The 115,343-nt window shown below is 47.6% G+C and carries 92 protein-coding genes and 6 tRNA genes; 35 read left to right on the top strand and 63 right to left on the bottom strand.

The genetic code is table 11. The annotated features are described in order from the left end of the window. Positions 1-6: 6 nt before the first annotated feature. From CIK94_RS03275 to CIK94_RS03240, 8 genes are all read right to left on the bottom strand, one after another. Positions 7-924: an NAD(P)-dependent oxidoreductase gene (locus tag CIK94_RS03275; protein ID WP_094385415.1), complete on the bottom strand. Its 918-nt coding sequence runs from the start codon at positions 922-924 to the stop codon at positions 7-9. Between the two features lie 10 nt (positions 925-934). After that, positions 935-2,002 (bottom strand): 3-phosphoserine/phosphohydroxythreonine transaminase, encoded by a 1,068-nt coding sequence (serC, locus tag CIK94_RS03270; RefSeq protein ID WP_022309597.1) that lies wholly within the window; start codon positions 2,000-2,002, stop codon positions 935-937. 120 nt (positions 2,003-2,122) lie between these two features. Beyond that, positions 2,123-3,448 (bottom strand): DEAD/DEAH box helicase, encoded by a 1,326-nt coding sequence (locus CIK94_RS03265; protein ID WP_022309596.1) that lies wholly within the window; start codon positions 3,446-3,448, stop codon positions 2,123-2,125. Further along, positions 3,445-4,638: a lipopolysaccharide assembly protein LapB gene (locus CIK94_RS03260; protein WP_094421283.1), complete on the bottom strand. Its 1,194-nt coding sequence runs from the start codon at positions 4,636-4,638 to the stop codon at positions 3,445-3,447. Before CIK94_RS03260 ends, CIK94_RS03265 begins: the two co-directional genes overlap by 4 nt. Before the next feature lie 11 nt (positions 4,639-4,649). Next, positions 4,650-5,714: a lipopolysaccharide assembly protein LapB gene (locus CIK94_RS03255; RefSeq protein WP_144008284.1), complete on the bottom strand. Its 1,065-nt coding sequence runs from the start codon at positions 5,712-5,714 to the stop codon at positions 4,650-4,652. A 113-nt stretch (positions 5,715-5,827) separates the two neighbouring features. Continuing rightward, positions 5,828-7,063 (bottom strand): hypothetical protein, encoded by a 1,236-nt coding sequence (locus CIK94_RS03250; protein WP_022309593.1) that lies wholly within the window; start codon positions 7,061-7,063, stop codon positions 5,828-5,830. A gap of 28 nt (positions 7,064-7,091) precedes the next feature. After that, a complete protein-coding gene (gene gyrA, locus CIK94_RS03245; protein WP_094385424.1) occupies positions 7,092-9,680 on the bottom strand; it encodes a DNA gyrase subunit A in 2,589 nt (862 codons plus the stop codon). Positions 9,681-10,232: 552 nt separating this feature from the next. Beyond that, on the bottom strand, positions 10,233-11,294 hold the full coding sequence (locus CIK94_RS03240) for a hypothetical protein (protein ID WP_094421278.1): 1,062 nt from the start codon (positions 11,292-11,294) through the stop codon (positions 10,233-10,235). A gap of 154 nt (positions 11,295-11,448) precedes the next feature. Between CIK94_RS03240 and CIK94_RS03235 the strand changes: the two genes are divergently transcribed. Both CIK94_RS03235 and nifJ read left to right on the top strand, forming a co-directional pair. Beyond that, on the top strand, positions 11,449-12,639 hold the full coding sequence (locus tag CIK94_RS03235; protein ID WP_022309590.1) for an ATP-binding protein: 1,191 nt from the start codon (positions 11,449-11,451) through the stop codon (positions 12,637-12,639). Positions 12,640-12,696: 57 nt separating this feature from the next. Beyond that, complete coding sequence (gene nifJ / locus CIK94_RS03230) at positions 12,697-16,293, top strand: pyruvate:ferredoxin (flavodoxin) oxidoreductase (protein WP_094421276.1); 3,597 nt, start codon at positions 12,697-12,699, stop codon at positions 16,291-16,293. Positions 16,294-16,369: 76 nt separating this feature from the next. Here nifJ and CIK94_RS14535 read toward each other — a convergent pair whose 3' ends face one another. After that, the gene (locus CIK94_RS14535; protein ID WP_173845665.1) at positions 16,370-16,585 is read right to left on the bottom strand and encodes a hypothetical protein; all 216 of its coding nucleotides are present in this window, start codon (positions 16,583-16,585) and stop codon (positions 16,370-16,372) included. Between the two features lie 439 nt (positions 16,586-17,024). Here CIK94_RS14535 and CIK94_RS14710 point away from each other — a divergent pair, with 439 nt between their 5' ends. The 3 genes from CIK94_RS14710 to CIK94_RS03215 all read left to right on the top strand — a co-directional run bounded on the left by CIK94_RS14710 (position 17,025) and on the right by CIK94_RS03215 (position 21,372). Next, positions 17,025-17,954, top strand: coding sequence for a chitobiase/beta-hexosaminidase C-terminal domain-containing protein (locus CIK94_RS14710; RefSeq protein ID WP_254046127.1), 930 nt, complete (start codon positions 17,025-17,027; stop codon positions 17,952-17,954). Between the two features lie 243 nt (positions 17,955-18,197). Further along, positions 18,198-19,886 (top strand): putative transporter, encoded by a 1,689-nt coding sequence (locus CIK94_RS03220; RefSeq protein ID WP_094421272.1) that lies wholly within the window; start codon positions 18,198-18,200, stop codon positions 19,884-19,886. A 97-nt stretch (positions 19,887-19,983) separates the two neighbouring features. Further along, complete coding sequence (locus tag CIK94_RS03215) at positions 19,984-21,372, top strand: threonine/serine exporter ThrE family protein (protein ID WP_094421270.1); 1,389 nt, start codon at positions 19,984-19,986, stop codon at positions 21,370-21,372. Positions 21,373-21,481: 109 nt separating this feature from the next. Here the strand turns inward: CIK94_RS03215 and yfcE are convergent, their stop codons facing one another. Beyond that, the gene (yfcE, locus tag CIK94_RS03210) at positions 21,482-22,021 is read right to left on the bottom strand and encodes a phosphodiesterase (protein WP_094421268.1); all 540 of its coding nucleotides are present in this window, start codon (positions 22,019-22,021) and stop codon (positions 21,482-21,484) included. 25 nt (positions 22,022-22,046) lie between these two features. Further along, a tRNA-Tyr gene (locus CIK94_RS03205) sits at positions 22,047-22,129 on the bottom strand. Between the two features lie 181 nt (positions 22,130-22,310). On the opposite strand from CIK94_RS03205, the gene CIK94_RS03200 reads away from it, so the two are divergent. The 4 genes from CIK94_RS03200 to CIK94_RS03185 all read left to right on the top strand — a co-directional run bounded on the left by CIK94_RS03200 (position 22,311) and on the right by CIK94_RS03185 (position 24,375). After that, positions 22,311-22,386 (top strand) — tRNA-Thr (locus CIK94_RS03200). Positions 22,387-22,404: 18 nt separating this feature from the next. Next, positions 22,405-22,475: transfer RNA gene (locus CIK94_RS03195), tRNA-Gly, on the top strand. Positions 22,476-22,564: 89 nt separating this feature from the next. After that, the gene (locus tag CIK94_RS03190; protein WP_094388350.1) at positions 22,565-23,128 is read left to right on the top strand and encodes a sugar O-acetyltransferase; all 564 of its coding nucleotides are present in this window, start codon (positions 22,565-22,567) and stop codon (positions 23,126-23,128) included. Between the two features lie 2 nt (positions 23,129-23,130). Beyond that, the gene (locus CIK94_RS03185; RefSeq protein ID WP_094421266.1) at positions 23,131-24,375 is read left to right on the top strand and encodes an NAD(P)/FAD-dependent oxidoreductase; all 1,245 of its coding nucleotides are present in this window, start codon (positions 23,131-23,133) and stop codon (positions 24,373-24,375) included. Between the two features lie 56 nt (positions 24,376-24,431). On the opposite strand, the gene CIK94_RS03180 is transcribed toward CIK94_RS03185, so the two are convergent. Further along, positions 24,432-24,854 carry an Hsp20/alpha crystallin family protein gene (locus tag CIK94_RS03180; protein WP_094387448.1) on the bottom strand — a complete coding sequence of 141 codons (423 nt, stop codon included), beginning with the start codon at positions 24,852-24,854 and terminating at the stop codon, positions 24,432-24,434. A 245-nt stretch (positions 24,855-25,099) separates the two neighbouring features. Here CIK94_RS03180 and CIK94_RS03175 point away from each other — a divergent pair. Beyond that, positions 25,100-25,173, top strand: a tRNA-Pro gene (locus CIK94_RS03175). A gap of 26 nt (positions 25,174-25,199) precedes the next feature. Then, positions 25,200-25,276, top strand: a tRNA-Pro gene (locus tag CIK94_RS03170). Positions 25,277-25,305: 29 nt separating this feature from the next. Here the strand turns inward: CIK94_RS03170 and CIK94_RS03165 are convergent. From CIK94_RS03165 to CIK94_RS03140, 6 genes are all read right to left on the bottom strand, one after another. Continuing rightward, a complete protein-coding gene (locus CIK94_RS03165; RefSeq protein WP_094421264.1) occupies positions 25,306-25,539 on the bottom strand; it encodes a hypothetical protein in 234 nt (77 codons plus the stop codon). 201 nt (positions 25,540-25,740) lie between these two features. Continuing rightward, positions 25,741-25,829: transfer RNA gene (locus CIK94_RS03160), tRNA-Ser, on the bottom strand. A 60-nt stretch (positions 25,830-25,889) separates the two neighbouring features. After that, on the bottom strand, positions 25,890-28,751 hold the full coding sequence (locus CIK94_RS03155; protein WP_094421262.1) for a PD-(D/E)XK nuclease family protein: 2,862 nt from the start codon (positions 28,749-28,751) through the stop codon (positions 25,890-25,892). Next, the gene (locus CIK94_RS03150; protein WP_094421260.1) at positions 28,748-31,915 is read right to left on the bottom strand and encodes an exodeoxyribonuclease V subunit beta; all 3,168 of its coding nucleotides are present in this window, start codon (positions 31,913-31,915) and stop codon (positions 28,748-28,750) included. Before CIK94_RS03150 ends, CIK94_RS03155 begins: the two co-directional genes overlap by 4 nt. Next, on the bottom strand, positions 31,909-33,897 hold the full coding sequence (locus tag CIK94_RS03145) for a DUF5686 family protein (protein WP_144008283.1): 1,989 nt from the start codon (positions 33,895-33,897) through the stop codon (positions 31,909-31,911). The genes CIK94_RS03150 and CIK94_RS03145 overlap by 7 nt, the downstream gene beginning before the upstream one ends. Positions 33,898-34,101: 204 nt before the next feature. After that, complete coding sequence (locus CIK94_RS03140; protein ID WP_022310969.1) at positions 34,102-34,974, bottom strand: RNA polymerase sigma factor RpoD/SigA; 873 nt, start codon at positions 34,972-34,974, stop codon at positions 34,102-34,104. 369 nt (positions 34,975-35,343) lie between these two features. On the opposite strand from CIK94_RS03140, the gene CIK94_RS03135 reads away from it, so the two are divergent. Genes CIK94_RS03135 through CIK94_RS03125 form a run of 3 tightly spaced genes read left to right on the top strand, consistent with a single transcriptional unit; the run spans position 35,344 to position 37,883 of the window. Continuing rightward, on the top strand, positions 35,344-35,823 hold the full coding sequence (locus CIK94_RS03135) for an NfeD family protein (protein ID WP_022310970.1): 480 nt from the start codon (positions 35,344-35,346) through the stop codon (positions 35,821-35,823). Between the two features lie 4 nt (positions 35,824-35,827). Next, a complete protein-coding gene (locus tag CIK94_RS03130) occupies positions 35,828-36,784 on the top strand; it encodes an SPFH domain-containing protein (RefSeq protein WP_022310971.1) in 957 nt (318 codons plus the stop codon). Between the two features lie 7 nt (positions 36,785-36,791). Then, positions 36,792-37,883: a UDP-N-acetyl glucosamine 2-epimerase gene (locus CIK94_RS03125; RefSeq protein ID WP_094386368.1), complete on the top strand. Its 1,092-nt coding sequence runs from the start codon at positions 36,792-36,794 to the stop codon at positions 37,881-37,883. 78 nt (positions 37,884-37,961) lie between these two features. On the opposite strand, the gene carB is transcribed toward CIK94_RS03125, so the two are convergent. The 4 genes from carB to CIK94_RS03105 form a co-directional block, all read right to left on the bottom strand. Continuing rightward, positions 37,962-41,186: a carbamoyl-phosphate synthase (glutamine-hydrolyzing) large subunit gene (gene carB / locus CIK94_RS03120; protein WP_094421256.1), complete on the bottom strand. Its 3,225-nt coding sequence runs from the start codon at positions 41,184-41,186 to the stop codon at positions 37,962-37,964. 10 nt (positions 41,187-41,196) lie between these two features. Beyond that, positions 41,197-42,276: a glutamine-hydrolyzing carbamoyl-phosphate synthase small subunit gene (gene carA, locus CIK94_RS03115; RefSeq protein WP_094386372.1), complete on the bottom strand. Its 1,080-nt coding sequence runs from the start codon at positions 42,274-42,276 to the stop codon at positions 41,197-41,199. A gap of 14 nt (positions 42,277-42,290) precedes the next feature. Continuing rightward, positions 42,291-44,177, bottom strand: coding sequence for an amidophosphoribosyltransferase (locus CIK94_RS03110; RefSeq protein ID WP_094421254.1), 1,887 nt, complete (start codon positions 44,175-44,177; stop codon positions 42,291-42,293). A 73-nt stretch (positions 44,178-44,250) separates the two neighbouring features. Beyond that, entirely contained in the window at positions 44,251-45,051 is an 801-nt protein-coding gene (locus CIK94_RS03105) for a polysaccharide biosynthesis/export family protein (RefSeq protein ID WP_094388361.1), read from the bottom strand. A 247-nt stretch (positions 45,052-45,298) separates the two neighbouring features. Here CIK94_RS03105 and CIK94_RS03100 point away from each other — a divergent pair, with 247 nt between their 5' ends. Next, positions 45,299-46,384 carry a TerC/Alx family metal homeostasis membrane protein gene (locus tag CIK94_RS03100; RefSeq protein WP_094421253.1) on the top strand — a complete coding sequence of 362 codons (1,086 nt, stop codon included), beginning with the start codon at positions 45,299-45,301 and terminating at the stop codon, positions 46,382-46,384. A 115-nt stretch (positions 46,385-46,499) separates the two neighbouring features. Here CIK94_RS03100 and hisC read toward each other — a convergent pair whose 3' ends face one another. The 3 genes from hisC to hisG are packed head-to-tail and all read right to left on the bottom strand — an operon-like array spanning position 46,500 to position 49,723. After that, on the bottom strand, positions 46,500-47,543 hold the full coding sequence (gene hisC, locus CIK94_RS03095) for a histidinol-phosphate transaminase (RefSeq protein ID WP_094421251.1): 1,044 nt from the start codon (positions 47,541-47,543) through the stop codon (positions 46,500-46,502). Positions 47,544-47,545: 2 nt separating this feature from the next. Next, the gene (gene hisD / locus CIK94_RS03090; protein ID WP_094421249.1) at positions 47,546-48,850 is read right to left on the bottom strand and encodes a histidinol dehydrogenase; all 1,305 of its coding nucleotides are present in this window, start codon (positions 48,848-48,850) and stop codon (positions 47,546-47,548) included. Positions 48,851-48,871: 21 nt separating this feature from the next. Further along, positions 48,872-49,723, bottom strand: a complete 852-nt coding sequence (gene hisG / locus CIK94_RS03085) for an ATP phosphoribosyltransferase (protein ID WP_094421247.1) — start codon at positions 49,721-49,723, stop codon at positions 48,872-48,874. 146 nt (positions 49,724-49,869) lie between these two features. On the opposite strand from hisG, the gene CIK94_RS03080 reads away from it, so the two are divergent. From CIK94_RS03080 to CIK94_RS03065, 4 genes are all read left to right on the top strand, one after another. Further along, the gene (locus CIK94_RS03080; RefSeq protein ID WP_173845667.1) at positions 49,870-51,003 is read left to right on the top strand and encodes a transglycosylase SLT domain-containing protein; all 1,134 of its coding nucleotides are present in this window, start codon (positions 49,870-49,872) and stop codon (positions 51,001-51,003) included. An 83-nt stretch (positions 51,004-51,086) separates the two neighbouring features. Then, on the top strand, positions 51,087-51,680 hold the full coding sequence (locus CIK94_RS03075; protein ID WP_144007788.1) for a hypothetical protein: 594 nt from the start codon (positions 51,087-51,089) through the stop codon (positions 51,678-51,680). Between the two features lie 233 nt (positions 51,681-51,913). After that, a complete protein-coding gene (locus CIK94_RS03070; RefSeq protein WP_158216214.1) occupies positions 51,914-52,336 on the top strand; it encodes an META domain-containing protein in 423 nt (140 codons plus the stop codon). A 6-nt stretch (positions 52,337-52,342) separates the two neighbouring features. Next, the gene (locus tag CIK94_RS03065; protein ID WP_094421241.1) at positions 52,343-52,633 is read left to right on the top strand and encodes an HU family DNA-binding protein; all 291 of its coding nucleotides are present in this window, start codon (positions 52,343-52,345) and stop codon (positions 52,631-52,633) included. A gap of 120 nt (positions 52,634-52,753) precedes the next feature. Here CIK94_RS03065 and CIK94_RS03060 read toward each other — a convergent pair whose 3' ends face one another. The 4 genes from CIK94_RS03060 to lon are packed head-to-tail and all read right to left on the bottom strand — an operon-like array spanning position 52,754 to position 59,304. Next, the gene (locus CIK94_RS03060) at positions 52,754-54,388 is read right to left on the bottom strand and encodes a DEAD/DEAH box helicase (RefSeq protein ID WP_022310986.1); all 1,635 of its coding nucleotides are present in this window, start codon (positions 54,386-54,388) and stop codon (positions 52,754-52,756) included. 36 nt (positions 54,389-54,424) lie between these two features. Beyond that, the gene (locus CIK94_RS03055) at positions 54,425-55,699 is read right to left on the bottom strand and encodes an LptF/LptG family permease (protein WP_022310987.1); all 1,275 of its coding nucleotides are present in this window, start codon (positions 55,697-55,699) and stop codon (positions 54,425-54,427) included. A 1-nt stretch (position 55,700) separates the two neighbouring features. After that, positions 55,701-56,828, bottom strand: coding sequence for a tRNA guanosine(34) transglycosylase Tgt (tgt, locus tag CIK94_RS03050; protein ID WP_094421239.1), 1,128 nt, complete (start codon positions 56,826-56,828; stop codon positions 55,701-55,703). A 16-nt stretch (positions 56,829-56,844) separates the two neighbouring features. Continuing rightward, complete coding sequence (gene lon / locus CIK94_RS03045; RefSeq protein ID WP_094421237.1) at positions 56,845-59,304, bottom strand: endopeptidase La; 2,460 nt, start codon at positions 59,302-59,304, stop codon at positions 56,845-56,847. Positions 59,305-59,712: 408 nt separating this feature from the next. Here lon and CIK94_RS03040 point away from each other — a divergent pair, with 408 nt between their 5' ends. After that, positions 59,713-60,615 (top strand): YitT family protein, encoded by a 903-nt coding sequence (locus tag CIK94_RS03040; protein ID WP_022310990.1) that lies wholly within the window; start codon positions 59,713-59,715, stop codon positions 60,613-60,615. A gap of 436 nt (positions 60,616-61,051) precedes the next feature. On the opposite strand, the gene CIK94_RS03035 is transcribed toward CIK94_RS03040, so the two are convergent. Further along, positions 61,052-61,726 carry a DnaJ domain-containing protein gene (locus tag CIK94_RS03035; RefSeq protein ID WP_094388371.1) on the bottom strand — a complete coding sequence of 225 codons (675 nt, stop codon included), beginning with the start codon at positions 61,724-61,726 and terminating at the stop codon, positions 61,052-61,054. Positions 61,727-61,824: 98 nt separating this feature from the next. Here CIK94_RS03035 and CIK94_RS03030 point away from each other — a divergent pair, with 98 nt between their 5' ends. The 3 genes from CIK94_RS03030 to xpt are packed head-to-tail and all read left to right on the top strand — an operon-like array spanning position 61,825 to position 64,973. Beyond that, on the top strand, positions 61,825-63,561 hold the full coding sequence (locus CIK94_RS03030; protein ID WP_094421235.1) for a bifunctional UDP-sugar hydrolase/5'-nucleotidase: 1,737 nt from the start codon (positions 61,825-61,827) through the stop codon (positions 63,559-63,561). A gap of 4 nt (positions 63,562-63,565) precedes the next feature. Then, on the top strand, positions 63,566-64,357 hold the full coding sequence (gene nudC / locus CIK94_RS03025) for an NAD(+) diphosphatase (protein ID WP_094386404.1): 792 nt from the start codon (positions 63,566-63,568) through the stop codon (positions 64,355-64,357). 46 nt (positions 64,358-64,403) lie between these two features. Continuing rightward, complete coding sequence (gene xpt / locus CIK94_RS03020; protein ID WP_094386407.1) at positions 64,404-64,973, top strand: xanthine phosphoribosyltransferase; 570 nt, start codon at positions 64,404-64,406, stop codon at positions 64,971-64,973. 79 nt (positions 64,974-65,052) lie between these two features. Here the strand turns inward: xpt and CIK94_RS03015 are convergent, their stop codons facing one another. The 14 genes from CIK94_RS03015 to CIK94_RS02950 form a co-directional block, all read right to left on the bottom strand. Then, positions 65,053-66,981 carry an NAD(+) synthase gene (locus CIK94_RS03015; protein WP_094421233.1) on the bottom strand — a complete coding sequence of 643 codons (1,929 nt, stop codon included), beginning with the start codon at positions 66,979-66,981 and terminating at the stop codon, positions 65,053-65,055. A 25-nt stretch (positions 66,982-67,006) separates the two neighbouring features. After that, on the bottom strand, positions 67,007-68,143 hold the full coding sequence (locus CIK94_RS03010) for a DUF2027 domain-containing protein (protein ID WP_094421231.1): 1,137 nt from the start codon (positions 68,141-68,143) through the stop codon (positions 67,007-67,009). Between the two features lie 19 nt (positions 68,144-68,162). After that, a complete protein-coding gene (locus CIK94_RS03005; RefSeq protein ID WP_094421229.1) occupies positions 68,163-69,413 on the bottom strand; it encodes an S-adenosylmethionine:tRNA ribosyltransferase-isomerase in 1,251 nt (416 codons plus the stop codon). Beyond that, a complete protein-coding gene (locus tag CIK94_RS03000; protein ID WP_094421227.1) occupies positions 69,413-70,099 on the bottom strand; it encodes a phosphatase PAP2 family protein in 687 nt (228 codons plus the stop codon). Before CIK94_RS03000 ends, CIK94_RS03005 begins: the two co-directional genes overlap by 1 nt. Positions 70,100-70,115: 16 nt before the next feature. After that, positions 70,116-72,698: a BatD family protein gene (locus CIK94_RS02995; RefSeq protein WP_094421225.1), complete on the bottom strand. Its 2,583-nt coding sequence runs from the start codon at positions 72,696-72,698 to the stop codon at positions 70,116-70,118. Between the two features lie 40 nt (positions 72,699-72,738). Then, positions 72,739-73,401 (bottom strand): tetratricopeptide repeat protein, encoded by a 663-nt coding sequence (locus CIK94_RS02990; RefSeq protein ID WP_094421222.1) that lies wholly within the window; start codon positions 73,399-73,401, stop codon positions 72,739-72,741. Next, positions 73,398-74,420: a VWA domain-containing protein gene (locus CIK94_RS02985; protein ID WP_094386416.1), complete on the bottom strand. Its 1,023-nt coding sequence runs from the start codon at positions 74,418-74,420 to the stop codon at positions 73,398-73,400. The genes CIK94_RS02990 and CIK94_RS02985 overlap by 4 nt, the downstream gene beginning before the upstream one ends. Beyond that, positions 74,421-75,419 (bottom strand): VWA domain-containing protein, encoded by a 999-nt coding sequence (locus CIK94_RS02980; protein WP_022311002.1) that lies wholly within the window; start codon positions 75,417-75,419, stop codon positions 74,421-74,423. A 2-nt stretch (positions 75,420-75,421) separates the two neighbouring features. Further along, the gene (locus tag CIK94_RS02975; protein ID WP_094421220.1) at positions 75,422-76,495 is read right to left on the bottom strand and encodes a hypothetical protein; all 1,074 of its coding nucleotides are present in this window, start codon (positions 76,493-76,495) and stop codon (positions 75,422-75,424) included. A 24-nt stretch (positions 76,496-76,519) separates the two neighbouring features. Next, positions 76,520-77,395: a DUF58 domain-containing protein gene (locus tag CIK94_RS02970; protein ID WP_094421218.1), complete on the bottom strand. Its 876-nt coding sequence runs from the start codon at positions 77,393-77,395 to the stop codon at positions 76,520-76,522. Next, positions 77,395-78,390 (bottom strand): MoxR family ATPase, encoded by a 996-nt coding sequence (locus tag CIK94_RS02965; RefSeq protein WP_022311005.1) that lies wholly within the window; start codon positions 78,388-78,390, stop codon positions 77,395-77,397. Before CIK94_RS02965 ends, CIK94_RS02970 begins: the two co-directional genes overlap by 1 nt. A 229-nt stretch (positions 78,391-78,619) precedes the next feature. Next, positions 78,620-79,189, bottom strand: coding sequence for a Maf-like protein (locus CIK94_RS02960; protein ID WP_094421215.1), 570 nt, complete (start codon positions 79,187-79,189; stop codon positions 78,620-78,622). A gap of 19 nt (positions 79,190-79,208) precedes the next feature. After that, positions 79,209-79,727, bottom strand: coding sequence for an HAD family hydrolase (locus CIK94_RS02955; RefSeq protein WP_094386424.1), 519 nt, complete (start codon positions 79,725-79,727; stop codon positions 79,209-79,211). Further along, positions 79,720-80,250 (bottom strand): nitroreductase family protein, encoded by a 531-nt coding sequence (locus tag CIK94_RS02950; RefSeq protein ID WP_094421213.1) that lies wholly within the window; start codon positions 80,248-80,250, stop codon positions 79,720-79,722. Before CIK94_RS02950 ends, CIK94_RS02955 begins: the two co-directional genes overlap by 8 nt. Before the next feature lie 366 nt (positions 80,251-80,616). Here CIK94_RS02950 and CIK94_RS02945 point away from each other — a divergent pair, with 366 nt between their 5' ends. The 6 genes from CIK94_RS02945 (at position 80,617) to CIK94_RS02920 (ending at position 86,224) form a co-directional block, all read left to right on the top strand. After that, a complete protein-coding gene (locus CIK94_RS02945; RefSeq protein WP_022311009.1) occupies positions 80,617-81,255 on the top strand; it encodes a DNA-binding protein in 639 nt (212 codons plus the stop codon). Positions 81,256-81,414: 159 nt separating this feature from the next. Continuing rightward, a complete protein-coding gene (locus CIK94_RS02940) occupies positions 81,415-82,350 on the top strand; it encodes a hypothetical protein (protein WP_144008282.1) in 936 nt (311 codons plus the stop codon). Between the two features lie 34 nt (positions 82,351-82,384). Next, the gene (locus tag CIK94_RS02935; RefSeq protein ID WP_094421209.1) at positions 82,385-84,763 is read left to right on the top strand and encodes a carboxypeptidase-like regulatory domain-containing protein; all 2,379 of its coding nucleotides are present in this window, start codon (positions 82,385-82,387) and stop codon (positions 84,761-84,763) included. Between the two features lie 164 nt (positions 84,764-84,927). Continuing rightward, positions 84,928-85,245 carry a 50S ribosomal protein L21 gene (rplU, locus tag CIK94_RS02930; RefSeq protein WP_022311012.1) on the top strand — a complete coding sequence of 106 codons (318 nt, stop codon included), beginning with the start codon at positions 84,928-84,930 and terminating at the stop codon, positions 85,243-85,245. Positions 85,246-85,260: 15 nt separating this feature from the next. Next, on the top strand, positions 85,261-85,551 hold the full coding sequence (gene rpmA / locus CIK94_RS02925) for a 50S ribosomal protein L27 (RefSeq protein ID WP_022311013.1): 291 nt from the start codon (positions 85,261-85,263) through the stop codon (positions 85,549-85,551). 211 nt (positions 85,552-85,762) lie between these two features. Then, positions 85,763-86,224, top strand: a complete 462-nt coding sequence (locus CIK94_RS02920; protein ID WP_094421207.1) for a hypothetical protein — start codon at positions 85,763-85,765, stop codon at positions 86,222-86,224. Here CIK94_RS02920 and CIK94_RS02915 read toward each other — a convergent pair. Further along, on the bottom strand, positions 86,178-88,379 hold the full coding sequence (locus tag CIK94_RS02915; RefSeq protein ID WP_094421205.1) for a BamA/TamA family outer membrane protein: 2,202 nt from the start codon (positions 88,377-88,379) through the stop codon (positions 86,178-86,180). The two genes, CIK94_RS02920 and CIK94_RS02915, sit on opposite strands and share 47 nt — an antisense overlap. A 77-nt stretch (positions 88,380-88,456) precedes the next feature. Here CIK94_RS02915 and CIK94_RS02910 point away from each other — a divergent pair, with 77 nt between their 5' ends. The 4 genes from CIK94_RS02910 to CIK94_RS02895 are packed head-to-tail and all read left to right on the top strand — an operon-like array spanning position 88,457 to position 92,384. Then, entirely contained in the window at positions 88,457-89,224 is a 768-nt protein-coding gene (locus CIK94_RS02910; protein ID WP_094421203.1) for an RNA methyltransferase, read from the top strand. Beyond that, entirely contained in the window at positions 89,214-90,137 is a 924-nt protein-coding gene (locus CIK94_RS02905) for a hypothetical protein (RefSeq protein WP_094421201.1), read from the top strand. The genes CIK94_RS02910 and CIK94_RS02905 overlap by 11 nt, the downstream gene beginning before the upstream one ends. Further along, entirely contained in the window at positions 90,109-91,185 is a 1,077-nt protein-coding gene (gene hisB, locus CIK94_RS02900; protein ID WP_094421199.1) for a bifunctional histidinol-phosphatase/imidazoleglycerol-phosphate dehydratase HisB, read from the top strand. The genes CIK94_RS02905 and hisB overlap by 29 nt, the downstream gene beginning before the upstream one ends. A gap of 11 nt (positions 91,186-91,196) precedes the next feature. After that, positions 91,197-92,384 (top strand): MFS transporter, encoded by a 1,188-nt coding sequence (locus CIK94_RS02895; protein WP_094421196.1) that lies wholly within the window; start codon positions 91,197-91,199, stop codon positions 92,382-92,384. Positions 92,385-92,391: 7 nt separating this feature from the next. Here the strand turns inward: CIK94_RS02895 and cdd are convergent, their stop codons facing one another. The 8 genes from cdd to CIK94_RS02855 form a co-directional block, all read right to left on the bottom strand. Further along, on the bottom strand, positions 92,392-92,874 hold the full coding sequence (cdd, locus tag CIK94_RS02890) for a cytidine deaminase (RefSeq protein ID WP_094421194.1): 483 nt from the start codon (positions 92,872-92,874) through the stop codon (positions 92,392-92,394). A 2-nt stretch (positions 92,875-92,876) separates the two neighbouring features. Beyond that, the gene (locus CIK94_RS02885; RefSeq protein ID WP_254046126.1) at positions 92,877-94,214 is read right to left on the bottom strand and encodes a right-handed parallel beta-helix repeat-containing protein; all 1,338 of its coding nucleotides are present in this window, start codon (positions 94,212-94,214) and stop codon (positions 92,877-92,879) included. A gap of 192 nt (positions 94,215-94,406) precedes the next feature. Continuing rightward, the gene (nqrF, locus tag CIK94_RS02880) at positions 94,407-95,675 is read right to left on the bottom strand and encodes an NADH:ubiquinone reductase (Na(+)-transporting) subunit F (RefSeq protein ID WP_022311022.1); all 1,269 of its coding nucleotides are present in this window, start codon (positions 95,673-95,675) and stop codon (positions 94,407-94,409) included. An 18-nt stretch (positions 95,676-95,693) separates the two neighbouring features. Next, complete coding sequence (gene nqrE / locus CIK94_RS02875) at positions 95,694-96,320, bottom strand: NADH:ubiquinone reductase (Na(+)-transporting) subunit E (protein WP_022311023.1); 627 nt, start codon at positions 96,318-96,320, stop codon at positions 95,694-95,696. Positions 96,321-96,326: 6 nt separating this feature from the next. Beyond that, positions 96,327-96,950: an NADH:ubiquinone reductase (Na(+)-transporting) subunit D gene (locus tag CIK94_RS02870; protein WP_022311024.1), complete on the bottom strand. Its 624-nt coding sequence runs from the start codon at positions 96,948-96,950 to the stop codon at positions 96,327-96,329. 24 nt (positions 96,951-96,974) lie between these two features. Beyond that, positions 96,975-97,682, bottom strand: a complete 708-nt coding sequence (gene nqrC / locus CIK94_RS02865; RefSeq protein ID WP_022311025.1) for an NADH:ubiquinone reductase (Na(+)-transporting) subunit C — start codon at positions 97,680-97,682, stop codon at positions 96,975-96,977. 11 nt (positions 97,683-97,693) lie between these two features. Beyond that, a complete protein-coding gene (locus tag CIK94_RS02860; protein WP_094421190.1) occupies positions 97,694-98,848 on the bottom strand; it encodes an NADH:ubiquinone reductase (Na(+)-transporting) subunit B in 1,155 nt (384 codons plus the stop codon). Positions 98,849-98,851: 3 nt separating this feature from the next. Then, complete coding sequence (locus CIK94_RS02855) at positions 98,852-100,201, bottom strand: Na(+)-translocating NADH-quinone reductase subunit A (RefSeq protein WP_094388390.1); 1,350 nt, start codon at positions 100,199-100,201, stop codon at positions 98,852-98,854. 167 nt (positions 100,202-100,368) lie between these two features. Here CIK94_RS02855 and CIK94_RS02850 point away from each other — a divergent pair, with 167 nt between their 5' ends. Both CIK94_RS02850 and CIK94_RS02845 read left to right on the top strand, forming a co-directional pair. Continuing rightward, positions 100,369-104,817: a translocation/assembly module TamB domain-containing protein gene (locus CIK94_RS02850; protein WP_144008136.1), complete on the top strand. Its 4,449-nt coding sequence runs from the start codon at positions 100,369-100,371 to the stop codon at positions 104,815-104,817. A 27-nt stretch (positions 104,818-104,844) separates the two neighbouring features. After that, positions 104,845-106,902, top strand: coding sequence for a family 20 glycosylhydrolase (locus CIK94_RS02845; protein WP_094421188.1), 2,058 nt, complete (start codon positions 104,845-104,847; stop codon positions 106,900-106,902). Between the two features lie 334 nt (positions 106,903-107,236). Here the strand turns inward: CIK94_RS02845 and tsaA are convergent, their stop codons facing one another. The 10 genes from tsaA to ffh form a co-directional block, all read right to left on the bottom strand. After that, positions 107,237-107,911 carry a tRNA (N6-threonylcarbamoyladenosine(37)-N6)-methyltransferase TrmO gene (gene tsaA, locus CIK94_RS02840; protein WP_022311030.1) on the bottom strand — a complete coding sequence of 225 codons (675 nt, stop codon included), beginning with the start codon at positions 107,909-107,911 and terminating at the stop codon, positions 107,237-107,239. Between the two features lie 70 nt (positions 107,912-107,981). After that, positions 107,982-108,794, bottom strand: a complete 813-nt coding sequence (locus CIK94_RS02835; protein ID WP_094386460.1) for an SDR family oxidoreductase — start codon at positions 108,792-108,794, stop codon at positions 107,982-107,984. A gap of 1 nt (position 108,795) precedes the next feature. Further along, on the bottom strand, positions 108,796-109,995 hold the full coding sequence (gene uxuA / locus CIK94_RS02830) for a mannonate dehydratase (RefSeq protein ID WP_022311032.1): 1,200 nt from the start codon (positions 109,993-109,995) through the stop codon (positions 108,796-108,798). A 155-nt stretch (positions 109,996-110,150) separates the two neighbouring features. Then, positions 110,151-110,693 (bottom strand): 2-oxoacid:acceptor oxidoreductase family protein, encoded by a 543-nt coding sequence (locus CIK94_RS02825; protein WP_022311033.1) that lies wholly within the window; start codon positions 110,691-110,693, stop codon positions 110,151-110,153. A 25-nt stretch (positions 110,694-110,718) separates the two neighbouring features. Continuing rightward, positions 110,719-111,486, bottom strand: coding sequence for a thiamine pyrophosphate-dependent enzyme (locus CIK94_RS02820; protein WP_094386462.1), 768 nt, complete (start codon positions 111,484-111,486; stop codon positions 110,719-110,721). Beyond that, complete coding sequence (locus CIK94_RS02815; RefSeq protein ID WP_094421411.1) at positions 111,483-112,565, bottom strand: 3-methyl-2-oxobutanoate dehydrogenase subunit VorB; 1,083 nt, start codon at positions 112,563-112,565, stop codon at positions 111,483-111,485. The genes CIK94_RS02820 and CIK94_RS02815 overlap by 4 nt, the downstream gene beginning before the upstream one ends. Positions 112,566-112,567: 2 nt before the next feature. Then, positions 112,568-112,801: a 4Fe-4S binding protein gene (locus CIK94_RS02810; protein ID WP_094421186.1), complete on the bottom strand. Its 234-nt coding sequence runs from the start codon at positions 112,799-112,801 to the stop codon at positions 112,568-112,570. Between the two features lie 13 nt (positions 112,802-112,814). After that, on the bottom strand, positions 112,815-112,994 hold the full coding sequence (locus tag CIK94_RS02805) for a tetratricopeptide repeat protein (RefSeq protein WP_022311037.1): 180 nt from the start codon (positions 112,992-112,994) through the stop codon (positions 112,815-112,817). Beyond that, positions 112,991-113,878 carry a bifunctional methylenetetrahydrofolate dehydrogenase/methenyltetrahydrofolate cyclohydrolase FolD gene (gene folD, locus CIK94_RS02800; RefSeq protein WP_022311038.1) on the bottom strand — a complete coding sequence of 296 codons (888 nt, stop codon included), beginning with the start codon at positions 113,876-113,878 and terminating at the stop codon, positions 112,991-112,993. The genes CIK94_RS02805 and folD overlap by 4 nt, the downstream gene beginning before the upstream one ends. Positions 113,879-113,884: 6 nt before the next feature. Further along, positions 113,885-115,228 carry a signal recognition particle protein gene (ffh, locus tag CIK94_RS02795; RefSeq protein WP_094386464.1) on the bottom strand — a complete coding sequence of 448 codons (1,344 nt, stop codon included), beginning with the start codon at positions 115,226-115,228 and terminating at the stop codon, positions 113,885-113,887. Positions 115,229-115,343 lie beyond the last annotated feature (115 nt).

Below are 115,343 nucleotides of genomic sequence, written 5' to 3'. Positions count from 1 at the left end.
TATAGATTATTTGTTCACTTGATACTTGGTGTCACCCTTTTCAAAGAAAGAGTTAATCTGACTCGCTGCGGCGATACCTGCATTGATATTTGCCTCAGCAGTTTGAGCGCCCATCTTCTTGGGAGTGGCATAATAGCGTCCTTCGAACTTTGCGAAATCCTCGTCGGCATCGGGCTTGATGTCTGATATGTATTTCATGTCAGTACGCTCTGCCATGAGCTTCAGCAGTTCGGCCTCATTGATAACCTCCTTACGGGCAGTATTGATGAGGATTCCTCCCTTAGGCATCTGGTTGACCGTGCGATAGTCGATGCTATTGATTGTCTCAGGGGTAGCAGGAATATGCAATGAAACCACATCATTGTTCTGGAACAACTCATCCACGCTGCTACATGCATGCACGCCTGCTGCTTCTATTGCTTCTGCAGGACAATATGCATCATATGCAGATACTGTCATACCAAATCCCTTTGCAATGCGGGCAACATTACGGCCGACATTACCAAAAGCCAAGATACCTAATCGCTTGTCTTTAAGTTCTGAACCGCTTTTACCGTTATAAAAATTACGTACAGCGTATACCAACAGACCAAAAACGAGTTCTGCTACTGCGTTGGAGTTCTGGCCTGGAGTGTTTTCTACAACTACGCCTTTCTCCTTGGCATAGGCGCAATCAACATTATCATATCCTGCACCAGCACGAACTACAATCTTGAGGTTCTTGGCTGCATCGAGAATTTCGGAAGTAACCTTGTCTGAACGGACAATCATTGCATCTATGTCAGCAACGGCCTCTAACAGCTGGCTCTTTTCTGTATATTTCTCAAGAAAAACAACCTCGTTTCCAGCGGCTTCCAACTCATTCTTGATACCTACAACCGCAGGTGCTGCAAATGGTTTTTCTGTTGCAACTAATACTTTCATATCCAATATATTAATGTTGATTCTCAAAATCCTGCATGGCCTTAATCATGGCCTTAACACCTTCGATGGTCTGTGCGTTATAGCATGACGCTCTGAAACCTCCAACAGAACGGTGGCCCTTAATGCCCACCATGCCGCGCTCAGTAGCGAAATCAAAGAAGTCCTTCTCCAACTCTTTGTATTCTTCGTTCATGACGAAGCAAATGTTCATCAATGAGCGGTCTTCCTCCTTAACTGTGCCATGGAACAGCTTGTTGCGATCGATTTCTGAGTACAGCATATCAGCACGCTCTTTTGCACGGCGATCCATTTCTGCGACACCACCCTGGGCTTTCACCCAACGCATAGTTTCCATCAATGAATAAATGGGGACAACTGGAGGAGTGTTGAACATAGAGCCCTTGTCTACATGTGTACGATAATCTATCATTGTGGGCAATTCGCGGGGAGCTTTACCAAGCATATCGTCTTTAACAATAACCACGGTAACGCCGGCCATGGCCATATTCTTCTGGGCGCCAGCATAAATAGCCGTATATTTAGACACGTCTATCGGGCGGCTCATAATATCTGAACTCATATCCGCGATAAGTGGAACGTCTACATCGAAGTCCTTGCGGTATTCCGTTCCATAAATCGTATTGTTGGTGGTAACGTGCAGATAATCAACGTCAGCAGGAACCTCAAAATCCTTAGGATAGTAGGTGTAACCTGCATCTGCAGACGAGGCGACTTCTACAACTTCACCAAAAAGTTTTGCTTCTTTCTCTGCCTTCTTTGCCCATGTTCCAGTGTTCACATAAGCTGCTTTCTTGAGCAAGAAGTTGGCTGGAATCTGCATGAACTGCAGAGAAGCGCCGCCTCCAAGGAAAATAACCGAATATCCGCTTGGTATATCAAGTAATTCCTTGATAAGAGCAACACTCTCATCTACTACAGGCTGGAAGTACTTAGCGCGGTGGCTAATCTCCATCAAAGACAAACCACAACCATTGAAATCCAACATTTGCTTGGCTGTGTTCTCAATCACCTCTCGTGGCAACATAGAGGGACCTGCATTAAAGTTGTATTTTTCCATACGAATCAATATTGATTAAATAGTTAAGTTGATTTATATTGCGAAAATACGAGATTTATTCGGCATGAACAAATAAATACCTAACAATTTTTGATAAACCTTTAATTTTTGTTCATTTTCTCATTTTAGGGGCTCAAAACGCGTCTTGACGCCTTTGATTTTCTCTCCAGCCAAGCGTTGTAGAACTCTCGATAATTTCTGCGAAGGAACGGCAACGTAGGAATAATAATCCTTGACATCAATACGACCTATCTCATTGTTTTCAAGCTCTGCCTTTTTGCACAACAGACCGACAATATCACCTTTGGATATCTTGTCTTTTTTACCCTTGCCGATATAAATCGTGGCCATTGTCGGCAGAGGTATGGTGGTGATGTCGTCTTGCAGGGTAAATTCCTTTATCTCAGCTTCCACATATTCCGGGATGCTTTCTTCTGGTCCCAGAACGAAGTAACTGTCACCCATAGCATTCCAGCGAGCCGTGCGCCCTACCCTATGCACAAAGGCATCTTCAGTATCGGGAAGATGATAATGAATTATATTCTTGATATTGGGAATATCCAGACCGCGAGATGCCAGGTCAGTACTTACTAGTATATTGGAAGAACCGTTAGAGAAACGGTAGATTGCTGCTTCGCGCTCTTTCTGCTCCAAGCCACCATGATAATAACTGACAACAAAGCCGCAATCCTTCAAGTAGTTAGCAGTACGCTCCACGCCATCCCTGTAGTTGAGGAAGACGATAGTACTGTCTGAGCCTAATTGACAAAGAAGTTTCCCCAAGACTTCCAATTTGTCCTTTTGAGGACTACGCACTTGGTATATACTTACTCTGTCGGAAATCTGTTCGTCTTTGGGAATGAAGTCCATCACCTTGAAATTGCTTTTCAAGATGGTCTGGTGGCGCATTTCTTCAGCTGGGGTTGCTGATAGAAGTATCTGCCGTGCTTTGAAGGGCAGACGATTGATAAGATAAGACATTTCCTCATGGAAGCCCATTTCGAGGCATTTGTCAAACTCATCTATTATTATCCACTTGACGCTGTCGACGTCCACATTGTCTTTGTCGATGTGGTCGTTCATTCTTCCTGGAGTAGCAAATATGATATGGGGCTTGAGCTGACGGAGCTGACGGTGTTCATCCATCGTAGGTCTACCACCATAGCATGCATAGCCGCGAACATCGTTGCCGAGACTGCGCAACACATTCAAAGACTGCAGAGCCAATTCGCGTCCAGGGACAATGACTATCGCTTGCAAGTCATCCGAAGCCGTGTCTACCATGCATACCAATGGCAAAATATAGGCCAATGTCTTGCCTGAGCCAGTTGGTGACAAAACCATAATGTTGTCAGTTGTATGCTGAATAGCCTTGACTACAGTACCCTGCATCTCATTGAGATGATTTATACCGATTTTTTCGGTAAGTTCATTGATTGTTTTCATTTTAAGAGTTTGTCTATTTCATCAAATTCTTTGCCCATATTCAAGTTCAAGTAAATGGTATATAGAGGAAGCCCCCATAGACCCTTCTCGTCAGGAACCATCTTCCTGTATTTTTCCAGGTATGGCAACGCCTTTTTATATAACTGTATGATTTCTTTCTTTTGTTTGTCAGTTTGTTTCAGAGCTTTGTCTGCTTCTACTGCTTGGTTGAAGTAGGACAAACCTGCATTGAGATATGCACCAAGGATAGTGCTGTCTTTTGCAATGACGCTATCGCAGAGGTCGATGCACTCTTTATAGCGTTTCAAGCTAAGCAACACCGAACTTTTGGTGAACTTGAATAGATTGCTGCTATCATTTACTTGCAAGGCCTTATCACAAAGAGAAAGCGCAGCGTCATATTGTTCATTTTTGGTATAATATTCAATCAGACGTGGGAAAAAGAACGGGAAGCGGGGATACTTTTTGAAGCCTTCTTCCAAGACACTTACATATCTCATCGTGTCTTTCTCCATTTTATAAGTCTCGGCAAGATACTGTAGCATATATTGATAATGTACCGTATCCTTTAATGCCCAATATGCATAATGAAACGTAGCTTTCGGGTCTTGGAGTTTGTAACCGCAATAGACTGCCCAATAAGCAGCCGAAGGCATATTTTTGTCGGTTTCACCGTATTTGTAACCGGTGAACAGCGGCTGGATACTACAGTTGAGGTACATATCAAAGAAATTGTATGCCTCCTTGAAATTCTGCTTGTTTACAAAGTAGGCGCCACCATTGTAGAGATTTCTGCGATGTACGTCGAGCATAGCGGCATGCTTTTTGCGATAGACGAGTTTCACTCTACCCTTCTTGTCGGTCTGGGCGTCCACAGAGTCGAGCCCTTCAAGAGTCTGGAACATCTTTTTGACCGACAAGAATAACTTGGCTGTATCGTAATCTTGCTTCAGATACAACTTCTCATTGCCTTGTTCATATTGTTTCTTCTGGGCCTCATAGAGTGTGAGCCATATCTTCTCATTGTTTCTATTGGCCGAATCTTTCAGGAGATTAGCCATGCTACTCTCGGCCTGCTCCAGGTTGGTTCCTTTCTTGATATTGTCTTTGGCCAAAGATATTTCTTTCTTCTGCGCATTGATTTGCAGACAGATACATATTATGCATAATAGTAATGTTATCCTTTTCATCGTGCTTATGTTTAGTATTTAATCAATTTCTTTATATTTTCGGCGCGTTTATCGTTGAGCGCATAATAAATCTGATACAAAGGCGGAGCCCAGTCCACCGTATGCCTTGCCGGGTCCAATTCTTTGGCGCGCTCGAGATATACCTTGCCCTCTTCAAGCAGGGAGTTTATTGAGTCTATCTGCACTTTGTCTTTATCCTCTTTGTGCTTGTCGCTCAACTGAATGGCTTTGGATGTATAGCAGATACCTACATTATAAATAGCAGGGAGAAACAGCGAATCTTGGGCAATTGCGCATTTGAACGCATCTATTGCAGTATCCCACTGATGGAGTTGCATGTGTCTTTCGCCTTTCAGAGCCCAAAGCATCTTGTTGCGCGGAGAGTTTTCCAGTTCGTGGTCAACAAAATGAGCCAATTCATCGGCAAGACCCTTGTCGGAATAATACTGTATAATCAATTCCACATAGTTTTGATTAGATCTGTCTTTCTCGTGAAGCGCCAAGAGAGAATTGATGTAGATTACCGCATCCTTTTCCGTCTTCATCAGCATCTTCATGCAGTATATTTTCAGTTGGGCAGCGTCCTTGGCGGTCTCTATATGCTGTAGAGCCAAATCTGCCATACGTTCCGCTTTGCTGTAATCCTTTATACCATAAGCCATCTTGCCGGCACACAATGCCGCCAGACCAATCTCTTGCTTTGACTTATCGAATAAGGGATGATGCTGTGTATCAATGTACAACTGCAGCAAAGCCAGACCTCTGACCGGGTCCTTCCCCTGATAATATATACCACCATCAACCAATTTGCGTCTGAGTTTACCCACAACGGATGAATTTGTGTGACGATAACGCGGCTTCACCTTTCCCTTGGCATTGGGTTGACAGTCCAGACTGTCGCACTCTATACTTTTTTCTACTATCTTCTCGATAAGACTATAATAATAGGTACTGTCGCGGCATACGGGCAACTTGGCTACAAGCAACTGCAACTCTCTGTTTGCCTTGTCTGCCTGTGCTGCATGATTTACGTTATCTCCCCAGATGCTGCCGACGCAGCAAGAAAGGAACATCATAATCATTATATACGCATTTGTCCTATTATCTCTAATCATATCTTCAAACAATAAAAGGGTTGGCAACCTATTGATTAGGCGACCAACCCCGGTATTTATCAGTGATTAAACCTTTACTTAGTCAGTGCCTCAATTTCCTTTGTACGAGCGTCATCGGCTCCATAGAGCGTATAATAACACTGGTAGAGAGGATAGGTCCAGTTGGCGCGCTCACGGTTGGGGTCCAACTCACGAGCCTTCTCCAGGTAAGTTACACTCTCCTGGCAAAGAACCTTCTGCTCATTGGCGTTCTGGCATGCAGCGGCCTTGGCATTGATGCTGAATGCAAGATAGGTATAAATCAGCGCGTCGTCATTGGGCTTGATAGCGATGGCCTTCTTGAAGTTCTCAATGGCTACATCATACAATGCAGGATCCTGTGTGGCAGCATTCATGGCGTTCTGAGCCTTGAGAGCCAAAGCTGAATAGTCATTGGGGTTCAGAGCAAGGCGAGACTCGATGAGCTTGCTTGCACCGTCCTTGTCGCCCAAAGCCTGCAGTACAGCAGCGAGCTGGCTGAATACCATATCATTCTTGGGATCCTTCTCGTTGAGAGTCTTCAGAGTGTTGGCAAACTTGACAGAGTCCTCCTTGGTCTTCAGGTCCTGCGATGAGAGATAAATCTTGAGATTGAGGGCTTCCTTATAAGAAGCGGTGTCGTTGAGAGCGATGTCAACATATTTGTTGGCATTGTCCATATCCTTGTTCTGGAATGCAAAGACGGCAGCAACACGTGCAACCTCACCGAGATACTTATCGGGGTTGGCAGTGCGGTCAACCTCCTTGAAGAGAGGATGAGAGTAGCTGTCTACATAGAGAGAGAAGAAGTCAAAAGCAGCCTTCTTGTTGTCTGCGGGCTGCAGCTGGCCGGCGTTGATCAGCTCAGTACGCATGTTGACCAGCTTGTTCTGGTTGGCCTGATGGAACTTGGGCTTGATTTTACCCTTCTCGTTAGGCATATTGTCCCACTTGTCACACTCCATGGCGTTGGTAAAAGCCTGCTCAAGAGCTTTGTAGTAACCCAGTGTGTCATAAGCCTCATACTTGCCTGTATTCAACTGCTGCTGCAACTGATTGGCTGCGATGATTTCCTGCTCGTGATTCACCTTCTTCATGGCGAGGTCTACCAGGTAATTGTAAGCCTTGGCCTTCTCTGCTGCGTTGGCGAGAGAGTTCACGCTTGACTTTACCAGGCTTTGTGCCTCGTCGTAGGTCTTGGCCTTCAAGATAGCCTTCAAAGCCTCACTGTCGCCTGCAAATACTGTGGATGTGCCCAGCATCATCAACACAGCGATCAATAGTTTCTTCATAAAATTTAATTTTTAGTTTGTATTTGTTTTATTCTTCTGTAGGTTCACCATTTTCGATTTCATCGACCGGCATAGAGGTGTTGTCGCTCATGATTTCATCGTTCTTCTGCGACCAGGCAGCGCGGCTTTCTTCCTCGACAGTTGCCTCAAGTTCAGAACTCATTACCTTGCAAACGCTTGCAATGATGTCGTTCTTCTTGGCCAGGTTGATAAGTCTCACGCCCTGTGTGGCACGGCCCATTATGCGTACATCAGCCACAGCCAGACGTATGGTAATGCCGCTCTTGTTGATAATCATCAGGTCGTTTTCATCGGTTACATTCTTGATGGCAACCAGACGGCCGGTCTTCTCAGTGATGGCGAGGGTCTTGACTCCCTTACCACCGCGGTTGGTGATGCGATAGTCGGCCACCTGCGAACGCTTGCCGTAACCATTCTCGCTTACTACCATTACAGACTCCTTGTCGGCATCGTTGACCACAATCATTCCGATTACTGCATCGTCATCACCGTCGAGACGCATGCCGCGTACGCCGGTCGATACACGACCCATAGTGCGGATTGCATTCTCGTTGAATCTTACGGCTCTACCATTGCGATTGGCCAGAATGAGCTCGTTATGGCCATTGGTCAGGCGAACATCAACCACCTCGTCGCCCTCAGTGATGTGGATGGCGTTTACACCATTTGCACGAGGACGGCTGTAGGCTTCCAGACAAGTTTTCTTGACTGTACCGTTTGCGGTGGCAAAGACAACGTAATGGCTGTTCACAAACTCGGCATCCTCCAGACCACGACCGCGCAGACGCAGGAAGGCGTTCACAGCGTCATCGGGCTCAATGTTGAGCAGGTTCTGGATGGCACGACCCTTGGAGCTCTTGTCATACTCGGGTATCTCATAACACTTCAGCCAGTAGCAACGGCCCTTCTTGGTGAAGAAGAGCATGGTCTGGTGCATAGTGGCAGGATAGATATATTCGATGAAGTCCTTGTCGCGTGTCTGTGCGCCCTTGGCTCCTACTCCACCACGAGCCTGCTCGCGGAAGTCACTGAGCGGAGTACGCTTGATGTAGCCCAGGTGGCTCACGGTGATAACCACGGGGTCATTGGGGTAGAAATCCTCGGCATTGAATTCGTGCTCGGCAGGAATAATCTCGGTACGGCGATTGTCGCCATACTTCTCCTTGACCTCCTGCAGCTCGTCCTTCATCACCTGTCTGCACAGCGAGTCGTCGGTGAGAATGCGGTTGAGGTAGTCTATCTGCTTCATCAGCTCGTTGTATTCATCGTGCAGCTGGTCGACGCGGAGGCCGGTCAACTGTGACAAGCGCATGTCTACGATGGCCTGAGACTGCAGCTCATCAATCTCAAAGCGCTTCTCCAGGTTGACTCTGGCTTCGCTGGGAGTCTTGCTGGCACGGATGATGTGTACGACTTCGTCAATGTTGTCGCACGCGATGATAAGTCCTTTTAATATATGTGCACGGTCCTGGGCTTTCTTCAGCTCAAACTTGGTACGGCGGATGGTAACATCGTGGCGGTGTTCAACAAAGTAATGTACGCACTCGCGCAGCGTAAGCAGGCGTGGACGTCCGTTGACCAAGGCGATGCAGTTGACTGAGAATGAACTCTGCAGGGCTGTCATCTTAAAGAGTTTGTTCAAGATGACTTTGGCATTGGCGTCGCGCTTTACATCGACAACGATACGCATACCCTGACGACCGGTTTCGTCGTTCACATTAGAGATGCCATCTATCTTGCCCTCCTTTACGAGGTCAGCGATATACTCTATCAGCTGCTGCTTGTTGACACCGTAAGGAATTTCGGTTACTACAATCTTGTCATGACTGTCATCGGTCTCTATTTCAGCTTTGGCGCGCATCACGATGCGGCCACGGCCGGTCTCATAAGCCTGCTTGACGCCCTCCAAACCATATATATAGGCACCTGTGGGGAAATCGGGAGCAGGGATATACTTCATCAGACCCTCGGTGTCTATATCTGGATTGTCGATGTATGCACAGCAGCCGTCGATGACTTCGCCCAGATTATGTGTGGGGATATTGGTTGCCATACCTACGGCAATACCGTTACCGCCATTGACGAGCAGATTGGGTATCTTGGTGGGCATAACCGAAGGTTCGACGAGGGTGTCGTCAAAGTTGTTGGTCATGTCTACCGTGTCCTTGTTCAGGTCATCCATCACGTGCTCACCCATTTTGGCAAGGCGGCACTCGGTATAACGCATAGCTGCAGGAGAGTCGCCGTCTACGCTACCAAAGTTACCCTGACCATCAATGAGCTTATAGCGCATATTCCATTCCTGGCCCATTCTGACGAGGGCGCCATAGACCGAGCTGTCTCCATGAGGGTGGTACTTACCCAACACCTCACCAACAACACGCGCACACTTCTTGTAGGGCTTGTCGCTGGTATTGCCGATGCCAAGCATACCATAGAGAATACGGCGATGTACGGGTTTGAAACCATCGCGCACATCTGGAAGGGCACGAGCTACGATTACCGACATTGAATAGTCAATGTAGGATGACTTCATCTCTTCCTCAATGTTGATCTTGATTATTCTATCATGATCGATTGTCTGATTTTCGTCCATTTACTTACTTATATTTATTCTAATTGTTTTGCTGACTTAAAATGGTCGAAATCGCATTTAAGGGCATTTATTTGCGTTCTAAGCGATTTTCCTATATTTTATCAGAGTTCAAAAGTACAAAAAAATATCTTTCCGTGAAAACAAATTATGCAAAAAATAGCGCATCGTTGATGAATTATAACATTATTAGCATCAACAAATGTGTTTTTTCGTATTATTTAATGGATAATCGAGTGTGCTGAGCCACGAACACAGTGCGATGATGAGATAATTGAACGTGGATAAAGAGTTCGTGTCATTGTGCCGACGAGTACCACAAGTCATTTGATAATTGATGGACGTCTGCGCATAATGTGAGTCCCCAGAACTTAGAGCCTACAGATGGTCTATGGAATGAAATTAAGGTAGGAAACTGTTATTTCAGACTTCGCATTAATCTTTTCAGAATTCCAATTTGCCATTTCGTGGTTTGAACACAAGTTTAAGACAACCTACGAGCGGATGTCTTACAATCGTGTGCAATTGTAGGTGACTGAAGGCGTCCTGTGTTCATTACCACACTGACGGATAGCAGTTTTCGGCAGTTGCGAGCACTCTGAAATGATACCCTCTGCTATATGAAATCTGCATAAGTTTGCGCGGGGCGGTCTGGGTTTGGTTAAATGACAAAGCCACATGGCCCATGGTGCGCCTGAGGTTGAGCTCCACGCACGGGTGCAGCTTTATGCCGTTTTCATCGACTATCATCATGTCTACGCCAAGCGGTCCGGTGTATTTTCCGACCATTTCATCGGTCAGGATGGCACATAGTTCATCTATGGCCGACTGCACCCGATGAAACGGGATATATTTGGAGATAATTTCCACCTTCTCCTCTTCGCTCGCAAGGATGTTCCCTACATACGAACCATTGGAAGACTGGAACACAGACAATCCCAAATACTCGATTCTATCGGGATAGGCGTACAGCTCTACTGCAAAATCTTTTATCTTGCGATAGTAGGGTTCGAGGGTCAATGCTCCCTGGCGCGCAATCACATTCTTGGCCCAACCGCGTTGGTGGGAAGTGAGTTGGTCGACATATCTGAGTCCACGCCCGCTACTGCTCCACGGCGCTTTCATTACATAAGTATAGCCGATGTTCTCAAGTTGGCTTATATTGTCAATCAGTCGAGAACTGCCAACTCGCTCGTCATTTGCTTCAGTGAGCTTTTTCAGCAGATTCTGGCCAGCCCACCAGCGGTGGCTCATCGCGCGGATGCTGTCAAGATATGCGTCGGTTGGCAACAGTTCCTTAGCGATTCCATTGCGCTCCAACTGAAAGCGCAAAGACCTATCCCATCCCCACGGACATATCTCTTCAAGTGGCGGAAGGTGCTTCAGGTCCTGGTAAGTCACAAAAGCCACATCATGGGCATAGCGACCCAGGTGTCTGACCCTGCTCAGTGCCGATGCGATATCATCGACAAGGACCATATCGCCATCCTCGGCCCACAGCGCAGGCAGAAAACCCAGGTCGGAGCGCATCTCGCGACCTGCATGCGGGGCCACGAAATTGAACATGTCAGATGCAAGTGCTATATCGTGCTCGGGGTTAAATATATGTAGCTTCATAACTGTTTTGTAAATTGTCCACAAAATTACAAAGTTTATTCTTTAGCAACGCAAAGAAGTGACAAAAAATACGAAATTGGAAATATTTTGTAAAGTTGAGTTTGCAATTTTGAAAATTAGTATTACCTTTGCATCTATATAAGTAAATCGATTTATGGAAGAGGCCTTTTTCCGCACCCATGCCAATTTGGTAGACAACACAAATGCTGCAGTTCGTCGTAATCTTATGGATGAGATTGACTGGAGCGACCGCTTGATAGGTATCAAGGGTACAAGGGGCGTCGGCAAGACCACCTTTCTCCTGCAATACGCTAAAGAGAAGTTTGGAGCAGCCGACCGCAGTTGTCTGTATGTCAATATGAACAACTTCTACTTCCAGGGCTTGGGTATTGCTGAATTTGCCGAAGACTTCGTTAAAAACGGTGGTCGTGTACTGTTGATTGACCAGGTTTTCAAGCAGCCCAATTGGAGCAGCGAGCTCAGAAAATGTCATGACCTTTTCCCCAATCTCAAGATAGTCTTCACCGGCTCGAGCGTGATGCGCTTGAAAGAGGAGAACCCTGAACTCAACGGCATCGTAAAGAGCTACAATCTGAGAGGCTTTTCATTCAGAGAGTTTCTCAACCTGCAGACGGGCAACGACTTTCGTCCCTATTCGTTGGGCGAGATTCTGAACAACCATGAGCATATCATCAAGACCATTCTGCCCAAGGTAAGTCCTCTCAAGTACTTTCACGACTATATCCATCATGGTTTTTACCCATTCTTCTTGGAACATCGCAATTTCTCCGAGAATCTCCTGAAGACCATGAACATGATGACCGAGGTCGACATCCTCCTTATCAAGCAGATAGAGCTGAAGTATCTTCACAAAATCAAGAAGCTGTTTTATCTCTTGGCTGTCGAAGGTCCCAAGGCACCCAATATCAGCAATCTGGCTGATGAAATACAGACCAGCCGTGCCACGGTGATGAACTATATCAAGTATCTGGCCGATGCGCGTCTTATCAATATCATCTATCCCGTAGGAGAGGAATTCCCCAAGAAGCCTACCAAGGTGATGATGCACAATAGCAATCTCATGTATGCCATCTACCCCATCACCATCGATGACCAGGAACTGATGGAGACATTCTTCGTGAACTCGTTGTGGAAGGACCATATCGTAAATCAGGCCAACAAAGACCACTTCTACATCGTAGACGGCGAAAAGCACTTCAGAATTTGCGATGCCCATGGTGAGCAGAAAATCAGATTCTCTCCCGACACCATCTATGCGCGTTATAATACTGAGGTGGGTAAGGAAAACCAGATACCACTATGGCTATTCGGCTTCCTATATTAATATAATAAGGTGTAAATATAAAAACGAACATACAAACTTTCATTAAAATTTAGAAAAATGGCTAAAGAAAAAAAGTTTATCACATGTGATGGTAACACCGCAGCGGCTCATGTAAGCTACATGTTTACCGAGGTGGCAGCCATCTACCCCATTACCCCATCTTCTCCTATGGCAGAACATGTGGACGAATGGGCTGCTAAAGGCCGTAAGAACCTCTTCGGTCAAAGAGTTTCTATTCAGGAAATGGAATCTGAAGGCGGAGCCGCTGGAGCTGTCCATGGTTCTCTTCAGGCTGGTGCATTAACTTCTACCTATACAGCTTCGCAGGGTCTGTTGTTGATGATACCTAATATGTATAAGATTGCCGGTGAGCTGTTGCCTTGCGTATTCAACGTATCTGCACGTACTCTGGCATCTCACTCACTCTGTATCTTCGGCGACCACCAGGATGTTATGGCCTGCCGTCAGACTGGCTTTGCCATGTTCTGCTCAGGTTCTGTACAGGAGGTTATGGATCTTTCTGCAGTTCCTCACCTTGCCACACTTGAGACATCTGTTCCTTTCATCAACTTCTTTGATGGTTTCCGTACTTCTCATGAGTACCACAAAGTTGAAGAAATTGATATGGAAGATATCCGTCCTCTGGTTAACCCTGAGTATATCAAAAAATTCCGCGACCGCGCATTGTCTCCAGAGCGTCCCGTAACTCGTGGTACCGCTGAAAACCCCGAGACATTCTTCACCCATCGTGAGGCTTGCAATGAGTATTATGACAGAATTCCTGAAGTAGTTGAGAAGTACTGCGGCGAAATCTCTAAGATTACTGGCCGTGAGTATCACCTCTTCAACTATTATGGTGCAGAGGATGCCGAGAATGTTATCATCCTGATGGGTTCTGCTACAGAGCCTGCCCGTGAAGCCATCGACTACCTGAACAAGCAGGGCAAGAAGGTGGGTATGGTTGCAGTTCACCTCTATCGTCCTTTCTCTGTAGACTTCTTGAAGAAGGCTCTTCCCGCTACTGTTAAGCGCATTGCCGTGCTCGACCGTACTAAGGAACCCGGTGCAGAGGGCGAACCACTGTATCTTGACGTTAAGTCTGCTCTCTATGACGACGAGCGCAAGCCTCTCATCGTTGGCGGCCGCTATGGTCTTGGTTCATCCGATACTACACCTGCTAAGATTGTAGCAGTATTCAAGAACCTGGAATTGCCACAGCCCAAGAATCACTTCACCGTAGGTATCGTTGATGACGTTACATTTACATCTCTTCCCGAAGAGGAGGAAATCCCAATGGGTGGTGACGACCTGTTTGAGGCTAAGTTCTATGGTCTCGGTGCCGATGGTACTGTAGGTGCCAACAAGAACTCTGTACAGATTATTGGTAACAATACCAACAAGTATTGTCAGGCTTATTTCTCTTATGACTCTAAGAAGTCTGGTGGTTTTACCTGCTCTCACCTGCGTTTCGGCGACAGCCCAATCCACAGCGCTTATCAGGTAAATACTCCTAACTTTGTAGCTTGTCACGTTCAGGCTTACCTCCACATGTATGACGTTACCCGCGGTCTGCGCAAGAATGGCACATTCCTGCTCAACACTATCTTCGACGGCGAGGAGTTGGTTAACTTCATTCCTAACAAGGTTAAGCGTTGCTTTGCCAAGAACAATATCAAGGTTTACTATATCAATGCCACTAAGATAGCTCAGGAAATTGGTCTTGGAAACCGTACCAACACCATTCTCCAGTCTGCTTTCTTCCGTATCACTGAGGTTATTCCTTTGGACCTGGCTGTAGAGCAGATGAAGGCGTTCATCGTGAAGTCATACTCTAAAAAGGGTCAGGATGTTGTTGACCTCAACTTCGCTGCAGTTGAGCGCGGAGGCGAGTATAAGGAACTGACAGTAGACCCAGCATGGGCTTCTCTTGCTGACGAAGAAGGCAAGGAAGACAATGTACCTGCATTCGTTAAGGAGCTGGTTCGCCCTATCAATGGTCAGGCTGGTGACCTGCTCAAGGTTTCTGACTTCGTTAAGCATAACACTGTTGACGGAACATGGGCCAATGGTACCGCTGCATTTGAGAAGCGTGGCGTAGAGGCTTTCGTTCCCGTATGGAATGTAGAGAATTGTATCCAGTGTAACAAGTGTTCATTCGTTTGTCCTCACGCTGCTATCCGTCCATTCGTTCTTACCGACGAAGAGCTGGCAGGTGTTCCTGGCCTGGCTACTCAGGAGATTAAGGCTCCCGCTGCACTCAAGGGAATGCACTTCCGTATCGAGACTTCTGTTCTCGACTGTCTCGGTTGCGGTAACTGTGCCGATGTGTGTCCTGGCAAGAAAAACAAGGAAACCGGAGAACTCGAGAAGGCTCTCAAGATGGTTCCATTCAATGTTGACGCTCCCGCTATGGTTGAGGAAGCTAAGACATGGGATTACCTCGTACACAATGTTGCCTCTAAGCAGGATTTGGTAGATATCAAGCAGAGCCCCAAGAACTCTCAGTTCGCTCAGCCTCTGTTTGAGTTCTCAGGCGCTTGCTCCGGATGTGGTGAGACACCTTATGTAAAGCTCATTTCTCAGCTCTTTGGTGACCGCCAGATGATTGCTAACGCTACTGGTTGTTCTTCTATTTACTCTGCTTCTATTCCTTCTACTCCTTACACTACCAATGCTAAGGGCCAGGGTCCTGCATTCGACAACTCTCTGTTCGAGGACTTCTGCGAATTCGGTCTGGGTATGGCTTTGGGTAACAAGAAGATGAAGGAGCGCATCTGCCACCTTCTCGAGGAGGCAAAGGCTGATGAGCATGTACCTGCCCAGTTTGTTGCTGCAGCTGACAAGTGGATTGCTGCTAAGGACGATGCTGACGGCTCTAAGGAAGCAGCTGCAGAGCTGAAGCCTCTGATTGCCGCTGGTGCTGAGCAGGGTTGCCCTGTATGTCAGGAGTTGAAGACTCTCGACCACTATCTTGTAAAGCGCAGCCAGTGGATTATCGGTGGCGACGGTGCTTCTTACGATATTGGCTACGGAGGTCTTGACCACGTACTCGCATCTGGTGAGGATATCAATATCTTGGTTCTCGATACTGAGGTTTATTCAAACACTGGTGGCCAGAGCTCTAAGTCTACTCCACTCGGTGCTATTGCTCAGTTCGCAGCTCAGGGTAAGCGCATCCGCAAGAAGGATCTCGGTCTTATGCAGACCACCTATGGCTATATCTATGTTGCCCAGGTTGCTATGGGTGCCGACAATGCTCAGACATTGAAGGCTATCCGCGAGGCAGAGGCTTATCCAGGTCCATCACTCGTTATCGCATACGCTCCTTGTATCAACCACGGTCTGAAGCGTAAGGGCGGTATGGGTAGAAGCCAGAATGAGGAGAAACTCGCCGTTGATTGTGGTTACTGGCACCTGTGGCGCTACAACCCACTGTTGGCCGATGAGGGCAAGAACCCATTCACGCTTGATTCTAAGGAGCCTAACTGGGCTGACTTCCGTGACTTCCTCCTTGGAGAGGTACGTTATCTGAGTGTTCAGAAGGCTTATCCTAATGAAGCTGAGGAACTCTTCTCTCAGGCTGAGCGTATGGCTAAACTCCGTTATCGCAGCTATGTCCGCAAGACTCAGGAAGACTGGAGCGAGATTATCTAATCTTGAATTGATACACCTTATATAATATATAGGGATACTGATGAAGGGAGGTTTGCCAATTGGCAAGCCTCCCTTTTCAATTATCCTCATACAAATCAATAAAAAAACGCATGAAATTAAAATAATGTGCTTTTTCCTTGTTTGTGTCATAGATAACCACTAACTTTGCAGTAATATAACTTAATCCTTTAACAATAAACATTATGACTAAACTTTTACGCTTATCACTTTTGTTATTAGCAGTTTGCGCATGTGGCATAGCTAATGCAGCAAACGTAACAGACAAGTTCACAGCCTCGGCTTTAGGTATCACGGGGACTTCGTATGCCGACTTGACTGATTTCCAATTATCCTCTACAGCAAAGTATTCGCTTAACGCAGCAACAAATAAAGCGACCTGCGTTCAGCTTCGTTCAAAGAATAGTAATTCTGGAATTGTTACAACGACATCTGGTGGTACTGTAAAAAAAATTACAGTTGTATGGAATGAAGCCACCAAGGCTGGTCAAAAGTTGGATGTATATGGAAGTACTTCTGCATATGGCAGCCCTAAGGACTTATATGATGCAAAAACTCAGGGTACGAAAATCGGCACAATAGAAAATGGTAAGAGTACTGAGCTTTCTGTTGAAGGAACCTATACTCATGTAGGATTGCGTTCCAATAATGGTGCGGTTTATGCAACTGAGATATCAATTGAATGGGAGCCTGCTGCTCCGGGTACAGTTGCCATGCCAACAATTACCGGTAACGCCACTTTTGAAACCTCTACCACTGTAACTATTACAGGCCCAGATGGAGCTGACATATATTATACTACTGACGATAGCACTCCCACAACAAGTTCGCAGAAGTACACTGCACCTTTCTCTTTGACAGAGAGCACCACCGTAAATGCTATCGCCGTTAAGGGTGGCAAGTCGAGCACTGTTGCCAGCAAGGACTTTAGCCAGATTACTTGCACAGACGCTACCTTAGAGGAAGTAGTTGGATGGACTGCCGACAAGACTTATGTGAAGCTCGCCCTCAACAACGCCAAGGTGATATACGCTGATGGCAACACAGTCCATCTGCGCGAAAACGGCAAGTGCCTTATGCTTTACAATGTAGGCATCCTCGCCCTCACCCTCAACTCAACGGTAAGCGGAAGCATCAAGATGAACTTCAAATCCTACAATGGCATCCCCGAAATGATGAGAAATGAGTTCACCAATGCCGGTGACCTTTCCATTACTGCTGGCTCTTCTCTGGAATTGGACGCTACTGTAACTACCGTAGAAGACCTCCTCGCCAAGAAGAACCTCTGTGACCTGGTACTTCTTAAGAATGTCACCGTAACCGCAGAAGGCACAGGCAAGGATGCCAAGTATTTCATCGTGAGTGGTGCCAAAAAGATTCAACTCTGGGGTAACCAGAATCTTAGCGCTGTAGGCGTAGGCAAGTCTTTGGATATTTATGCTCTTTGCAATAGTATCTATTCTAACAATGTCCAGATTAAGCCTGTAAAGGTTGGCGACATCACCTTGGGTATTAACAACACTATCGTAGTTGAGAGCAAGAAGCAGGGCATCTACAACATCAATGGTGTTAAGATGAGCGAGGGTCAGAACCTTCCCGCTGGCTTGTATATCAAGAACGGCAAGAAAGTAATTGTTAAATAACACATGTTTTTTCCTAACTCACACCTTACCGGCTGTCTCTACCCTTGTAGAGGCAGCCATTTTATTCATTATTGTCACGACCGATAGCAATTATCGAGATTTTTTCTATTCTTGTGTTCGTGAGATTTCATAAATATAAAGACGCCAATACGCCAAATCTCCGTACCTTCGCAGCCAAAATGGGACAACTTTCCATTATAGGTTTCCATCTGCAATAGATAGCAAATAATAAACATAATAAAAATGGAACTACTTCACAACCTTTTCATGGGTTTCCCCAATCTTTGGGGCGGCGGTGTAGCTCACTCAGTAATGATTCTTTCGCTTGTAATATCCTTGGGATTATTATTGGGCAAGATCAAGGTCGCCAACATTTCTTTGGGGCTGACCTGGGTATTGTTTGTCGGAATTACCTTTGGTTATTTCTGTTTTAATCTTGATGAGCATCTGCTCCACTTCCTCAAGGAGTTTGGCTTGATTCTCTTCGTCTATTCTCTCGGCCTCCAGGTAGGTCCAAGTTTCTTCTCCTCGTTTGGCAAAGGTGGTCTCAGGCTCAATATGCTTGCCATATCGACCATCGCGATAAGCATTGTTGTCACCATCATTCTATTTTATACCACAGGCACTCCTATCACCACCATGGCAGGTATCTTGTCTGGTGCCGTGACCAATACGCCTGGACTGGGAGCTGCCCAGCAAGCCAACAGCGACCTCAATGGAATAGACGACCCCAGCATTGCCGCCAGCTATGCCGCCGCTTATCCTATCGGTGTTATCGGCGCCATACTTATCTTCCTTCTCTTGAAGTATATCCTTTGCATCCATACCGGTAAGGAAGAAGAGGCAGCTAAGCGAGGTCTCGGCGCTACTGAAGAACTGACTGTCCGTCCCTTCTCCGTATGCGTGAAGAATGAGCAGATTGTCGGTAGAACCGTGCGCCAGATAGCTGAAATCTCGCAACGAGATTTTGTCATCTCTCGTATGCTTGTAGATGGAGCCGCCTCCCCCACCGATGTCATTAACGGCTCGACTGTGCTGAATCTCAATGACAAACTGCTCATTACAGCTGCCCCACGTGACATTGAAGCTATCATCGCCTGCCTTGGCGAGCCCACTACTGTAGACTGGGAGAAGTGTGACAAAGGCCACATCTCACGCCGTATTCTTATCACGCGTCCCGAAATCAATGGAAAGACATTGGCCCAACTCCGCATACGCTCTCTCTTTGGAGCCAACATCACCCATGTTTACCGTTCTGGTGTAGAACTTGTTGCCGCACCCCACCTCCAGCTTCAAATGGGCGACAAGGTCACCGTCGTAGGTAGCGAACTGGCCATCAGCCATACCGAGAAGCGTTTGGGCAATTCCATCAAGCGTCTCAACATCCCCAACCTCATTCCTATCTTCCTGGGTATTGCGCTCGGCTGTTTTGTTGCTAACATTCCCTTCTATCTCCCCGGAATCCAGGCTCCACTTAAGCTCGGACTGACCGGTGGCCCGTTGGTTGTAGCCATCCTTATCGGTTTCTTGGGTCCCAAATTCCACCTGATTACTTACAATACCATCTCTTCCAATCTGATGATACGAGAGATAGGATTGTGTATCTTCCTTGCCTGCGTAGGTTTGGGAACCGGCAAAGAGTTTATAGATACCGTCTTCAATGGCAACGGATTGGCCATGGTGGGTTATGGAGCCATCATCACGATGCTTCCACTCCTTATTGGCGGACTCATCGGCCGTTATGCCTTCCACCTCAACTACTACACCCTCATCGGAGTTCTGGCAGGCGCCAACACCAACCCCCCAGCCCTGCGTTATGCCAACGACCTCACCGCAAGTGATTCTCCTGCTGTAGCCTACTCCACGGTATATCCCTTTGCGATGTTCCTCCGCATTATCACCATTCAGATATTAATATTGACTTTAGGATAAAACTATATGCTGAAAATTATTGCCGTCGATGTGGCGCTATTGCTGATTATCGTTTATGGCGTCATTCAGTTTAGAAAAAATAAGAAAAGCAACAGACATGGTTGAAACATCTTCACTTATCACCCATCCCGTAACGGATGACGAGCGTTTGGTTCACCACAAATTGGATTTGCTGTTACGTACCGGCTGTATTCTCGTTGAAAATGCAGCCGACACCAGCCGCATCATCCGCACGATGAAGCGAGTGGCTATGTATCTCTGCATCCCCATCGAGAATCTGCATATTTACGTCAATTACAATATGCTGATGGTCAACCTTAGTGATGTCGAAAAGTCTTACACCAAGTTCCAGCGAGTAGACAAGCATGGCGTCAATCTGGATGCCATCCGCGAGATTAGCCATCTTTCCTGGGACTCTATTCGTAAGAACCTGACTTTGGAGGAATACGAGCGACAGCTTACAGAGATACACCAGCGCAAGCGCAATTACACCCCTTGGCAGGTAGCCATCGGAGGAGGACTGGCGTGCGGCGGCTTCTGCATCCAGTTCGGTTGCGACTGGACGGCATTCTTCTATGCCTCCATTGCAGCCATATTGGGCTTGCGTCTGCGTATGTTCCTCAATTCCAAGGGCTCCAATGGATATTTCAACATCGGCTTGGCAGCTTTTGTATCCACGCTGTTGGCATGGCTCTTCGCCTTGATTTCCACCCGGTCTGGCATTTCCTTCTTGGAGTCCTCCACTCCATGGCATCCGCTTTTGGCCTGCGCCTTGTTCATCGTTCCCGGCGTACCGCTCATCAATTTCGTAAGCGACATGCTTTCAGGCTTTACCCAGGTGGGTATCACCCGAGCCACCAACACGCTGCTTATGCTTTTTGCCATGGCTTTCGGCATAGCCTTTGCCATCCAGTTTTGTGGCATCGACAATTTTGTCCACGACTTGTCCATGATTCCCCATCACACCTATGATGAATACATGCTGGCTGCTGCTATCTCGGCTATCGGTTTCTCCATGATATTCAATGTTCCTCGCCACATGATGCTCTTTGTAGCCCTTGGAGGTATAGTAGCTGTCTGCACCCGCAATTTTGTCAATCTTGGAGCCAGTTCAGGCAACGTCGGATTGGATATGGGCCTCATCGTAGGCTCCTTTGTCGGGTCTGCAGTGATTAGTATCATCTGCTGCTTCATGGTACGTCGCCTGCACACTCCCCACCAGTGCCTGAGCATACCCAGTGTCATACCTATGATTCCTGGAGTGCTGATGTACAGAGCCCTGTTTGCCTTCATCAATATGCATGGAGTTATAGGCGAAGTCACCGTGGCGATGAACAATGCCATCCACGCATCGCTGATTATCCTGTTTATCGCTATTGGTGTGGCCATACCCAATATATTCTTCAGACGGATGATTAATCCCAAGCGGGAGCAGAAGCTGATGGAGCTGCTGTTCATCCGCAAAAATCAGATGGCTGACAAATAAAAATGTCGGCCACCTGTGACAGGACGCCGACATTAATTCACTCCATATTATATCATTTGAGGGTGAATCAATTACATATTGATGCACCCTTTTTATCTATCCGGTATTTTTATAAACCAATGCTTTTCAGCAATTCGCCATTGAGATGGTGTATTTCGACCACTCCATCTTCGTAGATGGCGAATGTTGGCACGTTGCCTCCTTTGGGGAATGTGATAGAACCGGTATTGCAGAATACAGTGCCTTCTTCATTCTCCAGAGTCCACAGATGCGTATGCCCACTGAACACGACGTCATATTTGCCAGGCAACATGTTCTCCTTATTATATTTATGGCCATGGGTGAGCAGCAGCCTGCGCCCATTGTCGACCACCAGAGCATAATCTGCCATGATGGGGAAATCGAGCAGCATCTGGTCTACCTCCGAGTCACAGTTTCCACGTATGGCTACTATCTTGTCTGCCATTGCGTTCAGCGTCTCGGCTATCAGTTTTGGGTTCAACCCTTCGGGCAAACCATTGCGAGGACCGTAATTGAGGATATCGCCCAAGATGAGCAACATATCGCAACTTGCGGAATCATAATAAGACAAAACTTGTTGTAAAGTGGGAAAACAACCGTGGATATCGGAAACAATCAAATATTTCATTCTAATAAATATTTGGTAAAAGATGTGGGTGGTGATGGATTCGAACCACCGAAGGCGAAAGCCAGCAGATTTACAGTCTGCCCCATTTGGCCACTCTGGTAACCACCCTTGCTCAATTGCGAGTGCAAAGGTATACATTTTAGCCGACACTGCCAAAGGTTTGACCAACTTTTTTGCCACAAATATTGTCTGCGCGGTGGCTGGGATGATTAATCGGGTATGGCTCAAACTTTTTATTCCCCTTTATTTTGATATTACGGAAAAAACGCTTATCTTTGCAATCGCAATTGCCGATATGGCTCAGTTGGTAGAGCAACGCATTCGTAATGCGTGGGTCCCGGGTTCGAGTCCCGGTATCGGCTCCATTTCAGGAGTAAGTATAAGCGGAATTAGCACATCGGTAGTGCACGGGCTTCCCAAGCCTGGGAGGCGGGTTCGATTCCCGTATTCCGCTCAAATATGTAGAGATGTTCTGTAATCATGATGATGCAGAGCATTTTTTGTTTATTTACACATCGTTTCATAGCATACAGCGACACATTTATGACAGATTCGTGGCAAAAGATGGTGAGCGGAGAGGTATATGACGCTCTCGCCCCTGAACTCATCAACGAATTGAACAGGGTCAAGGACTTGGTATGGCAGTATAACCAAATCAGACCTTCCGATTATACAAACAAGGAAAAAGCCATCAGAGCCCTGCTCGGCAAGTGTGGTGTCAGGCCCATCGTCAACCAGCCCTTCTATTGCGATTATGGCCGCAATATCGAGGTGGGCGACTTCTTCTTTTCCAACTTCAACCTTACCATTCTCGACGAAGCCCCTGTCAAGATAGGCGACCATGTCTTCATCGGCCCCAATGTGAGCCTATACACGGCTTGCCACCCCACCAATCCCGAAGAGCGAAACAAAGGTGTGGAATGGGCGCGCCCCATCACCATCGGCAACTCGGTCTGGATAGGCGGTAGCGTGACTATTCTGCCTGGCGTCACCATTGGCGACAACTGCACCATAGGAGCCGGCTCGGTGGTTACCCGAGACATTCCAGCCAACAGTATTGCCGTAGGCAACCCCTGCAAAGTCATTAAACATATAGACCATACCTGACCATGCCTACTCTGCATATCGCCATCGTCGGCGGAGGCGCAGCCGGATTGTTTGCTGCCATTACCGCCAAGCACTATTATCCTGACACAGATGTCTGCATCTTTGAGAAGAACAACAAACTGCTGGCCAAGGTGGCGATTACCGGTGGCGGAAGATGCAATCTTACCAATTCGTTTGCAGATATTGCCGACTTGAGCAATGCCTATCCACGCGGGCATAAGCTTATAAAGCGTTTGTTCAACACTTTCGATTACGATGATGTCTATCAGTGGTTTGAAGACCATGGCGTGCCCCTTGTAACACAAGAGGACAACTGCGTTTTTCCGCAGTCGCAAGACTCGCAGTCCATCATAGACTGCCTCATCTCTACCGCTCGACAGTTGGGAGTGAAGTTCAGACTCGGATGCACCATCACGAGCATAGAGCAAACGCCCGACGGGAAGCTGTGCATTACCTCTACATGCGGGCAGGCAAGCGCTACGCAGAAGCAACATTATGACCGCGTGGCTGTAACGACTGGCGGCTCACCTCAAATGAAGGGCTTGGAGTTTTTGTCACCGGTGGTACGTAAACTGGAATCGCCAGTAGCCTCGCTTTTCACGCTGACCATCAATGACCGCAGACTGCAGAGCATGATGGGAACCGTGGTCAATCCTGTCACAGTCTCTATTCCTTCCACCAAGTTCAAGGCCGAAGGACCGTTGCTTATCACCCATTGGGGCGTGAGCGGACCTGCCGTGCTGAAACTGTCATCCTATGCCGCCCGCTTTCTTCACGATGCCGATTATCACTCCACTTTGGCGGTCAACTGGATTAACCGCACGCATCATCATGAGGTTGAGCAGGAGTTCTATATGTTTATAGCCAGCAACGCGAATAAGATGGCGGGCAATTTACACCCGTTCAACCTTACATCTCGGCTGTGGACATACATTCTGGAGAAGTGTGGATGCCCCGCCGACCGGCGTATGGGAGAACTGGGCAAGAAGATGATTAACAAGTTGATAGACACGCTTACCAATGACCAGTATGCCATCGCCGGCAAGGGCAAATTCAAGGACGAGTTTGTCACCTGTGGCGGCGTAGCCTTGGGCGAACTCAACCTCAATACCTTGGAGAGCAAGCACTGCACACACCTGTTTTTCGCAGGCGAAGTGACCGATGTCGATGGCATCACCGGAGGTTTTAACCTCCAGGCGGCATGGACCATGGGCTATGTTGTGGGCATGAATATCGGTAAGGCCTAAAACGAAACAGGGGATGCAGCTGTGAGCTGCATCCCCCATCTTTTTTTTGTTTCAGATTATCCGATTTTGATCTGACGTTCTACCTTGACATCTTCCTTGTTGAACTTGGGCAGAACTATTGTCAGAATGCCGTCTTCGACCTTGGCTGAAATCTTCTCTCGGTCTACATCTTCAGGCAGGATGTAGGCTTGCTCGTAGTTGCCGTAAGAGAACTCGCGACGCAGGTAGTGCTCATTGCGTTCTTCCTGCTTGTGCTCCATCTTGTTCTCGATGTTTACAACCAGATTGTTGTCCTTGTTAAGGCTTATCCGGCAATATTCCTTCTTGATGCCCGGTGCGGCAATCTCCATAGTATATTCCAATGCATTGACCTTTACGTTTACAGCAGGCGCTGTAGTGTTGGTGCGCAGCATACCATTGTTGTCAAAGAACTCATCAAAAGCAGAGTCTAACCAGTTGTTACGTGTTGGGTACATCATAATATTTTCCTCCATTATTAGTTTATATTCATTTATAGTCATCCAGACGATTACCGTCTGTCACTATCATTTTTGCAAAAAACATTCCCACAGCGCTGCGACTGACAAAATGACGCATAATGCTGCCAAATCGGTCATTCAAAACCTAAAATGGCACATTTTGTCATGAAAAATATGGGAAATTATATGGATATTAGAAAATTAATGCGTACCTTTGCAGTCGCAAAAATGAGAATCAGATAAAGCGGGGTGTAGCGCAGCCCGGTAGCGCTCCTGGTTTGGGACCAGGTGGTCGCAGGTTCGAATCCTGTCGCCCCGACTATTATCTTCACTCATTTCCTTGTGCGGGGTGTAGCGCAGCCCGGTAGCGCTCCTGGTTTGGGACCAGGTGGTCGCAGGTTCGAATCCTGTCGCCCCGACCACAGCAAGCATCATACGAATACCGATGGGTTCAGTATGATGCTTTTTTCATGTCTATATCTCTCGGCTCTATCGCCACGCCTATCACCACCACTCCCCCAACCTGCCCCGATATCCGTTGCCCCATCAGTCCAATTGATAACCGGCCCATATCCAAACCGTCCGCCATCATCTTTTTTCTGATTTCTGGGTTTGAAACAGTGGTTTCGTACTTTGCAATTATGATTTCAAAGTTTGAATTATCCATTTCGCGCTTTGCATCCATTTTATAGTTGGACTCGATGTATAAGGACTACAATGGCGCGAAACATGTGCCATGTCTCAAGATTATAGTGATGACTTAATCAGCGGAAAACGGTATGGAAAAACGTGTGACTCGTGTCGGGCTGCTGCCCACGATTAAGGTTATGGCTATGAAAAAAGCCCCAAGTTGATACTTGGAGCCTTTATCATTTCCATTGCTTTGCGGAAGATGAGGGATTCAAACCCCCGATACCCGGAAAAGGGTATACCGGATTTCGAGTCCAGCGCATTCGGTCACTCTGCCAATCTTCCTTAACCGCTGCAAAAGTAATATTAATTTCGAATATAACCAAGGAATTGCTGGTATTTTTTTCATCTTTTGCAGAGATTGCTATATATGCAATTGGCACATCTTTTCTGGTCTTTTGTGGGTTCAAAGGGGATGTCGGCATCATAGATTTCACGCAGAGTCTGTCTGAGTCCGTCCATAAACTCATCCTCGTAATCTGTAGCCCTGACCATAAGTGAGTCACCCAGCTTGAGCGTGGGGTCATACTGCTCGTTGCTCATGTTCTGGATGAACATAAGTGCCGGGCTGACAGCAAGTCCGCTTTGGTTGAGCTCCTGGCTGTGGCTCACAATCAACGCGTAGAGCAGAGCCTGAAGATAATAATTGGTGTGTTTGGCGTGGATGTCGGCATCGCTGAACAACTCGGCTATCTCCTCGACCTTCTTCCGGGCTGGCATTCCCGTCTTGTAATCGATAACGCGAATGCGCTGCTGCTGGTCGTCATCGGTAATCTCGTCCAGACGGTCGATGAAGCCGAGTACCTTGATTTCGCGTTCGCCATCGGTAGAGTCAAATTTGACAGTTGTCTCGACCTTGTTCTCCAATCCCAAGATGCGGAACGGCGTAAGACGGCTATCGATGACGAGCATCTTGCGCAGATAGCTGATGACCACACCTCGGTTGATGAGTTGCAATCCGTTGTACTCGGGAGTGTAAGAATTGTCTTTGACCTTGAAGAGTTCTTCCTTGAACGCCTGGTCTACAATCATCTCGAGGACCTCCCGGTGATTGAGCAAGTCGTCGATGTCAGCCTGCTTTATCACCTCGCTCTTCTGCATGAGTCGCTGATAGATGAGTTCGGCACTGCGGTGGAATATAAGACCGAAGACGCGGCTGTCCTTCATCTCTTCATCTGTTTCATCGGGTTCTTTCAACCCCTCGACTACATTGTAATAAAAGGTAAGCGGGCAATAAAAGTAACGGTTGATGGCTGTCGGCGAGAGCTGGGTCAACTGGTGGAGCTTGTTCATCAAATCGGGCGTCTTGATGACACTGCCAGACAGCGCCTGCTTTACCGACTGGTCTGGGGTGAGTATGCCGTGGTGTATGTCGTGGCCACTTTCGACCATCATCTGCAACATAAATCTGCTCATCTCTCCCGTTTGGCCGTCCTCCGTAGCCTTGTTGTAGGTCAAAGTGATATCCTGCGACCGCTGCAGAAGCCGGTAAAAGTAGTAGGCATAGATGGCAACCTTGTGGTCGATAGTAGTAAGCCCGTAGGCCTTGCGTATAGAATAGGGAATGAATGAAGAGTCGTTGACACCCTTAGGCATATTGTTGTCGGAGGCTGACAGTACGAGCAGGTGGTCGAAGTCCAGGTTTCTGGTTTCCAGCACGCCCATAATCTGAATGCCCTCTATCGGCTCGCCTCTGAAGGGAACCGTCGTGCTCTGTATCAGTTGGGCTATCAGGCGTTCAAAGGTAATCTTGTCGACCTGCAGGTCGCCCGAAGTAATGAGTCCTTCGAGACGATTGATGATGGTGTACATGCGGAAGATGGACTCCTGGGTAAGCGGGTCGTTGACCTGGCTTGCCTTGCGGCCCACATACTGAAGCATGGCCGTCAGCCATTGGGCAATGTTCTGGTTATGGCAGTCGCCCAGCGTGTCGATGTCGGTAAACAAAAGCTGCAATCCTTGGTCGAGAGCCAGCTGGGAGCGCGTGGGGTAATAGCGGTTGCATGCCTGCAACTCCATGTACAGGTCAAGACAACCGGCGGAAATGTATCGGCCATAAGGGTGCTTGAGTATCTTGGCTACATCGCGCAGACGATACTTGTCTGTGTTCTTGACGTGGCCATAGGTTTGCAGGCGCAGCAGTATCAGGACAAACGAAGCCACTGGCGACTGGGACAGAGGATATCCGGTGGTGATATTGATGCTCTTGACCTCTTCGGGCAGACAGTGCAGCACGGTCTGGAGCAGCGACTCGTCGCACAACACGATGGCGGTCTTGGCGCCGGCTTCGATGCGATGGTTTTCGCTTATCCACTGACTGATATAGTGAGCCTGCGCACTCTCGGTCATGGATGAGATGTAGGTGATGTCCTTGGGCTTGCTGAAGTTGTTGTAATATGTATCGTCATCTACACTCAGCTCGTTGGGGAACTGAGTCAGATAGCCGTTGATGTAATGCCCCGCCTCGTTGTTGGCGAGATAATAGTGGTCGAAATCCCAATAGAAGCATGCCTTACCCTGCGCTTTAAGCGTGAGGAAGAGCCGCTGCTCGACCTGTTGCAGCATATTAAATCCCACAAACACATATTTGTCGAACTCGTAGTCGGCCTGGGATTCCACCACACTGCGATACAGCGCGCCCTCGTAAGCCAGCCCCTGCGCGGCGAGACGCTGATTGAAGTCACGGTAAATTTCTTCGAGATTGCACCAAAGAGAAAGGAATCTCTCTTTGAGCTTGGAGAGATGGTCGTCGGCGAAATTGTGGAAGAAAGACTTGAGTATATTCTTCTGCTCTGGTGAGAGGTAGTCTATGTCGTCCAATTCGTGGATGTCTCTAAGGTTGGCAAAAACCTTATGGGCATCGGCCATGTTCTTGTCGATATCATCAAAGTCGGCAAGCAGCAATTGGCCCCATCCGTAGAAACGGTCGAGCGTCTCATCCTTACCAGTGATTTCCGTATAGGAACGATAGAGGTCGCAGACCAGCTTGATGGGGTCGGCAACCATCAACTCTGACTTCTCTCTGAACAAATCGCTGATGGTGGTATAGCATGGACTCCACAACGGACCGTCTGACAGCCGTGCCAGATATTCGGTCATAAAGAGCGAAGCACGCTTGTTAGGAAACACAACGGCTATTCGTGACAGGTTACTGCCATATTTCTGTAACAGGTCTTTGGCTACTGCTTCTAAAAAAGTGCTATTCATTTTACCTCTTCTATCTTATTACTGTACACAAACCACAAGTAGCCTTTCACACGGCTATGCCCCATCTCGCTGAGCAGACGCATATACTCTCTGACTTGGGTGTGGTATTCTTCTTTGGGGGTTCCGAATTTGAAGTCGATAACGATATATTCTTCGCCGTCGGTTATCACTCGGTCGGGACGCAACAGGCGCGATTTCTGCAGCTCTCTGTCGTAGAACAGCAGCGAACACTCGTTGAGCACGGTCCAACGGGGAGAGAACCATTCGCTCACCCGGTCGTCATCAAGTCGCTTGCGCAACATGCTGACGAGCTGTTCCCGCTTGACCTCGTTGTCGTAGAGGATGCCATCATTTTCCAGCCGCTGCAGGGCCTTGTCTATATCGGCCGACGTACGTATCGACGAGAAGACCTTGTGCAGCACATTGCCCAACTTGATGTACTGATTATGATTGTCGCCCTCATTGTCGTGAGTGAATTCGATGCTCTGGTTGCTCTGGCGGAAAGTCGCCACAGACTTGTAGGCCTTGATGACTGGCATATCCATAGGGGCGGAAGTCTTGCGGAATACATTGCGCTCCTCGGTAGATTGCTGTGTACGAGCGGGCTTGCTTTGGGCTGCTGGCAATGAGCCGAACTCCAGATGGAGGGTATCGGTCTTGTCGTCAAGGTTGCCCGTATAAGTCGTGTTGAGGGCTTGGGCAAGGTCATCCCAAATACCTTCAAGTAGGCCCGAACGCATAGCCTGCGTGCCGCGTTTGCCCAATATGTAGAGGCTGCTCTTGGCACGGGTGAAGGCAACATAGAGCAGGTTGAGATTGTCCACTACATTCTGTAGATGCTCATAATAATAGTCGTCTTCGTAAATAGAATTTACCATTCCTTTCTTGGAGAAATCTATAGGTACAAGCGGCATCCGGCTGAAGGGGTCTACCTTGGGCGTACACCATAAGGTAGAGTTGCTCTGTTCAAGTTTCCAATCACAGGCAGGAATGATAATATGGTCGTACTCCAATCCCTTGCTCTTATGGATGGTCAACAGTCTGATACCATTGTCCATACTGCTCTGGATGGCTTTCTCGTGGAGCGTGTTGTCCCATTCGTTGAGGAAGTCGTCAATGTCGGACATGTTGTCTTTGAGATACTTGGCCAGCTGGTCGAAGAAGGCGAAGATATATGCACTCTGGTTGCAACAGATGTCTTCATCGAGCATGGCATAGATGGTCTGCACCATGTCGTAAAGCGGCATGGTAAGCAACTGTTCGCGTGTGCGTTCTACTGGAGCGAGTATTCCCACCTGCTTAAGATAAGCTCGGTCGATGCTACTCTCTGGATTGGAAACATAACGCAAAGCACTGATTAAGGTATTGACGGCAACAGAGGCGTCAAGGCGGAACGCTTCATCGGATATAAGCGGTACCGAGGGATAGTTCTCCCCGAAAAAGCGGGCTATCTCTTGTATGGTTGACTTGCTTCGACACAAGATAGCGATGCTACTGGGTGTATGGCCTCGTTCCAAGATGGTCGTAATCATGCTATGGATTTTCTCCATGATTTGTTCTCCATACTCGGTGCTTGGCATCAGGGTCATCTCTACCCTACCTCTTTCCTGGGTGTTGTGAGGCTTCTGCTCGACATCTGCATAGGCTTGTATCAGTTGGTCTACCTCATTGCTCCCATCCAATGACCTGGCTTCGTACTGTGTGGCCAATGAGAAAAAGACATTGTTGAAAGTAATGATATTGTAGTCAGAACGGTAGTTGGTGACCAGAGATTTGACTGTGACGGACTGACTCTGGTCTGGAAATTCGCTTTCGATATTGTTGAGGAGCTTCCAGTCACCCGAGCGCCAGCGATAGATGCTTTGCTTGACGTCGCCGACAATGAGATTTTGTGTATCTTCATTGCTCATGCAGTCCATGAGCAGGATTTTGAAGTTCTTCCATTGTATGGTGCTCGTATCCTGGAACTCGTCTATCATGATATGCTTCAGTCTGGTGCCAATCTTTTCAAAGATAAATGGCGAATCGCTGTCCTGAATCATACCGTTGAGCAGATGCTGCGTGTCGCTCAGCAGAAATCTGTTGGCATCACTGTTCATCTCACGAATGGTCTTCTCGATATTCTCCAACAGCCTTAACTGGTTAAGGTGGCGCAATGTAAGATTGGCAGAAACATACAGGCACGACTGAACCTGACGCATACGCTCGGTCTCCTGAAGATAAGGCAGCAGCGTCTCGCACACCAGCTTGTACTTGGGATTGTCTGGAGTCCGCTCGGCTTTCTTTACCCATTTATCTGCATCTTCCATCGCGGCCTTGACGGTGTTGGTGAGGACATCAGCATCGCCATACTTGCCATTGCCCATCTTGATGAAATAGCTACACACTCCCTTGTTGCCATTGCTGAAGTCGGTGGTTTGGAGGCCGTTCTCTTCAAGCATGTCCATGAATGTGGCGGCATAGTGCTTGAAGTGGTCTTCTGCATGGTCACGCATTTCCTTCAGTATGCGCGTATAATCATCAAAGAAGTTATCCGTGGCGAGTGCTTCATTGAGTTTCTTGCTGTTGTCTCTATAGATATCGCGGAAAATATTCCTTCCAAAGCGTTTGATGAGATTGATGACATTCCAGCCCTTGTCCTCGGATATGTTCTCTTTGACGTATTGCATAATCCAGCCAAAGACCTTGTCGTGGACATTAAGCCCGTCTATCAGTTCGTCAACTGCCTGTTCTTCCACCTGCACGTCATTGAGTCCTATGTGCAGATTGGCTGTGAGGTCGAGTTCACTTGCCATATTGCGTAAGACGCTTTGGAAGAACTTGTCTATCGTCTCGACTCTGAAATAGTTGTAATTATGGAGCAGGAGTCTAAGCGCCTCTCCTGCCTGGGTAGCCACCATGACTGGGGCGAAGCCTGTAGACTGGACAATGTTGTCCATATAACTCTGGGCTTCAGGCAACTGCCTGGAAAGGCCATAAAGCATGCTAAGAATGCGCATCTTCATCTCTTCGGTGGCCTTGTTGGTAAATGTAACGGCAAGGATATTGTGAAAAGAAGATGGATCCTGGATGAGTAGCTTTATGTATTCTACGGTGAGAGTAAATGTTTTTCCCGAACCGGCGCTTGCTTTATAGACCGTAAGTGGGTTGATTGAGTTTACCATTGTCTGAATAATTCTAATCCGATTTTAATGCCAACACCATCAAAACGCCCATTGCGATGAGCCATGAAGACTCCGGTGGATACCCAACGGGTGGTAAATCCGTAGCCCACTTCCGTATAAGGATGCAGATGGGTCACAAAGAGCATGTTGGTATATATGCGTTCCTTCTCAATATATCTTCCAATCAAGGGAATGTGGCTCAAGGCGAGCAGTGGCGTCTCGTATGTGGCGTTGGTACGAACATAATAGCGCGAAAGGTTATACCAATGGCTGGGAAGGAGCGTAAATTCACCGGTCCACTCATCATACCATCCGTCAGGGATATTGTTGTCTCTGAAATTGGAGTAGTCCAAGAAGTTCCGGGTACCGTCGATGAGTGTATAGAAACCACAACCTGCGCGGAAAGACAGGAACTTCAATCTATTGAAGGCCACTATCTGCTGTATGTCAAACTCCACACGCTCATAGGCAAGGTCTGCGTCCATCAAGCCGCGGATGCTGCGTTCGTATGCCACATTGACAGCTGGGCCTCTCCACCCTGTTGGCCTCCAGATAATCTCGGCCTTGGGCGCAACAGACGTGTAAGACGTAGGGACATGCGCCTGCTGATAGGTGTGACGCTCTACCGCCGTACGTTTATGCCCCACCATTCCCACCTGCAATGTAATGTGACGCGACCAGTCATAGCTGCTCTCTAGGGTAAGGTGGAAGTCTCGAAAGTAATCAATACGCTCACCATTATAAGGTGTATTGCTTGGCAATGAAGCCAGCATCTCATCTTTCAGCATGCCGTTGCTTATCCAGTTGCCATTGCCCAACTGCAACTTTACATAGCCGTTATGCCGCTTGTCAAAATGGTATTCTATAGGTAATGTAAAATACAGCTGGCGCTGCTTGAAAGAATAGCCAGCCTTAAGTCTGGTGTAGAGATAGTGGTTCGTGGAGAAATTGTATAGGTTGCGGACGTCAAATTTATAAAAATAACCCTTGCGGCCACTATATCCCATGTACAGCGGGTTGAACAGCGGGTTGATGTTTACCTGTCCTTGGTTGCCGTTTCCATAGTTGGAACTTATTTTGTTCAAGAGATTATCCCCCAGTACATCCCAGAAGAAACGCTTGGCCCAACTACGCTTGACGTTTTTTGCCTCAGTAGAGTCCTGAGCCAAGGCAGCATAATACTTTGTATAGATGGCATTCTCTTCGGTTGTAAGCGTGTCATGTCTGATGCTATCCATCAACTGGCGCATGGTAAGCGAGCCAACCGAATCCGTATTGAGGGCAGGCATACCATAGATTGCAGTATTCTGCGCTTTAACGATATTGCCCATAAACTTAAACTTGGCATTGAGCTCACAGCGTTGGGGAATGACAGGTGACAGTTTGTCATCAGACATGACGAAATTGAGGGTGAAGTTAATCATGTCAAACTCTCCCGCGATTTTTCCCCATCTGATGCGACCTGTCTTTGATTCGACAATGACGCCTCCCGTAACCAGTTGAGTATTCTTTACCTTTGGATAGAACGTGATTTCGACTTGATTATCATGGAGTATCTTGAACTGGAACCTATAGTAAGCCCTGTTGTTGCGGTGAAAGGGCGAGAGCATGCTGTTGCCAAAGATAGTTTCTTCATAGAACTTGGGAGTCAAAAACTTCTGTAGGCGCGTCATGGTCTCCTTCTGTTGCGGTATAGTCGATGTATGCGCCAACCTTTCTATCGTATAGTCCTTGGTATTGTATAGATGACACACAGAAAAGTTCTCCTCAATGTAGTCGCGAGCCTTGCTATGGGCGATGCGATACATGGTGGGAATAGGGAAAAGGATGAGATTGCGGCGCACCACATTGATTTTGAGCTTGCGATAAGTATAAATATCCAGCCCATGAAAGACCGTCGTGTCAACACTATTAGGAAAGTCATATATACGGTTGAGCAGGCTGACATCAAATCTGCCCTCATCTTGTGCAATCGTATTCATAGACAGCAATACGAAGATCATGGTAATTGTCCACCTGGCTCTCTGCATCATAATGCAAATCTACACAAAAAACTTGGAATGACAGGGATGCCTGAACAAAAAAACGCACCTTGTATCAAACTTTAACAGTCGTGCAGAAAAAATCCCCATCTTTGGAAGATGGGGATAGAGTTCGTATATATATGTATATATAATAAAGGTGTATCAACCGAGATATTTCATCAGGATTTTGGCATTACCGCTGTCTCTTAGCTTGGTAATACTCTTCTCTCGAATCTGACGCACACGCTCACGGGTGAGCTTGAGTTCATCGCCAATTTCCTCGAGTCCCTTCTCGTGACATCCGATACCGAAGCAATATCTGATAATCTTGATTTCGCGTTCCTTGAGTACCTTGCTCAGCACCTGATTCAGCTCCTGAGCCATACTTTCATGGTCTACAACCTTGTCTGTACGGCTGTCGTCACCAGAGGCCATGACATCAAGCATACAGTTGTCCTCGCCGTCCTGGAACGGGGCGTCGATACTCAGGTGGTGACCATCTGCCATCATGCTTTGAGCAATCTTTTCGGGTTCAATATTAGTTGCATCAGCAAGCTCGGCTACCGAAGGCTGACGCTGGAACTCTTGCTCAAACTTGTTGATTTCATGGTTGATTTTATTGAGTGAACCAACCTGGTTGAGGGGAAGGCGCACAATGCGGCTCTGCTCGGCAATAGCCTGGAGAATGCTTTGGCGAATCCACCACACTGCATAAGATATGAACTTGAAGCCGCGGGTCTCGTCAAACTTCTGGGCTGCCTTAATAAGACCAATGTTACCCTCATCGATCAAGTCGGTGAGTGTAAGGCCTTGGTGTTGGTATTGTTTTGCAACCGACACTACGAATCGCAGATTAGCTGTTACCAATTTGTCCTTAGCACGTTCACCTTCGGGGCCACCCTTTTTAATCTTTTGGGCAAGCTCGATTTCCTCGTCAATGGATATCAATGGGGCACGACCGATCTCTACCAAATACTTGTCTAAGGCTTCGCTCGAACGATTGGTAATACTTTTTTGAATTTTTAATTGTCTCATCTTGTCTTATTAAACTTCCTAAACACTTGAAAGTCAACTTTTTCGTATCAGGACATACGTAAAGCGATGCAAAGGTACTGCTTTTTTCGCATATTATAAAGTTTTTTGCCCTCTTTTTTCTAAAAATCACGATTTTCGTTAAAGTCGCGGCATTTTCCATAATTGATAGGATGAGAGAAACTGATAACGGGGTTAGGTGATTGACGTCTGGGGGCGCCAAACCTTATTATATATTGGAGGCGTTTCTTTCGCATAGTAGCGAGACTGTCTGTGTGGTTCTTGAGATTTTTACTGTTAAAAAAATCGGTAAAACCTTGGCTGTAGTGTGAAAATTCACTAACTTTGGGCTATACTATAAAGATATAAACCATGACAGCGTATTTAGCATCCAATCTTTGGGCTATATGGACAGCCATTGCCATAATATGCCTGATTATCGAACTGGGGTCAGGAGACTTTTTCCTTACCTGTTTTGCCCTTGGCGCGTTCTGCTCCATGATAGTGTCATTTACCGAAGCCCCATTATGGACGCAGATACTTGTTTTTGCAATCTGTTCAGTACTGAGTATCATCTTCGTACGACCATCTCTTCTACGAAAACTTCATAACCGGCAAGAGCGATTGAGCAACTCCGACGCGCTTATAGGGCGCGAAGGCAGAGTGATAGAAGCCATCTGTCCCGGTGACTATGGCTATGTGAAGATAGACGGTGACGAATGGAAAGCGCAAAGCCCAGACGACACCACTATCGAGGTCGGCACCACAGTAAAGGTTATTGGCCGAGAAAGCATCATCATCAGCGTTGAGAGAGTTCAGACATCTACATACAACAACAACCAACCCACGTAACATTATGGAAGGAATAACATTCATCACACTGGCGGCCCTGCTGGCCCTCGCCATCGTATTTGTCAAGATGGCTGTAGTAATCATCCCTCAGTCGGAAACCCGCATCATCGAGCGCCTCGGCAAGTACTACGCCACGCTGAAGCCCGGTGTCAACATCATCATCCCATTCATCGACCGCGCCAAGGTAGTTGTAACCCAGCAACGTGGTCACTATTACTATTCGAGCGCGATAGACTTGCGTGAACAGGTGTACGATTTCGACAAGCAGAACGTGATTACCAAGGACAATATACAGATGCAAATCAATGCGCTGCTCTATTTCCAGATTGTTGACCCATTCAAGACTGTGTATGAGATAAACAATCTGCCAAACGCTATCGAAAAGCTCACCCAGACCACTCTGCGTAATATTATCGGAGAGATGGAACTTGACCAGACTCTCACCTCGCGCGACACCATCAACACCAAGTTGAGAGGTGTGCTCGACGATGCCACCAACAAGTGGGGTATCAAGGTAAACCGCGTAGAACTTCAGGACATCACGCCTCCCTCGAGCGTACTCCAGGCCATGGAGAAGCAGATGCAGGCCGAGCGCAACAAGCGAGCAGCCATCCTGACCAGCGAGGGAGACAAGCAGTCGCAGATTCTGCAGTCGGAAGGAGACAAGGCCGCGACCATTAATCGTGCCGAGGCAGACAAGCAGCAGGCTATACTCAGGGCCGAGGGTGAAGCTACCGCACGCATACGCAAGGCTGAAGCCGAGGCTATCGCTATAGCAAAAATCACTGAAGCAGTGGGCAAGAGTACCAATCCTGCCAACTATCTGCTTGCCCAGAAATACATACAGATGCTCAACGAGGTGGCTCAGGGCGACAAAACCAAGACCGTATTCTTGCCCTATGAAGCCACTAATCTGATGGGCTCTATAGGAGGAATTAAAGAACTATTTAAAGGAGAATAATTAGAAAATGAACATTTGCATAGTAGCAGGCGCCCGGCCTAACTTCATCAAGGTGGCGCCCATACTGCACGCTTGCCGCAATGCCCGCCAAAACGGTGCCGATATCGACATCAAGTTGGTCTACGCGGGCAGTGCAGACGACGTGACCCTCGAGCCTACCCTCTTTACTGATTTGCAGATTGCCCCTCCCGACAGCTATCTGGGAGTAGTAAGTGAAAACCTCAACGAAATCACCGGACAGGTGATGTCCAAGTTTGAAGATTATCTGCAACATCACAAGACCGATGCTGTTATCGTGGTAGACGACCTTGCCTCGACCATGGCAGCAGCCATAGTCACCAAGAAGCAGGGACTCATACTGGCCCACCTGGCAGCGGGCACGAGAAGTTTTGACATCACCATGCCCAAAGAGATAAACCGTCTGGTCATAGACGGCCTATCCGACATCCTGTTTACGGCTGGAATCAGCAACAACGCAGTGGCCAACCGCGAGGGCGCAGAGCTGTCCAAAGTGTATATGGTAGGCAACATACTGATAGACAATATCCGCAACAACCACGCCCGTTTTACTCGTCCGCCGATACTTGCAGAGCAAGGCATTATGGATGGAGAGTACATTGTGTTCACCCTCAACCGCAAAGCCCTGATGGCCGCACGCGAAAATCTGCATCGTATGCTCGAAGCCATCATCACTGCGGCTGGCAACACGCCTATAATTGCCCCCCTGCACACCAAGGCTGCCGACACCGTGACGCAGTTGTTGCCCAAGAATGCCACCCGCTTCCTGATAACTGCCCCCATGGGTTATCTCGACTTCAGCTATCTGGCCAGCCATGCCAAGGGTATCATTACCGACAGTGGCAATGTGGCAGAAGAAGCGACATTCAACATGGTGCCGTGTATCACCCTCAACAGCTATACCGAACATATAGAGACCGTGAAGACCGGTACCAATGTGCTGGTGGGAGAAGACGCCGAATTGTTGGCACAATACACTGCCGACATGACTGCCAGCAAATGGAAGCAGCACTCCATACCCGAGCGATGGGACGGAAGAAGTGCTGAGAGAATCCTGCAAACCCTGATGGCCCGTCAATAAAATACGGAGGATGCAAAATAAAAAAGTCTGAAACACGAATTATGTGTTTCAGACTTTTTTTTAGTTATTTCCTACTTATCAATACTCGCTCCACGATTTGATTTCAAGATCATCGAGGTTAAGAGTGCAGAAAGCATGAATGAAGGCACTTGCCAGACGGCTGTTGGTAATCAGCGGGATATTGAGGTCTATCGCAGTGCGACGAATCTTGTAACCGTTGGTAAGCTCGTGCTGGGTGAGGTCCTTGGGGATGTTGACCACCATATCTATCTTGCGCTCATGCATAAGCGTGAGAGCCTGAGGCTGCTTGCCCTCGTCAGAGGGCCAATAGACCATAGTGTTGGCAACGCCGTTTTCGGCGAGATAGCGAGACGTACCACCAGTCGCATAGAGCTCGTAGCCATGCTTGATAAGCGTACGCGCCGTATCGAGAAGCTCGGCCTTCTGCTTGGCACCACCGGTAGACAGCAGCACAGTGTGCTTAGGTATGCGGTGGCCTACGCTCAACATGGCATTGAGCAGAGCCTGATTGGTATCATCACCCAGACAGCCCACCTCGCCGGTAGAACTCATATCGACGCCCAAAACAGGGTCTGCCTTTTGCAAGCGGTTGAACGAGAACTGGCTCGCCTTGATGCCCACATAGTCAAGGTCGAAGAGATTCTTATTGGGTTTCTCTACGTTCAGACCCAGCATCACCTTGGTGGCAAGCTCGATAAGGTTGAGCTTAAGCACCTTGCTCACGAAGGGGAACGAACGCGAAGCACGCAGGTTGCACTCGATGACGAGGATATCGTTGTCGCGCGCCATAAACTGAATATTGAACGGGCCGTTGATATGGAGGGCCGCAGCTATCTCCTTGCTTACGCGCTTAATACGGCGCACGGTCTCAACATACAACTTCTGGGGCGGGAACTGGATGGTGGCGTCGCCAGAGTGAACACCAGCAAACTCGATATGCTCACTGATGGCATAGGCCAGTATCTCTCCGTTCTTGGCGACAGCGTCCATCTCTATCTCCTTGGCATGCTCGATAAACTTGCTCACCACCACGGGATGGTCTACGCTCACATTGGCCGCCAACTGCAGGAACTTCTTCAGTTCGTCCTCATTGGAGCATACATTCATGGCTGCTCCCGACAGTACATAGGATGGACGGACGAGTACGGGGAAACCTACACGGTCGACAAACTTGCCAATATCCTCCATACTGGTAAGTGCGCTCCATTCGGGCTGGTTGATACCACGCTCGGTGAGCATGGCAGAGAACTTGGCACGGTCTTCGGCATTGTCGATATCCTTGGCCGATGTACCCAGGATTGGCACATTCTCGGCATCGAGCCACATGGCAAGGTTGTTAGGAATCTGTCCACCGGTAGACACCACCACGCCATGAGGATTCTCCATCTCGATGATGTCAAGCACACGCTCGAAGGTGAGCTCGTCAAAGTAGAGACGGTCACACATATCATAGTCGGTAGATACGGTCTCTGGGTTGTAGTTAATCATAATCGAGCGGTAGCCCTCTCTGCGTATGGTGTTGAGCGCCTGCACTCCACACCAGTCAAACTCTACCGAGCTGCCAATGCGGTAGGCTCCCGAACCGAGGACGATTACCGAGCGCTTGTCGTTGGTAAACTGTATATCTGAAGCCACACCGGCATAGGTGACATACAGGTAATTGGTCTGGGCGGGATATTCGGCTGCCAGCGTATCTATCTGCTTCACGACAGGCAGGATGCCATAATTCTTGCGCAGACGGCGTACCACCATTGTGGCTTTGTGCATATTGCCCATCTCGCCTTCCAGTCCGATGGCACGGGCCACCTGGAAGTCGGTAAATCCATAAACCTTGGCTGTACGCAGCAACTCCTTGTCCAACGTATTGGCGTTGACGGTCTTGAGCTGCTCGTCGATGTCTATGATGTGCTTGAGTTTCTCAAGGAACCACTTGTCTATCTTGGTAAGTTCGTGTATCTGGTCCACGGTATAACCCTTGTGCATGGCCTTGGAGATGACAAACACTCGCTTGTCGGTGGGCTCTCTCAGGGCGGCATCGATATCGGGTATTTCCAGTTCCTTGTTTTCTACAAAGCCGTGCATACCCTGCCCTATCATGCGCAGACCCTTCTGGATGGCTTCCTCGAAGTTGCGGCCGATGGCCATAACTTCTCCAACCGACTTCATGCTCGAGCCCAACTCCTTGTCCACTCCACGGAACTTGGAGAGGTCCCAGCGGGGAATCTTGCACACAACATAGTCCAGGGCTGGCTCGAAGAAGGCGCTGGTTGTCTTGGTCACAGAGTTCTTGAGCTCGAAGAGCCCGTAGCCCATACCCAACTTGGCGGCAACGAAAGCCAATGGATAGCCGGTGGCTTTGGATGCCAATGCAGAAGAACGGCTCAGACGCGCATTGACTTCAATCACGCGATAATCCTCGCTCACTGGGTCGAAGGCGTACTGAACATTACATTCGCCCACGATGCCGATGTGACGGATTATCTTGATAGAGAGCGCACGCAGTTTGTGATACTCGCTATTGGTAAGCGTCTGCGAAGGAGCTATAACGATAGACTCGCCAGTGTGGATGCCCAGCGGGTCAAAGTTCTCCATGTTACATACGGTGATACAGTTGTCATAACGGTCGCGTACTACCTCATATTCTATCTCCTTCCATCCCTTCAGACTCTTCTCGACGAGCACTTGGGGAGAAAAAGAGAAGGCTTTCTCGGAGAGCTTGTTCAACTCGTCCTCGTTGTTGGCAAATCCACTGCCCAGTCCGCCCAACGCATAGGCTGCACGTATAATCACGGGGTAACCCAGTGTGGCAGCGGCTTTGCGCACCTGCTCGATATTCTCGCAGGCTTCGCTGCTGATGGTCTTGACATTAATCTCATTGAGTTTCTCTACGAAAAGCTCGCGGTCCTCGGTATCCATAATGGCCTGGACTGGGGTTCCGAGCACACGGACATTGTACTTCTCGAGCACTCCGCTCTGATAAAGCTCCACGCCACAGTTGAGCGCGGTCTGGCCTCCGAAGCTGAGCAAGATACCATCAGGACGCTCCTTCTCGATGACACGCTCAACGAAATAAGGCTGGACGGGAAGGAAGTAAATCTGGTCGGCCACTCCCTCGGAAGTCTGCACGGTGGCAATGTTGGGGTTGATAAGCACGGTCTTTACACCCTCCTCGCGCAAAGCCTTGAGGGCCTGAGAACCAGAATAGTCAAACTCTCCCGCTTCGCCGATTTTCAATGCGCCTGAACCCAGCAGCAATACTTTCTTTATACTTTCATCTTTCATGATGTATATCTTACTTATTTAATGTTTCAACAAATTTATCAAACATGAACTCTGTATCTACCGGACCAGAACAAGCCTCTGGATGGAACTGGCTGCTAAACCAGGGATTGGTCTTATGGCGAATACCCTCGTTGGAACCGTCATTCATATTGACAAAGAGTTCCTCCCAATCGGCACCGAGGGTCTTGGCGTTGACTGCGTATCCGTGGTTCTGGCTGGTGATATAACAATGTGTTGTGCCAACCATACATACCGGCTGGTTGTGTGACCTGTGGCCGTACTTGAGCTTGTATATATTGGCTCCGGCTGCCTTTGCGAGCAACTGGTTGCCCATGCAGATACCACAGATAGGCTTGCGCGACATATTCATCTGCTTCTTGATAATCTTGACTGCATCTTCGCAAGTGTCAGGGTCGCCAGGGCCGTTGGCAAGGAAGAGTCCGTCGAAGTCCATGTCGGTATAATCATAGTTCCATGGTACACGTACGACCTCAACGCCACGGTTGATGAGGCAACGGATGATATTGGCTTTCACACCACAATCAACAAGCACAACCCGCTTGCCAGCACCCTCATTATACTTGATAATATCCTTGCAACTTACAAGGTCAACAAAATTAACGCCCTCATAGTTGGCCTCGGGGATATTATCTGGCTCGTCGTCAAAGAGGATTTTACCCATCATCACACCGGCTTCGCGCAACACTTTGGTCAGTTCGCGAGTGTCGATGCCTGTGATGCCTGGCACATGTTCACGCTTCAGCCACTCGGCCAAGCTCTCTTTAGCATTCCAGTGAGAGTACTGCTCGCTATAGTCGGCAACAATGATGGCCGAAGCATAGATTCTGTCACTCTCCATGAATGTGGGCAGACCATTGGGTTCAAAACTGAATGGGGGTACGCCATAGTTGCCTACTAAGGGGAACGTAAGCACCATCAACTGGCCTGCGTAGGATGGGTCGGTAAGACTCTCGGGGTAGCCCATCATCGCAGTATTGAAAACCACTTCTCCGGCAACTGGTTTCTCATAGCCGAATGATTTGCCATGAAACTTGGTGCCGTCAGACAATACTAAAGTTACATTTCTCATTATCTATCAGTTTGTTATTCTTGTTTGTATATGTTGTCTATATAGTTTATGAATGCCTGGTTGCAAAGACGCGTGCCTCCAGGGGTAGGATAATTGCCCGTGAAATACCAGTCGCCTTTATGATGTGGAATGGCTTGTCTCAATCCGTCGATCGACTGGAACACAATCTCAATGGGTGTTGTCACTCCCTCAGGCCGGAGCATTTCCACTATCTTGCTGTTGATTTCTGCAACAGTAAACGGCTTGTACAAATCTCTCACACAGTTGCGCATCTGGGCTTTGGGCTTGTTCATCTCTGACTTGCAGTTGTTGTAGGTGTCGAGGATGAGCTGCTGCATGCCACGTTCTCTTATCAGTTCCATTGTCGCACGGAAAACGCAGAACTCTTCCAAGCGCGCCATGTCTATGCCGTAATAATCAGGATATCTTATCTGGGGCGCACTGCTTACCAGCACCATCTTCTTGGGATGCAAGCGGTCAAGAATGCGTATGATACTCTCCTTGAGAGTGGTTCCTCTTACGATACTGTCGTCTATTACCACGAGGTTGTCTCTGCCCTCATCTACGCTGCCATAGGTAATGTCGTAGACATGTGATGCCAGGTCGTTGCGCGAATTGCCCTCTGTGATAAACGTGCGCAGCTTGATATCCTTCCATGCTACCTTCTCCATCCTTACAGACTCGGACAGTATTCTGTCGAGTTCTTCGTGCGTGGGAATCCTTCCCAAGGATTGGATAGCAGCAATCTTTTTTTCATGCACATGTTTTTTGAACCCCTGTACGAGTCCGTAGAATGCCACCTCGGCAGTATTGGGGATGAACGAAAAGACAGTATGCTCCGTATCTCCCCCTACGGCTTCGAGTACTGGCTCGGTGAGAAGCTCACCCAATCTCTTGCGCTCCTGATAGATGTCCCGGTCAGACCCGCGCGAGAAATATATGCGCTCAAAAGAGCAGGCAGAATCTCCGGCTTGCTCTCTGATGCACTCTATGCGGCATTGTCCGTTGCGCTTGACCAGCAGAGCCATTCCAGGTTCAAGTTCCTTAACCTGCTCGCAAGACAAATCGAATGTCGTCTGAAGCACGGGACGCTCAGAAGCCAACGCCACAATCTCATCATCTTTATAATAATAGGCTGGACGTATCCCCCAAGGGTCTCGCATTGAGAACATCTCTCCCGAACCGGTAATACCGCAGACTACATAGCCTCCATCAAAGTCGGCCATCGAAGTCTTGAGAACGTTAGCCATCTCCACATGGTCATCGATATAACGAGTAATGTCCTTGCCTTGAAGTCCTTCGTGTTGGGCATTGACAAAGTTGCGCTCAACTTCACGGTCCAATCTGTGACCCATCAGCTCGAGCATGATATAGCTGTCGCTGTATATTCGCGGACTTTGTCCCTGACTTGTAAGCCGTTCGAAAATCTCTTCTATGTTGGTCATATTGAAGTTGCCACACAAACAGAGGTTCTTGGCTTTCCAGTTGTTGCGTCGTAGGAATGGATGCACATATTGCAGTCCTCGTTTTCCCGTGGTCGAATACCTCAGATGTCCCATATAAAGCTGGCCCGCAAAGGGAAGACGCTGCTCTATATAGTCAGAATCGGCCATCTGTTCTGGAGTAACATCCTTGAAGTTCTCATGAACGGTAGCAAATATTTTGCGAATGGCGTCTTTACCCTCGGCACGTTCACGGAACATATATTCATGGCCAGGTTGAGTATCAAACTTCACGCATGCCAGTCCTGCGCCTTCCTGTCCGCGATTGTGCTGCTTCTCCATCATGAGGTATAGCTTATTGAGACCGTACATCCAAGTGCCATACTTGTGCTGATAATATGACAACGGCTTCAGTAGTCTCACCATAGCTACGCCACACTCGTGTTTCAATGTTTCCATGTGTTATCCCTTATATATTCAAAAAAATGAAGAATGTTATTATTACTTTCACACTCTTCATTTTTTTAGTCTTTTAATTTCTTACAATATTTACAATCAACGATGCCACCGAGGTAACGATACCAACAAACGAGAACCATAATGTGGTCGAACTGCCGATCCCTGAGTTCTTGGCTTTGACGCCATTGGGTTCGACATAGACGATATCGTTCTGCTGTAAATAATAATAAGGTGAATTGAATACATTCGCATCGTTGAGATTAATGATATGATACTCCTTCTGCCCAGTCTCTGACTCACGGATAAGTATCACATTGTCACGTTTGCCATAAATAGTCAGGTCGCCCGACTCAGCCAACGCTTCCATAATGCTCATCTTCTCGGTAGTGACGGCCACCACTCCTGGCTTGTTTACTTCGCCCAACACTGTAACGTGATAACTTGACATCCTCACGGTCACAACAGGAGTCTCGGTCTTAGAGAGATATGGAGAAATTTTCTTGACAATAAGGTCCTGGCATTGTGTCTTGGTAAGACCTTGCACATGTATCTTGCCTACAATTGGGAAATTGATGTTACCATCGTTGTCAACAAGATAACCTTGCAACGAGCCGGCTCCAGAAGACAACTGTCCAGTTGGGTTGATAACATTGCTTACTGCAAGATTGAATGGCAAAGCCGCTTCAGGTGTCTGTGTATTCACCGTGATTGTCAACATATCTTTAGGCAGAATCTTGGCATCATATAAACCCTTCGACTTATCGAAATCCACTGACTGGATATTCTGGAAATATGCCACCTTTTTACTACTGCTACAGCCTGCCAAGACCAGCAATGCCATCAGCAAGACAAACGAAATCGTTTTACATTTCATATCGGTATCGAGTATTTATAAACTTTTTGCAAAAATACTACTATTTTTTCAAAGTGGCAAAAGAAACTGGATGAAATATAAATAATAATGTTGATTATGTGGTTATCGCAATGGCCCCTAAACTCGTCGGAGCCAGAAATGAGCTGGATATATGCAACTGCAAGGAATCTGTAACAACTTTTTAACAGCGGCTTACGACCGTTGTCATAAAAAAGCAGTAACTTTGCAACAAAATTGATTATAGACAATGCATTATTCAGAATTATTATTCTTTGCAGGCTTCGTAATATTCATAGTAGCCATACTTCTCGTAGATATGTTTGCCATCGACCGTAAGGCACACGTTGTCTCTATCCGCGAGGCGGGTACATGGACCACGGTGTGGATTGTGTTGGCACTGCTTTTCGGTGTATTCCTCTGGTTTCATGGTGACATGATTCATGGCATACACACGATGGATGACCTGCAGGAAGTGTCGCGTAGGTACGCCACCCACCTAAATCTGGACGGAGTTAGTCTGGAAGATGGCATTGTCCTGTACCGCCACAATATGGCTATGTCGTACATAACGGGTTATCTTATCGAAAAGATGCTCTCTGTAGACAACCTCTTCGTTATGATGATGATATTCACCTCGTTCAAGGTTCAGAACACCGAGTTTCAACATGTCCTGAATTGGGGTATCTTTGGAGCCATCATCATGCGCTTCATATTCATATTTGCTGGCGCTGCCATCCTCGCACGCTTTGAGTGGATACTTATGATTTTCGGTTTCTTCCTTGTTTATAGTGCATACAAGATGTACCGTGACCGTAACAAGAAAGACGATGCCGATGCATCAAAACAAGGATTGGTTAGGTTCCTTTCCAAGCATTTCAGAGTCTATCCGCAGTTCGCAGGCGACCATTTCTTGGTGAGAGGCAAGAAAGTTGGCGAAGAGTATGTCATGGCGGCTAAGCAACAGGGCGGAAAATGGCACATTACGCCTCTGCTTGTCACTGTATTCGTAATCGAATTGAGCGACTTGATATTCGCTTTCGACAGCATTCCTGCCGTCTTCTCTGTATCGCTTGACCCCTACGTGGTCTTCTTCTCCAATATATTTGCCATATTGGGACTGAGAGCTATGTTCTTCCTTCTCTCCGCCATAGCCGACAAGTTTATTTATCTCAAGACTGGTGTTTGCATTCTCTTGCTTTTCATCGGTATAAAACTCATCATTAGCGATTTTGTACACATCGACAATCTCTGGTCTCTTGGCTTTATCCTTGTGGTGCTTGTAGGCAGCATAGCCTTCTCCATGCTCAAGCCTCGAACAATTGAGCAGAAGTAAGTTGAACGTCATTAGACGGAAGGTGCATATTACATAAAAATGCTAAAGTATAATGGTTTCCTATTTGTAGAGCCATTATACTTTAGCATTTTAGCATGGATTGAGACCGAATGTACTAATCTCCAGTATATTGTCGCAAGGCAGCAATTAAAGCCGTATTCTCACTCTTGGTACCAACAGTAATACGCAGGCAATCGTTACACAATTTTACACGCGTGCGATTACGCACGATGATACCCTTCTCCACAAGATAATCATAGATTTTCTGTGCATTGGTCATTTTAGCGAGAAAGAAATTGGCATCAGTTGGATAAACACCATGACAACAAGACAATTCGACAAATGCCTTCATCGTACGAGTGCGCTCTGTCAGTAATACGTCTATCCATTGTTCTACCTCAAATGGATCAGAGAGCATTTCCATCGCCTTAAGCTGGGTGAGATAGTTGACATTGTAGGGATATTTCACCTTATTAAATATGTCAATCACTTCCTTTCCGGCAAAAGCCATACCGAGTCGGATGGCTGCACAGCCCCATGCCTTACTCATAGTATTGAGTACAATCAGATTAGGGTATCGTTCCAGTTCTGCCCTGAATGGTTTGACTTTGGAGAAATCACTGTATGCTTCATCAACCACAACCATGCCGTCAAAACCATTGATGACCTTCTCGATTTCATCCCTGTCGAGATTGTTTCCAGTAGGATTGTTAGGGCTACATATCCAGATTAACTTAGTATGGTTATCACAGGTGTTCAGCAACTTGTCTGCCTTTATCTGGAAATTGCCTTCCAAATCAACGGCACGATATTCCACATCATTGATGTCGGCACATACGCGATACATACCATAAGTTGGCTCGATGGCAACCACGTTGTCAATTCTTGGTTCGCAGAATACACGATAGCAAAGGTCTATTGCTTCGTCGGAACCATTACCCAAAAATATACATTCAGGACTGACATGTTTGACTTTGGCAATCTTTGCTTTAAGTTCGAGCTGCAACGGGTCCGGATAACGGTTCAGAGGATTGTTGAACGGGTTCTCGTTGGCATCGAGAAAAACTTTGGCCTCGTGTCCATTATATTCATTGCGCGCACAGGTATAGGGCGCCAGACTCTGTATGTTTTTGCGCACTAAACTATTTAAACTCTTCATTTTTACAGATTGGTTAAACGCACACGCATGGCATTGGCATGTGCTTCAAGTTGCTCATTCTCTGCCATAGTGACTACGGCTTGACCGATAGAATCTACGCCCTGACGTGACAGATGTTGGAAAGTTATCTTGCGACAGTAGCTGTCAAGATTGACTCCATTGTATGCCTTGGCATAGCCATGAGTGGGCAGAGTATGATTAGTGCCACTGGCATAATCACCAGCACTCTCGCAGGCATATTGTCCAACGAACACACTGCCTGCGTTGACAACCTTTTCAGACAGTTCCTTGTAGTCTGCCGTAGCTATAATCAGATGTTCTGGAGCATAGGCGTTACTTATTGCCATGGCTTCTGCCGTGTCATGCACCAAAACAAATTTGCTATTCTCCAATGCTTTGACAGCAATCTGTTTGCGTGGAAGAACTTCAAGTTGAGATTTAATCTCGGCAATGATTTCATCCAACATCATTTCCGATGTGGTGATGAGCAATACCTGTGAGTCAACGCCATGTTCTGCCTGTGATAATAAATCTGCAGCTACAAATATAGGATTGCTTGTGTCGTCTGCGATGACGCAAACCTCCGATGGACCAGCAGGCATATCAATGGCGACATCGGTAAGTGACACATGTTGCTTGGCAGCCATAACATATTGGTTGCCGGGACCAAATATCTTATATACCTTTGGCACCGTTTCTGTACCATAAGCCATGGCGCCGATTGCCTGTACTCCGCCTATCTTGAATATTTCTGTCACGCCAGCTATCTTGGCTGCCATAAGGATGGCGGGATTTACTTTTCCTTCTTTGTTTGGCGGGGTACAGATGACAATATCCTTGCAACCAGCAATTTTGGCAGGAGGTGCCAACATTAGAACCGTAGAGAACAAGGGAGCAGTACCACCCGGGATATAAAGTCCTACCTTTTCGATAGGCATACTTTTCTGCCAACAGTCGACGCCGGGACATGTCTCAACGTGATGGCTCTGAAAGCGTTGGCTTTCATGAAAGGTATAGATGTTATGATAGGCTGTCAAGAGTGAATTCTTCAGCTCGTCATCTATCAAGCCTTCAGCTTCATTGATTTCGTCTGCCCTCACTTTCAGGCTATCCAATTCAACGTGGTCAAACTTGGACTCGTATTTTCTTACGGCTTCATCGCCATTAACCTTGATATCTGCCAACACATCTTTTACCACCTCTGCAAGTTGTTGGGTATCCAGATGAGGTCGGGCCGATATCTTTTCCCAGTCCGTTGCGGCAGGATAGTGAAAATACTCGCCGTAGATGGTTTTCTCTCTATTCATCCGTTCTTTCGTTTAGATGTTCTATAAAATCATTTTCTCTATCGGGGTAACCAAGATTCCTTGTGCCCCAAGTTCTTTGAGTTTACCTATGATTTCCCAGAATCGCTTTTGGCTTAACACAGTATGAACCGAGCACCACGCGTCGTCTGCCAGAGGAATTATGGTAGGGCTTTTCAAGCCGGGAAGAACATTGATGATTTCTTCCAGCCGATTTTTGGGAACATTCATCCTGACATACTTCTTGTCTTCTGCATTCTTTACTGCCGAGAAACGGAACAGCATCTCTTTCAGGACGCTCTTCTTGTGTTCGTCCATCGACTTGTTGCCGATAAGAAGGGCCTCGCTCTCCATGACTACTTCCACCTCACGCAAGTTGTTGCTCACAAGTGTCGAACCGCTGCTGACGATATCGAAGATGGCATCTGCCAGTCCTATTCCAGGTGATATTTCCACACTTCCAGTAATTACATGAATCTCCGCATTGATGTTGTTCTTATCCAGGAAATCTTTCAGAATGACAGGATAAGAGGTGGCGATTTTCTTGTTGTTAAACCATTCCAGCCCTTGATAATCGATATCTTTGGGAATAGCGAGCGACAGCCGGCATTTGCTGAAGCCCAGACGCGACACGATATCCGAACCGCCACCTCTTTCTATATATTCATTCTCTCCTACTACGCCAAGGTCGGCAACCCCCGTAGCTACGCTTTGGGGAATGTCGTCATCACGCAAATATAACACTTCGACAGGGAAATTGGTTGACTGTACCAATAATGTACGTTTGGATGCGCTTATTTTTATATCTGCCTCTGCAAGCAGTGACATTGTGTCTTCATACAAGCGGCCTTTGGATTGTACTGCTATCCTTAACATAACATACTATAATAATTAGTGTTGATTATCATGAAAATTGTAATGCAAAAGTAGATAAAATGTTTCATTAATCCAAATAATGTAGTAACTTTGTACTAATTATGCGATTAGACAAATATTTATTCATATTTTTTGCGCTTTTGTTCATGGCTTGTCAGCATGACAAGAAGGTTGAGCAAACGCCCTGGGGCACGAGTCTTGAGGCCAATACAGACTCTATCTCCACCGACTATACCTTTAATGATATCCTCAACAATGGCGAGATTATCATGCTCACCCTTTCCGGCCCTCAGACCTATTACGAATATCACGGCAGTGGTATGGGAACCCAATATCTGCTTTGCGAAAAGTTTGCACAGACACTTGGAGTATCGCTCCGCGTTGAAGTATGTAAAGATACGGCAGAACTTGTCCATCGGTTGAAGCAAGGCGAGGGCGACATTGCCGCCATCCCACTCCCCCATTCCATCCGTGGCATAAGGTTTTGTGGTGTTTCTTACCCCAAGGACAAAACTAGTTGGGCAGTAGGCGATGCCAATACGGCTCTTGCCGATACCCTTAACCGCTGGTTCAAACCGGTAATGATTACCCAGATAATCAAGGAACAAGAGTTTGCCCTCTCTATCCATAGTATCAAGCGTCATGTCTATTCCCCCATGCTCGACAAGGGTGCTGGTATCATTTCCAAATACGACCATCTTTTCCAGAAGTATGCCCCCGTGGCGCGCATAGACTGGAGATTGCTTGCTGCCCAATGTTATCAGGAATCTACATTTGACCCCAAGGCGCGCAGTTGGGCTGGTGCATGTGGCCTCATGCAGATTATGCCCGAAACAGCCGACCACATAGGCTTGCCAAGACATCTGTTGTATGAACCCGAAGCTAATATTGCCGCTGCGGTAAAATACATCGCACAGCTCAATGAAAAATTCAGAGATGTTCCCGACAAAGCGGAAAGAAACAATTTCGTCTTGGCCAGTTACAATGGCGGCTATCATCATATTCGCGATGCGATGGCTTTGGCCAAGAAGCATGGCAAGGCGCCACACCACTGGAGAGATGTAGCTGGCTTTGTATTGGGGCTGCGCGAATCTCGTTTCTATAACGACCCGATTGTTAAATATGGGTATATGCGTGGTCACGAAACCGTAGATTATGTCGAACGGATTCATGCAAGATATGGCCAATATCGTGGCTCTGCCTCTTCGTGTTCTTTCCAGGGTAGTTACGACAATCTTGAGCCACAACGAGCCAAAAAGAAATATAAATATCACATTTGATTGCATATTCATTAAACTCACGACGACATTCTACGTCTTAATTAATAGAGTACATTAACAAATAAACAATTAAAAAGAAAATTATGAAAAAGTTCGTATTGACATTATTAGCCTCAGTGCTGATAGGAACAAGTGTTAACGCTCAGGAAGCGAAGTGTGGCTCTTGCAAGAAGCAGGATAAGGCTCAGCACAAGACTGAGATGATGGCCCAGAAGCTCGGTTTGGATGAGGCTCAGAAAGCCAAGGTTCTGGAACTCAACAAGAATTTTGAATTGAAGCTGCAGTCTGCAGTCTGCGAAGGCAAGCACGCTGAGAAGAAAGATTGCTGCGGCAAGGGTGAGCATAAGAATGAAGGCACTTGCAAGAAAGATGAGAAGAAGCAAGATGGCTGCTGCGACAAGAAAGACGAACAGAAGAAAGACGGTTGCTGCGATAAGAAGGTAGAGACCGAGAAGAAGTGCTCCAAGGAAAATCATGCCGCCGGCGAAGGCCACTGCAAGAAGCAGCAGGGCCAGCATCATCACAAGAAGATGTGTCCCAAGAAGATGAAGCAGCTGCACGAAGAATATATGAAGGAACTTCAGACCATCCTGAATGCTGAGCAGATTGCCAAACTGAAGGAAAACTGCAAAAGCTGCGACCACCACAAGAAGGAAGAGCAGAAGTGTGAAAAGTAATCACCATGCCATCATGAATATGGCTTGACTCATTAATCATACATTAAGACTTACAGCCTCAGGACACCTGTTGTCCTGAGGTTTTTTCATAGATGTATGTATCATTGCTTACCAGAACACCATGCTGAGATGGACGGAAAACGTGGAGAACGAACAAAAAAACATGGCATTATTTCTCCATGCCTCAATTTTTGACTACCTTTGCATGTATCATAATAATAACAATCATAAGAATGAATAAGAACTTATTTATTTCCATGGCAGCAATTGCCTTGATGACAAGCTGTAGTTCCACCCAGAAGATGGCGTCAGTGGCTGATTTGTCTGGCGAATGGACGATAGAACGTATCAACGGTAGTGCAATAGACAAAAAAGCCGGAGATGAGATACCCTTCTTAGGGTTTAACACCAAGGACAAGCGAGTTTATGGTAACACGGGGTGCAACAGCCTTACAGGTCTGCTCAAGACAAAGAACAACAAAATAGACCTCAGTGGTATGGGATGCACGCTCATGATGTGCGCCGATATGATCAATGAGCAGAAGGTATTGAAGGCTCTGGACAAGGTGAAGCGATTTGACGTCAACAACGATGGAGAGTTGGTGCTGACAGATAATGCCAATAGCGAGATATTTTTGTTGAAAAAGAAAAAGTAATAAGTTATGAATAGAGCTCAACTTACAGCACAGATTGCCAAAAAAGCTGGAGTATCCAAAGCCCAGGCCGGCAAACTTCTGAACACAGTATTAGGCTGTATAGCCGACAACATCTGCGAGGGAGACGGCGAGGTAGCCATTCCCGATTTCGGCCGTTTCTATATCAAGAGCTGCCAGGCACGTACAGGTTTCAATCCCAACACCAAAGAGCGTATTGAAATCGAAGCCCATGACAAAATTGCCTTTAAGGCTTCTGAAAACATGGCCATTTACAGTCGCAAGCATTCTGCAGAGTAATCCGCAAGGTGTATATTAAATGGAAAAGTCGCTTATCTTGCTTGTAGATAAGCGACTTTTATCATTTGTCAAGTTTATAGAAATCTATAAGGGTCCTATCCTTTGATTTCTCGTTCTTGCCTATTTCTTGGTCAGCGACTTCAGCCACTTCATAGGCTTTTTGAGCAAGCCGGAAATACCCGAAGCATCTTTCTTCTCAGTTTTTGCACGCTCCTGGCGAGCTGGAGTTGTCATCTGCGGTTTTGCATTCACAGTTCCGTCTTTCTTCACAGAGTTTGGACGACGATGCTTTGGCTTGTTATACTTTTTATCCTTGGGTTTGTCGCTCTTGTCTCTTGCCTTGTCACCCTTGACCTTTGCCTTGTCGCCTTTATCCTGCTGGTTGACGGGCTTGTCCATAGCTGGCTTGCTGGGCTTGTTGTCAGGGTTGCGTCTTCTTCTGTTTTTGCCATTATCTCCCTTGTCGGCAGACTTCTGCTTTTCCTTGACTTCGTTAGACTGTCTGTTCTGCTCCTTGCCACTTTCAGAGTCCTTGCGAGGCTTGTGCTTATGGGCATTCTGGTCTCTGCTCTTGCGGCGAATTGATTTGGCCTTAGCCTTGACCACCTTGTATTCAGGACCTTCCATACCTTCAGGAAGAGGATTTTTCTCAACTTCTTTTTCGAGGAACTTCTCTATGTCTTTGAAGGCGGCGATATCCAGATCGCTGACAAAAGTAATGGCGGCACCATCACGGTCTGCACGCGCGGTACGACCAATACGGTGTACATAGTCTTCTGCATCGTGGGGCACATCATAATTGATGACCATAGCGATGTCGTCGATATCTATTCCGCGTGCCACAATATCGGTAGCCACGAGCACATCTATCTGTCCGCTCTTAAATTTGAACATGATATCGTCACGCTCAGCCTGCGAAAGGTCTGAGTGCATCTCTCCCACAGAAATCTTGGCCTTGGTCAAGGCGCGACTTACTTCCTTTACCTTGGTCTTCTTTCCGCAGAAGATTATCACGCGCTTCAGTTCATCCTGCTTGAACAGCCATTTGATAATCGATATCTTCTGGGGCTCGTAACACAGGTAAGCGCTCTGCTTGATTTTCTCAGCCGGTTTGCTTACGGCGAGTTTTATGACCACAGGGTCTTTCAGCAGAGTCTTTGCCAGGTCCTCTATCTTCTTCGGCATGGTGGCCGAGAACATAATTACCTGGCAGTCCTTTGGCAACAGCTTGGCTATGGTCAGAATATCTTCCGAAAAGCCCATATCCAACATTCTGTCGGCTTCATCAAGGATGAAGAATGACGTCTTGCTCAAATCTACATTACCTATATTAATATGGCTGATAAATCGTCCGGGAGTTGCGATTACGACGTCAGCGCCCATACGCATACCCTTGGTTTCCTGGTCAAAACGGTTACCGTCGTTGCCACCATATACAGGCACGCTACTTACTCCGTTGAGATAGTATCCGAATCCTTGGAATGCCTGGTCTATCTGTTGCGCCAGCTCGCGGGTCGGCGACATGATGACACAATTGATGGAGTCCTTGGGATAGCCTCCGCTATCCAACTTGGAGAGTATGGGCAGCAGATAGGCTGCCGTCTTTCCGGTTCCAGTCTGTGCTACTCCCAGCACATCACGGCCTTTGAGTATTTCAGGAATACAGTTTTCCTGAACAGGAGTACACTCTTCGAAATGCATATCATAGAGTGCATCCAGTACGTTGTCATTTAAATCTAATTCGTCAAAATACATATTCTACTAACTTAATGGCTTACAGCCAATGTAATACTAATTGGGAGCCTGTCGATAGCAATAATAAGCTACACAGGCAAATATAACATTAGGAATCCATGCCGCCAGGAACGGTGGGAATCCAGCGTTGATTGCAAATGTTGAAGATACGGTCTGCAGCATAATGTAGGTGAAACTCAGAGCCAGACCTATACCCAAATACAAGCCCATACCGCCCTTTCGCTTGCGTGATGACAATGAGAATCCAATGATTGTCAGGATAAATGACGCAAACGATGACGCTATTCGTTTATGATATTCCACCTGGTATTGCACCACATTGCCACTACCACGGTCTATCTGCTTGGAGATGTAGTCTTTCAGTTCCGGACTGGTAAACGTCTCCTGCTGGCCCTTTGAGTAGACCAGGTCGGTAGGCTCCATCTGTATCAGCGTATCAAGTTTAGTGCCACTCGTAATACGCTCTTTGAGGCCTTTGAGCTGTCTTATTTTCCAGTTGCTGGCTGTCCAGTGGAACTTTGAATCAGAGATGGTGTCATATTGTATCTCCATAGCTGTCAGGTGACTTACCAGCTTCTTGTTTTCGAACTTGTCCAAAGAGAAACCGTAACCTTTCTTCTGGTTGTTGTCATAGTGCTGTATGTAGGCGATAATGCCCTTACCCACCTGCAGCTGCACGTTCTCGGCCGAGGTGTTCTTGGTGCGGTTTTTGTATTTTGCCTCAAAGTTCTGTCTGATTACCGTACCATGGGGGATGACATAGGCACTGAGATAATAAGACAGCATGGCAATAAGCACACAGGAGAACATATAGGGACGCAGCAGACGCTTGAAGGATACACCAGCCGCCAACATCGCTACAATCTCCGAATTGCTTGTCAGTTTAGATGTAAAGAATATTACGGCGATGAAGACAAACAACGGGCTGAACAGATTAGAGAAATAAGGAACGAAGTTGACATAATAGTCAAAGACAATGGCTTCGAGCGGAGCATGGAAACGGCTGAATTTCTCCAGGTTCTCGTTGACGTCAAAGACGATTGCCAACGAGATTATCAGCGCGATGGCAAATACATAAGTACCAATAAACTTACGGACAATATACCAGTCGAGTCGCTTCAGATAATTGGATGGACTGAGAAAACGCAGCCACTTCAATTGCCTGTACACTTTATGCAGCACATTGCGCACGCCAGCGGTGTGGTCGTATAGCCATTTGATAAGTCTATGCATCCACACTGGATGGGTGCTTATCCATCTGGCTATCTTATAGCGCGTAAAGTGACGTCTTAAATCTCTAATGTTAGCCATATCAGATTCTCCTTCCTAACTGTTCTACTATGCTGTTCTTCCACTGCATGAAATCACCTTGTTCGATATGCTTGCGGGCATCGGTGACCAGACGAAGATAGAATGCCAAGTTGTGGATACTTGCTATCTGCATAGCCAACAGCTCCTGAGCCTTAAACAGATGGTGAAGGTAGGCCTTGGTATACACCAGGTCGGTTTCGCAACCGTCAGGGTCAATGGGGCTGAAGTCCATTTCCCATTTCTTGTTGCGCATGTTCATCGTACCCTGGTAGGTGAAGAGCATGGCATTGCGACCGTTGCGCGTAGGCATTACGCAGTCAAACATATCCACGCCTCGGGCGATGGCTTCCAGTATGTTTTCGGGCGTACCCACACCCATGAGGTATCGGGGCTTGGCCTTGGGCAGAATGTCATTGACCACCTCTATCATCTCATACATTACCTCCTTGGGCTCTCCTACTGCCAGACCGCCGATGGCATTGCCGTCGGCACCTTTGTCAGCCACAAACTTGGCAGCTTCACGACGCAGGTCCTTGTAGGTACATCCCTGAACAATGGGGAACAGGCTCTGCTTGTAGCCATACAGGGGCTCGGTTTCCTCGAAGCGTTTGATACAGCGGTCCAGCCATCTGTGGGTAAGGCCGAGGCTTTTCTTGGCGTAGGCATAGTCGCTCTTTCCAGGAGGACACTCATCGAGCGCCATCATGATGTCGGCACCAATCACGCGTTCAGTGTCCATCACATTTTCAGGAGTGAAGATATGCTTGGAGCCATCGATATGAGAACGGAACTCGCAACCCTCTTCACGCAGTTGTCTTATACCGGTCAGAGAGAAGACCTGGAAACCGCCACTGTCGGTAAGGATAGGTTTCTCCCATCCGTTGAAACCGTGCAGACCACCAGCCTTACGGAGCACCTCAAGTCCAGGTCTGAGATACAGATGATAGGTGTTGCCAAGGATAATCTGGGCCTTCACCTGTTGGCGAAGCTCTTCAAAATGCACCCCCTTGACAGTGCCACACGTACCTACCGGCATGAATATCGGGGTTTTTATCTGGCCGTGGTCGGTGGTTATGATACCCGTGCGAGCATCACTGTATGTATCTGTATGTTGTAGTTCAAACGTCATTTCTTTATCGTCTTCGTTATTTCTCTTTCTTGTCTTCTTCTATATCAAAGTGTACCGCATTGGCTACCTTCTCATCCAGCAAGGCATAGTCCCACACATCCTGAATATTCTCCACATAGTGGAAGTTTACTCCTTCAAGATACATGCCGGGTATCTCTTCGATATCCTTGCGGTTGTCCGCACACATCAGTATATCTGTAATTCCCGCACGCTTGGCTGCCAGGATTTTCTCCTTGATGCCACCAACTGGCAGCACCTTGCCTCTCAGAGTAATCTCGCCTGTCATGGCTGTGTTCTTTCTTACCTTGCGCTGGGTGATGGCCGAAGCTATCGAGGTAGCGATGGTGATACCAGCCGATGGGCCGTCTTTGGGCGTAGCGCCCTCTGGCACATGGATATGCATATTGTACTGGTCGAATATGCGGTAGTCTACATTCAGGCGTTCAGCATGGGCCTTGACATATTCAAGTGCAATGACGGCACTTTCCTTCATGACATCACCCAGATTACCTGTCAGGGTGAGCTTGCCTGCCCTACCCTTGCTGAGCGATGTTTCGATGAAGAGTATTTCGCCTCCCACGCTTGTCCAGGCCAGTCCTGTCACCACTCCAGCATAGGTATTGCCCTGATAGATGTCGCGATAGAACGGTGGCTTGCCCAACAGGCCTTCCAGTTCTTTGGGTGTCACCTTCTTCAATGGCAGAGAGCCTTCTTTAGCCATCTGATATGCCATCTTGCGCAGAGACTTGTTGATCTGCTTTTCCAACTGGCGCACACCGCTTTCGCGTGTATATCGCTCGATGATGGTTTCGAGGGCAGCCTTGGTGAAGGTAGGTTTCTCGCCGACCTTGACGAAACCATTATTTTCCAGTTCGCGGGGAACCAGGTGGCGCTTGGCTATCTCTATTTTTTCCTCGGTGATATATCCGCTCACCTCTATGATTTCCATACGGTCGAGCAGAGGACGGGGAATGGTGTTCAGCTCATTGGCTGTGGCTATAAACATGGCTTTGGACAGGTCGTAATCGACATCGAGATAATTGTCGTGGAAAGCCGTGTTCTGTTCAGGGTCAAGCACCTCAAGCAGAGCCGACGAGGGGTCGCCATTGTGCGTGTTCTGTGTAATCTTGTCAATCTCGTCGAGGATGAAGACGGGGTTGGAAGAACCTGCCTTCTGGATGCTCTTGATGATACGGCCGGGCATGGCACCGATATACGTACGGCGGTGACCTCTGATTTCAGACTCGTCATGGAGTCCGCCCAGTGACACGCGCACATACTTGCGGCGCAAGGCCGAAGCGATGCTCTTGCCAAGACTGGTCTTGCCCACACCGGGAGGACCGTAAAGGCAGATGATGGGCGACTTGAGGTCACCTCTTAATTTAAGCACGGCAATATACTCGAGGATGCGCTCTTTCACTTTCTCCATGCCATAGTGGTCATGGTCGAGAATGCGCTGCGCACGCTTGAGGTCCAGGTCGTCCTGGGTGTACTCGCCCCAAGGCAGAGACACATAGGTCTGCAGGTAGTTGAGTTGCACACTGTAGTCAGGACTTTGGGGGTTAAGTATGTCGAGTTTTTCCAGCTCTTTCTCAAAAACTTTAGCCACTTCGCTCGACCATTTCTTATTGCGGGCTTTCTCTTCGAGCTCTCTCTTCTCGGGCGAGCCTTCGCCACGGCCCAGCTCTTCCTTGATGTTCTTGATCTGCTGCTGCAGGAAGTACTCGCGCTGCTGTTCGTCGAGCTCTTCACGCGTCTTCATACGAATCTGATTGCGCAACTGCAGGAACTGCAGCTCGCGGTTGAGCAGGCGCAAGGTGTTGAGCGCACGGTCCATCAGGTTACTCTCCTCGAGAAGCTCCATCTTGTCTTTTACCGAGAACGGCAGAGCCGTGCAGAGGAAGTTCAGACTGATTATGGGATTATGGATGTTGTCAATAGAGAACACCATCTCGTCTGCCAGCTCGTCATTCTTATGGATAAACTCCTTTGAGGCAGCCACCAGGTCTATCATGGCAGTATTGAATGCCTTGTCGTTGACATCGGGCATGATTTCCGAGCGTTCTGACACGGCGCCACAGAGATAGGGACGCGTCTTCTCGATGCTGTCCAGGTGACAACGGCCCATCATTTGGAAGATGGCGGTACAGTTTTCACTGCCAGGAAGCTCGATGCGTCTTACCAGTTTGGCATAACAGCCATAGTGATAGAGGTCTTCCTCGCGAGGATGCTCTATATCAGGGTTCTTCTGTGAGAAGATGGCTATGAGTGTGCCGGGGTTCTTATCCAGATAGTTGAGGAGGTTTACACTCTGCTCGCGGCCTACGAGAATAGGCGAAATGACGGCAGGGAACATCACCATATTGCGTGTTGCCAGAATTGGAACAACCCCTTCCGGTGTCGTACCATAGAGGTTGGTGATATCTCCATCATACTCTGCTATCATCTGTATTGATGCTTTATTTTTTTCGTCCATTATGGTTCGCTTTCAATTTGAACTGCAAAGTTAGTCATTTTTATTCAATTTAAGGTTATCTCAGTTTCTTATTTTATAATAAGTAACTAAAAACTATTGATATCGTTCAGTTTTAAGAAATCACGCCGTCATGACCGCGCGATTTGAGGACGAGATTGATGCGACTATCTTCCGATCTTAGTAGCGTAGATTATTCATGCGGGCAGAGCCACGAGGGGACTCCCAAAACCATCTTTTGGAATAAAATGACCATTGTGCATAGAAAAAATGGATGAACTTGAAAAGAGAGTCATAATAAATTATTAAATTTGCATCGTCATAGCAACTGCTACTTTGACGCTGAGCGGCACACTTGACACCTACACATCTATTAAAATATGAATTATTGACCTCAATCACATAAACAAGATGAACAAAGACCACGAGAGTATCGCTGCATTCGGTACTAAGAGTTATGTAAAGCACGAGCTGATGGACCTATTGTTCATCACGTTGGGTATTTCCTCCTATGCGTTTGGTTATACTGCATTCATCCTCCCCGAGAAGTTTGTCATGGGTGGCGTGTCGGGTATCTCGGCATTGCTGTATTACGCATTCGACATCCCCACCGCCATCTCTATCTGGGTGTTGAACATCACGCTGCTTCTCATCGGTTTTAGGGCGCTCAACAAGCAGTTTACCATACGTACGATTATCGGCGTCACCATCCTGTCTCTTGTTATCGGAGTCATGCAGCCGTTCTTTGCCCACCACCTTGTCATCACCGTTGGTGAAGACCGCTTCATGCATGTGCTAATAGGTGGAATTCTGGGTGGAGCCGGATTGGGCATTGTGTTCAGCCACAACGGTTCTACGGGCGGCACCGACATCATCGTGGCATGGCTGAACAAGAAATTCAGTTTGAGCTTCGGGCGAGCCATGCAGTTCATTGACTTTACCATCATCAGTTCGTCGTACCTGCTATACCACAGTACCGAAATCATCATCTATGGTATCGCCTTTACGCTCATAGCCAGCGTCACGTGCGACTACATCATCAACGGTACCAGGCAGACGGTGCAATTCCTCATCATTTCCAAGAAATACGAGCAGATTGCTGATACCATCAACAAGGACGTCAATCGCGGCGTCACCCTGCTCCAAGGCACCGGATGGTACTCCAAGCACGATGTGCATGTGCTGATGGTGCTGGCGCGCAAATATGAGTCGCAGGATGTGCTCAACCACATCAAGAGCATAGACCCAGAGGCTCTTATCTCACAAACTTTCTGTCACGGCGTCTTCGGACAGGGATTTGACACTATCAAATAGACGTGTCGTCGACATCCAGGCATAGGCATGCACTATGGTCATTCCTATAGTGCATGCCTATTTTTTTGCCCCATGCGCGTCATCGTCTGCCCAGACCATAGACAGAGTGGTTGCGGGGTGCGAATTAGGAAAATCACGGTTTGAAACGACTGTTTGGAAGCGCGAAATGAATAATTCACAGTTTGAACTCAAGAATTATTTCATCTCGAGCAGGATGACAACTATGAGGAGAGATTATTCTTGATGCACTTGGAATGAATTGGTGTTCCCAGCGATGACAGACTGCAATCGGCGGCTTATAGCGATAGACAGCAAGGGGAAGGAATGGATGGTAAACGAAAAAACTCCGTTCATCATCCTTACGGAATGACAAACGGAGTCTATCTATAAAATCATGAAAGTCTTGTCGCGCATCAACCTCATGCTGTGCTTGGTGCTATGACAGCTGCTGCATCTGTCTGAGCAGCTCTTTCTGGCGTGCATTGAGCCCAGTGGGGAGAGTGACGTTGTAGGTGATAATCAAATCGGAGCGTTGGCCATTGCCCAGGTCATATCCCTTTGCGCGCAGTCTAACCTTGGTACCATTCTGAGTCTCAGCTTTAACCCTCAGTTTGATGCGCGAGCCATCACCCAGTTGGACCATCACCTCGCCGCCAAGCAAGGCTGTGTATAAATCGATGGAAACAGAGGCTTCCATATCCTGTTGCATACCTCCCTGCATAGAAGACTGATGACGGCTATGGAAACCACCACCTCCAAACAGGTTTTCGAAGAAACTGGAGAAGCCATTACCACTTCCACCACCCATACTGCTGAAATCAAAGCCCTCAAATGGACTGCCACTGCTCCAGCCACCAGCTTCCTGCTGGCCGCCAAAGTTGCCAGCCTCGCGCCAATGCTCTCCATACTGGTCGTACTTCTTACGCTTCTCGGGGTCGTTGATTACCTGATACGCCTCGTTGAGCGCCTGGAACTTGGCTTTGGCTTTGGGGTCATCGGGATGCAAGTCCGGATGGAACTGCTTTACCCTCTTGCGGTATGCTGCTTGTACATCTTTTTGTGGGATGTTCTTGTCTACACCTAAAATCTTATAATAATCTACAAATGCCATATTAAAATCCTCCTATCTGCCAACTTTTATTGCAAAAACCATGCCTAACTCGCGATTATTTTGTACTTTTGCAATGCTAATATATAATAAGGTAATATATGAAAAAACTTATAGCAGTTATGGCGTTATTGCTTCCTTTCGGATTGACATACATGGCCAAATCCAAGACGGTCACCATCAAAATTGTTCAAACCAGTGATGTTCACGGCAGCTTCTTCCCCTACGATTACATCAACCGCAGGCCGATGGCTGGGTCGATGGCGCGTGTCAGCAGTTATGTCAAGCAGCTGCGCGAGCAACATGGCGACAATGTGATACTGCTCGACAATGGCGACATACTGCAAGGGCAGCCTATCTCTTACTATTCCAACTACATCGACACTACATCTGAGAATATAGCCGCCTCGGTGGTGAACTACCTCAAGTACGACGCACAGACCATAGGCAACCACGATGTCGAGCCTGGTCATGAGGTGTATGACAAATGGATAAAGGAAGTGAAATGCCCTGTTATTGCAGCCAATATCATCGATACCAATACCGGCAAGCCCTATCTCAAGCCTTATACTATACTTAACCGCGGCGGAGTGAAGATTGCCGTGCTGGGAATGATAACTCCAGCCATCCCCAACTGGCTGACAGAGCGTCTGTGGAGCGGTCTCTCCTTTGTAAATATGGTTACGGCTGCCCGTGAATGGGTGAACTATCTCAAGGCCAATGAAAAGCCTGATGTCATCATCGGTCTCTTTCACAGCGGAAAGGAAGGCGGTATAGTCACCGCCGACTACGAAGAAGATGCTGCATTGAAGGTGGCGCGCGAGGTGGATGGCTTTGACCTCATCCTGTTCGGTCACGACCATACACCTTATGCAGACTATGTCACCAGCGAAAGCGGAAACAAGGTGCTGTGTCTCGACCCTGCCAATGCAGCACGAAAAGTGGCTGAAGCGACCATCACGATAGAAAAAGGCAAAAAGCACTGCAAGAAGTCTGTCGAGGGCCAGCTGGTAGATGTAAGAGACATAGAGGTCGACAAAGAGTATATGGCTCACTTTGAAGAGTGGATTTCCAAAATCAATGCCTTTGTCAACAAAAAGATAGGAACCTTTGCCAATTCGATATCAACACGTGATTGCTACTTTGGTTCAAGTGCCTTCAATGACCTGATACTCAATCTGGAGTTGAAGATTACCGGCGCAGACATAGCCTTCAACGCACCATTGTTGTTTGACGCACAAATCAACAAAGGCGATATCTATGTCAGCGATATGTTCAAGCTGTACAAGTACGAAAACCAGCTGTACGTGATGCGTCTCACGGGCGAAGAGATACGCAAGCATCTCGAGATGAGTTATTCGCTCTGGGTCAACACCATGCAGTCGCCCGACGACCATCTGCTGCTGTTGAATGAATATACCAAAAACGACCAGCAGAGAATGGGGTTCCAGAACTTCTCGTTCAACTTTGACAGTGCAGCCGGTATAGACTACGAGGTAGATGTAACCAAACCTAATGGCCAGAAGGTCACAATCAATCGCATGAGCAATGGACAGCCGTTTGACCCCGAGGCCTGGTATAAGGTAGCTGTAAACAGCTATCGTGGCAATGGTGGCGGCGAGCTGCTCACTCGTGGTGCCGGCATCAGCCACGACAGTCTGGAAAGCAGGATAATCTGGCGCAGCGACAAAGACCAACGCTACTATCTGATGAAGGCCATCGAAAGCGAAGGAACACTTGACCCACAACCCAACAACAACTGGAGATTTGTGCCAGAGCAGCTGGTAAAGCCTGCTGCAAAGCGTGACTACGAGTTGCTGTTCAATCGTAAAAAGTAAGTCGATGAACGATACGTATTGGTTTGTGTTCTGCAAAGATAGCCTGCTGCTGGAACGCAAAGAAGACGGGAGCTACATGATTCCTTGTGGGCCCAAGAGTCCGGTGAAGACCCAACCCTGGACCAATATACTTAATGTTTCGCCCTTTGAAGATGGTCATCAGGTCAAGGCTTTTGCCATCAGCGAACCCATACAGGATGACAGCGGACGCTATGAAATGTGCGGGCTGAGACCATCGTTCTATAAAATTCCCAACGAGTTCTATCTGAAAGCGGGGAAATGTCATGAGCTGCTCTATTGGGACTCAACCACACGCTACTGTGGCTGCTGCGGTTCGCCTATGGCAATGCACACCGACATATCCAAGAAGTGTACGCACTGCGGCAAGGAGATATGGCCGCAGTTGGCCACTGCGATCATCGTGCTGATACACCGCGGTCCCGAGGTGCTGCTGGTACACGCGCGAAACTTCAAGACAGATTTCTACGGGCTGGTGGCAGGATTTGTTGAGACAGGCGAAACGCTCGAAGAAGCCGTACGCCGCGAGGTCATGGAAGAAACCGGGCTTACCATCAAGAACCTTACCTACTGGGCATCACAGCCCTGGCCCTACCCTTGCGGCCTGATGGTGGGCTTCTATGCTGAGTACGAGTCGGGCGACCTGCATCTGCAATACTCGGAGTTGAGTAAAGGTGCGTGGTTCCGCTATGACAAACTCCCACAGATACCAGAAAAACTGTCATTGGCACGAAAACTGATAGACAACTGGCTGCAGAACATAGACAAAGACAAATAGCAAACATATCAACACACATAGTCAAGAAATTTAACAATACAAAGCGATGAAAACTCTGATAGACCGCATCAAGAAAGAGGGTAAGTGTTATCCTGGAGGAATTTTGAAAGTAGACAAGTTTATCAACCATCAGATGGACCCTAATCTTATGAAGCAGGTAGCTGTGGAATTTATACGCCGCTACGCATCCACCGAAATCAACAAGATTATCACCATTGAAGCATCGGGCATCGCTCCGGCTGTAATGATGGGTTTCCTGCTTGACCTGCCGGTGGTATTTGCCAAGAAGAAGAAACCCTCGACAATGGAGGGCCTGCTTTCTACCACCGTGTTCTCCTTTACCAAGCAGAGAGAGTACAACGTAATCATCTCGAAGGAGTATCTCACCGCCGAAGACAAGGTGCTGTTTATTGACGACTTCCTCGCCAATGGCAATGCCGCCAAGGGTATCATCGACCTGTGCAACCAGGCTGGCTGCGAGCTCGTCGGCATGGGTTTCATCATAGAGAAAGCCTTCCAGCATGGTCGCGAAGTCATCGAAGAGGCTGGCGTACGCTGTGAGAGCCTCGCCATCATTGACTCTCTCGACGACTGCCAAATCAAGATACGTGAATAATACGACCAATCATCAATATAAAGGCCATCTATTATGCTGAATAGATGGCCTTTATCATTTCTATAAGTGGGTGACGGGCTTAGAGCATTTCACACTCTCTGAGCCACAGCTCACTCGAAGAATCGCTGGGCATACGCCAGTCTCCTCGGGGGCTCAGGCTGATGCTGCCAACCTTGGGGCCGTCGGGCAGGCACGAGCGCTTGAACTGCTGGGAGAAGAAGCGGCGGAAGAATGTCTTGAGCCAATGCTTGATGACGTCATCGTCGTACTGACCTTCGAAGGCTTTCTGCGCAAGCAGGAAAATCTTCATCGGGCGGAATCCATGACGCATGAAATAATAAAGGAAGAAGTCATGGAGCTCGTAGGGGCCAACCAGGTCCTCTGTCTTCTGCTGAATATTGCCATCCTCGTCGGCAGGAACCAGTTCGGGGCTGATGGGAGTGTCGACCACATCATGGAGAGTGGCAGAGGTGTCGGCATCCATAGTTCCAGCAACAAACTTGACCAGACAAGCAATAAGTGTTTTGGGGATGCTGGCATTGACAGCATACATGCTCATGTGGTCGCCATTGTACGTACACCAACCAAGAGCCAGCTCGGACAGGTCGCCCGTACCGATAACGAGTCCACCCTCCTGATTGCTTACATCCATCAATATCTGGGTACGCTCTCGGGCCTGAGAGTTCTCATAAGTAGTGTCATGAACAGAGATGTCGTGACCGATATCCTCAAAGTGCTGGGTAACGCTCTTGGCAATGCTTATCTCTCGGATGGTGATGCGGAGACTCTGCATGAGCTTGATGGCATTGGTGTAAGTGCGGTCGGTGGTGCCGAAACCGGGCATGGTCACACCGATAATTCCGCTGCTGTCGAGTCCTAACTTGTCGAAAGTCATGGAACATACCAACAATGCCAAAGTGGAATCGAGTCCACCGCTTATGCCGAGGACAACCTTCTGGCAACCGGTGTGAACGAGACGTTTGGCAAGTCCCATAACCTGGATGCTCAGTATTTCCTCGCAACTCTTTTCCATCATATCGGGAGAAGGTATAAAGGGATGGGCGTCGACCGGGCGTTCCAGTACGAAATCCTTGGGCAGGATGGAGTGAGCGTTCTTGAAGATGACGTCTTCGCCTATCATTCGGCGCTGGGCATTGACATAGGTGGTGTTGCCTCGACGCTCTGTCCGCAGGCGTTCAACATCTATCTGAGCTACCTGCATCTGTGGTGTCATCGCAAAGCGCGGCCCGCTCTGCAGCAAATGGCCGTTCTCAAATATCAATGCATTGCCGCCATAGACTACATCCTGGGTGCTTTCGCCAAAGCCGGCACTCGAATAGACATATCCAGTGATGGTGCGTGCGCTCTGTTGAGCCAGCAACTTGCAGAGATAATCGTGCTTGCCAATCAGTTCGTCGCTGGCAGAAAGATTGAAGATGATATCGGCACCTGCCAACGCAAGGTGATTGCTGGGAGGCGTGGGGGCCCAGACATCTTCGCAAATTTCGACACCAAACCTTACGCCATCGCAAGTGACAAAAATCTGCGGCGTGAAGGAGAGGTTAATCTGATTGCCGGCAAAGCGCAGTTCGGTAGTGCGCAGGTCTTGAACAGAAGCAAACCAACGCTTCTCGTAGAACTCGTTGTAGTTGGGCAGATACTCCTTGGCAACGATGCCCAAAATCTGGCCCTTCTGGATGATGGCGGCACAGTTGAGCAGCAAATCGCCAACAGCGATGGGCAGACCCACGATGGAGATGATGTTAAGCTGACGTGTGAAGTCGAGCAACATGAGCATGGCACTCTCTGTGGTTTCGAGCAAGAGGTTCTGCCTGAACAGGTCCTGACATGTATAGCCAGTAAGGGACAATTCGGGGAAAACAATAATCTCCACCCCCTGCCCTTCGGCCAGTATAATCTGTTGTTCTATCTGCTCGACATTGTATTTGCAATCTGCCACCTTTACAGAGGGAACTGCCGAAGCGACTTTTATAAATCCGTAGTTCATAATGTTCTGTTTGTGAATGGTTAAGTTATCTGATAGTTACCTGAGTTGCTCCATAGCCATACTCCTGGAATGATGCATCCTGATACTGGTATCTCTTGTATTTGTAATTGAGCATATTGATGAGGGAATGGCGCAACACGCCCTCGCCTTTGCCATGGATAAAGATAATCTTCTTGCCCTTCTCGGTGCTGTATTTATCCAGCACTTCCTGGAACTTGCCAATCTGATAGTTGAGGATATCGGCATGCGACATGCCAGCAGTGCTGTCGAGAAGAGCGTCAATGTGCAGGTCGACAACCAGCTCGTCGCTATTGCGCGGACGCGGTGCAGACTGTGGCTTGGTGGCAGTATCTTTGCCAGACACCAAACGGGAAGGTTCAACGTTGCCTGCCATCTTGTTCTTCAATTCAGCTGCATCGATATGGAGAGGATGCGCAATCTTGTCGTCCTCAACAATGGTGTACAACAATGCCGGTGTGTCGAAATAAATGGTCTTCTGGAACGAGTGGAGTTTATAGAACTTGACGGGGTCAAGCCTAAGTTGAACCTCAACGACAGGTTTAAGGATGAAAGACTTGTCTCTCTTGTAGGCAAAGAGTTGGAATCCCATCTTGAGAAGGCTGTTGAGCTCTTCTCTTCCTACCTCTTCTATATATAAAGATGTATTGGGCTCGATTTCTCCCTGTGAGTGTAGGGTCCAGGCGTTACCTTCGGCAGTCATGAACGAGTATTGCAGACAATAGTTGCAGTCATTGACCAGGTAGGCTTCAAACCGGGTGGTCGTCATCTCCTTGATATTGAATGGGACAAAGGCAAGATAGCATGAGAGCATGTTTCCGCCTTTGCGCTCTTCGGTTGGCATCTTAAAGGTAACTTCCTTGTCGGCGATGTCGACATCTTCGACATCGGTATCAACATCGGAATCCGTACCATCTGCAAGCAGGGCCTTGACACTCTTGTTGTCTTTAGGCTTGCTTTCGGTCTTGGCAACTACCTTGGCAATGCTATAATCGTCATTGCCAATGACTACTACCTCATTGATGGGGGTTGGAATCTGGAAGCCGTCTTCATCCTCAACGAGGACAATATTCTTACCTTGAAATCCTGCAATGACTCCACCGCCGGTTTCACTGAGGAAGCTAACTTTATCTCCTATTTTCATATCTTTACGTTTCTAATACTTAGGGAATTAATAATGAACTGTCTCCATAGCTGAGGAAACGGAAATCGTGGCTCAGCGCGTAGTCATATATCTTGTGCCAGTTGCCGTGGACAAATGCACTTACCAGCAAAAGCAATGTGCTTTGCGGCTGATGGAAATTGGTGACGAGCATCTTGACTATCTTGTACTCAAAACCCGGAGCTATAATAATCTGTGTGCTTGTATGCAGTGCCTCAAGATGGTTTGTCTCAAGATATGTCAATATATTCTGAATCGCTTGACATGGGCTGATGCCATCAACTATCTTGCCATTACGGTTGTCGTCATAAGGCTCCCATTGATTGACATGAAGCTCGTCTTCAGTAGCATTGGGATTATACTGCAATTTGACACCTATATAATATAGGCTCTCAAGTGTGCGGACGCTTGTCGTTCCCACGGCGATGGTCTTACAGTCGTGCTGCAAGAGGGCTTGCAGGGTGGTACGCTTAACGACGATATACTCGCTGTGCATCTCGTGGGCACATATCTGCTCGGTCTTGACCGGCTTGAAGGTTCCTGCGCCTACGTGGAGCGTCAACTCCTCGCGGTGAATACCCTTGTCATCCAAAGCCTCAAGGACATCATTGGTGAAATGAAGTCCTGCTGTTGGGGCAGCTACGGAACCCTTTATCTTGGAATAGACAGTCTGGTATGTCGTCTTGTCACTTTCCTGTGTCTCGCGGTTAAGATATGGCGGTATAGGAAGCTCGCCGATGGAATCCAAGATTTCCGCAAAACTTACCTCGTCGGAATCCCAATCGAAGTTAATCCAGAAGTTGGTGCCAGTGGCGACCTCTGTGTTCTGAGAGTTGTCGCGGCTGACGGAGAGGACAAACTTATGGCCGTTGATGTCAAACTCGCGATGCAGAGAACCTTCCTTCCATTTCTTGAGGTTACCAATCATGCACCTCCACGCGCAGTGGCGACGTGTCTGGAATATCTGCTCATAGTCAACGGGGAAAGCAGGCTCCATCAAGAATATCTCTATCAATGCGCCGGTTTCCTTCCTGAAGTGCATACGCGCCTGTATCACTTTGGTATTATTGAATACCATCAATGCACCAGCTGGCAAATGGTCGGGCAGATGATTGAAAACATCTTCCGACACTACGCCGTGTTTATACAAGAGTAGTTTGCTATGATCACGCTGGGCAAGAGGAAATTTGGCTATCCTCTCATCGGGCAGCGGATAATTGTAATCACTGATTTTAATATGTTTTGTATCCATTATATCAAACTAAAAATGATTGCGAATATAACTAATAGCGCCATGACGCAGATTACTGTGTTGATATCTGAACGACGATACGCCATATCGGTGGTCGCGGCGTCATCGGAGGCCCTAACGCTTCTTGTGTCTTTTACCTTATTATACATAGTACAGGCAAAAAGGCCGCTGACACTGCCCCACACCATCCCAACGATAATGTCGCTCGGATAATGGACGCCAAGATAAAGCCGCGTCCAACAATTGACGAGCGCCCAGGTAATCAAGGTACATGCGAAGAGGCGGTCCTTAACTAACAAACTGAAGAAAACGGCCACAGCCATAGTGTTGGATGCATGGGCAGAGAAGAAACTATATCCCTCTGCACGATAATTGTTGACGACCTGAACACTATCTTGCATAAGTGTATCATGGATGGGGCGAAGTCGAGCAACGAGTGGCTTAACTATCAAGTCTGCCATTCCCTCGCTCAAGACTATAGCAAGCAAGGCCATGCCTATGACCAATGAGATTTGGACCACAGTTTTATGGTTATTTATGACCAACAGCAAGAGGGCAATATAAAGCGGTATCCACATATAGCCGCAAGTCAGCGTCACTGCCAATCTGTCAACAAAGGGGCAATGACTCCCATTGAAGACCATCAGCAAGGTTTTGTCTGCGGCATATAGTGTAGAATAATTCATGCTTTATTACAGCTAATTATATCTTCTCCAAAGATGAAGACTTAATCCATCCCTCTCTTCCATCAGCAAGTTTGATGCCGTACCAACCCTCTATGGACTGGTCTGTTATGTCTACCTTCGTACCTTCATGCAATACATAGACATCGGTAGATGTAGGAGCGGGCGTCTTCTTCACATTTACTGTGGAAGAAATGATAATTGCGCCTGTTCTGTGTAACAGCATCTCCTTTTGTTGTTGCGCGAAAAGCATGCTGAATGCGGTGACAACGATAAGAACTAAGGCGCCATAGAAACCTACCTTCCTGACCAATACTCGATTGCCAAATAAGTAGAAAAGGACCAAAGACAATGCTCCGATGATGGACACCAGGCTGACAATAGCCCAAGAATCAATGCCAGTGTAAAACACCAGCGACTGATACCATGTCTTAAAGAACATCTGGTCTTCTGGTACTATCTTGTCAATGGTCTTGTTGCGCGCAAATTTCAGGTTAAACCGTACATCAGCGTCTCCGGGCGACAACAACAACGCACGCTCGTAGGCGAGAATTGATTGCGAAATGTTGTCAGAACGAAAATACGCATTGCCGAGATTATAATAAATCTCAGGAGATTTACCGCTCTTCAGGAGCTCTTGATAATCCTGTATTGCCTGTTGGTAGTTACCTCTCTTATATTCCTTGTCAGCATTTTCTTTGGTAACAGCACCAACCTGGCATGAAACTGCCAGCGCCATCACTACCAACAACGCTTTCGTATTGATACGGTTCTTCTTTTTCATCACTCTCTCAATTTCAATAATGGCAGTCATTGCAGATTCAAAAGTCTTGTTCATGTTGCCCGCAGGGTCTCCGGGCGCAAATCTTTCAAACTCGCACTCTGTCAAGGCATCAGTAAACTTCTGGATGGTAGCATCATCAACGCTGTGATTGGCCAATGTCTGCGAAATGTTATCTCTTGACAATTCTTCGATAGCCATATTCAACTTGTCGCCGACATATCCCCACAAGGCTCTAAGCACCTCGTCATAGAATTCATCGGATTTGCCTTGTATCATCAGTTTGCTTGCCTTCCTCAGTCGTTTGGTTGCAATTCTGTTGGCCTTCTTGCCCTTGATTCTGACCACGTCGGCGTTAAGGACTGCCCTCTTTCTGAAAACAACCAGCAATACGATAAAGATTACGACTACAATAATCAATGAAGTCCAATAGGCTACGCTACCGAAGAACATTGAAGAGAAATCTTTGATTGTGACTCCGCCTTCTTTGATACCACGGATATCAGTATTTTGATCTTTGGCATAGTCAGAGACACTACCACTCTTGCCATCGCCTTTAGCTATCTGCAAATTGATGGCCTGCGTCTTCACGGTGCGATACTGATTGCGGTCAACATCATAGTAGACGAGCTCAACGGGAGGTATTGTATAGTTGCCTTGATTGCGTGGAACGGCAAGGAAGTCATAAATCATGTTTCCCTCCAAGCCATTGGACGTAAGTTTGGTCTTGTCTGTAATCTTTGCATCGTACTGGTCGAAATCTTTGGGGAACTTTACAACAGGCTGCTTGATAAGTTTCAAGTTGCCGTAACCACCGATAACGACTCTGAAGTTAAGAGGCTCACCCGCCTTGATATCCTTGTTGTCTACCTGGGCTGAGATATTGAATTTACCAACTCCGCCAGAGAAATTCGCAGGTTTTGTGGGTAAAGGCTCTACCTCTACAGACAAGCCGGGGGCAACGATGTCGCGTTTTACCTCCACATAACCAGAGCCGCCATTGAAGAAAGCCTCAAAAGGATCAACCGAGCGATTCTCCTGAACCACGATACCATGGAAAGTGATGCTTGGTATCTTCAAGCTACCTGTCATTTGAGGGTACATGACGTACTGGCTCCATGTTACGCATCTATATGGACGACCATTAACCCTCTCTATATGGAAACTCTTCTGTTGCGGCAACTTGACTTCTTGTGTATGGAAGCCTGTCAAGTCCGGCATCTTTCCTTCCAACTGAGTCAGCTCCAGCGTTGTATACACTTTGTAAGTCAGTAAGATAGGCTCCTGTTCATGAACCTTGCGTTTGTTAGCACTTACCTTGATAAAGAGTTCGTTACCAGATATTCTGCTACCTTGTTCATGGATGGCAGAAGTGTTTGGATTGTTGTGAGCATTGTTATTGTTGCTACGCGCCTGACCGGATATCGTTATCTTTGTACTATGAGAGGCAATAGTTTTGCCATGGATTTTAGCGTGAGCGGCGGGAACTGTGAATATTCCGGCCTTGTTGGCATATAGAGTATATGTGTATGTTATGGATGAACTGGAAGTTGTATGACCATTGACCATACTGAAACTTGAGACTTTGGAGGCATAAGGTCCAGCGATGACTTCGACTTCGTCAGTAGAACGCATGTTTGATCTGAAATCATCGACATCCTGAGTGCTTACTGTATATGCCACTCTGAAATTGTCACCGACATTAACCCGAGAAGGGGCAGCAACGTTAATATGCTGTCCCTTGATGGCCATTGTAATATAAATACCAACGAGTATCAATATATATCGTTTCATCTTCAATTCATTCAATATGTCTGTCATTATGATTGCGATTATAAAAAAGAACACGTATCTGACAAAATCACCAATTCTTGTCCAAGTTTCGCTTTTGTGGCTTCTGCATCGATTTCTTCAGTCTCTGCTGCGTAGCCTTCTCTTCCTGGATAGCTGCATTAAGCAGTTGCTCGGCATTGTCTTTGCTCATTTGCTCATTACTCTGCTGCTGATTATCCTTGTTCTCTTGTTTCTTGTCCTTGTTCTTTTTGTCCTTATTGTCGTCTTTGTTTTGTTGCTTGTCGTTTTGATTCTTCTGATTTTTCTGCAACCGCTTACACAATACATAATTGTAACGAGTCTCATTATCAGCAGGATTGTTTCTCAGACTTTCCTTATAGGCTTCGATGGCTTCCTTGTACATTTGGTGAGACTGGCAAATGACGCCTATATTGTGATAAGACTTTGACTTTCTTATCTTGTTGGTTTCGATTTTGCCTGCAAGTTCATATTGTTTTATCGCTGCAGAGTCTTTCTTTTGTGCTTGCAACGCACACCCCAAGTTGTATATGGCCTGAGTATTTCCGCCATTACTGGCTATAGCCTTACGATATTCAATTTCTGCTTTTGCGTAATTCTGTTCATAGAAGAACCTGTTACCTATGCGCACCAATTGTCTGTCATTCTGGGCTGACAGATGAGCGCTGATAGTAAGCAATATAGATATCAAGAAAATATACCGTAATCTCATTTCTTTTTAAACAATTTGATGTTCTTGAATAAGGGATTGCGCACCTCCAGGAGACACGCTTCTATGATAAGAAGAATCATTGCCAAGATTGCAAATGCTTGAAACTGCTCGTTGTATTCGCTGTAAATCACGCTGTCAGAGTCTCCCTTCTGCAACTTTTCAAGTTCGTTGTTCAGTTTGTCCTGCGCATCACTTGTATTGTCTACATGGATGTACATGCCACTTCCTGCCTGAGCGATATCACGACACATCTTTTCATTCAGAACAGACATAACCGTCTGCCCCGTATTGTCAGTCAAGTATCCACCATCGTCATTGGGAATTGGAGCACCTTTTTCGCTACCCACGCCCAAGATAAACACATTGATACCCTTCTTCTTTGCGGCTTTGGCTGCTTCCAACGCGCCACCTTCATGGTCTTCACCATCGGTGATGAGGATTATAGCCTTACCCACCTTCTCCTGTTGTGTAAAGCTGTGCATGGATATGTCAATGGCTTTAGCGATGTCGGTGCCTTGGGTATTGATAAGCGACGGACTGATATTTTGCAGGAACATCTTGGCTGATACATAGTCACTGGTTATCGGCAGCTGCACAAAAGCATCGCCGGCGAAGACCACAAGTCCCACTTTGTCATTATTGAAATTGTCGACCAGGCTTTCTACCATAAACTTGGCTTTGTCCAGACGCGAGGGAACCACATCCTGTGCCTTCATCGAATTTGAGATATCCATTGCAATAATCAACTCTATGCCGTTTCGCTTTTCTTGCGACACCTTAGAACCCATCTGCGGGCGTGCGAGGACAATAATCAGCAATGACAATGCGGCAAGACAAAGCCAGAATTTTACCGTAGGTCTATACGGAGAAGCATCAGGCATAAGCAACTTCAAGAGTTGGGGGTCGCCAAATTTCTTGAACTTGTTATGCCGCTGGCGCCATACTACCAGTCTGATGAAGGCAAGTATCGGCACCACCCACAGTAACCATAAATATATAGAATCTTCGAATCTCATAATTTAGGGAATTCTTCTTAATACCGTTGTTCTTAATAATATTTCCAAAAGCAGACAAAGGATGGCCGCAATGGCAAATGGCTGATAAGCCTCATATCTCTTAGAGAATTTCTTTACGTTCATCTTTGTCTTCTCCAACTTGTCGATATCCTTGTAGATATTCTTCAACTCGGCATTGTTGGTTGCCCGATAGAAATTGCCATCCGTTGTGGCAGCTATATCACTTAGCGTCTTGGTGTCTATCTCTACAGGTATGTTGACATACTGCACGCCGCCAGCAACTATCGCCGGATAACGTGCCACCTTGTTTGTACCCACTCCGATGGTATATACGCGGATGCCCATGCTTTTGGCTATCTGTGCCGAGGTCATTGGCGAGAGGTCTCCCATGTTGTTCGAACCGTCCGTGAGCAGGATTACCACTTTGCTTTTGGCCTTTGAGTCCTTCAGTCGTGCCACCGCGCTTGCCAAACCCATTCCTACAGCTGTTCCATCCTGTATCAAGCCTCTTGCCGCGATGTCCGTGCGCACGGTTTGAAGCATGTTGAGCAGCGATGTATGGTCGGTTGTCATCGGACACTGGGTAAATGCCTCGCCTGCAAATATCGTCAAGCCGATATTGTCATTAGGACGCCCATTGATAAATTCGGCGGCAACATTCTTGGCGGCCTCTATACGATTGGGGCGCAGGTCTTCAGCCAACATTGAGGTCGACACGTCCATGACGAGCATGATATCGATGCCTTCGACCTCCTTTTTATCCCATGCATTGTGGGTCTGTGGCCGAGCCAGAATGATTACTATCAGAACAAAAGTGATACATCTCAGCAGCATCGGCAGGTTGATAATCCTTATACGCCAGCTTTTGGGAGCATATTGGTATGCGAACGTATCACTCATTCGTATTGTGGGCTCATTCTTCTTGCGATACAGAAAATACCAAAGCACATAAGGTATCAGCAAGAGAAGCAGAAAGAAATACTCTTTATTGGCAAATTCCATATTTAACTGATTAGTTGAATGGCACTATAAATGATGTAAGCCAACAGCACTATCACCAATGTAGAGGATAGGGCTATCAGCCATTTTATGGCGCGTCGTGTATTCTTTGTTCGTTTGTCTTCCTGACTCAGTTGAGGCACTACCCTCTCTTCGGTAGGCACGTTCTCCAACTTGGTCTGGTCGATGAAGTTGATGGCATTGACCAGGTTCAGGTCGTTCTCGTTGATGAGCGTAGAGTACTTGGCAAACTTCACGAGGTCGGCTGTCTCAAACAGTTCTTTGAGTTCACCGATCATCTTGTTGTCGCCATTCTGCTGCAAACGCTCGATAATCTCCGAGGAAGTCATCTCCATGGCGTTGAAACCAAAACGCTCATTGATATATTGTCTCAGAGCATCAGTGAGTTGCGTGTAGTAAGTCTTCTGGTCGTCCGAACGTTCCAGATGTTCTGCCTTGATTTTCTCCATGGCAGAGAGGGCACGCTGGTGAGGCAGAACCTTCTTGACAATACGTATCTTGGCAATGATTGGCTTGTTTTCACGCAGACGGATATACAGGTAGAAGATGCCACCCATCAGTGCCAGTACCAATACGCTCATCCAGAACAGACCGCTCCATTCACTCCACAAGAAGGGATTGTTCTGCACGGTCTTGGGAGGATAGAACTGATTGGGATGAAGCGTGTCGACATCGATAGTCATTACCTTCAGTGCCAACTGGGTGGCCTCATAGGGCTTTCCATCCACCTTTACCTTCATGCCGGGTATAGGATAGAGTTTCTCGTCGAAAGATGTCAATGTAATTCTTTTACTTATCCTTACGTTGTTGTCCACTTCCGAAGTGTCGCCATCGGCCACATCAATGATTTCGACACCGGGAACGAGATAGTGCGACGGTTTGATGTTGGGCCATACGATTTTTGCTCCTTTGCGGGCTGTGACAGCAACCTCCATGTTTGTCTGTTCACCCACAAGAATGCTTATGGAGTCGATTTTGGCTTCAACGCTTACCTGTGCTGACGACTTTACGCCCAGCAGCAGACAACACATTGATAAAAGCAAATATCTAAAATACATAAACTACTTATTCTCTATTCATACTTAACTATGTCCACGCTGGGCGAAGAGCAACATCAGACTGCGCACATAGTCTTCATTTGTAGCCACCGACACCCAGTCGACATTACATTTGACGAAAGTCTGCCTGAGCACACTCTCCCGCTGGCGCCAATAATTGGCATGAGCCTGGCGCAGCTTCTTGCTCGAAGTGTCGATATAAGTCTCGTGGCCAGTTTCGGCATCACACACCTTGAGCAATCCTACATCGGGTAGTTCTTTGGCACGTGGGTCATAGACCTGTATCGAGGCAATATCGTGTTTCTGGCTGGCTATCTGCAACTGATTTTCAAAGTCATTGCGTGTATAGAAGTCGCTTAAGACAAAAGCCGTACAACGACGCTTGGCCACACGGGTGAGAAACTCGACAGCCATGCCGATGTCCGTACGTTTACTCTCGGGCTTGAAGTTGAGCATCTCACGGATAACATAGAGGATGTGCTTGCGGCCCTTCTTTGGCGGGATATATTTCTCAATCCGGTCAGAAAAGAGTATCACGCCAATCTTGTCATTGTTCTGTATGGCGCTGAAAGCCAGCGTGGCAGCAATCTCGGCAACCATCTCGCGCTTCAACTGATGCGACGTACCGAAGTCGAGCGAACCCGAGACGTCGACAAGGAGCATCACCGTAAGTTCGCGCTCTTCTTCAAACACCTTGACATAAGGACGGTGGAAACGGGCGGTTACATTCCAATCGATATCTCTCACGTCGTCGCCATACTGGTATTCACGAACCTCGGAAAAGGCCATACCTCTTCCTTTGAAGGCTGAGTGATACTGTCCGGCGAAGATGTTCTGACTCAATCCACGAGTCTTTATCTCTATCTTCCTGACCTTCTTTAAGATTTCAGATGTTTCCATCAAGGAACTTCAACTTTATTGATAATCTTGGATACGATTTCTTCGGCAGTGACATTGTTGGCCTCTGCCTCGTAGCTCAATCCTACGCGATGGCGCAAAACGTCGTGAGCGACGGCACGGACATCCTCGGGCACCACATAACCGCGATGCTTGATGAAGGCATAGGCACGGGCGGCCTTGGCCAGATTGATGCTGGCACGTGGGCTGCCACCGAAAGTAATCAGGTCGCTGAGCTCCTTGAGATTATAACGGTCGGGATAACGTGTAGCAAATACGATGTCGGCAATATACTGCTCTATCTTTTCATCGATATAAACCTGGCTTACCACCTCACGCGCACGCATTATCTCTTCGGCGGTTGTCACAGGCATTACCTGTGGAAGACCGCCCACAAGGTTTTCACGCATTATCTTCTTCTCCTCTTCCAGTGTGGGATAGTCTATGATGACCTTGAGCATGAAACGGTCTACCTGGGCTTCGGGAAGCTGGTAGGTGCCTTCCTGTTCAATGGGGTTCTGAGTAGCCATAACCAGGAAGGGAGTAGGCAGCTTGAACGTATTGTCACCGATAGTCACCTGGTGTTCCTGCATGGCCTCGAGCAGAGCGCTTTGCACCTTGGCGGGAGCTCGGTTTATCTCATCGGCAAGTACAAAATTGGCAAATACAGGGCCCTTCTTCACCTGGAAGGCTTCCTCTTTCTGACTATAAATCATTGTTCCTACAACGTCGGCAGGCAACAAGTCGGGAGTAAACTGTATTCTGCTATATTTGGCGTCTATCAACTGTGACAGGGTCTTTATCGCCAGAGTCTTTGCCAGGCCGGGTACGCCTTCCAACAATATATGACCATCGCTCAAGAGGGAAATAAGAAGCGAGTCAACCAGATGTTTTTGTCCTACTATTACGCGATCCATACCTGTTGTCAGATTGGTGACAAAGGTACTTTGTTGTTCTATCCGCACATTGAGTTCGCGGATATCGATAGCTTCTGCCATAATCTTTTTTGCTTTTATGTTGATTTTGGTGCAAAAGTACTACAAAACAAACATAGAGCCGAAAGATAGGTTCTAAATTATATTAAAAAAGGAGAAATATCACTTTATTTTAAGAAAAATTGCATGTTGCAAGCGCCGCAGATAGCCACAACACAAGGAAAATCCCGTTTTGGCATGTCGCGATGCAGCCTGCCTAAACGGGATTTGTCCTTACTTCATTGGGGGATACTCAGAACTTGAATATCTCTTCGTATATGCGTTGTACTGGCAGCCCCATCACATTGAAGAAACTGCCTTTGAGCGCAGTGACACCTATGAAACCTATCCACTCTTGGATGCCATAGGCACCGGCCTTGTCCAAGGGGCGATAGGTAGTCACATAGTAATCGATTTCCTGCTGGGTAAACTGCTTGAAGGTTACCTCTGTCACCACGTGGAAGGCGTGCTGTTTGGCCAGGGTAGTAAGAGCCACGCCGGTGACCACGGTATGTGTCTTGCCGCTCAGTTTAGCCAGCATTGCTTTGGCCTGGGCTTCATCGGCAGGCTTGCCCAGCACCTCTCTGCCTAACACCACAACGGTATCGGCTGTTATCAGCATCTCTCCGGCACTCAGCGTATAGGCTTGAGCCTTCTGGCAAGCCAGATATTGGGGTATCTGCTCGGGGGTAAGTCCGTCGGGATAGTTTTCCTCGATACCGGGAACCACGCGCACTTCGTATTCCAAGTCCAATCCACCCAGAAGTTCTTTCCTGCGGGGAGAGTTGGAGGCAAGGATTATATGATAAGGAGTATCTATCATCGTCTTGATATTAATACGATTACCAACCGAAAGCCTTGCTGTCGCTCAACCATTTTCCCTGAGCCATGAGCACCTGCTCGATGATGTCGCGGCCTACGCCGTAACCACCCTTGCAGCGGCTGACATAGGTGCTGATTTCCTGGATATCGGAACAGGCGTCGGCGGGGCAACACGGACAACCGCAGCGACGCATCACCTGATAGTCGGGGATGTCGTCGCCCACATAGATAACCTCGCTGTCATCCAGATTGTTCTTTGCCTTGAACTCCTGATAGGTCTCCATCTTCATAGAGCAGTTGATGTAGACATCGCCTACCCCGAGGTAGGTGTATCGTTTGACAATAGCTTCCGAACGGCCACCAGTCATGATGGCTATATGCAGCCCCATCTTGCAGGCAAGCTGTATGGCATAGCCATCCTTGATGTTGACCGTGCGCAGAGGCTGGCCCTCGTCATCCATGCCTATCGTTTCGGCCGAAAGCACGCCATCTACATCGAAGATGATGGCCTTGACCTTGGTTAAATCGTAATTAATCATTCCCGTTGTATATTGTAACATTTTCCCATTTCAGCGCATCTTCATTCTGAGGCTTGCGCTCATCGGTACAATGACCTATAGCGATGACACACAATACCTTGTAGGCATCATCGAGTCCCAGGATGCCGTGAATGACCTCGTCGGCGGTGGTACCGTCGGAGAGACCGCGGCCGTGCATCTGCGCCCAGCAGGAACCCAAGCCCAGGTCGGCAGCCTGATACTGTATGGTAACCGCAGCGATGGACGCGTCTTCTATCCAACATTCATCCTCGTCGGGGGGAGCGCAAACCACGATGGCCAAGGGTGCACCCTTGAGAAAGGCGGCTCCAGCCTCTTTGGCGTCGGCCATCTTCTCGAGCGCCACCTTGTCGTCTACCACTACAAAATGCCATTTGCGGCGACTCTTGGATGTCGGCGACATAAGCGCCGACCGCAGTATGAGCTGCAGAGCCTCGGGGGCAATCTCTTCATCACTGAAACGGCGATGACTGCGTCGATGTGCTACTAAATCTTTGAAATCCATACGTCTTTACTGATTAATGTGACAACGGTGCTATCCGCCGTCGTTATTATCTGATACAAAGTTAGTGATAGCGAAGAAGAATTCAAAATAATTTCCGACATTTTTCCTCACTTTCACGATAATTGACCGGTTTCCGGTGGTCGTAATGAGTAAATAGACAATGCAGCCATACATGCCGCAGTCCAAGCAAAAACTGATTGCAGACTACGAAACGGCGATGGCGAAGTGTGAAATAATTAAACGATGGTTGGCATCTGTTAAATCGCGCCTTAGACTAACTTTGGATTTGGTGGTAACAGAAAATTATGCTTACATTTGCACCATGAATTACACATCAAACTATTTACTGACTTATTGCATCTAACTATGGCAAAGTATTTCAAACAGGAGATGCCCGACCTCAGGAACACGGGCGAAAAGAAATTCTATTACCGCATGAAGGTCAACGAGAACATTGACTTCGACGAACTGGTAAGACGCCTTACCTATCCCGGTTCTGGCCTTGACAAAGGACAGGTGGTACAGGTAATCGCAGCCATCGGCAAGCAGATGGCGCTGGAAATGGCTTCTGGCAATTCGGTGACAATCGACGGCATCGGGACTTTCAGGGCGTCTGTCGGCATGACGATGCCCAAAGAGCTGACTGGTACGGACGCGGGAAAGGAAACCAACGCCAGAAGTCTGAAGGTGACGGGCATAATCTACAGGGCAGCCTCACAGCTGGTCCGCACGATTTCCTCGCAATGCACCTTGGTACGCGACAAAGAGCACCGGCTGCGCAAGTCGCCCTACAGCAAGGAAGAGCGCATCGGCCTTGCCGTCGGCTATCTGGGCGATGGAGCCCATCCCTTCATGCGCGTCGGTGATTATGCTCGCCTTACCCGGCAGTCGCACTGCGCAGCTTCGCGCGAGTTGCAGGAAATCTCTCGGACGCCACAATCGCCTATCAGGAGAGACGGCAGAGCAAGTGCGCTCGTCTATGTGCTAAGCCGCGAACAGCTGTAGATAATCACAGACCTTGACAGATGGCAGATTTTATACTCGCAAGGGGCAATATGCTCCGGCAGGTATAAAATCTGCATTTGTTTTGGCAGTTACAAATGTAATTTGTATATTTGCCAAATGCACCAAATACGAACGCGCATCATATCAAGAGGCACAGATATGCCGCAATCGACAAGCTGGCAGTTCCAGCACAGCCTTGTACTGTTCAGAATGTATGAACAGGCACCAGGCCATACCCCTTATATGGCCATAGCCGAAGATGAAAACGGACAAGTAGTGGGTCAGCTGCTGGCTGTGACCCGTTGGCGCAAGAGCCTGTTTCCGCTCTATCTGTACAAGCAAGCCCGCGTCTTCGGCACAGGCGACTATACCGACAATGCCAATCCCCAGGAGATATTCGGAATGTTGCTTGGACGACTGACAAGGATATTGAAAATGAAGCTGTGTCTATACATCGAGTTCTCCAACATACCTTACAAGATGTATGGTTACCAACATCTGAGAGCCTACGGTTACTTCCCAACCGGCTGGATGGAGACTCTTCTGGACCTGAAGGAGGCAAACCCGACAGACAGATTGAGTCTGAAAAGCAGCAGATACCTCAAAGAACTCACGGAAATGGGTCTGCAGACGCGCGAAGCGACCAGCGACGCAGAGGTCAAGGAGTTCTGCAAGCTCCTCAAGAAGTCCTACCGCTACGTGCTTCAAAGTTTTCTGCCCAACAAGGAACTTATCCTTGAGTATCATCACAATCCACAAATCAAAATCTATATAACGACCAACGGCAACAAAGTGGTTGCCGGATGCGTATGCCTATTCGCCAATGGCAATGCGTATGGCTGTTATGCCGTGACGAACAAAAAATTGGTTCCCAAGAATCATTCATTCCACATCTCTGTATGGCATGCCATCGAAGAGGCCTATCGTCGGGACTGCGGCAAATTCTTCATCGTCGACGCCGGTCAGCCCTCCATGCACAACACACTGACGAAGATGATGCTAAATCTCGGTGCGGTTTCAACCAACAAGTACAGATGGTACCACCTGAATGTTCCGCTTGTCAATACGATTATTTGCAAGTGGATAGTGGGCTGACACAATAATCGGCCCTATCTTGCGTTATATGGTTATGAAACAATTCGTATTATTGGCTTTGCTGGCTTCAGTATGCCTCTCTACATATAGTCAGAGCTTTGTCTTGCAAGGACGGGTTACCGACGACAAGGACAATCCCATCGAGTTTGCGTCTGTAACCTGTGCCCGCCAAGGCAAGGTGGCTCTTACATCTGCCAAAGGCTCATTCACCCTCACCCTCCACTCTGCCGACTCGGTGGTCATACGCTTCTCGATGCTGGGTTATCGTGCCAAGACCCGCGTACTACGCAACCCTCGTGGCAGACAGAACCTCCACGTGGTCATGTATGCCGACGTCAACACGCTCGGTGAAGTCGAAGTGAAAGGAGAAAAGATACAGACCGGCCAGACTCAGGAACTGAAGACCAAGGACATGAAGATGTCGCCCTCGGTGGGTGGCAATGCAGTGGAAGAGCTCATACAAAGTCAGGCGGGAGTATCAACCCATAGCGAACTGAGCTCTCAATACAACGTAAGAGGAGGCTCTTTTGACGAGAACAGCGTATATATTAATAATGTAGAGGTCTTCCGCCCATTCCTTGTGAGGTCTGGACAACAGGAGGGCTTATCGGTAATCAATCCAGACATGGTGGCGAAGATTGGGTTCTCGACTGGAGGATTTGAGGCAAAGTATGGCGACAAGATGTCATCGGCTCTCGGCATCACCTATAAACGACCACAGCGGTTTGAAGCCAATGCTTCGGCAAGCCTGTTGGGCGCAAGCGCCTATGTGGGTTTGGCCAACAAGAAGATTGCGTGGGCCAATGGCGTGAGATACAAAACCAATAAATATCTTTTGGGGTCGCTGCAGGAAAACGGAGAGTACAAGCCCAACTTCCTGGACTATCAGACCTATCTGAGTTATACTCCCGACAAGCGTTGGCAGATTGATTTCATCGGTAACATCTCGGAAAGTCACTACAACTTCTATCCCAAAGACCGCAACACGGCCTTCGGCACGATGCAGAACGTAATGAATTTCAAGGTCTATTTTGACGGCCAGGAGAAAGACCTCTTCCGCACCTATTTTGGTTCGTTGGCAATCAACCGAAACCTTAACAGCAAGACGCGGTTGTCACTCATTGCATCGGCATTCTCAACCAAAGAGCGTGAGACCTACGACATACAGGGCCAATACTGGCTCACCCAGACCGAGACCAATGAGAATATGGCTGTCGGAACGTATTTCGAGAGCGCCCGCAACTATCTCCAAGCCCGCGTGCAAAGTCTGAAGCTGATGCTGACAAGCAAAATCAAGAAGCACGACATCGAAGCCGCATTGACGCTCAAAAGGGAGCATATCAAAGAGAACTCCATAGAATATGAGATGCGTGATTCGGCTGGTTACAACGTACCCAATACCGGCGAGGACCTGTATATGATATACTCCATGCGCACCCGAAACCAGCTGGATGCTTCTCGCATAGAGTCATATATACAGGATACGTGGCGATTTACATCGGGTACGGACAGCGCCACTACCCTCTATACGCTCAACTACGGACTGCGTATGAGCCACTGGAACTTCAACAAGGAAACAATCTTGTCGCCCCGCATCTCATTGGGCATCATTCCGGCTTGGTCGCCAAACACCACACTGCGCATCGCAACCGGCATCTACTACCAAGCGCCCTTCTTCAAAGAGCTTCGTGATACTACTACCGTCAACCATGTAACCGTGGCACGGCTGAACGAAAAGATAAAAAGCCAACGATCGATACACTTCGTTGCGGGTTATGACTATCGCTTCAGAAGCATGAACCGCCCTTTCCGATTTACAGCCGAAGCATATTACAAGATACTGCAGAACCTGATACCCTACTCTATTAATAATGTAAAGGTGGTATATTATGGTGACAACATCTGCAGCGGTTATGCAGCTGGACTGGACATGAAGCTGTATGGTGAATTTGTACCAGGAACAGACTCTTGGATATCACTATCCTTGATGAAAACCCAAATGAAGCTGAACGGCCACTCCATGCCGTTGCCCACAGACCAGCGGTGGGCCATGAACCTGTTCTTTACAGATTACTTCCCCGGAACCGACAGATGGAAGATGGCTCTTCGCCTTGCCTTTGCCGACGGTCTGCCATTCTCGGCGCCTCACAGAGAAACCGAGCGCAACTCTTTCAGAGCCCCTGCATACAAACGCGCAGATATTGGAATGAGCTATCGATTGTTTGAGAATGAAGCAAAGAGGAAGAATATGCCGTTCAGGAATGTCTGGCTTGGCGTAGACTGTCTCAACTTGCTCGGCATCAACAATGTAAACAGCTATTATTGGATTACCGACGTCACCAATCAGCAATACGCTGTCCCCAACTATCTCACCGGCCGTATGCTCAACGCCCGCGTGCTCTTTGAATTCTAACTGCAATACGTTAAATATGCTTAATATCGGAGAAATAAACAGTTGGCACAAGCGCCTATGTCCATAAAAATTAGTAATTTTGCAGCCGATTTAGTCCGTACGGGCTCGAACAAGTTCTGAAACACCATCAGGCGCCTGTCGGAAAAACTTATATTTTATAACAAATGTACGCAATTGTAGAAATTAACGGTCAGCAGTTCAAGGTAGAGGAAGGCCAGAAGCTCTTCGTTCACCGTATCAAGGATGCCGAGGCTGGTAAGACCGTTGAATTTGACAAAGTGCTCCTCGTCGACAAAGACGGAGCTGTCACAGTCGGTGCACCTACTGTTGAAGGTGCCAAAGTAGTAGTAGAGGTTGTGAATCCTCTTGTTAAGGGTGACAAGGTCATCGTTTTCAAGATGAAGCGTCGCAAGGACTATCGTAAGAAGAATGGTCACCGCGCCCAGTTCACACAGGTAGAAGTTAAACAAGTAGTCGCTTAAAAGGAGGATTTCAGAATGGCACATAAAAAAGGTGTTGGTAGTTCTAAGAACGGCCGTGAATCAGCTTCACAAAGATTAGGCGTTAAAATCTGGGGTGGTCAGAAAATCATCGCTGGTAACATCATCGTTCGTCAGCGTGGTAACAAGCACTTCCCTGGCGAGAATGTAGCACAGGGCAAGGATGATACTCTTTACGCATTGACCGACGGTGTGGTTTACTTCCACAAGGGCTCACGCAACAAGAGCACAGTATCAGTTCTCTCTCCCGAAGTTTACGCTGAGAAGACTAAGAAAGCTGAAGCTTAAATAAACAACAACTTATTCCAAACAAACAATACAGAAGCCAGTTCCATACGGAATTGGCTTCTTCTCGTATATATAAACGCATCGCGCAGAAGAAATTATAAGATTTATTTTGTTATCGGGCACGCTTTGATTAACTTTGCATACAGACAGCATCATGGCTGCTAAAAGTACATTATCATGAATATTTGTTATTAAGTCCGCTTAAACAAAGATGAAGAAAATCATAGTCCCCTTTATAATAATAGGTGTAACGTCACTCATTGCCTCTTGTCATACAACGGTCAGTGAAGATGAATGCATCAGTGAAAGAGTTGATTCGTTTGCGACATATTACTTTAACTGGCAATATGACAAAGCGGCGGCGTATTGTACTCCCCCATCGATAAAGTGGCTGGAATTCGCAGCAAGTCAAGTCAGAGAAGGTGATGTAGAACAACTCAAGGCAAAGGAAAGCCAACTTACTACGGAAATAATCTCAATAGATTATAGCCCAGACGAGCGGCAGGCTTACGTGAAGCAGCGGGTAAGCAACTATATGGAAGCTCGCGGATTCGGAGAACCTCCGGCAGAATGTGAAGAAGGCATCTACGAATGGACATTGGTAAAAGAAAAGCGAGCATGGCTAATCAGAATGGAAGCCCTACCGCGAAATGAAAAGCAAAATCACGACTAAAATTGGGATGAACCAATGCATAATGCTCTGCCTTGGACTCATAGGCAGGGTTAATGGCCTTCATGCCCATATCCATACGCAAGATAAAATAGTCGAAGTTTAGGCGCAAGCCCACACCATAGGCCACCGCTATCTGTTTGTAGAACTCGTTGAAGGCAAACTTGCCTCCGGGCTGGTCGGCGTATTCTTTCAATGTCCAGATGTTACCTGCATCAACAAATACAGCGCCATCCAGCTTCCAGAACATGTGCGTGCGATACTCCAGATTGAAATCAAGTTTCATATCACCCGTTTGGTTGATGAAATCAATGCGTCCATCTTTTCCCTTAAACTTACCTGGGCCCAAGCCACGGACAGTCCAACCTCTTACAGAGTTGGCTCCGCCCGAAAAATACCGCTTCTCAAAGGGCAGAATCTTACTGTTTCCATAAGGATAAGCTATGCCCAATCCAATGTGAGCAGCCAAAGTGTTGTGCTCATCAAACTTAAAAAGGTGCGTATAGTCAACATCCATCTTGGCGTATTGGGCATATGCAATTCCAAACAGCGTGTTCTGGCCATTGGAGTTGGTCTTAAACTTGGCTATATGCGACAATGAATTGAGCAGATTGCCCGAAGACTCGACATTGGCACGAACAGCATCACTGCCATCATTATAACTCAATCCGAAACCGAGCTTCATAACGAACAGATCTTCGTAATTGTAACGGAGAATGGCATTTCGATTGCCCTCGTCGTCCAAGTAATCACGCTTGAAAGTCTCGCTTATCCACGGCATTGACACATAATTGAGGTCGAGCAAATCAAAGCGGTAAGACAGATTATGATGCGCCTCCTCCCATCTATAACGCCAAGCGGCAGAGAAGACTCGGCGGTGAAATTCTGGACGATTTTGCAAGTTCCAACTTAAAGAAAGCTCAGAAGTAGCCTGACTGTTACGAGTAAAAGAATGAGAAAGGAATGGCGCAACAAAGCGAGGGAATGCCAGACGCGTCTCTATTCCATATTCCTTGTAGTTCTGGTCGTTGTATCCTTCAAGACCTTTAATCGCTTCATAAGCTCCACGCAACTCAATGCTCAACAACTCGCTTCCATGAAAAAGGTTCTTGTTCGTATATGTAAGAGAAACCGCCGCGCCCAAATCTCCGGCCGTGTTGGTACCTTCCGGTTGGAATGACACAGACGATGGCTTGTTCATGGTCAACTCGATTAACGTGTTCAAGACTTGGCTGTCAGGAACCTCTTCAAACTGGATATTCGTATAACGCACAGCTCCAAGTTTGGCAAAATTATTGTAAGTACGCTGAAGTTTCTGTTCGCTGAAGAAATCGTTCTGAACTAAAGCCGTATTGTTGAGCATAATCTTTCTGCGCAAATATCCGTTTGCGTTATCTGTACGATAGTCAATCCGTCCAACCTTATAACGCGGATGAAAAACGGCAGGGGCATCGTTGTATGCACGATAAGGATAGAGATGCAGGGTAACATCAAGGAGCTGAGAGTTGGCTGCGCTATCTACAGTGAACTGAATAAAATCCTTGTTGAAACGGTAAAAACCGCTGTTAAGCAGATAGTCTGATATACGCTTACGTATATTGTCGAGCTTGTCAACACTAAACTTTGTACCTTTGGCTATATGGAATTTGGAATTGGGCTGCTCTATCTTTAGCAAATTGGCAATGCTGTCATCGTCAATTATATAATGTACATTGTCAATGAAATAGGCTTGCCCCGGAGTTATGGTATATGCAGCCGTGATTTTCTTTCCCTTCGTGCGCGTATCCAATTGCACCGAAGCATGCATATACCCCATGTTATGCATGGCTGCCAAGAGGTCACTCTGACTCTGGTGAGCCTGGTTGACATCATAAATGACCGGTTCTTCACCAATATTGCGAAGGGTACGGTTAATCCATTTGGCGGTGTCCTTTCCCGCTAAAGAATATGTGGCCAATGGTATCTTAAATATGGAGAACCACTTGGAGTTGGCCTTCTGCTTGATGTAGGGTCCAAGCACGGCGGCGTCAAAGCCTTTTTCGGTTGACTTCAACTCAACCTTATCCAACAAGTACTCGTTTTCGGATATGAACTTTGAGGCACTACATGATGACAGTAATGCTATAAAAAAAGCTATATATAGATTAATATATTTCAAAACATTCCAATTAGTTCCACAAAATTACAAAAAACAACAGAATAATTATTAACTTTGCAACAAATATTTTCGCAATAATGATCAGTAAAGCAAAGATTAAATATATCAAATCATTAGGCCAGAAAAAATACCGTAATAATGAGCAGGTATTCGTTGCCGAAGGGCCTAAAATTGTTGGTGATTTGCTTGCCAAACATGACCCTAAGATTCTTGTTCATACTGAAGCGTGGAACCCTCCATGTATTGCCAAACAATATGATGACTGCGAAGAATACATAGTTACCGGAGACGAACTGAGGAAGTTGAGTTTCTTACAGCATCCACAAGAAGTATTGGCAGTATTTCCGCAAACACAAACAGAACTGCCAACGACATTTACAAAGGAAATCATACTTGCACTCGACGGAGTACAAGACCCAGGAAATCTTGGTACAATCATACGCATCGCAGATTGGTTTGGCATAACCCAAATTGTATGTAGCAAGGATACGGTTGACGTATTCAACCCCAAGGTTGTACAAGCCACGATGGGAAGTATTGCCCACATATCTATAAGTTACGTTGATTTGTTTTCTTTCCTCAAGAGTGTACCCGAAGATGTGCCTATATATGGAACAGTACTTGACGGGGAAGACATTTATACCAAAGAACTTAGCAGCAATGGCATCATCATAATGGGCAATGAGGGTAAAGGAATTTCTGACCCTATCAAGTCGCTTATCACAGAGCGTCTGTTCATACCCAACTTTACCGATGGAAGAGATACTGCCGAGAGTCTCAATGTCGCCATTGCTACAGCCATTACTTGCAGTGAATTTAAAAGAAGGATAAGTTATGAAAGATAGTATATACGTTAACAGAAGCGTTTCTGCGTGCTTAAAGGAAGCAACCGCAATGGCATTCAGCCATTTGAAAACCATATTGTTTACCACCTGGTTACCCTTGCTTCTCGTGTCAATTTCCTTTACGGGAATTCTTTTGTCATTCACGCCAAACAAGCAGATATATGACCTTGGCAACGCCAACATCTGGCTTTCTTTGCTTTTCCTTGTGGCAATGTACATCCTATTATTTGTTAGCTGGCTGTGGACTGCGGCAAAGGCATTTGCCATTGTCAATGGAGAAAAGACCAAGAACAACCTTAAGCGTTGCATCGCGCCAATCATAGTTCTCGTCGCGTTCAGTTTAGCTGTAAATAGTTGTCTTACAGGCGTCATCTACGAAACCGTGAACAAATGGTTGACGACATTCAACATGTCTGAACAGGCAACAAGCGGGTTGGCGCTGATTCTGTTGATTTCAGTCATAGCCATCGTTGCAGCCCTGCTTTTGCCGCTGCTTTATGCGTTTACCCATTATATATTGGAACAAAAAGAAAGTTTAGCCAGCGTCTTCAAATCAGGCTATAAGACAGGAATCCGCCATTGGGGCTTCCTGTTCTTGTCTACGATGATTACCACATTAATCGTTGGAGTCCTGGCGGCAATCATTATGACCCCTTTGACCATCATATTGTTTGCCAACATACAAAACACCCTTGGTATAATCAATGGAGACGTGGACGGAACCCCTTCCGGTTTCTATTTCATGCTCATAACGACCAGCATAGTATGTTGTTTTATAACAACCTTCATCTCCCTGTGGCAATTATTATCAACTTGCTACGTATGCGGTTCGATAACGGTCCACGAAAAAGAGAAGAACAGACAAGCTAAAGAGATAAACCAACATGAAACCACAGAGAATCTTATTTATTGACAGAGACGGCACGCTTATCAAGGAGCCGGATGACGAGCAGATTGACTCCTTCGAAAAGCTGGAGTTTGTCCCTGGAGTCTTCAAGAACCTAAGATACATCAAAGAACATCTTGATTACAAGTTGGTAATGGTAAGTAATCAAGACGGCTTGGGCACCGACTCATTTCCCGAAGATACCTTCTGGCCTGTCCACAATTTCATCCTCAACACTTTGGCTGGCGAGGGCATCACATTTGACGCCCAGCACATCGACAACCATTTCCCTGATGACAATTCCCCCATGCGCAAGCCCGGAACTGGCATGCTCAAGGAATACATGGACAACGCCCAATACGACCTCCCTAACAGTTATGTCATCGGCGACCGTGATACCGACAGACAATTGGCCCACAACTTAGGATGCAAGGCCCTTATCCTGGGCGACGACTGCCCTTCGTGGGACAAGTTATCTGAGATATTGCTGGGCGGAGAACGTATAGCCGAAATCAAGAGAGATACCCGCGAGACCTCTATCTACGTGAGTCTGAACATAGATGGAAGCGGCAAGAGCGACATCGATACTGGGATAGGATTCTTTGACCATATGCTCGAGCAGATTGCCAAGCATGGCACTGTGGATTTGACGGTAAAGGCCAAAGGCGACCTGAACGTAGACGAGCACCACACCATAGAGGACACAGCTATCGTCATAGGCGAATGTATCCTGAAAGCGCTCGGCGACAAGCGAGGCATAGAGCGCTTTGGTTACTGTCTGCCTATGGACGACTGCCTGTGCCAGGTGGCCCTCGACTTTGGAGGCAGACCCTGGCTGGTATGGGATGCCGAATTTAGAAGGGAGAGAATCGGGGATATGCCTACGGAGATGTTCTTGCACTTCTTCAAAAGCCTGTCCGATTCTGCAAAAATGAACCTCAACATCAAGGCCGAAGGAACCAATGAGCACCACAAGATAGAAGGCATCTTCAAAGCCTTTGCCAGGTCTATCAAGATGGCAGTGCGTAGAGACATCTATCATTATGAACTGCCTTCCACTAAGGGTATGTTGTAAATCGAAGCAGTATGGAGAGACTATGGAACTGCAATTATATAAAGGTGATGATTGCCAACTTCATGTTGTACTTTGCCTTTTATATGCTCACCCCTCTCCTACCTATATATCTTAATGAGTACTTTGCGGCCTCAAAAGACACTATCGGAATGGTATTGTCTGGTTATACGGTCGCGGCGCTCATCATACGACCCTTCAGCGGTTATCTGGTTGACAGTTTCGACCGCAAACACATACTGTTGATATTCTTCTCACTGTTTGCGGCCTGCTTTATAGGATATTTCTGGGCAGGCACGCTGTTGGTCTTCGCCATCGTCCGCACCCTGCACGGTGCGCCGTTTGGTGCAGTCACTGTCGCCAATTCCACCTGTGCCATCGACGTACTGCCTTCGTCAAGACGCAATGAGGGTATAGGTTATTACGGATTGAGCAATAACCTCGCTATGGCTATTGCGCCGTCATTCGGACTGTACATTTATCACATTCTGCAAGACTTCAAATGGCTTTTCGGCGTAGCCCTAATCACAGCATTCATCGGACTGGCAGTATTGACCACACTGGAAACCAACAGCACGAGGCGCCCAGGCCAAACCAACAAGAAGCTGTCTCTCGACCGATTCTTCCTTACAAGGGCATGGCTGCTGGCCATCAACATTGCGCTGTTCGGTTTTTGCTTTGGAGTGCTGAGCAACTATCTTGCCATATACAGCAAAGAAAAATACGGTGTGATGGATGGCACCGGCACTTATTTCATGCTCCTCTCGGTGGGATTGTTCCTGTCGCGATTGCAAGGGGCCAAAGCTCTGCGAAAAGGCTATATAACCCGCAATACCGCCCATGGCATGTTGCTATCCCTGTTGGGTTACACCCTGTTTGTCGCCATGCCATTCCCGTACGGCTATTACATCTCAGCCATACTTATAGGTCTGGGCAACGGCCATATGTATCCCGGCTTCCTGAATATGTTTATCAATGTGGCCCATCACAATGAGAGAGGGACAGCCAATTCATCGATATTGACTTCGTGGGATTTCGGTTTCGGTATAGGTATCTTGGCAGGTGGTATGATAGCCGAACTCTTTGATTATACGGCAGCCTTCTGGATGGTTGCAGTGGTAAATGGCATAGGCGTGCTGCTATTCTTCACAGCAGCACGACGTTTCTTCTTGAAGCACAATCTTAACGAGGATGTGTTTTAGCTTCGTTTCAGAACTTCATATTGGCATCTACAAATGACAAGGGCAGCAAGTCCTTGACACTGCTCAGTTCATATACGCCATTCTCACCATACAGGAGGATGCGTATAGGTCGGTTGTAGCGGTCTTCCATTTCCAATATCACCTGGCGGCAAGCCCCGCAAGGAGTAATGGGCGTAAGGATGAAGCCCGAATCGTTGCTGGCTGCGATGGCAAGTGTAGTAATAGAGAGATGGGGCTGCATCGACTGTGCTGCAAATATGGCTGACCGCTCGGCGCATAAGCCTGAGGGGAAAGCGGCATTCTCCTGATTGGCGCCTATTTGAATGGTGCCATCCTCCAGTCGCAGTGCCGCTCCCACATAGAAACGGCTATAACGTGCATAGGAATGACGAGTGGCATCCTTGGCACGTTCCACAAGTTCTTTGTCTTCTACAGAAAGTTCATCATACTGATAAACCTTTACGTTGACTTCTATCTTGAACTCTTTCATAGTTATTGTTGTTTATATTCAAATGCTCCAATGTCGGGTTTGAGGCCTCTCGGGATGCCATGTCTGTCAATAGGAAGAGAGGTGGCAGGGTCGGCCTTGTCTATAGCCCCACTGATGCTGTCGAGAGAGAAATCATAGACGAGATTGCGCGTGTCTATCGTCTTGAAGTGTTTCTTCCCAAAGCGTATGGTGTCGGCAATATCTTCGTAGACCACGTTTATAAAATAAATGCTGTCTTTAGTTACTATTTTCGGAGTACGAATTATACAAGATTCAAATTTGAAATGACAATCTTCTGCCGTTAAACCATTTATTTCGTCATTAGTATAACCGGTGATGATACTATTGCGACATAAAAGACGTGCAATAGGACTTTCAAAGGTAAACGCTTGTTTGCGATTGCCATCAAAAGGATAGAATTGGGCGATGGTAGAATGATTGATGGTCACGTCGCCGCCCTTCACATAGACACAAGGCAGAAGGGTGTTGGTGATTTGGCAATTCTCTACGATTGCCTTGACGTAATTCAAAGACAATCCTACGCCACGGCAATTGTGTATCGTAGACTGTCTGATGGAAAGTTTGGTCTTGTCAATGTCGGCCGAATCGGCAACGATGCCGTTGAAGGCGCCATGTATATCGGTGTACTCGATGTCGTTTTCATACGACTCCGCATTGAACTTGATGCCCTGCCACTGACCCGAAACTCTATCGTAGGGCAGATAGGGGAACATGCGGTCAAGCCGTGAGCCACGAAGGACAACCGGGGCGTCCTTGGTTCCCAACGAACGCAGCGTGCCATCAACCTCTATGCCGGCTTGAGAATTGAAATAGAGGGTTGTACCTGCATGTATTTGCAACGTAGCTCCTTGGGATACGTGGATTCCTCCCCGTATAAGAATCGGATTGGCATCATAAATAGTTGTATCGCGAGTGATATCGAGCTTGTCAAAAGTCTTGGCGTTCCAGGAATATGCCTTGAGACATACCGTCTGGCTCACACCGTTTTCAAGAAGAAATGTAAGTTTGTCTTCTATCAACTGCGGGCCTGGCTCTCTTTGGGTCTTGGGCGTAACTTCGACAAAGACACGCAGGCTGTCGCCTTTGTAGAGTTCTATATTGTTGGTCTGATAACCGACCTCGGCACCAAGATATTCGCCACGCACATTGACACGGAATCCACTTTGGTTGCCGCGCTCCAGACGCACCGAGGTACAACGCAATCCTGCATCGTTGCGATTGTAGACCCAAAATGAGCGCATGGAGGAAGGGGTATTACTGAAAATCGTATCAACATTGACGGTGTCGGCAGAAAAAGAAAGGACTGCCGAGGATGACATTGTAAAAGTATCATCATCGCATGATACTATAAAAATGCCCAATAGCGCATGAAGCCAAACAATAAACAGCTTTTTCATTAACTATAAAACGTCCCGATGCAAGATTTATTGCCCTTCTGTCACTATTTATTTTATATGAAAAGATTGGTGCCGCGCCTTTTCAGACGTAACGACACCAATCCTTCTATGAATTTAACCGAAGTTATCGTACATAATTGCATCCTTATCAACGCCGAGACTGTCGAGATAATCTGTTACTGTCTTAATCAGCATGGGAGGACCGCAGAGATAGTATTCACAATCTTCAGGTGCCTCATGATCCTTCAAGTAGGTATCGCGGATGCAGTTAACCGCAAATCCGGTATAATACTTTACACCAGCAGCATCGGCTTTGGGGTCTTGGCGGTCGAGCGACAAGTGGAAATGGAAGTTGGGGAATTCCTTCTCAAGTTCCCAGAAGTCTTCCAGGAAGAAGGCCTCGCCCAGGGCGCGCGCACCATAGAAGAAATGCATCTCTCTGTCTCTCGTCTGGAGCGTCTTGGTCATGTGCATAATCTGTGCACGCAATGGCGCCATACCTGCACCGCCACCAATCCATATCATTTCCTTACCAGAAGTGAAGTTGGGATGGAAATCTCCGTAAGGGCCGCTCATCATAACTTTGTCACCGGGCTTCAGGCTAAAGATATAGGAAGAGCCGATGCCTGTGGGAACATCCTGGAAGCCGACCTGCGGACGGGGCAGGAACGGAGTTGTGGCAATACGCACGGTGAGGGTGATGATATCTCCCTCGGCAGGATAGTTGGCCATCGAGTATGCTCTCACTGTGGGCACGGGGTTATGTGCCTTGAGCGAAAAGATGTTGAACTTTTCCCAGGCCTTGATATAATCTTCGCCGATATCATTCTTATCGAAATCCACATTATAGTCTATGCAATCGTAAGCAGGTATCTTGATTTGGGCGTAGGAACCGGGAACAAAGTCCATGTGCTCGCCAGGAGGCAGAGCAACCTTGAATTCCTTGATGAAACTTGAGACATTCTTGTTGGAAATGACGGTACACTCCCACTCTTTCACGCCCATCACGCTATCAGGCACGCGGATGTCGAGATTGCCCTTCACTTTGCACTGACATCCCAGACGCCAATGCTCCTTAATCTGCTTGCGGGTAAAATGGGGACGCTCTGAGTCGAGAATCTCACCTCCGCCAGACAGAACCTGAACCTTACACTGACCGCAGCTTGCTTTACCACCACATGCAGAAGGCAGGAAGATGCCGTTCTCATTCAGGGTTGACATCAGGCTATTTCCCTGTTCTACAGAAAGCTGCTTGTCGCCATTTATCGTGATAGTCACATTGCCGCTTGGACTCAGATACTTCTTTGCGACAAGCAACACAATGACCAAAAGGAGTATAATCAAGAGAAAGACTCCGATACTTAACAATATAAACTGTTCCATAATTATATTCCTGCTCTATTAAATTTTCAGACCGCTAAAACACATCATAGCCATAGCCATGAGTCCTACTATAATAAATGTGATGCCGAGGCCCTGAAGCGGACGAGGCACATCGCTATACTGCAGCTTCTCTCGTATGGCACCCATGGCCACGATGGCCAGAGTCCATCCGATACCTGAGCCCAAAGCATATACCAATGCATCAACTACGCTACCGATATACTGAGAATTGGATGGGTCCATGTTGATACGCTGTTGCATGAAAAGCGATGCGCCCATGATGGCACAGTTTACAGCTATCAAAGGCAAGAAGATACCCAGCGCAGCATAAAGAGACGGACTGTACTTCTCGACAACCATCTCAACCAACTGCACTATACCGGCAATCACCGCAATGAAGATGATGAAGCTGAGATATGAGAGGTCAACGCCATCGACCAGGCAGTCGGGGCCTAATACTTTAGTCTGAAGCAAGTAATCGACAGGCACGGTGACCAACAGCACGAATGTAACTGCAGCACCGAGTCCGAACGAGGTCTTCACATTCTTCGAAACCGCAAGGAATGAGCACATTCCGAGGAAGAATGCGAAGATCATATTATCTACAAAAATAGAACGGAGTAATAAGCTTAAAGCATGTTCCATAATGATTTATTTTTCAGTGTAAAAAAATGCACGGTGTACCCAAATAACGCATCCCAAAAGTATCAACGCCATTGCAGGCATAGTCATCATGCCGTTGTTGACATACCCGAAATCATATACGAAACCAGGGATGACGTCCATGCCAAGCAGGGTGCCGCGGCCAAGCAACTCGCGGATTCCACCGACAATGACCAGCACCATGGCGTAACCAAGACCGTTTCCGATACCATCGAGGAATGATGGCCATGGCTTGTTGGTCATGGCAAATGCTTCGAGGCGTCCCATGAGGATACAGTTGGTGATAATCAGACCTACATATACAGACAGTTGCACACTTACATCGTAGGCAAAGGCCTTGAGTATCTGGCTGACAATCGTTACCAATGCAGCAACGACAACAAGCTGTACGACAATACGAATACGCATGGGTATCGTATTGCGGATAATAGAAATGATAGTATTGGCAAAAGCGGTAATAACCGTCACTGCCAATCCCATTACTATCGCAGGCTTAAGCTGGGAAGTAACAGCCAAAGCAGAGCAGATTCCCAACACCTGGACAAGAATCGGATGGTCCAGATTGAGGGGATTAATCAATGCCTCTTTATTTTGTTTGTTGAATAATGACATAATCTTTGATTTTATATGTATACATTATTTATCCTTTAAGAAAACAAGGTACTTGCCAAGTCCTTCGTGAATCATGCGGGTAACACCATCGCAAGTCAGAGTGGCTCCACTTACTCCATCTACTTGAGTAGCAGGATTGTCAACCTTCTTGCAGACAGAGAGAGCGACAGCATCCTGATTGCCATCAGCAAAGAGATGCTTGCCACAGAACTGCTGCTGCCACTTCTGGTTATCCTTGATTTCGGCTCCCAGACCAGCGGTCTCACCTTCGTGGTTAAAGTAAACTCCATAAATGGTTTCCTTATCCGCGTTGATGGCAATATATCCGCTGATGCCGCCCCAAAGGCCCATGCCATAGACTGGCATTACATATTTCTTTTGTCCGTCTACATTGCAGACAAACAGAGCAAGTTTACCGGCTTTGAAATCACCGCCATTGAGTTTGAAACCGTCATTTTCTCCGCCGGGCTTGCCAGCTGAAAGAACTTCATTCTTCTCATTGATGATTTCGTCGGCTTCAACGAGCTTGTTATAATACTCTTCTACTTGATTGTCATTGACATCACGGATGTTCAGGGCAGCTATGATCTGCTTCTTTTTGTCCAATGCCACATTCTTGTCCTGAATGGGTTTCAGCGCCTGAGAGAAGTAAGCCAGAACAAATGCCACGGCAATGACCAAGAGAGACGCGTATGCAAGAATGTATGTATTTGAATTTGTATTTAGTTTCATAATCGTTTCTCCTATTTATTAATACGTTTGATTCTTGCTGATACGTTGCGCTCGACAACACAGTAGTCAATCAATGGAGCAAAGACATTCATGAACAGGATGGCAAGCATCATTCCCTCTGGATATCCCGGGTTGAAAAGACGTATGATTATCGCCATAAAACCTATCAAAAAGCCATATATCCATTTTCCGGTTTCTGTGCGTGCCGATGTAACTGGATCCGTTGCCATAAATACAGCACCAAAAGCGAAACCACCCAAGAAGAGATGCTCGTACCATGCGAGGGGAGACAAGCCAAGTGACTGGAACAAGGCAGCTGTCAAGCCTCCGCCAAGGAAAACGCTCAACATGGTCTTCCAACTGGCCACTCCACTCCACAGGAGAATTATGGCTCCGACCCCTATAGCAATTACGGATGTTTCGCCGATACTACCGGGCATCAGACCTACAATCATATCCATCAGAGAAGTATTGGTCGGCAGATGTTGGCCCATCAAGCCCAGAGGCGTAGCCATTGTAAAGCCGTCAGCAAGCTGGTTTCCAAGACCAAAAATAGTATCATTAGCAACCCAAACACTCTCACCGCTCATCTTCGAAGGATAAGAGAAGAAGAGAAATGCTCGTGCTACGAGTGCAACATTAAGGAAGTTCATTCCAGTTCCACCGAAGATTTCTTTGGCAATTATCACAGCAAAAGCAATGGCAACCGCCATCATCCACAACGGAGTTGTAACAGGGATAATCAGGGGAATAATGATACCAGATACCAAATAGCCCTCCTGTATTTCTTCGTGCTTCCACTGCGCCCAGGCAAACTCGATTCCAAGGCCAACTATATAGCTGACCAATACCTTTGGGATTACAGCCAAGAAACCATAGGCAAATACTTCTATAAAGCTGGCGGACGCCAAGGTACCTGCCGCCGCATAATTCTGGTAACCCACATTGTACATACCAAACAGCAACGCGGGCAGCAAGGCAATAACCACCATACCCATAATGCGCTTGGAATCAATCGCATCATGTATGCTTACACCACTTTTAGAGGTAGAGTTGGAGACCAACAAGAAACTTTCAAAGCCATCAAATAGGCTCCAGAAAGCATGATATTTCCCACCTTTCTCAAATTGCGGTCTTGCTTTGTCAAAAATGTTCTTTAAATTCATATCTTAAGCATTCTCTTTACGTAAAACATTCAATCCGTCACGTACAATTCTTTGCAGTTCAAGTTTAGATGAATCAACAAATTCGGCAACGGCAAAGTCTTCAGGACTAACTTCATAGATTCCAAGCTGCTCCTGACGGTCTATATCGCCTGTTATGATAGCTTTGATGAGATACTCGGCATATATGTCCATAGGCAGAACCTTGTCATATTCACCGCTCATAATCATATGGCGCTCTCCACCCTTGATACGTGCATCGAGGTCATATTCCTTACCTTTACACAACCAGCTGAAATAGCTCTTAGATGTAGAGAACTGACCAAATCTTGGCATTATCCAACCCAAGATTTCGTTCACATTGTCTCCTTCTGGGATTACGGTAACCTCGGATGCACATGGACTCAAGAAATCGTTCAAAGAAGACTTCACACCTGTCAATGGATTACCATTGATGATACGCACATGCTCATTAGTGGTCAATTTGGAATCAAGAATAACCGACAACGGAGTGCCCACCAGGGTTGACACATAAGAAGGTTCTTTCACCATACTTCCAGCAACTGCGATTGTACGTGTCAAGTCCACCTTACCGGTCATAAACAATCTTCCGAAGAAAATCACTGCAGATGGGTTAACAGTCCAAACCACCTCGCCCTTGTTGACAGGATTTATGTGGTTTACCTGTACACCTACATTACCTGCTGGACACGGGCCGTCAAAGACATTTACCTCTACATTCTTTGCATTGACCAAAGCCGCAGCCTGCTGTTTTGCTCCGATTCCGAGATATGTCTTTGCGATACGCGACAAAGCAGTAAGACCCGTTTGGAAAGCCTCTTCGTTACCCTTGAGTTCAACCTCAAAGTCGGCTGCGAGAGGCATATCTCTCAAGGCAGATACGAAGATAGCCTTAGGCATAACCGTCGGATTTGTAGAGACGGCATAAGGCAACTGGTTGATGTATCCGAAGAGACCCGCTTTGAGCAGAAGGTCTATCACTTGCGAACATTCGGCTGCCTTGACATCAAGAGTATCAAAACTCTGATAGTGCTGTTCGTCTTCGGCCTTGACCTTAACGCATAACACTTTACGTCGCTCACCACGTTCGACCGCGACAACTTGTCCGCTAACAGGAGAGGAAAATTTAACATCAGGATAATGCTTGTTCACGAAAAGCGCATCACCAGCCTTTACATAATCGCCTTCATGCACTACGACTTTGGGCGTAACGCCGACAAACCCGTCAGGAACAAGAGCATATTCACCAGACACGACCGCCTTTGACACTTGCTCCGAAGCCCGTCCCTTGAGATTTATGTTAAGGCCCTTACGCAATCTAATTACATTTGCCATACAAGTAAATATATTAATGTATTCTTATAAACGTCAGTTTTAATACCTATTGATTCCAAAAAACCTATGCAAAAATACTCAAAAAACCGCAGACATGGAAAAAAAAACAAATATATTTCAGTATAGGTTAAGAAAAACTTGTAATTTTGTACTTCATAATTGTTAATGTGACAAGAATTAAAAGGTTTTTCAACGTCTCGATATGGCTTGTTTGTGGATTCGTCATATCTCTTGCGATACTGACGCACACTCCGTCGGTGCAGAGTTTCATTGGCAAGAAGGTAGCCGAAGCTGTAGGCGACAAGTTAGGTACCAAAGTTAAAATCGGGCGTGTTGATATAGGTTTCTTAAACCGCCTTATCATCGACAATGTAGTTATATATGATAAGGAGCAGGTTGACATGCTGAAGGCAGGACGCATTTCCGCCAAGTTTGACATCATAGACCTTTCGCGAGGCCGCATCACAATTACATCCGCCCAACTCTTTGCCCTGCAGGCGCGCCTCTACAAGTCCGCCCCCGACAAGCAGCCCAATTTCCAGTTTGTGCTGGACTCATTGGCCTCCAAAGATACGGAGACCAAGAGCACGCTCGACCTCGCCATCAAGTCTCTCGTTATACGCAACGGCCATGTCATTTATGATGAGAAATACATTGCCCGAACCCAGCTTTTTTCCCCCAGCCATATCAACATCGACAAGATAAGTACCCATATTATGCTCAACAAACTGAGCAACGATTCCTTGAATATATACACCAAAAAGTTCTCTTGCGTCGAACAGAGCGGACTGGAGATCAACGACTTTACTTTCAGCCTTGTGGCTAACCAGAGCCATGCCGCGCTCAGGGAGTTTATGTTGGAGACGCCCCAAAGCAAAATTATGATACCCGAGTTGGATCTTGCTTATCAATGCAATGAACAGGGGATGATTCCTTCTTCGTTAGAATATCAAGGAGGATTGTCGGGCACCATTACCCCATCCGATTTTGCTCCATTGACAGCCTTCCTCAAAGATTTTTCACGCCCATTGTCATTGCGCGGTGCCCTTAGCGGAACATCGTCATCACTGAAGCTAAAGAGTATTGCCATCCATCAGGGTAACGATGTCTCGCTTGAGGCCCGCGGAGAGTTACAAGATTGGAAAAAAACGCCTCGTTGGTCGGCCGTCATATCCAGATTTACGATGGATGCTGAGGCGGTAAAATACTTCACGGATGCCCTCGCGCCCAAAATCCAGTTGCCAGAATTTGTCGGTCATATCGGCCAGACCACGCTGCATGGAAAATTCAGCGGGCAAGGCGCCGACATCGCCGCCGATGCCAATCTGTCGACGGCCATTGGCACAGTCAGCCTAAAAGCCAAGGCTATCAATCACTTGACAAGCGGAAGAATAGATGCCAAAGACTTGAACATCGGCATCATTGCCAACCAGGACAATTTAGGAGAACTTGACGGACAGCTGGATTTCAAAGCGCTGCACGCCAATGGCAAATATGAGCTCAAAAGTGTCAACGGAAATGTAACCAAGTTTGACTACAACGGATATAGATACCAGAATATCGCCCTGAAATACAACGCAGACGGCCAATATGACCATGGAGAAATCAGCATTGATGACCCCAACGCCAATGTGGTAGCCTTCGGTAAAAAGAAGAAGGCTAAGACACCCGACTTTTCTATCGAAGCCAGAATCAGAGGATTGAACCTTGCCCGACTCAATCTTACAGACCAATTCAAGGATGCCACAATTGATGCCGACATCGAAGCCGACATCCACGGTTCCAATTTCAACAGCGCCTTGGGCTCGGTGTCTGTATCCAACTTCAATGTCAAGGGCGGAAACAGAGACTACCACCTATCCCAGTTGACCATCAATGCACAGCGTAATGACAACGTGCATGAGCTGGCGATGAACAGCGATTTCGGAAACATCAAGGTTACAGGACGCTACAACTACGCCACACTGCTGCAGAGTCTCACCAACATAGTCGGAAGCAAGCTCCCTACCCTCCCAGGCTTGCCCAAAATGAACCACAATATAGATAACGATTTCCAAATCAATGCCCAAATCGTCAAGTCCGACTGGCTGAACTCGCTGTTAGGCATCCCATTAAATCTCAAGCGCCCCCTGACCCTGGAAGGCAGCGTGAGAGACAGCAATCGTAAGATAGAAATGACCCTCAACCTTCCCTCGTTTGATTATGGCAAAAGCAGCTATGAGCGAGGCTACATCCGCCTTACCTCGCCAGATGACGTGCTCGAAGCCTTTGCCCATCTGCAGCAGGTAGGCAAGAACGATGGCGGCACCTATTGGAACATCCACGCGCTGGCCGAGGACAACAAGCTGCATACCCTGCTATCCTTTGAGAACAACGGCAAGAGCAACTTCTCCGGAATCATCAATACCGAGGCCAACTTCTACAACAACCATCACGGCATGGCCACGGCCAACATCAACATCCAACCCTCTACCATCGCCATTGGCGACAGCGTATGGCATGTCAAACCGGCAAGCATCAATTATTACGAGAACCACCTCACGGTCAACCACTTGTCGGTCGAGCACAACAAGCAGCACATCATCATCAACGGTGAAGCTACCCCAAATGCCAACGACACGCTGACCGTCGACCTGCACGATGTCGATGTGAGCTATATACTCAATCTCATCAACTTCCACTCGGTAGAGTTTGCCGGCAAAGCCACCGGACTGGCACATATCTCTTCACTGTTTGGCAAGCCCGACATGCGAGGCGACCTCTGGGTGCGCGACTTCAAGTTTGAAGACGGACGCATGGGTATCCTCACCGCCAATGTGGCGCTCAACCATCAGAAAGAGCAGCTCGACATCGATGCGACGGCTTTCGACGAGAACGATTCACGCACATACATTCACGGATATGTATCACCGCAGCGCAATTATATCGACTTGAACATCAAGGCAAACAACACGCGTGGAGAATTCATTGAGAGTTTCTGCGGCAGTTTCATGCACAATACCAATCTGCGTATTAATGGAAATATCAGGGTATTCGGCGATTTGAGTGAAGTTAACCTTGAGGGCAACGCCATTGCCGATGGCTCCATGGACATCAAGCCTCTCAACACCACCTACACCCTTGAAGCCTGCCCCGTAAAACTGGTGCCCGACGAAATAAGATTGGCCAACTGCAACATTATGGACCGCAACGGCAACCGTGGTGTTGTCAACGGGGCGATATACCACAAGCACCTTACCCGTATGACCTACGACATAGGTGTTACTGCCAACAATCTCCTGGCCTACGACTTCAAGACCTATGGCGACCAGACATTCTTCGGAACCGTATTTGCCACTGGCGACTGCCGCATCAAGGGAAAGAGTGGTGAGGTTGTCATCGACGCTCATGCCACTCCGCAGAAAGGCTCATTCATAGAATACAACGCGTCGAGCCCCGAGAGCATCAGCAACCAGTCTTTCATACACTGGCAAGACCGCGACAGCCTGAAACTGGCTGCCAATACCCGCCACAACGAGGTCGAGCAAGACACCGAGAGCGAGATAGACATCGCCAGCGACATCCACCTCAATCTGCAGATTGACTGTACCCCCGATGCCACGCTCCGGGTGCTCATGGACAAGCAGTCGGGCGACTACATAGCCCTCCACGGCAATGGTTCGATACGCGCCACCTATTTTAATAAGGGCGACTTCGACATGTTTGGCACCTACGAGGTAGAGAGTGGCGTCTACAAGTTGACCATCCAGAACATCATACGCCGCGACTTCCAGTTCCTCCCCGGTGGAACCATCGGTTTCGGCGGCGACCCTATGGATGCCATCCTCAAGCTCAAGGCCCAATATGCAGTCAACGGCGTGAGCCTGTCAGACTTGAACGTCGGCAAATCGTTTACCAGCAACAATATCCGCGTAAACTGCCTGATGAACATCACCGGAACGCCGATTATGCCCAAGGTTGACTTCGGACTCGACCTGCCCACCGTGAGCAATGACGCCAAGCAGATGATTACGCAGCTCATCAACAGCGAGGAAGGTATGAACCAACAGGTGCTCTATCTTCTTGCCGTTGGGCGTTTCTATTCACAGAACAACAACAGCAACTCATCGTTGACAACCCAGCAGCAGAGCCGCACATCGCTGGCTATGCAAAGTATTCTCAGTGGTACCATCAGCCAGCAGCTGAATACCATCCTCAACACGGTCACCAAGAACGACAACTGGAATTTCGGGGCCAACATTTCGACGGGTGATGAGGGATGGAACAACGCCGAATACGAGGGCCTGCTCAGCGGACGCATGCTCAACAACCGCCTGTTGTTCAACGGCCAGTTCGGCTATCGCGACAACGCCAATGCGACTACCAGTTTCATCGGCGACTTTGACCTTCAGTATCTTATCTATCCCAACGGCAACCTCGCCGTGAGGGTTTACAACCAGACCAATGACCGCTACTTCACCAAGAACAGTCTTAATACCCAGGGCCTTGGCATTATATTGAAGAGAGACTTCAATGGCTGGCGTGACCTGTTGGGACTGCATTCTCAGAAGAAGGACAAGAAGGCTAAGAAGAAGGCCAAGAAAGCTAAAGACAAACGAAAGAACAAACAACAATAATAATTACTAACAATCAAGCTATTGACTATGAGATTTTCATTGTTTTCCTACATCATGCTCTGCATCATGTGTGTATGTCCCGGTGTGGCCAGTGCCGCCGAAACGGCTGTCCCCTCGGGCGTAACCCCTCTGCCCAACGGCATCACCATCAAATCGGGTGAATATACCCTGCCCGGGAGCGGGGCGACTTTTTATATCAAAGGCAGCAGCCAGACTCTGGCATCTTATCTGCAAGACTGCAAACTCAGACTGCACCAAGCCGCCAATTATGCCAAGGCCGACATCGGAATTGTTATCAAAAGCAAGAAGTCTGTTCCCACTGGCAGCTATACCGACGAGTCCTACACGCTCAGCATCGCTCCCCGCCAGATACGCATTGAGGCCCAGACCGAGGCTGGCGCATTCTACGCCATCCAGACACTGATGCAGATGGCGGCGCAGCAGCGTAGACTGCAGTGCTGCATCATCAACGACTCGCCCGCCTACCGTTGGCGTGGACTCATGTTTGACGTGTCACGCCATTTCCGTCCAAAGGCGTTTCTGCTGAAGCAACTCGACGCTATGGCCATGCTGAAACTCAACGTGATGCACCTTCACCTTACCGACGGAGCGGGATGGCGCATCCAGATAGACAAATACCCCAGACTCACTGAGTTTGCCGCCTGGCGCAGAGAGCGCAAATGGATGGACTGGGTTGCCCAAGGCAAGAAATACTGCGACTTCAGCAACGAGGCTTATGGCGGTTATTACACCAAAGACGACATCCGTGAAATTCTGGCCTACGCCACCAAGCGACATATCACGGTAATACCCGAGATAGAGATGCCCGGCCACAGCGAAGAGGTGACATCGGCCTACCCCGAAATCTCGTGCAGCGGAAAGGCATATACCGACTACGATTTCTGTGCCGGCAAAGAAGCCACCTTTACTTTCCTCCAGAATGTGCTCGATGAAGTCATCGACCTTTTCCCTTCCCCCTACATCCATATCGGTGGCGACGAGGCATCCAAGGGTGGCTGGCACAAGTGTGCCGACTGCAAGAAGCGCATGGAGAGCCTGCAGCTGAAGAACGTAGACGAACTGCAAAGCTATTTCATCAACCGCATAGAGAAATATGTCAACCAGCGCGGTCGCCAGATTATAGGTTGGGACGAAATACTCGAAGGCGGACTCACGCCCAATGCCACCGTGATGTCGTGGAGAGGCACCGACGGCGGTATCAAGGCCATCAACGACGGCCACGATGCCATCATGACTCCCGGCGAATACTGCTATCTCGACTATACGCAGGACGCTCCGTTCAAGGAGCCGCTCTCTATAGGTGGCTACACCCCGCTCAAGCAGGTGTATGACTACAATCCCGGCGCCACACTGACAGACACGCAGAAGCGCCATCTCCTGGGCATCCAGGGCAACCTGTGGAGCGAGTATATCCCCGACGACAGCCACGCCGAGTATATGTACTATCCACGCGCGTTTGCCATTGCCGAGACAGGATGGACCAACGCCAATCTCAAGCAATATGACAGTTTTAAGAAGCGCGCCCTCGGTCTCTGCGAGATGATGAAGGCCGATGGTTACAAGACCTTTGACCTCGCCCATGAATATGGTAACCGTCCTGAGAGCAAGACCCAGATAGACCATCTGGCCAAGGGATGCAAGGTGAAATACAACATACCATACGGCGACAAGTGGAAGGCAGCAGGAGATGTCACACTTACCGACGGTATCGTTGGCGGATGGACTTATACAGACCGCCGCTGGCAAGGCACCACCGACAATATGGACGTGGTAGTAGACCTGGGAGCCGTCAAGGACATCCACTATATCGGCGCCAACTTCATGCACTCGACCGGACCATGGGTATACGCCCCGGAGAAGGTAGATTATTATGTATCGGAAGATGGCAGCAAATATGACCACGTGGCCACCATCCATTGCGACATTCCCGAAGGCTACGACGCCCTGCTCTTCAAGATGTACGGAACCGTATACAACGGCAAGGCGCGTTACGTCCGCATGGTAGCTCACAAGAACTACCGCGACGGAGCCTGGCTCTTTACCGACGAGATTATAGTCAATTAGGATATCTTCCTGAACGCTCAACCCCGAACACAGGTACGCAAACCTGTGTTCGGGGTTTTCTATGATATTACATGCATAAGCGGCCTCACATACTTTCTCCCCCACTCCGCAGCATAGGATGAAGTAATCGGCAGAAATGCACTAATGTCCAGAGCATCAATTAAAACTAAGTTCAAAGTATGAAACGGATATTTCAGACTTTGAGTTTATTGTTTCCAAGCACGATTTCTGGAATTCATGCCACGCATCCAACCCAGAATTGAACTACATCGGGATGAGGCGCATCGACAACGATTTGCCGATGGCTCAGATACAGCTTGCACTGGTGGAAAATCTACTTGACGACATCCGTGACGGTCAATACGCCATCATTGACCGAGAAATGGACATCATAGTCCATATAGGGCATGCCATACTCCTTCTGTCCGCTCTTGTGGTAATGCGGACGGGGGTCGAGTTCGAGCACCTTATAGAGAGCCTGGAGCTGGCTTTGACTGAAAAGGTGATGAAAGCAGTCGGGAATTACCACGGTCAAACGGCAGATGGCATGGGTGTCGGTAAATCCACCTTTAGCCTCAGGGTGGCTGTCGGCATAAGGTATGTAGGGTTTGATGTCGTATATAGGCGTGCCATCCATCAGGTCGGCGCCCACCACCGTAATCACCGGCCCACGGGTAGTGTCGGTCTCTATTCGGCTGATGCGTACCGACGACAAGCCCAGGGCATTGGGTCGGAACGGCGAACGCGTGGCAAAGACTCCCATCTTCTCATTGCCGCCCAACAGCGGCGGTCGCACAACGAGCGAGGTGGCGGCATGCTTGTTGGCAGAAAAGCCCCAAATCAGCCAAAGATAATCAAACTCGTCAAGACCACGCAGCGCGTCAGCATTACGATACTCTGGACAAAAGACTATTGAGCCTTCAAGTTCTTCGACCAGTCCGCTCTGCTTGGGAATGCCAAACTTGGAGTGGAAAGGGGAATGAAAATAAGCTATAGGTTCAATATTCATAATCTACATATATATAAATCCCTCTTTCAAGACCTACTTCTGAAAGAGGGATATATGATTAAAAAATCTGTTACATAGCAAAGATGTTGAAACCACCATCTACCACAGCCACGGTGCCGGTGACAAACTTGCTGGCATCGCTCATCAGGTAATGGATAGTTCCACAGAGCTCCTCTGGCTGGCCCATGCGTCCGAACGGAGTCTGTCGTATCACGTCCTGACCACGCTGGGTATAGGTTCCATCGGGATTGGTAAGCAGCGCACGGTTCTGGTCGGTGATGAAGAAACCAGGCGCAATGCCGTTGACTCTTATTCCCTCGCCAAACTTCTTGGCACACTCGTGAGCCATGTATTCGGTGAAGTTGGAGATGCCGGCCTTGGCTGCCGCATAGCCACACACGCGGGTCAGGGGGCGGAAGGCTGCCATAGAGGAGAAGTTGATAATCGAGCCCTTGCCTTGTGCCACCATCGGTTTGAGAAACACCTGGGTAGGGATGACGGTACCTACGAGGTTTAGATTGAGTACGCTCTGGAACTGGGATGGATCCAAATCGAAGAAGTTCTGTTCGGGGCCGATTGTGGCTCCCTTCTGGTTGCCTCCGGCTGCATTGAGAAGCGTGTCGACACGACCATACTCAGCCACAATGGCGTCGCAAGTGGCCTGAACCATCTCCTGGTTCATCACATCACACTTCATAAACTTGGCATTGCCGCCCTCGGCCTGGATATCGGCTACTATCTCTGCTCCAACTTCGGCTTTGCGTCCCAGGAGGACTACCTTTGCGCCATTGAGTGCCAGGTATTTGCCGATGCAGCGACCCAGCACGCCTGTTCCGCCGGTTATCACTACTACATAATCGCGGATATCAAATAAATTGTTCATACTATTCAAAAAAACCAGGTTGACTGTATTCTATTCCTAACTCTCTGTCGACGGTGGCCAATATGCCCTGGACCTGCCCCATGGCAAACATGCGCCCGAGGAAGCTGTAACCGGCGTTATAGCCGCGCTCGTCGTCGCCCAACATGGTCATGCCGTGGTCTACACGCATGGGGAGGTTGGGATTTTCCTTCTCAAAGATACGGGCGAGCTCGATAAGGTCTGCCCGACCGCCCAAGTGGCTGGCTTCGGTGAAATCGCCGTTGTCGAAAATGTGGCAAGAGCGCAGATGGACAAACCAAGTGCGGCTGCTGAACTGGCGCGCCATCTCTACCACGTTGTTGTGAATTCCGGCAGAAAGGCTTCCGGCACAGAAAGTCAGACCATTGTGAGGGTCATCTACGGCATTAAGGAACCATTGGATGTCTTCCTTGTTGGTGACGATACGCGGCAAACCCAGGATGGGGAAAGGTGGGTCGTCGGGGTGCACGCACATATACATGTCACATTCGTTGCAGACGGGCATGATGGCTTCCAGGAAGTAGCGCATATTCTCGCGCAGCTGTTCCTTGGTTATACCTTTATAGAGGTCAAGCAGCTCGCGGAAGAGTTCAACGGGGTGCTCGTCGCCCTCAGAGATATTGCCTGAGACGAAGCCTTGGGTTTTTACAATGATATTCTCCACCAGATTATGGTTGTCTTCCGGAGTCATGGTCTGCTTCAGCTTTTCCACCTCGTCCAAGACCTCTTGTGAATAGTCATTCTTGGCATTTGCCCTCTGCAGTATACAGATGTCGAAATAGGCAAACTGGGCATGAGAAAAGTACAGATTGGTGGTGCCATTGGGATTGGGGTGGCTCAAATCGGTCCTCGCCCAATCGAGAACGGGCATGAAATTATAACAAATGGTATGAATGCCCTCTGCAGACAAGTTGCGAAGGCTGACTTTATACTTCTCAATCAGCTCATCGCGGTCTTTGCCGGCGTATTTTATTGATTCAGACACGGGAAGGCTCTCTACAACGCTCCATCGCATACCATAACTTTCGATATATGCCTTGAGGTCGTGTATCTTCTCACGCGTCCACACCTCACCGTTAGGCACATCGTGAAGCGCGGTGACAATACCTTGCACACCTATCTGCCTTAACATGGCAAGAGTAATCTTGTCGTTCTTGCCAAACCATCTCCAAGTTCTTTCCATTATCTTTAATAGTTTTTCATTATATTGTTGATGTTGCAAAGATAACACTAATTTTAACCAAACGAAGAATAATGCGGTTAAAAAAAAGAAAAAAGGTCAAAAGCTATAGCTTTTAACCTTTTTATTATAGACTCTAAAGTTCTGCGCTGCAGGATTTAGATTTTCTGGATAATCTTCATACCCTCTTCTACGGCTTCCATGTTGAGAGGAATCAACTTGTGATGGCGCTCGGGAAGGCTTTTGTACAGGGCCTTATTCAATCCATCGGTGCTGACAACTGGGCATACTTTGAGCAGACCTCCGAGGACTATCATGTTGAACACCTTGGTATTCTTCATCTCTGCTGCCTTGTCCATGGCATCGATGCGATAAATCTGAATATCGTCTCTTACTGGCGCATTGGCAATACCAAATCCATCGTAAATCAAGATGCCGCCCTTCTTCACTCTGGGCATGAACTTGTCAAGCGAAGGCTGGTTCAGAACAATGGCGACATCATACTTGCTCAAGATGGGAGAAGAGATGCGCTCGTCGCTCACAATAACTGTAACATTGGCAGTTCCACCACGCTGCTCTGGGCCGTATGCGGGCATCCAGGTGATTTCCTTGCCCTCCATAAGTCCGGAATAAGCAAGTATCTTACCCATAGAAAGAACGCCCTGACCTCCGAATCCACTTATTATTATCTCTGTTTTCATAATAGATTTCCTTTAATAATTCAACTTACAGATTCGTCGTATCCTTTAAGTCGCCTTTGGGATAATTGGCAAACATATTCTCCTTCATCCACTCGTTGGCCTTGACTGGAGAGAGTTTCCAACCGCTGTTACAGGTCGCAACGATTTCTACCAGCGACGAACCAAGACCCTTCATGGATGCCTCGAAAGCCTTGCGGATGGCCATCTTGGCTTTGCGAATCGACGCAACACTCTCGACGCTCTGGCAAGTGACATAGCAGGTTCCCTTGAGATGGGCGGCAAGTTCGGCAATATTCAGCGGCCAGCCGTGGATTTCCGGGTCACGTCCATAGGGACAGGTACTTGTCTTCTGGCCTACGAGGGTGGTCGGGGCCATCTGTCCGCCGGTCATACCATAAATGGCATTGTTGATGAAAATCATTGCAATATTCTCGCCGCGATTGAGCGCATGTATCGTCTCACAAGTACCGATACATGCCATATCTCCATCACCCTGGTAGGTAAACACGAGTCTGTCGGGCCATAAGCGCTTGATGCCAGTGGCAACTGCTGGAGCTCGGCCGTGGGCTGCTTCCTGCCAGTCGATATCCAAATAACGATATGCGAAGACCGCGCATCCCACAGGACATACTCCGACGGTCTTTTCTGCCAATCCCATTTCTTCGATTACTTCAGCAACCAGTTTGTGAACAACTCCATGCGAGCAGCCGGGGCAATAGTGCATGGTGGTATCGTTCATTAAATTTGGCTTCTGATACACAAGATTTTCTTGAGATACTATTTCGTTGTTCATAGCAATTCCTCCTTTAATGCGTTAACAATCTCTTCGGGGTCAGGCACCATTCCACCAAGTCTGCCAAAATGCGCGACCTTGGTTTCGCCGTTGACGGCGAGACGGACATCCTCTATCATCTGGCCAGCGTTCAACTCGGCTACCAAGAAGCCTTTCTTGGTCTTGGCCAACTCGGCTATCTCCTTTTCGGGGAAGGGCCACAAGGTAATTGGGCGGAACAGTCCCACCTTTATACCTTCTTCGCGCGCCAACTCGACAGCCTTTTCCGAGATTCGGGCTACACTGCCGAAAGCGACAATGACATAATCGGCATCGTCAAGGTTGGTCTTCTCAAATCTGACTTCATTCTCCTTGATTACGTCATACTTCTTCTGAAGATGTATATTGCGCTGCTCCATCACCTCGGACTGCAACTCGAGCGAAGTCATAATATTAATGTCTCGGTCGGGAGTCCTGCCGATGGTTGCCCATGGACATTCTCGTCGTATTTCTTCCTCCGTGCGGCGTGGCTTCATAGGCGGAAGGACTACCTTTTCCATCATCTGGCCTATAACGCCATCCGACAAAATCATAGCTGGGTTGCGATACTTGAAAGCCAAATCAAAAGCGAGGTCCATGAAGTCTGCCATTTCCTGAACAGAGTTAGGCGCAAGCACAATCACATAGTAATCACCATTGCCACCACCTCGGGTTGACTGGAAATAATCACTCTGACTGGGCTGGATGGTTCCGAGTCCAGGGCCTCCACGCTGAACGTTTACAAAGACACCGGGTATCTCTGCACCAGCCATATAGCTGATTCCCTCCTGCATTAGCGACACACCAGGTGATGAAGAAGTCGTAAATACCTTCTTTCCGGCTCCCGCGCCGCCATAAACCATGTTGATAGAAGCCACCTCGCTCTCGGCCTGAAGAACAACCATTCCCGTTGTCTCCCATGGCTTCAACACAGAGAGCGTCTCTATGATTTCTGTCTGTGGAGTAATTGGATAACCGAAGAAGCCATCAGCACCGCAACGTATTGCTGCATGAGCAATAGCTTCATTTCCTTTCATTAATTTTACTTCCTGTTCTGCCATAATCATTCCTCCATTTTTTTCTTATAGACAGTTATGCAACCGTCAGGACAGACAATACCACAACTTGCACACCCTATACAGTCGTCAGGATTAACTGCTTCGACATAGGGATAGCCATGTACGTTCACTTTCTTCTGAGCCAATGCAATAACATTCTTCGGGCAAGCGACAATGCACAATTGACATCCCTTGCATCTGTCAGTATTGACTACGATAGCACCCTTGATTTTGCTCATAATAATATAGTATTTAAGGATTATATGCGTCCTTGTTATAGAAGTTCAATATATCATCCAGCATCGCCTTAGCTTCAACGGCAGGAGAATCTCCATCCAAGGCAATTGCCTCAAGATAACAGTTCATGGCCTTTTGCCAATCGCCTTGTCTACGATATTCGTTGCCTTGCTGGTAATAATCGTTCGCTGTCATTTGTAAAATTCCTTTTTGCCGGCTGACAGAGTGTTCTTCATTAAGGAACAAATCGTCATTGGGCCCACCCCACCTGGAACTGGAGTTATATACGATGCAAGTGGAGCCACATTCTCGAAATCGACATCTCCGGTAAGTTTGAAACCACTCTTCTTGCTTGAATCTGGAACGCGCGTTGTGCCCACGTCGACTATAACCGCTCCAGGTTTCACCATATCAGCTGTAACGAAATGCGGTCTACCGATGGCAGCAATGATGATGTCTGCCTGCTTACACTCCTCTTTGAGATTCTGGGAATGGGAGTGACAGACGGTAACAGTACAATCGCCATATTGCTTCTGCATCATGAGCTGGGCCATGGGCTTTCCGACGATGTTACTTCGCCCGAGCACGACACACTTCTTTCCAGATGTCTCTATATTGTAATGGCGCAGCAACGTAAGTATACCCAATGGAGTCGCAGAGACGAAGCATGGCAAGCCTATCGACATGCGACCAACGTTGATGGGATGAAATCCGTCAACATCCTTACGATAGTCGATAGCCATAATGATTTTCTGCTCGTCAATGTGCTTAGGCAGGGGAAGCTGCACGATAAATCCATCAATATTTTCATCCGAATTCAGACGATTTACACATGCCAACAGCTCTTCTTCAGTCACGTCTTCTTCATAACGAATCAACGACGAAACGAATCCGCACTGCTCGCAGGCAATAACCTTGTTCTTGACGTAGGTTTCGCTACCACCATCGTGACCAACGAGCACAGCTGCCAGATGAGGGCGTTTACCTCCAGCGGCAACGATACGCTCTACTTCTTCAGCAATTTCCTTTTTAATGGCAATGGAAGTTGCCTTTCCATCAATTATTTTATATTCGGCCATACATTATTACATTTTAGGCATTCCAGGCATTCCCTTCATACGGCTCATCATACCCTTCATACTACCACCAGTAACCATCTTCATCATTTTACGTGTCTGGTCAAACTGCTTAATCAGTCTGTTCACCTCTTGAATATTCGTTCCGGAACCTTTGGCGATGCGCTGGCGACGGCTTGTATTCAAAATACCAGGATTACTACGCTCTTCAGGAGTCATACTATAAATGATGGCCTCAATACCCTTAAACGCATTGTCATCGATATCAATATCCTTGATTGCTTTGCCAACTCCAGGAATCATACTGGCCAAATCCTTGAGATTACCCATCTTCTTGATTTGGTTAATCTGGTTGAGGAAGTCATTAAAGTCAAACTGATTCTTTTGGATTTTCTTCTGGAGACGCTTGGCTTCTTCTTCGTCATACTGCTGCTGAGCTCGCTCAACCAAGCTGACCACGTCACCCATACCGAGGATACGGTCGGCCATACGCTCGGGATAGAAGACATCAATAGCCTCCATCTTCTCACCGGTACCGATGAACTTGATGGGTTTGTTGACAACCGTACGGATACTGAGGGCAGCACCGCCACGAGTATCACCATCGAGCTTAGTCAGTACCACACCGTCAAAGTCAAGTCTTTGGTTAAACTCCTTCGCGGTATTAACTGCATCTTGGCCGGTCATAGAGTCAACCACAAAGAGAGTCTCATCAGGATTAACAGCATCCTTGAGACGAGAGATTTCATCCATCATCTCTTCGTCAACAGCCAGACGACCGGCAGTATCAACGATAACCAGGTCATAGCCTTTAGCCTTGGCCTCGTGGATGGCGTGGAGCGCAATCTCTACTACATCCTTGTTACCTTCTTCGGTATAGACAGGCACACCAATCTGAGCCGCAACAACCTTAAGCTGCTCAATAGCAGCAGGACGATAGACGTCGCAAGCCACGAGCAAAGGTTTCTTACCATTGTTAGTCTTCAGCCTGTTTGCAAGTTTACCAGTAAAAGTAGTTTTACCTGAACCCTGCAATCCCGACATTAAGATAACGGAAGGCTTGCCATTGAGCTTCAGTTCAACGGCCTCTCCACCCATCAGTTCTGCCAACTCGTCGTGTACAAGTTTCACCATCAGCTGACCTGGCTTTACCGCTGTAAGCACATTCATGCCAAGCGCTTTCTGCTTGACTGTATCTGTAAATTGCTTAGCTACTTTATAGTTCACGTCTGCATCTACCAATGCGCGGCGAACATCCTTCAGAGTTTCTGCAACGTTAATTTCCGTGATTTTTCCTTCACCTTTAAGTATCTTGAAGGAGCGTTCCAGTCTGTCACTTAAATTCTCAAACATTGTTTTGTATATTTTTATTGCAAAAATAACGAATTATTGGTACAAAAAGATGAATGGCGTGGATGTTTTATAGAATTTTAAAACATCCGCGCTATCCTCGCGCACACATATATAT

The organism is Prevotella sp. P4-51 (assembly GCF_002251455.1).
Lineage (GTDB): Bacteria > Bacteroidota > Bacteroidia > Bacteroidales > Bacteroidaceae > Prevotella.
This window is presented reverse-complemented; position numbering and strand designations above follow the sequence as displayed.

Coding starts and splice junctions, on each gene's coding strand:
- CIK94_RS03275 (WP_094385415.1), bottom strand. CDS start 924: ATGAAAGTATTAGTTGCAACAGAAAAACCATTTGCAGCACCTGCGGTT.
- serC (WP_022309597.1), bottom strand. CDS start 2,002: ATGGAAAAATACAACTTTAATGCAGGTCCCTCTATGTTGCCACGAGAG.
- CIK94_RS03265 (WP_022309596.1), bottom strand. CDS start 3,448: ATGAAAACAATCAATGAACTTACCGAAAAAATCGGTATAAATCATCTC.
- CIK94_RS03260 (WP_094421283.1), bottom strand. CDS start 4,638: ATGAAAAGGATAACATTACTATTATGCATAATATGTATCTGTCTGCAA.
- CIK94_RS03255 (WP_144008284.1), bottom strand. CDS start 5,714: ATGATGTTCCTTTCTTGCTGCGTCGGCAGCATCTGGGGAGATAACGTA.
- CIK94_RS03250 (WP_022309593.1), bottom strand. CDS start 7,063: ATGAAGAAACTATTGATCGCTGTGTTGATGATGCTGGGCACATCCACA.
- gyrA (WP_094385424.1), bottom strand. CDS start 9,680: ATGGACGAAAATCAGACAATCGATCATGATAGAATAATCAAGATCAAC.
- CIK94_RS03240 (WP_094421278.1), bottom strand. CDS start 11,294: ATGAAGCTACATATATTTAACCCCGAGCACGATATAGCACTTGCATCT.
- CIK94_RS03235 (WP_022309590.1), top strand. CDS start 11,449: ATGGAAGAGGCCTTTTTCCGCACCCATGCCAATTTGGTAGACAACACA.
- nifJ (WP_094421276.1), top strand. CDS start 12,697: ATGGCTAAAGAAAAAAAGTTTATCACATGTGATGGTAACACCGCAGCG.
- CIK94_RS14710 (WP_254046127.1), top strand. CDS start 17,025: ATGCCAACAATTACCGGTAACGCCACTTTTGAAACCTCTACCACTGTA.
- CIK94_RS03220 (WP_094421272.1), top strand. CDS start 18,198: ATGGAACTACTTCACAACCTTTTCATGGGTTTCCCCAATCTTTGGGGC.
- CIK94_RS03215 (WP_094421270.1), top strand. CDS start 19,984: ATGGTTGAAACATCTTCACTTATCACCCATCCCGTAACGGATGACGAG.
- yfcE (WP_094421268.1), bottom strand. CDS start 22,021: ATGAAATATTTGATTGTTTCCGATATCCACGGTTGTTTTCCCACTTTA.
- CIK94_RS03190 (WP_094388350.1), top strand. CDS start 22,565: ATGACAGATTCGTGGCAAAAGATGGTGAGCGGAGAGGTATATGACGCT.
- CIK94_RS03185 (WP_094421266.1), top strand. CDS start 23,131: ATGCCTACTCTGCATATCGCCATCGTCGGCGGAGGCGCAGCCGGATTG.
- CIK94_RS03180 (WP_094387448.1), bottom strand. CDS start 24,854: ATGATGTACCCAACACGTAACAACTGGTTAGACTCTGCTTTTGATGAG.
- CIK94_RS03165 (WP_094421264.1), bottom strand. CDS start 25,539: ATGGATGCAAAGCGCGAAATGGATAATTCAAACTTTGAAATCATAATT.
- CIK94_RS03155 (WP_094421262.1), bottom strand. CDS start 28,751: ATGAATAGCACTTTTTTAGAAGCAGTAGCCAAAGACCTGTTACAGAAA.
- CIK94_RS03150 (WP_094421260.1), bottom strand. CDS start 31,915: ATGGTAAACTCAATCAACCCACTTACGGTCTATAAAGCAAGCGCCGGT.
- CIK94_RS03145 (WP_144008283.1), bottom strand. CDS start 33,897: ATGAATACGATTGCACAAGATGAGGGCAGATTTGATGTCAGCCTGCTC.
- CIK94_RS03140 (WP_022310969.1), bottom strand. CDS start 34,974: ATGAGACAATTAAAAATTCAAAAAAGTATTACCAATCGTTCGAGCGAA.
- CIK94_RS03135 (WP_022310970.1), top strand. CDS start 35,344: ATGACAGCGTATTTAGCATCCAATCTTTGGGCTATATGGACAGCCATT.
- CIK94_RS03130 (WP_022310971.1), top strand. CDS start 35,828: ATGGAAGGAATAACATTCATCACACTGGCGGCCCTGCTGGCCCTCGCC.
- CIK94_RS03125 (WP_094386368.1), top strand. CDS start 36,792: ATGAACATTTGCATAGTAGCAGGCGCCCGGCCTAACTTCATCAAGGTG.
- carB (WP_094421256.1), bottom strand. CDS start 41,186: ATGAAAGATGAAAGTATAAAGAAAGTATTGCTGCTGGGTTCAGGCGCA.
- carA (WP_094386372.1), bottom strand. CDS start 42,276: ATGAGAAATGTAACTTTAGTATTGTCTGACGGCACCAAGTTTCATGGC.
- CIK94_RS03110 (WP_094421254.1), bottom strand. CDS start 44,177: ATGGAAACATTGAAACACGAGTGTGGCGTAGCTATGGTGAGACTACTG.
- CIK94_RS03105 (WP_094388361.1), bottom strand. CDS start 45,051: ATGAAATGTAAAACGATTTCGTTTGTCTTGCTGATGGCATTGCTGGTC.
- CIK94_RS03100 (WP_094421253.1), top strand. CDS start 45,299: ATGCATTATTCAGAATTATTATTCTTTGCAGGCTTCGTAATATTCATA.
- hisC (WP_094421251.1), bottom strand. CDS start 47,543: ATGAAGAGTTTAAATAGTTTAGTGCGCAAAAACATACAGAGTCTGGCG.
- hisD (WP_094421249.1), bottom strand. CDS start 48,850: ATGAATAGAGAGAAAACCATCTACGGCGAGTATTTTCACTATCCTGCC.
- hisG (WP_094421247.1), bottom strand. CDS start 49,723: ATGTTAAGGATAGCAGTACAATCCAAAGGCCGCTTGTATGAAGACACA.
- CIK94_RS03080 (WP_173845667.1), top strand. CDS start 49,870: ATGGCTTGTCAGCATGACAAGAAGGTTGAGCAAACGCCCTGGGGCACG.
- CIK94_RS03075 (WP_144007788.1), top strand. CDS start 51,087: ATGAAAAAGTTCGTATTGACATTATTAGCCTCAGTGCTGATAGGAACA.
- CIK94_RS03070 (WP_158216214.1), top strand. CDS start 51,914: ATGAATAAGAACTTATTTATTTCCATGGCAGCAATTGCCTTGATGACA.
- CIK94_RS03065 (WP_094421241.1), top strand. CDS start 52,343: ATGAATAGAGCTCAACTTACAGCACAGATTGCCAAAAAAGCTGGAGTA.
- CIK94_RS03060 (WP_022310986.1), bottom strand. CDS start 54,388: ATGTATTTTGACGAATTAGATTTAAATGACAACGTACTGGATGCACTC.
- CIK94_RS03055 (WP_022310987.1), bottom strand. CDS start 55,699: ATGGCTAACATTAGAGATTTAAGACGTCACTTTACGCGCTATAAGATA.
- tgt (WP_094421239.1), bottom strand. CDS start 56,828: ATGACGTTTGAACTACAACATACAGATACATACAGTGATGCTCGCACG.
- lon (WP_094421237.1), bottom strand. CDS start 59,304: ATGGACGAAAAAAATAAAGCATCAATACAGATGATAGCAGAGTATGAT.
- CIK94_RS03040 (WP_022310990.1), top strand. CDS start 59,713: ATGAACAAAGACCACGAGAGTATCGCTGCATTCGGTACTAAGAGTTAT.
- CIK94_RS03035 (WP_094388371.1), bottom strand. CDS start 61,726: ATGGCATTTGTAGATTATTATAAGATTTTAGGTGTAGACAAGAACATC.
- CIK94_RS03030 (WP_094421235.1), top strand. CDS start 61,825: ATGAAAAAACTTATAGCAGTTATGGCGTTATTGCTTCCTTTCGGATTG.
- nudC (WP_094386404.1), top strand. CDS start 63,566: ATGAACGATACGTATTGGTTTGTGTTCTGCAAAGATAGCCTGCTGCTG.
- xpt (WP_094386407.1), top strand. CDS start 64,404: ATGAAAACTCTGATAGACCGCATCAAGAAAGAGGGTAAGTGTTATCCT.
- CIK94_RS03015 (WP_094421233.1), bottom strand. CDS start 66,981: ATGAACTACGGATTTATAAAAGTCGCTTCGGCAGTTCCCTCTGTAAAG.
- CIK94_RS03010 (WP_094421231.1), bottom strand. CDS start 68,143: ATGAAAATAGGAGATAAAGTTAGCTTCCTCAGTGAAACCGGCGGTGGA.
- CIK94_RS03005 (WP_094421229.1), bottom strand. CDS start 69,413: ATGGATACAAAACATATTAAAATCAGTGATTACAATTATCCGCTGCCC.
- CIK94_RS03000 (WP_094421227.1), bottom strand. CDS start 70,099: ATGAATTATTCTACACTATATGCCGCAGACAAAACCTTGCTGATGGTC.
- CIK94_RS02995 (WP_094421225.1), bottom strand. CDS start 72,698: ATGACAGACATATTGAATGAATTGAAGATGAAACGATATATATTGATA.
- CIK94_RS02990 (WP_094421222.1), bottom strand. CDS start 73,401: ATGAGATTACGGTATATTTTCTTGATATCTATATTGCTTACTATCAGC.
- CIK94_RS02980 (WP_022311002.1), bottom strand. CDS start 75,419: ATGGAATTTGCCAATAAAGAGTATTTCTTTCTGCTTCTCTTGCTGATA.
- CIK94_RS02975 (WP_094421220.1), bottom strand. CDS start 76,495: ATGTATTTTAGATATTTGCTTTTATCAATGTGTTGTCTGCTGCTGGGC.
- CIK94_RS02970 (WP_094421218.1), bottom strand. CDS start 77,395: ATGGAAACATCTGAAATCTTAAAGAAGGTCAGGAAGATAGAGATAAAG.
- CIK94_RS02965 (WP_022311005.1), bottom strand. CDS start 78,390: ATGGCAGAAGCTATCGATATCCGCGAACTCAATGTGCGGATAGAACAA.
- CIK94_RS02960 (WP_094421215.1), bottom strand. CDS start 79,189: ATGATAGATACTCCTTATCATATAATCCTTGCCTCCAACTCTCCCCGC.
- CIK94_RS02955 (WP_094386424.1), bottom strand. CDS start 79,727: ATGATTAATTACGATTTAACCAAGGTCAAGGCCATCATCTTCGATGTA.
- CIK94_RS02950 (WP_094421213.1), bottom strand. CDS start 80,250: ATGGATTTCAAAGATTTAGTAGCACATCGACGCAGTCATCGCCGTTTC.
- CIK94_RS02945 (WP_022311009.1), top strand. CDS start 80,617: ATGGCAAAGTATTTCAAACAGGAGATGCCCGACCTCAGGAACACGGGC.
- CIK94_RS02940 (WP_144008282.1), top strand. CDS start 81,415: ATGCCGCAATCGACAAGCTGGCAGTTCCAGCACAGCCTTGTACTGTTC.
- CIK94_RS02935 (WP_094421209.1), top strand. CDS start 82,385: ATGAAACAATTCGTATTATTGGCTTTGCTGGCTTCAGTATGCCTCTCT.
- rplU (WP_022311012.1), top strand. CDS start 84,928: ATGTACGCAATTGTAGAAATTAACGGTCAGCAGTTCAAGGTAGAGGAA.
- rpmA (WP_022311013.1), top strand. CDS start 85,261: ATGGCACATAAAAAAGGTGTTGGTAGTTCTAAGAACGGCCGTGAATCA.
- CIK94_RS02920 (WP_094421207.1), top strand. CDS start 85,763: ATGAAGAAAATCATAGTCCCCTTTATAATAATAGGTGTAACGTCACTC.
- CIK94_RS02910 (WP_094421203.1), top strand. CDS start 88,457: ATGATCAGTAAAGCAAAGATTAAATATATCAAATCATTAGGCCAGAAA.
- CIK94_RS02905 (WP_094421201.1), top strand. CDS start 89,214: ATGAAAGATAGTATATACGTTAACAGAAGCGTTTCTGCGTGCTTAAAG.
- hisB (WP_094421199.1), top strand. CDS start 90,109: ATGAAACCACAGAGAATCTTATTTATTGACAGAGACGGCACGCTTATC.
- CIK94_RS02895 (WP_094421196.1), top strand. CDS start 91,197: ATGGAGAGACTATGGAACTGCAATTATATAAAGGTGATGATTGCCAAC.
- cdd (WP_094421194.1), bottom strand. CDS start 92,874: ATGAAAGAGTTCAAGATAGAAGTCAACGTAAAGGTTTATCAGTATGAT.
- CIK94_RS02885 (WP_254046126.1), bottom strand. CDS start 94,214: ATGTCATCCTCGGCAGTCCTTTCTTTTTCTGCCGACACCGTCAATGTT.
- nqrF (WP_022311022.1), bottom strand. CDS start 95,675: ATGGAACAGTTTATATTGTTAAGTATCGGAGTCTTTCTCTTGATTATA.
- nqrE (WP_022311023.1), bottom strand. CDS start 96,320: ATGGAACATGCTTTAAGCTTATTACTCCGTTCTATTTTTGTAGATAAT.
- CIK94_RS02870 (WP_022311024.1), bottom strand. CDS start 96,950: ATGTCATTATTCAACAAACAAAATAAAGAGGCATTGATTAATCCCCTC.
- nqrC (WP_022311025.1), bottom strand. CDS start 97,682: ATGAAACTAAATACAAATTCAAATACATACATTCTTGCATACGCGTCT.
- CIK94_RS02860 (WP_094421190.1), bottom strand. CDS start 98,848: ATGAATTTAAAGAACATTTTTGACAAAGCAAGACCGCAATTTGAGAAA.
- CIK94_RS02855 (WP_094388390.1), bottom strand. CDS start 100,201: ATGGCAAATGTAATTAGATTGCGTAAGGGCCTTAACATAAATCTCAAG.
- CIK94_RS02845 (WP_094421188.1), top strand. CDS start 104,845: ATGAGATTTTCATTGTTTTCCTACATCATGCTCTGCATCATGTGTGTA.
- tsaA (WP_022311030.1), bottom strand. CDS start 107,911: ATGAATATTGAACCTATAGCTTATTTTCATTCCCCTTTCCACTCCAAG.
- CIK94_RS02835 (WP_094386460.1), bottom strand. CDS start 108,794: ATGAACAATTTATTTGATATCCGCGATTATGTAGTAGTGATAACCGGC.
- uxuA (WP_022311032.1), bottom strand. CDS start 109,995: ATGGAAAGAACTTGGAGATGGTTTGGCAAGAACGACAAGATTACTCTT.
- CIK94_RS02825 (WP_022311033.1), bottom strand. CDS start 110,693: ATGAAAACAGAGATAATAATAAGTGGATTCGGAGGTCAGGGCGTTCTT.
- CIK94_RS02820 (WP_094386462.1), bottom strand. CDS start 111,486: ATGAACAACGAAATAGTATCTCAAGAAAATCTTGTGTATCAGAAGCCA.
- CIK94_RS02815 (WP_094421411.1), bottom strand. CDS start 112,565: ATGGCAGAACAGGAAGTAAAATTAATGAAAGGAAATGAAGCTATTGCT.
- CIK94_RS02810 (WP_094421186.1), bottom strand. CDS start 112,801: ATGAGCAAAATCAAGGGTGCTATCGTAGTCAATACTGACAGATGCAAG.
- CIK94_RS02805 (WP_022311037.1), bottom strand. CDS start 112,994: ATGACAGCGAACGATTATTACCAGCAAGGCAACGAATATCGTAGACAA.
- folD (WP_022311038.1), bottom strand. CDS start 113,878: ATGGCCGAATATAAAATAATTGATGGAAAGGCAACTTCCATTGCCATT.
- ffh (WP_094386464.1), bottom strand. CDS start 115,228: ATGTTTGAGAATTTAAGTGACAGACTGGAACGCTCCTTCAAGATACTT.